The sequence below is a fragment of the Streptomyces sp. NPDC041205 genome, from assembly GCF_055591765.1.
The window spans coordinates 1,477,395-1,565,657 of sequence record NZ_JBVIZH010000002.1 but is presented as its reverse complement, the minus strand read 5'-3'; the positions used below and the strand labels follow the sequence as shown (position 1 = coordinate 1,565,657).

Genomic DNA, 88,263 nt, shown 5'->3' with positions numbered 1-88,263 from the left:
AGATATGGAAGCCCTGTAAGGGGTGGAGTTGACTGGTACTAATAGGCCGAGGGCTTGTCCTCAGTTGCTCGCGTCCACTGTGTTGGTTCTGAAACCACGAACAACCCCATGCCATGGTCACGGTGTGGTGCGGTTGAGAGTTTCATAGTGTTTCGGTGGTCATAGCGTGAGGGAAACGCCCGGTTACATTCCGAACCCGGAAGCTAAGCCTTACAGCGCCGATGGTACTGCAGGGGGGACCCTGTGGGAGAGTAGGACGCCGCCGAACTAAATTTAAGGGAAACCCCCGCACCTCATGGTGCGGGGGTTTTCTGCGTTTAGGGTCTAGGCATGCGATACGAATTGATCATCTTTGACAATGACGGTGTCCTGGTCGACAGCGAGCCGATCTCCAACACGATCCTCGCCGCGTACCTGACGGAACTCGGGCACCCCACCTCGTACGAGGAATCCCTGCGGGATTACATGGGTGGTGCCATGCACCGCATCCACGACCTGGTCCTGGAACGGTCGGGGCAGCGGTTGCCGGACGACTTCGACGAGGTCTTTCACGAGCGGGTCTTCGCTGCCTTCAAGCGGGAGCTCGAGCCCATGGCCGGGGCCGTGGAGGTGTTGGAGAAGCTGACCGCTGAGGGCGTCCCCTTCTGTCTCGCGTCCTCCGGCAGCCATGAGCGGATTCGGGTCGGGCACCGGAAGACCGGGCTCGACAAATGGTTCGACGACGGGCGGATCTTCAGCTCGCAGGACGTGGGACGTGGGAAGCCGGCCCCGGATCTCTTTCTGCACGCGGCGGAGCGGATGGGCGTCGCTCCCGACAAGTGCGTCGTGGTGGAGGACAGCCCGCTCGGGGTGCAGGCGGCGCTCGCGGCCGGGATGGATGTCTGCGGCTTCACCGCCATGACCCCGGCGGAGCGGCTTCGTGATGCCACTCGGCTCTTCAGCGAACTGCGTGCGCTGCCCGAACTGCTTGCGTGAGCGTGCGCTGAGGGAGCAGTCGGGACGGGAGGCTCTACGCGAGCGGCTGGGGAAAGTCGTGAGGTGATCTATCTACCCACGGGTAGAGCGGGGATCTACGCTTCGCGGTCATGACGGAAACGCTGCGGCGTGGCAGGGCCTCCCTTGCGTTCGGCTTCCTGGTGCAGGGTGTCACGTTCGCGCTGCTGGTGACACGGATACCCGCGCTGCAGGACCAGTACGGGATATCCGACGGACTGCTGCCCGTGTTCCTGGCGGCCGTGCCGATCCTGGCGGGGGTCGGGAGCGTGTGCACCGAGCGGCTGGTGCGGCGGGTGCCGCCCAGTCGGGTGCTGCGGTGGTCGCAGCCCGTGGTGCTGCTCTCCCTGCTCGGGGCGGGTGCGGGCGACTCGGTGTGGCAAGTCGCCGTCGCGCTCGGGGCGTTCGGGCTGGCCGTCGGGGCGCTGGACGCGTCCATGAACATGCTGGGGGTGAGCCTGCAGCGGGCGTACGGGCGCAGCATCATGCTCGGGTTCCACGCGGCGTACAGCCTGGGCGGGATCGTGGGGGCCTCGCTGGCGTGGGTGGGGGCGCACTGGGATCTGTCGTTGCTGGTGTCGTATCTGCCGGTGGTCATCGTGCTGTTGCCGGCCGTGTTGGCGGGGAGTCGGTGGTACGTCGACGCGGGTGGTGGTGGGGAGAGCGGCGGGGGTGTGGAGGCCGACGGGGGCTCAGGGGGTGCTGGCGGGGGCGTGGGGCTCAAGGTTCTGTGGCCGCTGTGTCTTGTGATGACGTGTGCGTACATCGGGGACTCGACCGTCTCCAACTGGAGCGCGAAGTATCTGCAGGACGTGCTCGGGAGTTCGGAGCAGCTGGCGACGGTGCCGTACAACGTCTACATGGTGATGAACCTGGTGGGGCGGGGAGTCGGGGACCTGGGGGTGAGGCGGTTCGGGGCCGTCGCCGTGGTGCGGTGGGGCGCGGTGGTCGGGGCGGCGGGGTTCGGTGTGGTGGCGGTGGCGCCGGGGGCCTGGACGGGGATCTTGGGCTTCACGCTGCTGGGGATCGGGCTGTGTGTGATCGTGCCGCAGACGTTCGCTGCGGCGGGGCGGCTGTTCCCGAGGGCGTCGGACACGGCGGTGGCGCGGCTGAACGTCTTCAACTACGTGGGGTTCCTGATCGGTTCGCCGTTGGTGGGCGGGCTCGGGGACGCGTGGAACTACCGCGGGGCGATGGTCGTTCCCATGGTGTTGGTGCTTGTGATCTTCTGGTCGGCCCGGTCGTTCGCTCCCGGACCGGACCGATACGGTGACGGTCATGAGCGGCCGCGCACAACTGATGTGGGACGAGGCAGTAACGGGCTATGACTTCGGTCCAGAGCACCCCATGGACCCGGTCCGGCTCGCGCTGACGAGAAGCCTGATCAACGCCTTCGGTCTCGACCGCGACCTGGACGTGGTCGCGGCGAAGCGTGCCGGGGAGTCGACGCTGGGGCTCGTGCACCGCGAGGACTACATCGACGCGGTGAAGGCGGCCTCCGCGGACCCCGCGTCGGCGCGCGGGGCGTATGGGCTGGGGACCGAGGACGACCCCGCCTTCGCCGGCATGCATGAGGTGTCGGCGCTGATCGCCGGGCAGTCGGTCGGTGCCGCCGAGGCGGTGTGGCAGGGGGACGCGCTGCACGCGGTGAACTTCGCAGGTGGGCTGCACCATGCCATGCCGGGGAGCGCAGCGGGGTTCTGTGTGTACAACGACGCGTCGTTGGCCATCGCGCGGCTGTTGGAGCTGGGGGCCGAGCGCGTCGCGTATGTGGATGTGGACGTGCACCACGGGGACGGGGTGCAGGCCACGTTCTGGGACGACCCGAGGGTTCTGACGATCTCGCTGCACGAGCATCCTCGGACGTTGTTTCCGGGGACCGGGTGGCCCGAGGAGACGGGGGCGGAGTCGGCGGCGGGGAGCGCGGTGAACGTGGGGCTGCCCGCGGGGACGGGTGATGAGGGGTGGGTGCGGGCGTTTCACGCCGTGGTGCCTGAGCTGTTGGCTGAGTTTCGGCCGCAGGTGCTGGTCACTCAGCACGGGGCGGATACGCACTTCGAGGATCCGTTGGCGCATTTGGCCGTCTCGTTGGACGCGCAGCGGGCTGTGCAGGTCGCCTGTCATGAGTTGGCGCATTCCTACGCGGACGGGCGGTGGGTTGCGCTGGGTGGAGGTGGTTACGCCGTGGTGGATGTGGTGCCGAGGTCCTGGACGCATCTGGTCGCTGTCGCGGCTGGGCGGGAGATCGAGCCTTCGGCTGAGGTGCCTGAGGGGTGGCGGCGGGAGGTGTTTGCTCGTACGCGGATGCTTGGGCCCGGGCGGATGACTGATGGGCGGTGGCCTGTGGGGTGGCGGGGGTGGGACGAAGGGTACGACCCCGCGGATCGGGTGGATCAGGCTGTGTTGGCTGCTCGGCGGGCTGTGTTTCCGTTGCGGGGGTTGTTGGCTTAGGGGTGTTCCCCAATCCCGCCCCTTCCCGAGACCGGGGCTTTGCCCCTGGACCCCAAGGGTGGGACTCGCCTTCGGGTGGGACGGGGATCCGCTGATCGGCGCTTCGCGCCTCGTCCTCAAACGCCGGACGGGCTGAAGACTTCGCCGGGGCGGGCTGGGACGTGCGGGCTGCGGCAGTTGAGGTCTGGCACGTGGCCCGTCGCCCCTGGGCCATGAGCTGTTGGCTGCGGGCCGTGAGCCTTGGACCGTGAGCTGTTGGCTGCCAGCCGTGAGCCGTGAGCCATGAGCCGTGAGCCATGAGGTTGGTGAGGTGGTGGGGGAAGTGGGTGGGGTTAGCCCGACTGTGGGGTGTTTTCTGGGTTTTCGGGGTTCCGTGGGGGTATGTGCGGCAACATCGGGGCGTGTTGAGCACCGGAGCGTTGCGCGCGCATCTGCTGGCGGCCCGGCTCGCCGGGCCCGTGGCCACGTCGCGGGAGGAGAGCCTGCGGAGCTACCGGCTCTTCGCGGCGCGGGATCCGCGGATACTTCTCGGGCTCGACCCCGAATGGAGTTGGGGCGCGGGAGACTTGCTGCGGCTGATGGCGGACAAGTGCGGGGTGTCGGACGACCCCCGGCACACCACGGGGGCCGATGTCATCGACCCGGAGCGGACGTTGGCGGCCCTGGACGCGTTCGCCGAGCGGCTGCGGGAGGCGGCCGGGCGCCGGGTTCCCGTGCTGCTCGGGACTGGACACCCGCATCGGCTCCTTGGCTTCTACGCCGCGTTGGCCGAGGCCTTGTCGGCGGCGGGATGCACGATTCTCACCCCCGCGCAGGGTTGTCGTGTCGACATAACGACCCGGTTCGGCCTACGCACGTACAACCTTGACTACGTACAAGGCGTCGCGCTGGTGCGCGAACCCGGCGTGCGTCCCACCGGGAGTGAGACCGGCGCACACAGCCATTCTCCACTCCCGGTTCGGCGGGCCCTGGCGGCCCAGGCCGAGTCCGGCGGGCCGCTGCCCGAGCTGGTCATCGGGGACCACGGCTGGGTCTGCGGGGCAGGTCAGCTGGGGTTTGAGGCGATCGGTCTGGCGGATACGGACGATCCGGCGCTGTTCGTCGGAGAGGCGGAGGGGCGGGTGTCCGTCGTCGTTCCGCTTGATGACGCTGTGCGGTCTGATTACTACCGACCGCTTACTCGCTATGTACTCAATCGAGCGTGTCTGTCACAGTAAACGGCCGATGGCAGCTCCTCTTCCCCACTCGCATCACCCGCCCCTACTCTGGGGAGTGAGCGCACAGCGACGAAGAGTCACCGGAAGGGGAAGCCGGTGCGCGTCATGTGCGGAAGGTTCAGGTGTGTCATGGCTGCTGACCAGAGGCCTCTCAGCGAGGTTGCGTTTTTGACCGTGGCGGAGGTCGCCGCGGTGATGCGAGTCTCGAAGATGACCGTGTACCGGCTGGTGCACAGTGGTCATCTGCCCGCAATTCGGGTCGGAAGGTCCTTCCGAGTCCCGGAGAACGCGGTTCACGAGTACCTTCGCGACTCTTACGTGGGGGTGGAGACAGCCTGATCGATGTCCCTCGATTACAGGCTCGGCGCCAGGGCGGGTAGGCTAGGCCGACGTAGGTCGTGTGGGCCCAGACGCCCCGCACCGATGTCCCCGCGATGTGGGGATGTTCCGAGAAGTGAGCGAGGGTAGTCGTGGGCTCTGTTATCAAGAAGCGGCGCAAGCGGATGGCGAAGAAGAAGCACCGCAAGCTGCTGAAGCGCACGCGCGTTCAGCGTCGCAACAAGAAGTAAGCGACCGCTGACGTCAGCGAACGCAAGTGAACGTACTGAGGCCCTCCCGTCGTCCGACGGGAGGGCCTCAGTACGTTCGGGCCCGGCTTCTCGAACCCGTGGGTTCGGGCCCGCGCGGTCGAGCCCGTATGTCGAGCCCGTACGTCGAGGCCCATGAGTTCAGGCCAGAACTTTCAGGGGCGGGTCGGGTCTTGTCGTTCATAGGGGATTCAACAGTTCAAAGCCGGGCGAACGGCTTGATCTTTGCGGCGGAGTGTGTCCGTCGTCACTTCGTACGTCCCGCGGTCATCACAGCGCAACATCCACCCGCTAGCGTGGGCCCACGGACGTAATGCTCAGACGTGCCGCGGGGCGGGAGCATGCTCGCGCCTCGCGGGCTGGGGAAAGGCGGCGCTGATCTTGGGCAAGGTCGTGCTCGTGACCGGGGTGGCCCGGCAACTGGGCGGCAGGTTCGTCCGGCGTGTCCAGCGCGATCCGGAGGTCGACCGGGTGGTCGCCGTCGACGCCGTCCCGCCCGAGCACCATCTCGGCGGCGCGGACTTCGTCCAGGCCGACATCCGGCAGCCCACCATCACCAAGGTCCTCGCCGAGCACCGCGTCGACACGGTCGTCCACATGGACGTGACCGGCACCGCGCTCGCGGGCGGCAGCCGGGGCTCGGTCAAGGAGACCAACGTCATCGGCACGATGCAGCTGCTCGGCGCCTGCCAGAAGTCGCCGGCGGTGAAGCGCCTCGTGGTGAAGTCCAGCACCAATGTGTACGGTTCGGCGCCCCGCGACCCGGCGGTGTTCACGGAGACCACACCGCCGAAGTCGCTGCCCAGCGGCGGTTTCGCCAAGGACACCGTCGAGGTCGAGGGGTATGTGCGCGGTTTCGCGCGGCGGCGGCCGGACGTCGCGGTGTGTGTGCTGAGGTTCGCCAACATCCTCGGGCCGGCCGCGGACTCGCCGCTCGCGGAGTACTTCTCGCTGCCGGTGCTGCCGACGGTCTTCGGCTATGACCCGCGGCTGCAGTTCGTGCACGAGGACGACGCCGTCGAGGTGCTGCGCCTCGCCTCGCACGACCCGCGGCGCGGCACGCTGAACAGCGGCACGTTCAACATCGCCGGGGAGGGGCTGCTGCTGCTCTCGCAGTGCGCCCGCCGCCTGGGGCGGCCGACGCTGCCGGTGCTGCTGCCGGCGGTGACATGGGTGGGCGCGGCCCTGCGTACGCTCGGTGCCACGGACTTCTCACCGGAGCAGATCCGGCTGCTCACCCACGGCCGGGTGGTGGCCACCCGGCAGATGCGCGAGACACTGGGGTTCAGGCCCAAGTACACGACCGCGGAGGCCTTCGCGGACTTCGTACGCAGCCGGGGTCCCGGCCTGCTGCCCCCGGCGGCGCTCGCCGGGGCCGTCGACAGGATCGCGGCGCTGCCGTTCGCGGGGGGCGGCACGAAGTCCGGTGCCGGGGGCGGCGGACGCGATGCCGACAACAGTGCCCACCACAGCGCCAACTGAGGAGATCGTCAACGATGGCGGACGCCAAGGTCATTCCGTTCGACGACGACCGGTCGCGCGGGGCCGGTCAGCGGCCGGGGCGTCGCAGGCCCGGGCCGCGCCGTCCGGGCGACGGGGCGAAGGTGCGCGAGGTCAAGGCGGTCCCCGGCCGGTTGAACGGGGATGTGCCGGAGGGTGCCGCTCCGGGCGCGGAGCCGCTGGACGCGGGGGCCGTCGGGTCGGTCGACGCGGGCGCGCGTCCCACCGGGCCCCGGAGCGCGGGGCAGGGCGCGGCGGCGGAGTCGGCTTCCGTGCCGGAGCCGCGCGGTGGGGGTGGCGGCGGCTGGGACCGGCGGATCGCGGGTGGCCTCGCGTTTCTGCGGCGGCGGCTGACGGGCGAGTATCACGTCGATGACTTCGGGTACGACGAGGAGCTCACCGATCAGGTCCTGATGTCGCTGCTGCGGCCGCTGTACGAGAAGTACTTCCGCGTCGAGGTGAAGGGCATCGAGAACATCCCCGCCGACGGTGGGGCGCTGATTGTCGCCAATCATTCCGGGACGTTGCCGTGGGACGGCCTCATGATGCAGGTCGGTGTGCACGACAACCATCCGCATGGGCGGCATGTGCGGCTGCTCGCCGCCGATCTGGTGTTCATGCTGCCGGTCGTCAATGAGCTGGCGCGCAAGGCCGGGCATACCTTGGCCTGCGCGGAGGACGCCGAGGCGTTGCTGGAGCGTGGGGAGCTCGTCGGGGTGATGCCCGAGGGGTTCAAGGGGATCGGGAAGCCCTTTGGTGAGCGGTACAAGCTGCAGCGGTTCGGGCGGGGTGGGTTTGTCTCCACGGCGCTGCGGACGGGGTCGCCGATTGTGCCCTGTTCCATCGTGGGGGCCGAGGAGATCTATCCGATGATCGGTAACGCGAAGACGTTGGCGCGGGTGTTGGGGATTCCGTACTTTCCGTTGACGCCTACGTTTCCCTGGCTGGGGCCGTTGGGGGCGGTGCCGTTGCCCACGAAGTGGACCATTCAGTTCGGGGAGGCGATTCCTACGGATGGGTATCCGCCTGAGGCCGCTGAGGATCCGATGTTGATGTTCAATCTGACGGATCAGGTGCGGGAGCAGATTCAGCACACGTTGTACAAGTTGTTGGTGCAGCGGAGGTCGGTGTTCTTCTAGGGGTGGGGCCCTGCCGGGGGCTCCCCAAGCCCGCCCCTTCCCGTAACCGGGGGCTGCGCCCCCGGGCCCCCGTTATCGGCGCTTCGCGCCTCGTCCTCAAACGCCGGAGGGGCTGAGACTTCGCCGCGGTGGGCTGAAGAGTTGCCGACAAACGCAGCCGTCCGTCGGGCTGGGGAGAGGTGCCCGACGGACGGTGGTTGCTGTGAGGGCTGTTAGTTCTGGTCTTCGCCCTCGATGCCCAGTTCTGGGAGCAGGCCGGGGAGCAGGGGTGGGAGTGTCACTTCCGGCTGTCCGGGCTTGGGGTGCCTGGTGGTGGGGTCCTTCTTTTCCTCGTGGGTGTCGGAGGGGGAGGAGGGGGCCTTCTCGGAGGGCGGGTCGAGGAGGCCGTCGGTGACGCCGGGGAGGAGGCCTTCTTGGCTTTCCTTGTGGCCGGGGGAGGACGGCTTCGGCTTGCGGGGGGACTGGTCGCGGCCGGATTCGCCGGAGTCCCGGGGCGCGGGGTTCTCGCGGTGGGTGCCGGTGGAGGAGCCCTGGCGGGGGCCCTGGTCCGGGGCGCCGCCCTTGTCGGGCTTGCTGCTGGGGAAGAGGGAGCGCAGCGGCTCGACTTCCTGCTCCATGGCGTCGAAGACGGAGCTGACCTGCTCGCCGACGTCGCCGAGCTGGACGGGGAGCCGCTCGCGCAGGGCGCTCCAACTGCCGCGGTGGGACTGGGAGAAGGCGGACAGGGCCTGGATGGGGCCGAGTGATCCGTCGCGTTCGTACGCTTCGAGGAGGAGGCGGTGGCCCTCGGAGGCGTCGTGGCGCATGCCGGAGAGGGCGCGGCGGACCTCGCCGACGGATTCGTGGTCGAGGTGGCCGGAGCGGGAGCGCTCCATCAGGCGGCGGGCCTCATTGAGCCGGGTCGAGGCCTGGTCGAGATAGATCTGGCCGCGGTCGGTGTCGCTGTCGGCCATGCCGAGCTTGAGGTCTTCCATGCCGCGCTTGAGGCCGTAGAGCGAGTCGCCCGGCAGGGCGTCTCCGCTCGCCGCGGCCACGCCGCCGAAGGCTCCGGCCGCGACGCCCACGGTGAGGCCGCCGGCGGCGATGCCTTTGGACAGGCGTGTGCGGGGCTTGAGTTTCCGCAGGGGGCTGGCCCGGTGGGCGCCCTTGGCGCCTTTTCGGGAGCGCTGCTCCGGTACGGAAGGGCCTGTGCCGTCGCCCGTCGCCGTGCCCTCCGCGAACATGGCTTCCATGGCGGCCACCAGCTGGGCCCGCTGGACCACTTTGACCTCGGGGTCCAGCTGGGGCGCGGGCAGCCGTGCGAGTCCGTCGGCGAGCGCGAGCATCTGGTCGCGCTCGGCCGCGCCGGGGGGCGCGGTGTCGGCTCGGGCGGCCACCGAGGTCGCGGCGGAATCTTCGGGCTGCTCGGCCGCCGGGTCCTGGTCGGACTGCTCCTCCAGGGCCTGGGCGAAGGCGTTCGCCCGCCGGTGTGCCGATACGTTCGCGATCACTGGCGGCACCTCCTCTCGTCATGACGGTCGACTCCCCAGGGGGTCCTGAGGGTTGCACGCCCTGAACACTTCCACACGTTCGAGTGAGCGCATGGCGCCTCCCTTCGCTCTCGGAGAGCTCGGGGAAGGTCAGGTCGCAACCACAGGGAGCCTGCATCCCGCACAACGAGCGTCGCGGCACTTGGGTTACGGACGAAAGATGATCGGACCGCGAAGGGCTCGGCAAAGTCCGTGACGGCCAGCAGGCCGTCACGGATGGTGAGTTGGGCGTCGCGCCCGGTGGCGGGACGCCGTGCGGGCGGCGCTAGCGGGCGTCGTCCGGGAGGAGTCGGGCGAGGGTGCGGACCGCTCGGTACTGGAGGGTCTTGATCGCGCCTTCGTTCTTGCCCATGACACGGGCGGTCTCGGCCACGGAGAGGCCTTGCAGGAAGCGCAGCGTCACGCACTCCTGCTGCTGGGGGTTGAGGCGGCGGACCGCGTCCAGGAGCGCGGCGTTCGAGAGGGACTCGAGGACGGAGTCCTCGGGGCTGCGCTCGACCTCGTTGGCGTCGAGCATCTCGCCGGTGGTGACCTCGAGGCGGAAGCGGCTCGACTTGAAGTGGTCGGCCACGAGGTTGCGGGCGATGGTGACGAGCCAGGCGCCGAAGTCGCGGCCCTGCCAGGTGAACGTACCGATCCTGCGCAGGGCGCGGAGGAACGTCTCGCTGGTGAGGTCCTCGGCGGTCGCCTTGCCGCCGACGCGGTAGTAGATGTAGCGGTAGACGGTGTCGCTGTACTGGTCGTAGAGGCGGCCGAAGGCGTCGGACTCGCCTGCTTGGGCGCGCTCGACGAGTTCCATCATGCGGGCGCTGTCACTGTCCGCCGCGGGGCGGCGGTGGGTGGTCGTGGCGGCGGCGGAGCGGGTCCGTCTGCTCACAGCCGCACCGCCGTCCGCCAGGGCGTAGCACGGCCCGGCGGGTGCCGGGACGGCGAAGGCGGGGACGGCGTACGCGGTGGGGACGAAGCCGCGCAGGCGGTCCACGACCGTCGCGCGCAGCGTAGCCAGGCCCGAGGCGTCAACCCCGACGTGTGGGTACACGGGACTCCCAGAGGCAGAGCTTCCATCACTTGCAGTACCGAACCGTTCACCCGTCGTAGCGACGTGCAAGGTCCGTTATGCGTCTGAGGAGAATAACGCTTCGTACAGGCAGCGCTACACCCAGTTGCTCAAATCATCGATTACGTCGCTTCTGTTACCGATCGGCGGTCGATCAAGCACCGGTTATTGAACGGTTGTTGATCGGATTAGCGCGCATTCGGGGTGGGCGCGGGGCGTGTTGTGGCCGAGTTGAACGAACGGGACTGGCGGGGGGCGTGGCGGGTAAGACAGAACGATTGCCGTCGTTTCCGCGCACGGCAGGCGGCGGAGGCCCGGATTCCGGGGCCTCCGCGCGAGATGGTCACCGTGAGTGGTCGCCCTGGGGGCGGCCTGCCGTCAGTGGCGGCGGCGGTGCAGGGCGATCGCGGCCGCAGTACCGCCCGCGAGGGCGCCGACGCCCGCGGCGGCCGGGATGCCGACCTTCGCGGCCTTGCGGCCCGTGCGGTAGTCCCGAAGCCGCCATTCGCGGGCGCGGGCGTGCTTGCGCAGCTTGGTGTCGGGGTTGATCGCGTACGGATGTCCGACGAGCGACAGCATCGGGATGTCGTTGTGGGAGTCGCTGTACGCGGCGCAGCGGGCCAGATCCAGGCCCTCGGCGGCGGCCAGGGCGCGGACGGCCTCGGCCTTCGCGGGGCCGTGCAGCGGCTCGCCGACGAGCTTGCCCGTGTACACGCCGTGCACGGACTCGGCGACGGTGCCGAGGGCGCCGGTCAGGCCGAGGCGGCGGGCGATGATCGTGGCCGTCTCCACCGGTGCGGCCGTGACCAGCCAGACCTTCTGTCCCGCGTCGAGGTGGGCCTGGGCCAGGGCGCGGGTGCCGGGCCAGATGCGCTCGGCCATGTACTCGTCGTAGATCTCCTCGCCGATGGACATCAGCTCGGCGACGCGGTGGCCCTTGACGATGGACAGGGCGCTGTCGCGGGCGTCCTGCATGTGCTCGGGGTCCTCGATGCCCGCCATCCTGAACCACGCCTGCTGCCAGGCGAACCGGGCGAGTTCGCGGCGCTGGAAGAACTTCCGCTTGTACAGTCCGCGGCCGAAGTGGAAGAGGGCGGCGCCCTGCATCACGGTGTTGTCGAGGTCGAAGAACGCGGCGGCCTTCTCGTCGCCGGCGACCGGGAACTCGGGGGCCTCGGGGGGGCCTGCCTCCTCGGGCGGGGCGTCTTCGGCCCGGTCGTCGAGCTCCTCCAGCTCTTGTGACGACTTGCGCGCTGCCTCCGCCGAGGCCTCGCCTGCCAGCACGCTGCGCGCGGTGGCGGAGCGCCTGCGGGGGTGGAGCCAACCCAGAGCGGCCATGCCGTCGAGCATAGCCACTCTGTTCGGTCCCCCTGTGAATGGAGGGATTCGAACCCGTCAACGATCCGTGTCGCGCTGGTCACACTGGGGTGCGGCGCGGGCCGGTGCCGGGCGGGCGGCGCCGCGTAGGAAGCTGGGGGTATGAGTCCTCTTTTCCGCCGTGGCGGCGGCGCAGCGAAGAAGGTGCCGGGTGACCGCCTGGTGACGTTGATCGGCAAGCCCGGGTGTCACTTGTGCGACGACGCGGAGGCCGTGGTGCAGAGGGTCTGCGGTGAGCTCGGGGTGGCCTGGGAGAAGAAGGACATCACCGTGGACGAGGCGCTGCACAAGGAGTACTGGGAGCAGATTCCGGTGGTGCTCGTGGACGGGGAGCAGCACACGTTCTGGCGGGTGGACGAGGGGCGGCTGCGGCGGGAGTTGCTGGGGTAGTGCGGGGTCGCCGGACCTGATGGCTGGTTATGACGTCCGGAGCTGTCCGGAAAGTCGTTTAGCATCGGGGGTCGGTTTTGAGGTCTCGGGGGCGAGGATCGTGAGGAGTGTGTGCGGTTTTGCCCCCGTCGGTTGAGTGTCGTTGCTGGCCGTGCGCCGGTTCCAGGAAAGCGCGCCGGGAGTGCGTGACCCCGGTCACGTTGGGCGGGCAAATCGGACACCATCTTTGTGCACGCGTTCACAAAGACATAGCCTGCTGTCGACGGGGCGGTCTTGGGACACAGCAACGGGTGCCAGCCCGCCTTCAGCCCCGCTCTACCCGCAGGAGCACCGTGGCAACTGGCCGAACTCACCGACCGGCGACCCGCAGCCGAGGGATTCCCGAGGCCACTGTCGCCAGGCTTCCGCTGTACCTGAGGGCTCTGACCGCGCTGTCGGAGCGCTCGGTGCCCACGGTCTCCTCCGAGGAGCTCGCGGCCGCCGCGGGGGTCAACTCCGCGAAGCTGCGCAAGGATTTCTCGTACCTCGGGTCCTATGGGACGCGGGGCGTCGGCTACGACGTCGAGTACCTCGTGTACCAGATCTCCCGTGAGCTGGGCCTGACCCAGGACTGGCCGGTTGTCATCGTCGGTATCGGTAACCTCGGCGCCGCGCTGGCCAATTACGGCGGGTTCGCCTCGCGCGGTTTCCGCGTGGCCGCTCTCATAGACGCCGATCCGGCGATGGCGGGCAAGCCCGTCGCCGGGATGCCGGTGCAGCACACGGACGACCTCGAGAAGATCATCAGCGACAACGGCGTCTCGATCGGCGTCATCGCGACCCCGGCGGGCGCCGCCCAGCAGGTCTGCGACCGGCTCGTGGCCGCGGGTGTCACGTCCATCCTGAACTTCGCGCCGACCGTCCTGACCGTCCCCGACGGCGTCGACGTGCGCAAGGTCGACCTCTCCATCGAGCTGCAGATCCTCGCCTTCCACGAGCAGCGCAAGGCCGGTGAGGAGTCCGCCGCGGACGCCGAGGCCGCGGCCGGGCCCGCCGTCACCAAGAACCAGCACCGCAAGGGACCCGACGGGGACGTTCCCGCCGTGATGCCGGCATGAGCCTCCTCGTCGTGGGCCTCAGTCACCGCAGCGCTCCGGTGAGCGTCCTCGAGCGGGCCGCGCTCACCGTCGACGCGCAGGCCAGGCTGCTGCACGACACGGTGGCCGCCGAGCCCGCGGCCGAGGCCGCCGTGCTCGCCACCTGCAACCGCATCGAGCTGTACGCGGACGTGGACAAGTTCCACGCGGGCGTCGCCGAGCTGTCGACGCTGCTCGCGCTGCACAGCGGCGTGAGCCTCGAGGAGCTCACTCCTTATCTGTACGTGCACTACGAGGACCGGGCCGTCCACCATCTGTTCTCGGTGGCGTGCGGGCTCGACTCCATGGTCGTCGGCGAGGGGCAGATCCTCGGCCAGATCAAGGACTCGCTCGCGCGGGCGCAGGAGCTGCACACCGCGGGCCGCCTCCTCAACGACCTCTTCCAGCAGGCCCTGCGCGTGGGCAAGCGGGCGCACTCGGAGACCGGCATCGACCGGGCCGGGCAGTCGCTCGTCACCTTCGGCCTGGAGCAGTTGGCCGGGCGCGAGCCCGTGCACGCCTGGGCCAAGGGCAGGCGCGCCCTGGTGATCGGCGCGGGCTCGATGTCCTCGCTGGCCGCGGCGACCCTCGCGCGCTCCGGCGTGGACGAGGTCGTCGTCGCCAACCGCACCCTGGACCGGGCCGAGCGCCTGGCCGAGATCCTCACCGAGGGCGGCACCGGAGTCGTCGCCCGTGCCGTGCCGATGGCCCAGGTGGCCGGGGAGCTGACACGTGCCGACGTGGCCGTGTCCTGCACCGGTGCGACGGGCCTCGTGCTGACCGCCGCGGACGTCGAGGCGGCGCTCGCGGGGCGCGTCGGTGACGTGCGTGACGGGTCGGCCGGTGACGTACGGGATGACGCGCGTGCCGGTCATGACGGGTCGGCCTGCGATGACGACGACTGTGTGATCGCGCCGCACTCCGCGGCCGAGCGGTCCGCCGAAGCCGCCGCCCCGGACACCGCCGCCTCCGCCCCGGACGCGGGCGGTCGCCCCGTCGGCGCGCAGGTCGGCGACGAGACCGCGTACGAGCAGCACGCCGCGCTGGTGGACAACAGCCCCGCCGTCGGCGGTGGTCCTGTGCGGGCGGGCCGGGTGGCCGCCGCCGTGGTGCCCGCGGCCCGCGCCGCCGCGCTGTACCTGCTCGACCTCGCCATGCCCCGCGACATCGACGCCGCCGCGCACCGCCTCACCGGCGTGCGCCTGGTCGACATCGAGTCCCTCGCGGACGCCTCCGCCGACGCGCCGATGGCCGCCGACGTGGACGCCGTGCGCACCATCGTGTCCGACGAGGTCGCCGCGTTCGGCGCCGCGCAGCGGGCCGCGCACATCACGCCGACCGTCGTCGCGCTGCGCACCATGGCCGCCGACGTCGTCAGCGGTGAGATCGCGCGGCTCGACGGCCGGCTGCCCGGCCTCGGCGACAAGGAGCGCGCGGAGATCACGCAGACCGTGCGCCGCGTCGTCGACAAGCTGCTGCACGCGCCGACGGTGCGGGTGAAGCAGCTCGCCAGCGAGCCCGGCGGCGCCGGATACGCCGACGCCCTGCGCACCCTCTTCGGCCTCGACCCCGAGACGGTGGCTGCCGTCTCCCGGGCCGATCTGCTGAGCAACGCGGGCGGCCAGCAGAACCAGCTCCACGAGAACGACGAACCCAAGCGAGGCCGCGCATGACCGAGAAGGCACTCAGACTCGGGACCAGGCGCAGCAAGCTGGCCATGGCCCAGTCCGGGCAGGTGGCGAGGAAGGTCACCGAGCTGACGGGGCGGCCCGTCGAGCTCGTCGAGATCACCACGTTCGGCGACACCTCCCGCGAGCACCTCGCCCAGATCGGCGGCACCGGTGTGTTCGTCACCGCGCTGCGCGACGCGCTGCTCGCCGGTGAGGTCGACTTCGCCGTGCACTCCCTGAAGGACCTGCCGACCGCGCAGCCCGACGAGCTGACGCTCGCCGCCGTGCCGGAGCGGGAGGACCCGCGGGACGTACTGATCGCGCGCGACGGCCTGACGTTCGCGGAGCTGCGGGACGGCGCGCGCGTCGGCACCGGCTCGCCGCGCCGCATGGCGCAGCTCAACGCCTACGCCCGCAACCACGGCATGTCCATAGAGGCCGTGCCGATCCGCGGGAACATCGACACCCGCATCGGATACGTACACGACGGGAAGCTGGACGCCGTCGTGCTCGCCGCCGCGGGGCTCAGCCGCGTCGGCCGGATCGACGAGGTGACCGACTTCCTGTCGGTCGACACCGTTCTGCCCGCCCCCGGCCAGGGGGCACTGGCGATCGAGTGCGCCGCGACCCACGCGTCACTCGCCGCCGCGCTCGCCGAGCTCGACGACCCGTACACCCGGGTCGCCGTGACCGCCGAGCGATCCCTGCTCGCCGCCCTGGAGGCCGGTTGCAGCGCACCTGTGGGTGCGTTGGCCGACCTTCCCCAAGCTCTCGACTTCGCTCGAGCAGGGGAGACCCCAATGGCCGACGGGCAGGTTGTCAAGGAAATGCGCCTGCGCGGCGTCGTCGGTGCCACCGACGGCTCGACGCTGGTGCAGCTGTCCACCACCGGTCCCGTGCCCGGGACACACGACCAGGCGCTGGCACTCGGGCGGGAACTCGCCGCCGAGATGCTCGCCAAGGGCGCGGCCGGTCTGATGGGGGAGCGAGCACTTTGAGCCCCACCTCGAACCTTCCCGGCCTTCCCGTACACGGGCACGTCACCTTTCTCGGTGCCGGACCCGGAGATCCGGGACTGCTGACTCTGCGCGCCGTCGAGGCGCTGGCCCGAGCGGATGTGCTGATCGCCGAGCCGGATGTTCTCGATGTCGTACGTGTGCATGCCCGAGGGGGTGTGGACACACCTCTCCCGCAGGCCGCTGACGGCACGTCAGCGGGCGGCGACGGGCCTTCGGCCTCAGCCGCGGCCAATCTTGTCATGGAGGGCGCGCGCGGCGGCAGGCGGGTCGTGCGCGCGGTGAGCGGTGATCCGGGCCTTGATGCGTACGCGGCCGGGGAGATGCTGGCCTGCGCCGCGGAGGGCATCCCCTTCGAGGTGGTGCCGGGCATCGCGGCCGCGGTCGGTGTGCCCGCGTACGCGGGGGTGCCGCTGCGGGACGCGCAGGGCACGGACGTCCGGTTCGTCGACGCGCGTACGGCCTCCGAGCGCTGCTGGGGCGAGGTCGGCGCGTCCGACGGGACCGTGGTCGTCTCCACGTCCCTGGACTCGGTCGCGGCCGCCGCCGGTGAGCTGGTGTCCGCCGGGCGCAAGCCCGACACCCCGATGACGGTGACCGTCGCCGGTACGACGACGCGCCAGCGCACCTGGACCGCGACGCTCGGCACCATCGCGCAGGTGCTCAAGCAGGCCAAGGTGCTGCCCTCGCCCGACGGCGGGCAGGCCGTCATAGCCGTGGTCGGTGAGCGCTCGGCCGCCGCGCAGCGCGACCAGCTGTCGTGGTTCGAGTCGAAGCCGCTCTTCGGGTGGCGGGTCCTCGTACCCCGCACGAAGGAGCAGGCGGCCTCGCTCTCCGACCAGCTCCGGTCCTACGGCGCGGTGCCGCACGAGGTGCCGACGATCGCCGTCGAGCCGCCGCGGACGCCGCAGCAGATGGAGCGCGCGGTCAAGGGGCTCGTCACCGGGCGCTATGAGTGGATCGCCTTCACCTCGGTGAACGCGGTCAAGGCCGTGCGGGAGAAGTTCGAGGAGTACGGGCTCGACGCCCGGGCCTTCGCGGGGATCAAGGTCGCCGCCGTGGGCGAGCAGACCGCCGCCGCGCTCGTCGCCTTCGGTGTGAAGCCGGATCTGGTGCCCAGCGGGGAGCAGTCCGCGGCCGGGCTCCTGGAGGACTGGCCTCCGTACGACCCCGTCTTCGACCCGATCGACCGGGTGTTCCTGCCGCGCGCCGACATCGCCACGGAGACGCTTGTCGCCGGGCTCATCGATCTCGGGTGGGAGGTCGACGACGTCACCGCCTACCGGACCGTGCGGGCGTCGCCGCCGCCGGCCGAGACGCGTGAGGCCATCAAGGGCGGTGGGTTCGACGCCGTTCTCTTCACCTCGTCGAGCACGGTGCGGAATCTGGTGGGCATCGCCGGTAAGCCGCACAACGTGACCGTGATCGCCTGTATCGGGCCCGCCACCGCCAAGACGGCGGAGGAGCACGGGCTTCGGGTGGACGTGATGGCTCCTGAGCCGTCCGTGCACAAGTTGGCTGCGGCGCTTGCCGAGTTCGGGGCGCGGCGGCGGGCTGCCGCGATTGAGGCCGGGGACGCCGTGACGCGGCCGAGTGAGCGGCGGCCGGGGGCGCGGCGGCGGAGGGCCGCTGCGCCGTAGGGTGCCCTCGCGGGGGCGCCCCGGCCCCGCCCCTTCCCGAAACCGGGGGCTGCCGCCCCCGGGGCCCCCGCCATCGGCCTGAACGGCCTCGTCCTCAAGCGCCGGACGGGCTGGTACCTCGCCGAGGCGGGCTGAAAAGCGCGCCCGAAGGGCGAAGCGCGCAGCGCGATTTACCGTGAGGTGGATTCTGCAATGAGTACGTACGGTTCGTTCCCCGGTTCGCGGCCCCGGCGGCTGCGTACCAATCCCGTCATGCGGCGCATGGTCGCCGAGGCGCGGTTGCATCCGGCCGATCTGGTGCTGCCCGCCTTCGTGCGGGAAGGGATCGGGGCGCCTGTCGCGATCGGGTCGATGCCGGGAGTCGTCCAGCACACCCGCGACACCCTGAAGAAGGCCGCCGTGGAGGCGGTCGAGGCGGGCGTCTCCGGGATCATGCTCTTCGGTGTGCCGGAGGAGTCGAAGAAGGACGCGCTCGGCACCGTCGGGACCGACCCGGACGGGATCCTGCAGGTCGCGCTGCGCGATGTGCGGGCCGAGGTCGGGGACGACCTGATGGTCATGTCCGACCTGTGCCTGGACGAGTTCACCGACCACGGCCACTGCGGTGTCCTGGACGAGCAGGGCCGGGTCGACAACGACGCGACCCTGGAGCGGTACGCCGAGATGGCGCAGGTCCAGGCCGACGCGGGCGCCCATGTGGTGGGCCCGAGCGGCATGATGGACGGCCAGATCGGCGTCGTCCGCGACGCGCTCGACCAGACCGGGCACGAGGACGTGGCGATCCTCGCCTACACGGCGAAGTACTCGTCGGCGTTCTTCGGGCCGTTCCGGGAGGCCGTGGGGTCGTCCCTCAAGGGCGACCGCAAGACCTACCAGCAGGACCCGGCCAACAGCCGTGAATCCCTGCGCGAACTGGCGCTCGACCTCGAAGAGGGCGCCGACATGGTGATGGTCAAGCCCGCGGGCCCCTACCTCGACATCCTGGCCAAGGTCGCCGAGGCGTCCGACGTGCCCGTGGCCGCGTACCAGATCAGCGGCGAGTACGCGATGATCGAGGCCGCCGCGGAGCGCGGGTGGATCGACCGCGACAAGGCGATCATGGAGTCCCTGATCGGCATCAAGCGGGCGGGGGCGCAGATGATCCTCACGTATTGGGCCACTGAGGTGGCGCGGCAGCTCTAGGCACGCCCGGCGGTTCGGACAGCGGTTGGAGTCTCTTGACTTCAACCGCTGTTGAGGTTCGAGAGTGGAGACATCGAATCGATCCCACATCCGGGAGGACCAGATGCACGCCGTTGTTCTTCATGAGTTCGGGCCCGCCGCGAACCTCTCGTACGAGAGCGTGCCCGACCCGGTGCCCGGGCCCGGGCAGGTGCGGGTGGTGGTGCGGGCCGCGGGCGTGCACTTCATCGAGACCGTGATGCGGGCGGGAGCCGCCAGTGATCTCGCGCCGCCGCTGCCGGAGTTGCCGGCGATCTTCGGCGGGGAGGTCGCCGGGGTGGTCGAGTCGGTGGGGCCCGGCGTCGGGCAGGAGTGGCTGGGGCGGAGCGTGGTGACGGCGCGGGGCGGCCCTGGCGGGTACGCGGAGCTGGCCGTCGCCGAGGTGGGGGAGCTGCACGCGGTGCCCGAGGGGCTCGGGTTCGAGGCCGCCGTGGCGATGGTGGTCACGGGGGCCACCACCATGGGGCTGCTCGATGTCGCCGGACTGCGCCCCGATGACGTGGTGTTGGTGACGTCCGCCGCCGGGGGCGTGGGTCGGCTCGTGGTGCAGTACGCACACGAGATGGGGGCCACGGTCGTGGGTGCGGCGGGTGGGCCCGGCAAGGTCGCCGCCGTGCGCAAGCTCGGGGGCGGGGGCGGTGCCGAGGTGATCGGTGTCGACTACGACGAGGACGGGTGGGGCGACGAGGTGCGCGCGCGGATCGGCGGGCGGCGCGTCACCGTCGTCCTCGACGGGGTGGGCGGGGAGAAGGCCGCCGCCGCGTTCGAACTGCTCGCCGACGGCGGGCGGTTCGTGTCCATCGGGTCCGCGTCGCAGGTGGAGTTCGTGCCGGGCGACGCGGTGCTCGCCGAGCGCGGCATCACGTACCGGAACGCCCTGTTGGAGCTCCTTGCGAGCCCCGAGGAGCGGCCCGACCAGGAGCGGCGCGCCCTCGCCGCGGCCGCCGCGGGGCGGCTCACCCCCGCCGTCCAGTCGTTCCCGCTGGCCCACGCCGCCGAGGTGCACGCGGCGCTGGAGCGGCGGGAGACGACCGGCAAGGTGGTCCTTGTCCCGTGATGCCGTGACGGCTCGGGCCTTCCTGCCCTACGGGGTCCTGACCGGCGCGGGAGCCTCGACCGGCTCGGGGGTCCTGAGCAGGTCGACGATCCTGGACAGGCCGTCGGCGCCGTGCCCCTGCGCGACCGCGCGCTCCAGGAGCGGCCGCAGCGGCGTGAACACCGGGTCGCTGACGCCGAGTTCGGCGAACGTGTCGGTGAAGTTGGGCAGCACCGCCAGGTTCATCTCCAGGTTGGACACGTCCGTGAGGTGCTGCCCGGACTCGATGGCCTCGGCCGTGCCGTGCGCGACCCCCTGGGTCATCGCGACGACCCAGTCCGCGAGGAGCGGCGCGAAGTCCTTCGCGGGCACGCCCGCGCTGCCGGTCAGCGCGTAGGCCTGGGCGACGCCGAGGGCCATGCCGTACATGCCGGTCAGCAGGGCCAGGTCCCACAGGGCGGCGAGGCCAGCGTCGGCGCCGACCCACTTGGTGTCGGCCAGCGCGGCGAGCGTGTCGCGGTGCCGCGCGTACGCCTCCTCGTCGCCGCTGTAGAGGACGTACGCGCCCGGGCCCGCGATCATCTGCGGTACGGCCATGATGCCGCCGTCGACGTAGGCGATCCCGTGTTCCCGCGCCCAGGCCGCCAACTCCCGTGCCTGGGACGGCGTTCCGTTGGTGAGGTTCACCAGGGTGCGGCCGCGCAGTTCCGCGGTGAGCGGCGCGAACAGCTCGCGCACGTTGTCGTTCGTCGTCAGGCAGGCGATCACGAGGGGGCTCGCGGTGACCCCGGCCGCGGGGGTGTCGGCCGGGGTCGCGCCCTGTGCGACGAGCGGTCCTGTCTTCGCCGCCGTGCGGTTCCAGACCGTCGTGGGGTGGCCCGCCTTCAGCAGGGCCGAGGCCAGGGCGGAGCCCATCAGGCCGAGGCCGAGGACGGAGACGGGGTGGTTGCTCGGGGTGTGGTCGGTGGCGGGCACGGGGCTCCTTCGAGGGTGGTGCGGAGAGGGCGCTGAGCGCGCCGGTCCCGCTGTTCTCGCTGAGGTGTTCCGGGGAACACCTCGATCCTCGCCGCGCCCGCACTCACCGACAAGTACCGACTATTTTGTGAGGTACTCACCAAAAGGTAAGTGAGTGGCGGCCGTTCGACGGCCGGGGGCTACCAGGCCAGCGCGGCGGCCGCCGTGGACTGCCAGTACGTGACGAACGCCGAGCTGTCCACGTACACGCCCCCGGCGGGCAGCTTCGGCTTGGCCATGCTGCCGGCGCCGCCGTTCATCGCGCGGTTGGAGAAGAGCACCCCGAGCTTCTTGGTCTTGAAGCCGTCGGTGCCCTCGGGGGACTCCGTGCGGATGCCCGCGTACGCCGACTTGCCCGGCTTCAGGGTGATCACGGACTGCGGCACGCTGTCGCGCAGGACGGCGGTCGCGGCGTGCGACTGGCCGAAGCGCAGGAACGGGGCGTGGTACGCGTAACAGGTCTTGGTGCCGGTGTTCTTGGCCCGCAGGAGCAGGTGGTTCACGGGGCGGTCGACCTTCTTCACCGTCACCTTGGTGTTCGCGGCCGTGCAGGTGACCGGGGCCGCCTCGACGCCGGTGCCGCTCGCGGCCGCGCTGCCCGCGAAGGCCGGGACGGAGAGGGCCGCGGTCAGGGCGAGGGCGGTGGTGACGGTGCGGGTGCGGAGAGTGGTGCGCATGGGGTGCCTTCTTCTCTTGGTTCGGGTGTGAGTGTGTGGGGTCGGTCGGAACTCGGGGCGGTGGTACGTCAGGACGGCGGTACGTCAGGACGTGAGCGCGTCCGCCGAGTCGCTCACCCAGTACGTGACGCGCAGCTTGTCGTCGATGTGCACGCCCCGGGCCTGGAGCGCCGCGTCGGTGAACTTGTCGCTGCCCTGGAAGCCGATCTGGAGGCTCTGCGCGGTGCGGCCCTCGCCGCCGCTGCCGTCGCCCGCCGAGAGGATCGCGGCCGCGTAGCCCTTGGCGCCCGGCTTGAGCGAGGTGACCGCCTGCGGCTTGCTGTCCTCGATGACCGGCGGCACCGACTGGGCGCCGTCGAACTTGAGGATCGGATAGCCGTTCAGGTCGCACATCTTGGAGCCGGTGTTGGTGATCGTGATCAGCATGTAGTTGAGGGGGCGCGACACCGGGGTGGCGGCGGCCGAGGTGTTGTCGGCGGTGCACGGGACGCGGTTCGCGGGGTCGTCCGGGTCGGAACCCGCGCCGCCGCCCGTGTTCTCGCCGGCGCCGGACGAGCCGGAGCCCTCGCTGCCGGAACTGCCGGAGCCGCCGCCGGAATCGGTGCCGCCGAGCGCCTCCCCCGACTCGCTCTTCCCCTTGCCCGCGGAGGAATCCTTGGCGGTGGACGAGGAGTTCGCGGCGCCTTCGTCCCGCGTTCCGGACGTGTCGTCGTTGCCGCAGGCGGTGAGCGAGAGCGCGGCGATGGCGAGCGTCGCGGCGGCGAACAGGCGGGTACGGGAGCGGCGGGCCGAGGCAGGCATGGGTGATCTCTTCCTTCGGAATGTGACGGGAGCGACGTGCGCCGCTCCGAGGACTTGGCGGGAGCGGCGTGCTTGGATGACCCAAGCTTGTGTGGCGTGTTGTCCCGGTGGCCAGAGCGGCTGGACAACGAGGGACGCTGGAACGCTCGCACCGGCTCTGACCTGCGGGAACAGGGGTTCCTTGGAACGGTCGGCTGGAATGGCGGACAGGGGTGGAGGAAGCGTGGGGTCGGGTGATCTCGCGGCGCTGCTGCGGGAATTGAAGGACCGGTCGGGGCTCAGCTACGGAGTCCTCGCCAAGCGGCTGCATGTGAGTACGTCGACACTGCACCGGTACGTGAACGGCACCGTCGTGCCGACGGAGTTCGCGCCGGTCGAGCGCCTCGGCAGACTCTGCAAGGCCAGCCCCGACGAGCTGGTGGAGCTGCATCGGCGGTGGATCGTGGCGGATGTGTCGCGGGGGCGGAAGGCTGAGGCCACTGAGGCCACTGAGGCCACTGAGGCCACTGAGGCCGACGAGGCCGACGAGGCACGTGAGCCCGTTGCGGCCGACGAGCCCGTCGAGCCCACCGCACCCACCGAAGCCGTCGCCGCGTTCCGGCCCGACCCGCCCGGCCCCGACCCCCACCCCGAACCCGAACCCGAACTCTCCCCCGTCTCCCGCACCCCCGCCCCTGCCCCCGGCACCCCCGCCACCCGGGCACGCCGAGGCGGCCGCCTGTCCCGCCTGCGCCGACGCCAGCTCGCCGTCGTCGGTGCCGTCGGCGTCGTCCTCGCCCTCGGCGGCACCGCGCTCGCGCTGCAGAACGCGTCCGGCGGCTCGGACGACGGGCACGACAAGGCGGTCGACCGGGCCCTGCCCACGGCGGACGAGGCTCCGTCCGGGACGGGGCGGAACCCGGACAAGAAGCCGTCCGCCACACCGTCCGCCAAGGAGGACCCGGACGACAAGGGCAAGAAGGGCGACAAGGACAAGGCGAAAGGGAAGGGCGAGGGGAGCCAAGGGAAGGACGACCGGGACAAGGGCGGCCCGTCCTCGGGCGGTGGCCGACCCGGCACCGGCTCGTCCGGCGCCGCGAAGGGCACCCCCGTCACCGCCCGCGTACGCCCCTTCCCCTACTACCCGAACCCGTGCGCCCAGAACTTCCTCATCGACCGGGAGCCGGGCGAGGTGCTCCAGCCGCCCTCCGAGCGGGAGGCGCCGACCTGGGTGCGGGCCATGGGCGGGGTCCAGGCCGCCGGCGGGTTCGTCGAGGTCACCCTCCAGGGCACCGGCGAGGACACCGTCGTACTGGAACGCCTCGACGTCGACGTGCGGCGCAAGAGCGCGCCGCTCAAGTGGAACAGCTACCAGTCGGGCAACGGCTGCGGCGGCCCCGTGGGCACGAAGTCCTTCGGCGTCGACCTCGACGCGGCCCAGCCCACGGCCGTCCCCAAGGCCGGGCAGCGGAACTTCCCGTACAAGGTGAGCGAGTCCGACCCCGAGGTCTTCTACGTCGAGGTCGACACCAAGAACTACGACGCGCTGTGGTCCCTGAACCTGCAGTGGTCGAGCGGCGGGCGCAGCGGGGTCCTACGGATCGACGACGCGGGCAAGCCGTTCCGCACCAGCTCGGACCGGGGGCGCCCGGAGTACAAGTGGCCGAACGGCGCCACGAAGTGGAGCAGGGAGGAGCCGCAGACGTCCGACCAGGGCTGAGCGGGCTCCGCCCGGGGCCCGTCGGAGGCCCCGGGCCCGGGGAGGCCGGGGCCGCGGTGGAGCACCGCCGTCCGCATTCCGAAAAGGGTGTCGCGGGCGGCGCTCCCATGTCTACCCTGCCGTGACCCACGTACCGGGAGGGACCCACGATGACCGTCACCAGCCGTGCCACCGCCGCCCCCACGCCGCCGCTCGCCGCGCGTGCCGCCGCGATCGGGGGCTCGCCGGTACGGGACATCCTCGCGGTCACCGCCCGGCCCGAGGTCATCAACTTCGCGGGCGGCCTGCCCGCGCCCGAACTCTTCGACGCGAAGGGCGTCGCCGCCGCGTACCAGGCCGTCCTCGCGGACGCGCCCGGCCGTGCCCTGCAGTACTCGACGACCGAGGGCGAGCCCGCGCTGCGCGGGGCCGTCGCCGAGCGGTACACCGCCCGGGGCCTCGCCACCGGCGCCGACGACATCCTCGTCACCACCGGATCGCAGCAGGCCCTCTCACTGCTCGCCACCGCCCTCGTCGAACCCGGCGACACCGTCCTCGTCGAGAACCCCTGCTACCTGGCCGCCCTCCAGGTCTTCGCCTTCGCCGGGGCGCACGTCGTGCCCGTGCCCGGGGACGCTGACGGCGTCGACCCGGACGCCCTCGACGCGCTCGTCGCCCAGCACCGGGCCAAGCTGCTCTACACCGTGCCGACCTTCCAGAACCCGACCGGGCGGACCATGCCTCTCGGGCGGCGGGCCGCCGTCGCCGAGGTCGCCGCCCGGCGCGGCCTGTGGATCGTCGAGGACGACCCTTACGGGGAGCTGCGGTTCGAGGGGGAGCGGGTGCCGTGGATCGCCTCCCGGGCGGGCGGTGAGGACCGGACCGTGGTCCTCGGGAGCTTCTCCAAGGTCATGGCGCCGGGGCTGCGGCTCGGGTGGCTGCGGGCGCCGGCCGCGCTGCGGCGGGCCTGCGCCATCGCCAAGCAGGCCGCCGATCTGCACACGCCCACCGTCAACCAGCTTGCCGCCGCTTGGTACTTGGAGCGGTACGACCTGGACGCGCGTGTGGGGCGGGTGGCGGGGGCGTATCGGGAGCGGCGGGACGCGATGCTCGCGGGGCTCGGGGACGCGTTGCCCTCCGGGGCGGAGTGGAATCGGCCCGAGGGCGGGATGTTTCTTTGGGTGCGGCTGCCCGAGGGGTACGACGCGACGGAGCGGTTGCCGGGGGTTGTCGGGCACAACGTGGCGTACGTGCCGGGGGCGCCGTTCTATGGCGGGGCGCCGGACGCCCGGACCCTGCGGCTGTGCTTCGTGACCCAGACGCCCGAGGAGATCGCCGAAGGCCTGCGGCGCCTTCGGCGGGGGCTGTCGTGACAACCCCCGCCGAGGTGGTTACAGGCGTTCCGGGGTGCGGATGCCCAGGAGCGTCATGCCCTGGTGGAGGGTGCGGGCCGTGAGGTCGCAGAGGAACAGGCGGTTCTCGACCTGGGCCGGGGTGTCCGCCTTGAGGACCGGGCACTGGTCGTAGAACGTCGTGTACAGCGACGCCAGTTGGTACAGGTACGCGGCGAGCTTGTGCGGGGCGTACTCCGCCGTGGCGTCCGCGAGGACCTCGCCGAACGCGTCCAGGTGCAGGCCGAGCGCCCGCTCCGCCGGGGCGAGTTCGACCTCGGCGTGGGCGACGGGGCCCGCGCCCTCGGCCCTGCGGAGGATCGACTTGATGCGGGCGTAGGCGTACTGGAGGTAGACCGACGTGTCGCCGTTGAGGGAGACCATCTGGTCCAGGTCGAACTTGTAGTCGCGGTTCGCCGAGGTGGAGAGGTCCGCGTACTTCACGGCGCCGATGCCGACGTACCGGCCGTTCTCGATGATCTCCTGCTCGGTCAGGCCGACCTTCTCGGCCTTCTCGCGCACGACCGCCGTGGCCCGCTCGACGGCCTCGTCGAGGAGGTCCTCCAGGCGCACCGTCTTGCCCTCACGCGTCTTGAACGGCTTGCCGTCCGCGCCGAGCACCGTGCCGTAGCCCATGTTGTGCGCGGTGACGTCGTCGTTCAGCCAGCCCATCCGGCGGGCCGCCTCGAAGACCATGCGGAAGTGCAGCGACTGGCGTACGTCCACGACGTACAGGAGCGACGTGGCGTGCAGCCCGACGACGCGGTCGCGGATCGCGGAGAGGTCGGAGGCCGCGTACCCGAAGCCGCCGTCGGCCTTCTGCACGATCAGCGGCACCGGCCGGTCGTCCTTGCCGCGGATCTCGTCGAAGAAGACGACGAGCGCGCCGTCGGAGCGGACGGCGACACCGGACTCCTCGAGGAGGCGGGCCGTCTCCGGCATCATGTCGTTGTACGCGGACTCGCCGACGATCTCCTCGTCGCGGACCTCCATGTCCAGCTTCTCGAAGACCGAGTAGAAGTAGACCTTCGACTCGTCCACGAACCGCTGCCACAGGTCGAGGGTCTCCTTGTCACCGGACTGCAGGGCGACGACCCGCTTGCGGGCCCGCTCCTTGAACGCCTCGTCGGCGTCGAAGACCGCGCGCGAGGCCTTGTAGACCCGGTTCAGGTTCGACATGGCCTGGTCGCCGTCGGTGTCGGCCGCGGGGGCCAGCTCGCCGGGGTGCTCGATCAGGTACTGGATGAGCATGCCGAACTGGGTGCCCCAGTCGCCGATGTGGTGGCGGCCGATCGTCTTCTCGCCGGTGAAGTCCAGCATCTGCCGCAGGGCGTCGCCGATCACCGCGGAGCGCAGGTGGCCGACGTGCATCTCCTTGGCCACGTTCGGCTGGGCGTAGTCGATGATCGTCGTGCCCGGCTCGTCCTTGAGCGGCACGCCGAGGCGGTCGCCGTCGGCGGCGCGGGCGGCGAGGGTCTCGGTGATCGCCCGGTCGGTGACCGTGACGTTCAGGAAGCCGGGGCCCGACACCTCGACGTCGGCCAGCAGGTCACCGTTGGTGATCTTCTCGACGACCTGCGTGGCAAGCTCCCGCGGGTTGGCCTTCGCCTTCTTCGCGAGCGCGAGGATGCCGTTGGCCTGGAAGTCCGCTCGGTCGCTGCGTCGCAGCAGCGGGTCCGCGGGGGCGGCCTCCGGCAGGGCTGCCGAGAGGGCGTCCGCGAGACGCTGGTGGACGGATGCGGCGAGGGACGTGACCGGGGCCATGAGCTTCCGTTCTGGTAATTGGCGTGCATCAGGGTGAGCGTCAAGTGTCCCATGGGGAGGGACGCCGGTTCGCCTCCATACTGCGTCTTCCCGGGGGATGACCCCCGGACCCCCAGCCGGAAAAGCAGGTCGGTCAGCCGCGCTGGGCGCAACCCCGGACCGAGTCCTTCCGTCTGGGACAATGGCTTACGCCAGATTCCCTGAATCCCGAGGAACAAGAGGACGTGCCGACCGTGGCTCAGAGCACCGATACCACCGACTGGGTCTCCCGCTACGCGGACGAGGTCATCGCCGAGTCGGAGCGTCGTGCCCCGGGCAAACCCGTTACGGTCGCCTCGGGTCTGTCCCCCTCCGGCCCCATCCACCTGGGCAATCTGCGCGAGGTCATGACCCCGCACCTGGTCGCCGACGAGATCCGCCGCCGCGGCCACCAGGTCCGCCACCTGATCTCCTGGGACGACTACGACCGGTACCGCAAGGTCCCGGCCGGCGTCCCCGGCGTCGACGAGTCCTGGGCCGAGCACATCGGCAGGCCCCTGACGTCGGTGCCCGCGCCCGCGGGGTCGGCGTACCCGAACTGGGCCGAGCACTTCAAGGCCGCGATGGCGGCGTCCCTGGCCGACCTCGGCGTCGAGTTCGACGGGATCAGCCAGACCGAGCAGTACACCTCGGGGGCGTACCGCGAGCAGATCCTGCACGCGATGCGGCACCGCGCCGACATCGACGCGATCCTCGACCAGTACCGCACCAAGAAGGACCCGGCCAAGGGCAAGAAGCAGCAGAAGCCCGCCGACGAGGCCGAGCTGGAGGCCGCGGAGGGCTCCGGCGCGGCCGGCGAGGACGACGGCAGCGGCGGCTCCAGCGGGTACTTCCCGTACAAGCCCTACTGCGGCCAGTGCGGCAAGGACCTGACCACCGTCACCTCCTACGACGACGACTCCACGGAGCTGACCTACGTCTGCACGGCGTGCGGCTTCGAGGAGACCGTGCGCCTGAGCGAGTTCAACCGCGGCAAGCTGGTCTGGAAGGTCGACTGGCCGATGCGCTGGGCCTACGAGGGCGTGATCTTCGAGCCGTCCGGCGTGGACCACTCCTCGCCCGGCTCGTCGTTCGTCGTCGGCGGGCAGATCGTGCGGCAGATCTTCGACGGGGTGCAGCCGATCGGCCCCATGTACGCCTTCGTGGGCATCAGCGGCATGGCCAAGATGTCGTCGTCCCGCGGCGGCGTGCCCACCCCGGCCGACGCCCTGAAGATCATGGAAGCGCCGCTGCTCCGCTGGCTGTACGCCCGCCGCAGGCCCAACCAGTCCTTCAAGATCGCCTTCGACCAGGAGATCCAGCGGCTCTACGACGAGTGGGACAAGCTCGCCGCGAAGGTCGCCGACGGCTCCGCGCTGCCCGCCGACGCCGCCGCGTACACGCGCGCCGTGGGCACCGCCGCCGGACCGCTGCCGACGACGGCGCACCCGCTGCCGTACCGCACGCTCGCCTCCGTCGCCGACATCACCGCCGGGGCCGAGGACCAGACGCTGCGCATCCTGTCCGAGCTGGACCCGGCCGACCCGCTGGCCTCCCTCGACGAGGCGCGGCCCCGGCTCGACAAGGCCGAGGCGTGGATCAACACGCAGGTCCCGGCCGACCAGCGCACGGTCGTGCGGGACGAGCCCGACAAGGAACTGCTCGGCTCCCTCGACGAGGAGGGCCGCGAGTCGCTGCGGCTGCTCCTGGACGGCCTGGACGAGCACTGGTCCCTGGACGGCCTGACCCACCTCGTCTACGGCGTCCCCAAGGTCCGCGCGGGCTTCGCCGCCGACGCCGGGCCCAAGGAGCTGCCGCCGGAGATCAAGGCGGCCCAGCGGACGTTCTTCGCGCTCCTGTACCACCTCCTGGTGAGCCGGGACACCGGGCCGCGCCTGCCCACGCTGCTGCTCGCGGTGGGGGCGGAGCGGGTGCGCAAGCTGCTCGGCGCCTAGGAGTACGCCTGGGGGCGCTCAGGCACAGAGCGAAGGGGGGCGGGTCCGTTTCGGGCCCGCCCCCTTCGCGCGCTGCCGCCCTGTGCATCCTTCGGACTACCCCGGATTCGGCCCCGGGCACGACGTCATGGCAGGTCGAGCCGGTGATCCTTGATTCATGAAGGAAATCATCAGCATCATCGGCTGGGTCGTCGGAGTGCAGGGCGGGCTCGGACTCGCGGGACGCCTCTTCGGGGAGAACCCCTGGGGCCTGATCCACAAGTGGTGGGACGTGCCCACCGCCGGGTACGCCGTGCTGCTCGCCGTCGGAGCCGCGCTGGCCTTCTACGCGGAACAGGGCAAGGCGCGGGCCCGGCGCTAGGGGCTGTCAGCGCGGCGCCGGTCGGCACGGCCGGTCAGCGGGACCGGTCGGCTAGGAGCGCCGCCCGCGCCGTACGACGAGGAAGGCGCCCGCGGCGGCCACGGCGACCGCGCCCGCCGTGACGGCGACGACGGTCGTCGTGTGCGACTCCTCGTCGGCCCGGGCCTCCTCGACGCACCGGGAGCCGTCGGCCGGCCCTCCCGCCTCGACGGTCACCTTTCCGGCCTTCGTGTCCTCGCCGGGGTGCACCGGTTCGGCGAAACGGACGGTGTAGGTGCCGGGTTCGGCGTCGCAGCGGACCTTGGCGTGGGCCTCCAGCGAGACCTTGCCCGTGGACTCCAGCTCCACCGTCCCCGTGAACGCCTCGGACCGCACGGTCGCGCCGTCGTCGAGTTCCGGGTTCACCGTCGACAACGTGACCCGGCCGCCGGGCGGTACCGAACCCGGCGCGATGGTCAGTTCGCCATTTCCGTCCGAATCCGCGACAGCGCCGGGAATGGCCGCCAGGGAAAGCGCGAGCGTGAAAGCTCCGACGGCGGCGGCGTATTTGCGTGTCATAGGATGCAGTCCTCGGGTTCGGACAACCGGAGTTGATTCCGGGTCGCAGGATCCGTTCGTCGCGATCCTACCCAGGGGGGTTTCCGCGCGGCCATTTGACCACGGCCGCGCGGTTATTCGGAACGTGCGCGAGTCCGTGCCGGGCGAGGTGTCCAAAATCCAGTAACAGAAGGTTTGTTGTGCGTATTTCTCGTCGGCTCCGTACGGTCGCCGTGGGGGTGGGTGGCGTATTGCTCGCCGCGCTGGCGACCACCGCATCCGCTGCGGAGAGCAAGGAACAATGGACAGTTGAGGCCGCGGAGGACTTCTGGACGTCCGCGCGCATGCAGTCGGCGACCCCGCCGCCGGCCGCCGAGGCCGGGACGCCGGGCGGCGCCGACACCGACGCCGTGAAGGAAGGCACCCGCGCCGACGGCCCCACCGAGGACGGCGCCCGTCCCGCGAAGCGCGGCGCCCGTGCCTTCGGCCCCGCGCGGTACGCGGCGAGTTCCGAGACGTACTACGAAGGCTCCAAGACCATAGGCGTGCTCTACTACGTCGACAACGGCATGGTCTCGCACCACTGCACGGCCAGTGTCGTGCACAGCCCCAAGGGCAATGTGATCCTCACCGCCGGGCACTGCGGAAACGGCAGCAAGTACGCCTTCGTGCCGCAGTACCGCACCGGCAAGCCCGCGTCCCAACAGCCCAACGGCATATGGGCGATCGACCGGGTCTTCAGGGACCCGCGGCACACCGACACCGGCCCCGGCTCGAACCTCGACTTCGCCTTCGCGACCGTCAAGCCCGACAAGCTCGGCCGTCAGGTCGAGCGGGTCACCGGCGCCAACACCCTCACGCGGACGCCCTCGTACAACGTGCGGGTCGACGTCATCGGCTATCCGCGGGTGAAGCACGACCCCAAGGACCAGGCGATCAAGTGCCGCACGAAGACCACGCGGCTGACCGGGTACAAGCAACTGCGCATGGAGTGCGGCGGTTTCCACGGCGGCACGTCCGGCAGCCCCTGGCTGCTGAACTACGACGAGAAGACCAAGACCGGCCAGGTCGTCGGCAACCTCGGCGGGGTGGGCGGCGGCGGAGCCACCTCCGACGTCTCGTACAGCCCGTACTACGACAACGAGGTGTTCAAGCTCTACAAGGACGCCGTCGACAACGTCGCCACGGTGAAGCGCCCGCCGCTGCCGTACACCCCAGGCACCGGCGAGACCTGGCAGCACGCCAAGCAGATGGCCTCCGGCGACTACACCGGCGACGGCAAGGCCGACCTGCTCGTCGTGTGGGCCGACGGCGAGGTCACCCTCTACTCCGGCAACGGCAAGGGCGGGTTCTCCGGCGAGCGGCGGCTCAAGGCCGCCAACAGCACCTGGAAGCACGCCACGACCATCACCGGCGGCGACTTCACCGGCACCAAACGCTCCGACCTCATGGTGCGCTGGTCCGACGGCGAGGTCACCCTCCATCCGGACGTGAGCCCCGCCGGATTCGGCCGGGAGGTCAAGCTCGCCGCCCCCAAGTCCGTCTGGAAGCACGCCGGCCAGATCACCGCGGGCCGCTTCACCGCCAACAAGCGGACCGACGACGTCGTCGTGCGCTGGAGCGACGGCGAGGTCACCCTCTACGGCGACGTCGGCGGCCGCGGCTTCAAGAAGGAGCACAAGCTCCAGAAGCCCAACGGCACCTGGAAGCACGCCACTCTGCTCACCAGCGGTGACTTCACCGGCAACAAGAACTGGGACGTCATCGTCCGCTGGACCGACGGCGAACGCACCCTCTACCAGGACGTGAGCGCCTCCGGCCTCGGCAAGGAGACGCGGATGCAGGCACCCAACGCCCTGTGGAAGCACGCCAAGGCGATGACCGCGGGCAACTACAACGCCAACGGACACCCCGACGACCTGATCGTGCGCTGGAGCGACGGAGAGGTCGCGCTCTACGCCGACACCGGCACCAAGCTCGGCGCCGAGCGCAACATCGTTCCGCCCAAGGCGACTTGAGGGGTTCTGGCTGTCCCGCGTCCTGCCCTAGGCCGCCCTGAGGCGGCCGACGGCGCCGTACCCCATGACCTCGGTGATCTCGGTGGCGTCGTCCGGGCGCCACTCGAAGAGCGGCACGAGGCCCGGCTCGACGATGTCCATGCCCTCGAAGAACCGCAGCAACTGCTCGATGGTGCGGGGCTGGTACGGCAGGGCGCCGGGCGCGGCGGAGTAGACCTCGCACGCCTTGATGATGGACGGCGTGGGGATGTCGTGGCTGAGCATGAGGCAGCTGCCGGGGGCGAGTCGTTCGAGGAGGCGTCCGATGACTCCGTGCGCCTCCTCGTCCGAGAAGTGGCCCAGGACGCTGCTGAAGGTCAGCATCACGGGCTTGCTGAGGTCGAAGCACTCGGCGACATGGCCCATGACGGTGTCGGTGTCGCGCATGTCGGCGTCGATGTAGCTGCTCAGGGGCGGGTCCTGGTAGGCGCCCTGGTGGGCGAGGACGACGGGGTCGTTGTCGACGTACAGCACGCGCGCGTCGGGCTGGTGGCGGCTGACGATCTGGTGGATGTCGGGCTCCAGCGGGAGACCGCAGCCGAGGTCCAGGTACTGGGTGACGCCCGCGTCGGCGGCGGCCCAGCGGACGGTCCGGCGCAGGAACTGGCGGGCGGAGCGGGCGTCGGCGGTGATGCCGGGCGCTATCTCCTCGACCGCCTCGACGGCCTGCCGGTCGCGCTCGTAGTTGTCCTTGCCGCCCTGGGCGGCGTTCCAGAACCGCGCGCTGCTCACCCCTCCGTCAGCGGCGGCCGACGGCTCGTGGCGGTCTGAGATGTGCTCGCTCATGGGGGGCTCCTCGGCGGTCGTCGAGTGCGGACGGCAGGGTGCTGGTGCCGTCAACTGCCGTACGACGACCGAGACTTGCCCGCACGTAGGCGACCGTACACCGCGGGATCACCTGCACGAGAGTCAGGTGCCGCCCGCCGACGTGCCCGCGCGGGAACGCCCAGGCGTGTGGATGACCCGCACTCCCGGCCTCGTAACTGCCCTTTCGGTAAACCCACTTGCGCGTCAAATGTATTGCGCCCGAGCCGAAGTCAGTACCCCCGGGGGGAATTCGCGATTACCTGACGGCATGGTGCGACGGGTGCGAGGTCGCGTACGTTCCACAATCCGTCCGTGAGGGGCGTCACTTTACGGAGAATTGAACTGTCACCTGAGGGGCGTTAACGTCTTTCACGCCCATCCCGGATGGTCCAGGCCAATTCGGGAATATGACGATGCGCGGGGGGAGGCCGGGCGATGCCATCAGGTTTCGCAGGCCACGAGAGCATCACCAGGCCTCACCTCGTGCGCATACAACGCACTAAGGACTGTACGTGAACCGCAGCGTTCTGCGCTTTCGCACGACTGTGATTTCCACCGTGGTGGCCGGAGCCGTCGCCTTCACCGGCATCGGCGCCGCGCACGCCTCCGAGGCACCCGAGGCCCGCACCACGGCCGGGGACGCCGACACCGGCGCCGTCGGCGAGCCCACCCCCGAGCAGGTCGACGAGCTGGCCCGCTACCTCCAGGCCCTGGAGAACGGCGACGTCCTCGACTCGGCGGGCGAGTTCGACTACGACAAGACCCGCGCCGAGTTCGGCGCGGAGTTCGCCGACGCGATCCAGGCCAAGATCAGCGGCGACATCCCCGTGGGCGCCTACGGCAGCTACACCTCGTGCCTGCTCAAGGGCGTCGGCCTCGGCGGCCTGGGCGGCGCCACCGCGGCCATCACGGCCAAGCTCAAGAAGAAGCACTTCACGGACGCGGCCAAGCTGATCATCAAGGAGGCCGCCAAGCGCGGCATCAAGGTGGGCGTCAAGGGCGGCGTCGCGGGCCTGGCCGCCTCCCTGGGCACCTACGCGGTCTGGTGCGCCACCCCGTGGGCCTGAGGGCCATGTGCTGAGCTAGCAGGCTGATCAGAAACTGGCGAAGGGGGCGCGCCCACCGGGCCGCGTCCCCTTTGTCGGCTTCCCGCCCCCCGCCTTCGGCTTTCCACCCTTCGGCCTTCCGGCTTCGGCCTTCCGCTCTCCGCCGAGCGGTCCGTCAGCCTTCGCCGACCACGGCCCGCAGGTGCGCGAGATACTCCTCGAAGCGGACGCGCCCGTCGTCGGACAGGCGCACGAAAGTGCGGACACGGCGTTCCTGACCGCCGCGCAGCTTGGCCAGCTCCACCACGCCCGCCTCCTCCAGCACCCGCAACTGCCGTGAGAGCTCCGGCGAATCCAGTTCGAGGGCCTCGCGCAGGTCGGCGAACGACGCGTTGTGCACGCGCCGCAGCGTGCCGAGGACGGCCAGGCGCACCGGCGAGTGCATCAGCGTGGTCAGCGCCTGCCGATGCTGCCCCCCTTCGCTCATCAGGCCCTCCACCGCGACACCAAGTAGCCCAGCAGGGCCAGCGCGGGAGCCGCGGCGGGAACCGCGATGCCGATGGTGGAGTCCGGGGTGTCCCACAGGACGTTGCCCGCAGGAAGGCCCAGCAGGAAACCGGCCGCGATCCCGACACCGCTCTCCAGCCGGGTATGGGGGCGGCGCAGCGCGCGCTCGCGGTGGAAGTAGTTCCAGCCCGCCACCACGGCCAGCCCCGCCAGACACACCGGGATGCCGAGCACGAGCGGCACCCTCTGCTCGGCAGCCCCCCACAGGGCGCCGAACAGCGCGAGTGCCGACACCACTCCTCCCACCCGTTCGCCCGCCGGGGCGGGCCGGTTGAGCGCGGGCGCCCGCTCGGCGACGGCGAGCTGGTCGGCGGCGGTCTGTGGGTCCATGCCGGGATCCCCCAAGGTCGTGCGGATCGTTCAGTTGCCACCTTCGCACTCAGTTGGCAAACATGCAACTAAGTGGGTGCCCTGCCGATCTTGCCCCCGACGAACCCACGGCCCGAGCATGGGCCGACCACGTCCGAGAGAAAGGCACGCCCACGTGACCGTCGAGCTGCGCCACTACCGCGACATCGAAGAGATCCGTCAGACCCTCGTGGACATCCACGTCGAGGTGAGACAGCGAGACTTCGGGCTCGTCGGGGACTTCTACAGCGCGGACCGGTTCAACGAGCGGCTGTCCCGCCACCGTTCGGCACCCGACTGGAAAGCCGTCGTCGGCTACGCGGACGGCGAGCCCGTCGGCTTCGCGTACTGCGCGCCGCTGGGCCCACACACCCGCTGGTGGACGGCGATGACCACGCCCCTGCCCGAGGGATACACCGAGGAGGACGGCACGCGCACACTCGTCCTCAACGAAATCGTCGTACGCCGCGCATGGCGAGGCAGAGGCATCGCCAGCCGACTCCACGAAGACCTGCTCGAGGACCGCTCCGAGCAGCGCGTGGCACTGCTGGTCAACCCGAAGGCGGGCGACGGGAAAGTCCAGGCCCGCTACGAGCAGTGGGGGTACGAGAAGGTCGGCGAACAGCAGCCCTTCCCCGACTCCCCGGTGTTCGCCGCCATGGTGCGCGCCCTGCCCTGACCCCGCTACGCGATGTGCTCGGCATCCTCGTCGAGGGAACGCTGGTAGCGGTCGCGGAAGCCGCGCAGGTACGGGCGCAGCGTGCTCTCCGTCAGCGGGCCGCCGGACTGGCCCGTCACGCCGTACAGATCCATCAGATACAGGCTGAACTGGCGGGCGTTGGGATAGTCGCCCATCTCGCTGACGTACTTGCGGAAGGCGTTGAAGTACGCCTCCTCGCGGGTCATGTCGTCAGGGAGGCCCGAGCCTTCCGCCGCGGCGGGCTCGGGCAGGGGCTCCGCCTCGGGCGCGGGCTCGGGAGCCTGCTCCTCGCGCGGGCCGGGGATCAGGTGCGCGCCCCCCGCCAGCGGCCGGGTGCGGCCGGGGCCCGCCGGGACACGGAAGCCCGAGCCGTCGTCGACCACCTCGGCCCGCTGGTCATGGGCCTGCCGGGCGTGCGCCTGCTGCTCGTGGAGCTGCTGCTCGTAGACCTGCTGGTCATAGGCCTGCTGGTCGGCGTACTGCTGCTGCTCGTACGCCAACTGCTCGACATAGCCCTGCTGCTGGGCCTGTTCCTCGTACCACTCGTCGTACGGGGCCTCCGGGTCGTACGACACCGGGCCTTCGGCGTACTGCTGCGGCGGCTGCGGGGCCGCGAACCACGGGCTCACATGGGCGCCGGGCTGCTGCTCGCCGGGGCCCGGGGGCTCCTCGGCGCGCGGGTGCTCCTCGGGGGCGGGCTCCGGCTCCGCGCCGGGCTGGGCCTCCGGGCGGGGCTGCGCCTCCGCGCCGGGCTGCGCCTCCGGGAGGGGGCGGGGCTCCGGGGACGGGTCCTTGGCCAGGGCCGCGGGCGCCGCGGGCTCGGCCTTCGTCAGCTCCGGCTTGTGGGGCGCGGCCTGGACGGGCGGCAGGACGGGCGGCTCGATCCCGGCCGCTGCGAGGCCCGCGGGGGCCGTCTCCGCGAGCGGGACGCCGTAGCGGGCCAGGCGCAGCGGCATCAGCGACTCCACCGGGGCCTTGCGGCGCCAGCCGCGGCCGAAGCGGGAGCGAAGGCGCGCCTGGTAGACCAGGCGCTCCTGCTCCAGCTTGATCACCTGGTCGTAGGAGCGCAGCTCCCACAGCTTCATGCGGCGCCACAGCAGGAACGTCGGCACGGGGGAGAGCAGCCAGCGCGTCATGCGCACGCCCTCCATGTGCTTGTCCGCCGTGATGTCGGCGATCCGCCCGATCGCGTGCCGGGCCGCCTCGACCGCGACCACGAACAGCACCGGGATGACCGCGTGCATACCGACGCCCAGCGGGTCCGGCCAGGCCGCCGCGCCGTTGAAGGCGATCGTGGCCGCCGTGAGCAGCCACGCCGTCTGGCGAAGGAGCGGGAAGGGAATCCTGATCCAGGTCAGCAGGAGGTCGAGCGCCAGCAGGACGCAGATGCCCGCGTCGATGCCGATGGGGAAGACCATCGAGAAGGTGCCGAAGCCCTTCTTCTCGGCCAACTCCCGCACGGCTGCGTACGACCCCGCGAAGCCGATCCCGGCGATGACGACCGCACCGAAGACGACGACCCCGATGAGTATCCGGTGCGTGCGTGTCAGCTGCATCGCGGCCACCCGCGAACCCCTCCCTGTCCATGCCCGTCCGGCTGTCCCAGTCCGGCGTGTTGCGAGCGACAGCCTGGCACATGTGTGCGTGCGCCTGTGTGCCGGTACGGCAGCCGAGGCGTGACCGGGCACGGCAGGAGCCCGGCCGCGCGGGCGGCCGGGCTCCGGTAACTCCTGGGCGTGAGCGCCGAGTTGGGCTCATCTCCTCGCGCGCGAGGGGGCTCGGGCCACTGGCTCTCGGGCTAGCTCTTGGGCTTCGCGTCGGTCTTCGGCTTCGCGCCGGAGCCCTCGGAGGCCTCGTCGTCCTTCGAGGCCTTGTCGCCCTTGTCGTCCTCGGGAGCCTTGCCGTCCTTGGGAGCGCCGGAGGACTTGTCCGCGCCACCCGCCTTGTTCGCCGCCACGACCGCCGCGACGGCCTCCTTCGCGGCCTTCTGCGTGTCCTTGGCGAGGGCCGCCTCGTCCGGGGACTTGTCACCCGCGAGACCCGCGCCGTTGTAGTCGACCGTGACGACGGCGTTCTCCACGCGGGCCACGAGCGTCTGCTGCTTGAAGGTGTCCTTCTCCTTCTTGACGTCGTAGCTCACCAGCGTCGCCTGGTCGCCCACACCCGGAACCGGCGTGGTCTTGACGCCCTTGGCGTCCTTGGCCGCCTGGGCGTCGGTGACCTGCTTCGCGAAGTTGCCCTGGGCGCGCTTGGCGCCGCTGCCGAGGGACTGGTCGGACTCGAAGCGGTTCAGCGAGACACGCAGCCAGCGGAACTGGGAGCCGTCGACGCCGTTGTTGTCGAGGCTGTCCCACGTGCAGTTGCCGCGCGTGGACACGTCGTCCGACGTACCCGTCTTGCCCGCCTTGTTCTTCGTGGCCGGGACGAGATCGCCGAGGGTCTTCTTCGAGAGCGTGGCGCAGGGCTCGGGCAGCTTGGCGAACGCGGCCTTCTCCACGGTCGCCGCCTTGTCGCCGGAGCCGCCGGAGCCCTCGGACCCGCCGGAGGCGGACGCGGAGGCCTTGTCGCCGCTGTCCTTCTTGTCCCCGTCCGACCCGGAGTCGCTGCTGCAGGCGGAGGCGAAGAGGATCACCGGTACGGCGGCCGCGCCCACCAGAACGCGGGTGAGTCGCTGACGCTGTCGCTGTGCGGGTCGGTGCATGGTTCCTTCACTCGTGTTCGCTCTTGGCGGCCGTGCCGTTCGATGGGGTCGTTGGGCCACCGTACGCGGTGTGCGACGCGGGTGACCCGGCTTCCGGGGAGCCCGTACGCGCTCGAAACAGCCCTCAGCCGTCGAACCTGTCGACCAGGTTTTCCGCCAGTTCGCGCGCGTTGTCCTGCATTTCCTTGGAGTCGGGGACCTCGGTCCTGCGGGCCGGCTGCTCGTCGTACTCCACCGTCACGATCACGTTCGACGTGCGGAACACCACAGTCACAGTGCGCTGCCGGGTCGCCGACGCGGCGGTCGTCAGCACGTCGTCGAGGAACGCCTCGTCGCCGAGGTCGTCCAGGGCGCGCGGCTCGTACCCGGCGGGAGTCCCCTCGTCCGCCACGGTCGAGTCGCCGTCCGGCTCGTCGTCGGCCGCGGCGCCGTCGCCCTTCTTCGCCGAGGCGTGGGCGGCGGCGGGGGCGCCCTGGGCGCGGGGAGAGCCATCCGGGCCATCCGATTTGTCCGAGCTGCCCGGCTTGCCCTTGGGGGAGTCGGAGCCCCCCGAACCCTCGGGCTCCTCCGTGTCCTCGCCCTCTTCACCCTCGTCGCCCTCGTCCGACCCCGAGGACGGCGGCTCCGCGATGCCCGCGTCCCGCAGCTTCGTCCGATAGAGCTCCTGCGCCCGGGTGTCGTCGCTGACCGTCCCGTCGTACGACACCACACGCTCGAAGTCGACCAGCAGATGGTGCGTGGCGTCCGCCGACTCGGTCTTCCAACGGCAGCCCACGCGCCGGTCGGTGTCGTACGTCACCGTCGGGGCGCCCGCGTACGCCTTCTCGCGCTGCTTGGCGTCCTCGATGTCCTTGATCCCCGGCAGCATCGAGTCGAGCGTCGAGCCGTCGACCGCGCCGCAGGGCTCGGGCAGCGTGCGGTACTTGCCGGGCTCGGCGGCCGACGTGGAGCTGCCGGAGTCGCCGGACTTGCCGTCGTCGCCCTCGCCGGTCCCCGAGCTGCCGGTGCAGCCGGCGAGCAGCGCCACCAGGAGCGCCGCTGTGCCCGGTACGTAGACCCTCCGCTGCACCGTGCTGGCTCCTCTCGACGTGGACGGGTCCGGCCGACCCGTGCGGGCCGGGCCACCGGGCCTGTCCGGCCTGGTTATTCGGTTGCCGCCGACGGACGGCCGGTGGACACAATGTGTATCGCACGCGCCGCTGTGGATGCCGGTCCGTTATCCCATACGTCGACCTTGGCACCGGTATTTGCGCTTCAAGTCTTTTGTTGTCGTACGGGGGAAAGAGGAAGTTATGTCGTACGTGGAGATGCCGGGGGCGAACGTCCCCATCCGGATGTGGGCGGACCCCAAGACGGTCGAGGGCGCCGCGATGCAGCAGCTGCGCAACGTCGCCACACTGCCGTGGATCAAGGGCCTGGCCGTCATGCCGGACGTCCACTACGGCAAGGGCGCCACGGTCGGCTCCGTGATCGCCATGCAGGGCGCGGTCTGCCCGGCGGCGGTCGGCGTCGACATCGGCTGCGGGATGTCGGCGGTCAAGACGTCGTTGACGGCCGCCGACCTGCCGGACGACCTGTCGCGGCTGCGGTCGAAGATCGAGCAGGCGATTCCGGTGGGGCGGGGGATGCACGAGGACCCCGTCGAGCCGGGGAAGTTCCACGGGGTGCCGACCGGAGGGTGGGACGACTTCTGGGGGCGGTTCGACGGGGTGGCGGATGCGGTCAAGTTCCGCCAGGAGCGGGCCGTCAAGCAGATGGGAACGCTCGGAAGCGGCAACCACTTTGTCGAATTCTGTCTCGACGAGTCCGGTTCGGTCTGGCTGATGCTGCACTCCGGATCCCGGAACATCGGCAAGGAGCTGGCCGACCACCACATCGGCGTCGCCCGCGAACTGCCGCACAACCAGGGCCTGGTGGACCGCGACCTCGCGGTGTTCATCGCGGACACCCCGCAGATGGCGGCGTACCGCAACGACCTGTTCTGGGCGCAGGAGTACGCGAAGTACAACCGCGCGCTGATGATGGCGCTCTTCAAGGACGTGGTCCGCAAGGAGTTCAAGAAGGCCGCGCCGACCTTCGAGCAGGAGATCTCCTGCCACCACAACTACGTGGCGGAGGAGCGGTACGACGGCATGGACCTGCTGGTCACCCGCAAGGGCGCGATCCGCGCGGGCTCCGGGGACTACGGCATCATCCCGGGCTCGATGGGCACCGGCTCGTACATCGTGAAGGGTCTCGGCAACGAGGCGTCCTTCAACTCCGCGTCGCACGGCGCGGGCCGGAAGATGAGCCGCAACGCCGCGAAGAAGCGGTTCTCCACGCAGGACCTGGAGGAGCAGACGCGGGGCGTGGAGTGCCGCAAGGACTCCGGTGTCGTGGACGAGATTCCGGGGGCGTACAAGCCGATCGAGAAGGTCATCGAGCGGCAGACGGACCTGGTCGCGGTGGTCGCGAAGCTCAAGCAGGTCGTGTGTGTGAAGGGCTGAGGCTCCGCTGCCGGGCTACTCCGCGTGCATGACCGCGTAGATCATGATGAACGCGACGATGTGGATGCCGAAGAGGAAGTACGCGAGGTACCACCACACCAGGCGTTCGTTCTTCTTCTCCTGGGCGAGGCGGCGGGACTCCTGTTCGTGGACCAGGCGGTCCAGGGGGTCGGGGGAGTCGGGGGAGCCGCCGGGGGTGCCGGGGTCGTCGGCGGCGTAGGTCATCGCTGCTCCCGGTGGACCTTCGTGTTGGACGCCTGGGCGCGGGGGCGGACCACGAGGAGGTCGATGTTGACGTGGGGCGGGCGGGTGACCGCCCAGGTGATCGTGTCCGCCACGTCGTCGGCGGTCAGCGGCTCGGCCACGCCCGCGTAGACCTTCGCGGCCTTCTCCTCGTCGCCGCCGAAGCGGGTCAGTGCGAAGCCCTCGGTCTTGACCATGCCGGGGGCGACCTCGATCACGCGGACCGGGGCGCCGACGATCTCCAGGCGCAGGGTCTCGGCGAGGACGTGCTCGGCGTGCTTGGCGGCGACGTAGCCCCCGCCGCCCTCGTACGTGCCGTGGCCCGCCGTGGAGGAGACGACGACCACGGTGCCGTCGCCGCTCGCGGTGAGGGCGGGGAGCAGTGCCTGGGTGACGTTCAGGGTGCCGATGACGTTCGTCTCGTACATCTGGCGCCAGTCGGCCGGGTCGCCGGTGGCGACGGGGTCGGCGCCGAGCGCGCCGCCCGCGTTGTTCACCAGGACCGCGATCTCGCGGAACGCCGTCGCGAAGGTGTCGACGGCCGCGCGGTCGGTGACGTCGAGTTCGTACGCCGTGGCGCTGTGCCCGGCGTCCGTCAGCTCGGCCGCGAGTGCCTCGACGCGGTCCTTGCGGCGGGCCGTCAGGACGACCCGGTACCCGGCCGCCGCGAGGCCGCGGGCCGTGGCCGCGCCGATGCCGCCGCTGGCACCCGTGACGATGGCGATGCCGGGCTTGCGGGGCGTTGCGGCGGCGGACATGCGGGCTCCCTGGGGGTCGGGCCGGGGCGGGCTGGTTCGGGGTGGTACGGCGTGGTGCGGGCCGGCCCGGGGCGGGCCGGTTCGTTTCGTACGTGCGTTCCTTGCTGCCTCGGTCAGCATAGGCGCGCCCCGCCCGGCCCGGATGGCCGACGCCTGCCTCGGCGAGGGCGGTGGAGCGGGCGGCGGGTGTGGTCAACAGGGTGGCATGTGGGGGGTTGGGGGGTCCGGAGCGGCGGCGGGTGGCATGTATGGCGCAGATGTGGACGCCGGTGGTGTGGATGTCGGCGCCATGGACGGGCAGTGTCGTGGTGGTAGTGGAGGTAGTCGTGCGGGTGCTCTGTGTGGGGGCCGTGGTCGCGGGGGCGGTGCTGTGGGGGAGCGGCGGCGCCGTGGCGGACGTGGACGCGGTGCCGGAGGCGGATGTCGCGTACCACGGGCAGGTGGCCATGACCCGTGGGCTCGCGGCGGTGTCCCTGACGCCGGAGAACCACGGCCCGGACGACGTCCCCGGCGCCACGGTCCGCCTCGCCTGGTCGGTGCCCCTGGAGGACGGCATGCGGCTTCCGGACACCTGTGTGCGGGCCGGTGAGCGCGGGGTGCTGTGCCGCACGGGCGCCCTGCCCGCGGGCGCGCGCGGCGAACGGCTGCACCTTGCCGTCCGGCTCCGCGGGGCGCCGCGCGAGGTGACGGTGACGGTGGGCACCGTCTGGAACGGCGGCGCGGTCGACCACAATCCGCGCAACAACGAGCATGCGGTGCTCGTCCTCGACACCGGGGACTCGTACTACTTCTGACCTGGCTGCTTCTGGCCTGGCCGGGCGCTGCTCCCGGGCCCCGGGGGGCGTTTCCCCGGGGCTGCTCCCGGCTACCCCTGCCCCGGCCCGGCCGTCTCCGTGTCCGTCAGGTCGAGGCGCCAGTCGTTGCATCGCATCCAGTGTCCCTTCGGGTACTCCATGTCCTCCTCCCCGAGCAGCGTGAAGCCCGCCTTGCGGCACACGCCGTTGGACGCGGGGTTGTCCACGGAGGGGAACGCGTGCAGGTGGCGGTGGAGGGCCGCGCGGCGGGCCTTGGCCACCGCCAGGCGGACCGCCGTGCCCGCGATGCCGTGGCCCTGGAACTCGGGGACCACGCCCCAGCCGGCCTCCCACACGTCCTCGCCCCCGTGGGTGGTCTCCCAGAAGCCGACGATGCCCGCCGACGCCCCCTCGGGGCCCGCCGCGATCCGGAACATCCGGCCCCGGCGGCCGTCGTCCAGGCCCAGATACCGGCGGTGCCGGTCGAGCAGCTTCTCGTGGGTCTCGGGGCCGCCCAAGTGCGCCGTCATCTCGGGCGAGTTGTGCCGTACGAGCAGCTCGAAGTCGCCCTCCGACCAGGGTACGAGCCGGACATCCTGAGCCTGTGTTCTCTCCATGACCTCACGCTAGGCGGAGGGTCTGACAATCCCCGGCGCCGACGGCCGCCGCACTCCCCGCCGCCGCCCCGCGCCCCCACCGCCCCCCTGGCCTCAGCCCGGCGCGTACGCCGTCGGGGGCACCCCCACGGTCGCCGTGAAGTCCCGTACGAGATGCGCCTGGTCGGCGTACCCGAGCCCCGCCGCGAGGTCCGCCCAGTCCACCGCCGCCGACTCCGCGCGCTCCAGGGCCTCGTGGATGCGGTAGCGCAGGACGACCCTTCCCCAAGCTCTCAACTTCGTTCGAGCAGGGGAGACCCCATCCGGGCCGACGCCGACGTACGCGGAGAAGAGCCGTTGCAGCGCCCGCACCGACAGGCCCGCCTCGCGCGCCAGGTCCCCGACGCGCCGGATCGTGCGGTCGGCGCGGATGCGGTCGACCAGCTCCATGGCGAGGTCGGCCTGCGGGTCGGGGGCGGGGCCGTGGCGCAGCAGGAAGGCGTCGAGGGCGGCCACGCGCGCGTGCTCGTCGTCGGGCCGGAGGACCGCGTCGACCAGCCCGGCCGCGTCGACCGCGTCGTCCAGCCCGGCCGCCCCGCCCGCGCTCACCGCCCCGCTCGTGCCCGCGCCCACCGGGCCGGAGGCCCCCGCTCGTCCCCCTCCGAACGCCTCGCCCAGCCCCACCTCCCGCCCCGTCAGCCCCGCCACCGCCCGCCCCGGCGCGAACGGCCGGAAGCCGCCCGGCCGGAACTGCACCCCGCACACCCGCCCGCGCCCGACCAGCTCCTTGCTGAACAGGCCGAGGCCGATGCCCGCCACCTCCCCGAAGAGTTCGCGCCCGGCCAGGTCCTGGAAGACGACGTTCACCGACGGGTGCGGCACCACGTGCGTCACGTACGGCTCGGTGAGGTCCCAGTCGACCAGCCAGTAGTGCTCCAGGTACGGCCGCAGGGGCTCGGCGGGGGCGTACCGCCGGAAACGTACGCGGGTCATGAGACCGGAGGCGTCGACGATGCCCCGGGTGTCGCGACGAGGCGTGCCAGAGGAATCAGCATGACCAGCAGGGCCAGCAGGGCCAGCAGGGCCAGCAGGGCCAGCAGGGCCAGCAGGACCGGGAGCGCGGGAGGAGCCGGGCATGTCGTGATCGTAGGACGGGGCACTGACAGTGGCCCGGGACCCGCCGCCCGCCGGGCTGTCGCGTTTGTTCAAGACGGGCCGTGCCCCCGCTGCCTACTGTCGCCCCATGAACACCACCCACAAGACCGGAGACCTCCTGGCCGTCGCCGCCGCCCACGCCCTGCCCGTGGTGCGGAGCCTCCCCGACGACCGCCTCGACGCCCGCACTCCCTGCGCCGAGTACGACGTACGGGCCCTGGTGAACCACCTCTTCCACGTGGTGGTGCAGTTCCAGGAGCTGGCCGCCAAGCGGAACGCCGACTTCGGCGGCGACACGCCCGACTATGTGGCCGAGGGCGACGACTGGCGCGAGCGGTTCGCGGCGCAGACGGAGAAGCTGGTCGCCGCCTGGTCCGCGCCCGGCGCCGACGAGGGCACGACGGGCGCGATGAACATGCCCGCGCGGACGGTCGGTTCGATGGTCCTGCTCGATCTGACGGTGCACGCCTGGGATCTGGCCCGCGCGACCGGCCGGGCGTACGGAACGGACGAGGCGGCCGCGACCGGCGTACCGGACGTCGTGGACACCTTGCGCGCGGCCGTCGCCGAGCTGGCCCCCACGGCCCGCGCGATGGGCGTCTTCGGGGAGCCGGTGCCGGTACGCGAGGACGCGTCGGACTTCGACCGGCTGCTCGCGGCGACGGGCCGGGACCCGTACTGGAGCTGAGCCCGGCCGCACGCCGAGCCCGACCGCACCCCGGCCGCCCCGGGGGACGCACCCCACCCCGACCGCCCCACCCTCACGACGACGTCCGCAGCGCCTCCACCGCGATCCGCGCCGCCGTCCCGATGACCGCGTCCGCCGACGGCAGCGTCGCCGCCGTGCGGGCGGCGCGGGTGAACACGGCGACGGCGTAGCGCCCGCCGTCGGGGTACTCGACGACGCCGACCTCGTTGCGCACGGTCGGCAGGCTGCCGGTCTTGCCCGCGACGTGGACGTCGTCGAAGGGGAAGCCGGCGGCGAGGCGGTGCGGCCATACCTGGAGGCCGAGGACGCGGCGCATGGCGGCGCCGTGCTCGGGGACGCAGGCCTCGTCCCGCCACACCGCGCCGAGCAGGCGGGTCATGTCGCGCGGGGTGCTGTGGTTGGTGCGGGCCGGGTCGAGGGCGCGCAGCCGGGCGATGACGTACGGGTCGGTCAGGGCCTGCGCGCCGCCGGGGCCCGCGTCCTCGCGCATGGACGCGAACATCTCGCGGAAGCTGTGCACGGCCCGGGTGCGGGTGAGGCCGAGGCGGGCTGTCGTGGCGTTGACGGCGTCCAGGCCGACGCGTTCCAGGAGGAGTTCGGCGGCGGTGTTGTCGCTGACGGCCATCATCAGGTACGCGGCGTCGCGCAGGGACAGCCGTACGGGGTCGAGCATCGCGGAAAGACCGGTCGGGCCGGACGTGCGGTCGGCGGGCGGGCACTCGATCTGTTCGGTGAGGTCGACGCGGCCCGCCGCGGCCTGCTCGTGCAGCGCGACGAGGACGCACAGCTTGTGGACGCTGGCGGTGACGACGGGCTGGTCGGCGCCGACGCCGACCTCCGCGCCGGAGTCGATGTCGACGGCGTGCAGCCGGCCCGTGACTCCGGCCTCGGCGAACGCGTCCTGGAGACGGATGGGGGTCGTGGTCACAGCCAGTACTCCGCGGTCGGACGCAGATGGAGCGGACGTGGGGGCGCGTCGGCGGTCAGGGCGGCGGTGTCGCGCAGGGCGCGCGTGACCGCCTCCGCGAACGCCACCACCGCGGTGTCGCCGCGCCCCTTGGGCCAGGCCACCGAGTGCCGCCAGGCCAGCGGGGCACCGGCGAGCGGCCGCCAGACGATGTCGGGGTCGGTGCCGGGAGGGGGCACGGGGTGGGCGTCCTTGGGGCTGAAGGCGACGGCGTGCGCGGACAGGATCAGGCCGCGCACGAAGCTGGCGCCCTGGCCGTGCCGGACGGCGGTGGGGGTGTAGCCGTCGCGGGCGCAGGTGGTGAGGAGGTCGTCGTGCAGGGCGGGGGCGGCGCCGCGGTGGAAGAGGACCAGGTCGTAGCCGGTGAGGGCGGGGAGGGGGACCTCGTCGAGGGCGGCGGCGGGGGCGCCGCGCGGCAGCAGCACGCCGACCTCGCGGCGCAGCACCGGGCCGAGTTCCAGGCCGGTGACGTCGCAGGGGTGGTGGATGAGGCCGACGTCCAGGTCGTGCGCGGCGAGCTGGGCGAGCTGCTGGGTGGTGGTCAGCTCGCGCAGCTCCAGTTCGACGCCCTCGTGGTGCCGCCGGAAGTCGGCGAGGAGCGCGGCGACGGTCTCGCCCGCGATGTCCGGCGGGAGCGCGGCCCGCAGCAGGCCGCTCTCGCCGTCGCGGATGCGGCGTGCGGCGGCGAGCAGCGCCTCGGACCGGGCGAGGAGCTCGCGGGCCTCGTCGAGGAGCAGCGTCCCGGCCTTGGTGATGGTGACCTGTCTGCTGGTGCGTTCGAAGAGGCGCACGCCGAGGTGGCGTTCCAGGCGCTGGACGCGTTGCGACAGGGGCGGCTGGGCCATGCCGAGGCGCTCGGCGGCCCGACCGAAATGTGACTCTTCCGCAACAGCCACAAAGCACTCCAGGTGCCGCATCAGGTCCACGAGCAGCGACGATATCGCAGATTAATGAATACGTAAGTGATATCGAACTTGGACATAGGGGGTGCGGCGCTGATCTGCTCCGTGCATGACCTCGCTCTCTTCGGCACGGCCCGCCTCCGCTCGCGTACGTCGCCGGAGCACCGTGCGCCGCTGGTCCGGCGCCCTCGTCGTGGGCCTCGCCCTCACCACGGGCTGCTCCACCGCCTCCGACTCCGGCTCGGCCGCGCCCTCGGACCCCCCGAAGCCGACGGCCGCCGCCGACACCCGTGAGCGGCTGCGCGTGGACGGCACGACCCGCGACTACCTCCTGCACAAGCCCACCGCGCCCGGCTCGGGCCCCCGCCCGCTCGTCGTCGCCTTCCACGGCCGCGGCGCCGACCCCGCCGAGATGCGCGAGCTGACCGGCCTGAACGAGGCGGCCAAGGCGCGCGGGATGCTGGTCGCCTACCCCAAGGCGCTGCGCAAGACGTGGGGCGCGGGCACGGCGCCGTCCCGGCTGCGCCCGGACCCCGACGCCGACGTGCGCTTCACGCAGGCCCTGGTCGACAAGCTGGTCCGCACGGAGCGGGCCGACCCGCGGCGGGTGTACGTCGTGGGGTTCTCCAACGGCGGCTCGATGGCGCTGCGGGTGGCGGCGGACCGGCCGAGGCTGGTGGCGGGGGCGGTGTCCGTCGCGGGGCAACTGCCCACCGGGCGGGACGAGGTGCGGCCGAAGGGGCCGGTGCCGGTGATGGTCGTCTACGGCGCCAAGGACCCGGTGCGCCCGGTCACGGGCCTGGCCCGGCCCGGACCCGCCCCCAAGGGTCAGGAGCCCATCATGGCAACCAAGTCGGCCCGCTCGAGCGTCAAGGCCTTTGCCACGGCCGGTCGTACGAAGCCTCCGGCCGAGCAGTCCCGCAAGGGCTACGACCGCACCGTGTGGCGTCCCGGCCCCGGCACGGTCCCCGTCGAACTCCTCGTCGTGCGCGACGCGGGCCACACCTGGCCCGGAACGCGCGTCACCCCGCCCAAGGGCTTCGGCCCCGCCAGCAAGGCGCTGGACACCACCGGCACCGTGCTCGGCTTCCTCACCGACCAGAGCCCGCGGCCCCCGCGCGGGACGGCCGACACCCAGGAGCGCAGCGACCGATGAACGAGAGCGACCGATGAACGTGAGCGACCTCAACGAGAGCGACCGATGAACGTGAGCGACCTCAACGAGAGCGACCGATGAACGAGAGCGACCGATGAACAAGACCGTCCGCCGCGCAGCCGTCTTCTGCGGGCTGCTCGTCCTCGCCCTGCTGGTGCGCGCCACCTGGGTGCAGTTCGTCAGCGCCGAGACCCTCGCCGAGCACGAGCAGAACCGGCGCGTGAAGATAGCCGACTTCGGCCAGCCGCGCGGCGACATCATCGTCGGCGGTGAGGCCGTCACCGGTTCCGTGACCACGCCCGGCTCGGACTTCAAGTACAAGCGGGTCTTCAAGGACGGCCCGATGTACGCGCCCGTCACCGGCTTCTTCTCGCAGTCCCAGGGGCAGACGTTCCTGGAGGGCGTGCACAACGACCTGCTCACCGGCAGGGACAGCAGGCTGCTCGGCTCGCCCCTGGACACCCTGACGGGCGAGCGGCCCAAGGGCGGCGACGTGGTCACGACCATCGACCCGAAGGCGCAGAAGGCCGCCTACAAGGGTCTGACGGACCTGGACGCCAAGGGCGCGGTGGTCGCCCTGGACCCGCGCACCGGCAAGATCCTGGCGCTGGCGAGCACGCCCTCGTACGACCCTTCGGTGTTCTCCGGGATCTCCGGCAAGGACGGCCAGGCGTTCGAGAAGCTCAGGAAGGACAAGGCCAAGCCGCTCAACAACCGGGCGTTCCGCGAGGCGTACCCGCCGGGGTCGACCTTCAAGATCCTCACCGCGGCGGCCGCCCTGGAGCACGGCACGGTCAGCGACATCAACAAGCCCTCGCGCGCCCGCGCCCCCTACCGGCTGCCGCAGAGCTCCACGGAGATCGGCAACGTGGTGCCGAACGACATGTGCGACAAGGCCTCGATGCGGACCGCGATGCAGTGGTCGTGCAACAACGTCTTCCTGGACGCGGCGCTGCGGACCGGCAAGGACAAGATGCGGGAGACGGCGGAGCGGTTCGGCTTCAACGAGGAGCAGTTCATGCCCGTACGGACGTCCGCGAGCGGCTATCCGGAGAAGCTGGACAAGCCCGGGACGGCGCTCACCGGCATGGGCCAGGGCAGCGTCACCACCACCCCGTTCCAGATGGCCATGGTCACCGCGGGCCTCGCCAACGACGGCAAGGTCATGAAGCCGTACCTGGTGGAGGAGTTGCGCGGCGCCGACCTCTCGACGGTGGAGAAGGCCGAGCCACAGGAGCTGGAGCAGGCCGTCTCGCCGGAGACCGCGCGCAAGGTGCAGGACATGATGGAGTACACGGTCACCGACGGCACCGGCGACAAGGTGGCCATCGACGGGATCACCGTCGGCGGCAAGCCCGGGACCGCGCAGCACGGCTCGAACGTGCGCGACGCGCGGCCGTACGCGTGGTTCGTGTCCTACGCCAAGCAGTCCGACGGCACGTCACCGGTGGCGGTCGCCGTGCTCGTCGACCCCGAGGACATGGACATCACCCGCTCCGAGATCGCGGGCGGCAAGCTGGGCGCGCCGATCGCCAAGGCGGTGATGAAGGCGGTCCTGAAGAAGTCCTGACCGGACGTGGACCGTGCCTGGTGCGGCCGCCGGTGCGCGGCCCGGACCGTTCCTGGTGTGGCCTACTGTGCCTGGTGTGGCCGCTCTCGGCGGCTCAGGGCCACACCAGGCAGTACGCCTGATGCCCCGCGTCGTGCAGGCGGTGGCTGAAGTCCTGCCACTCGTGCAGCAGTTGGTAGACGTTGAAGGCGTCGCGGGGGCCGCCGCGGTCGGGGACCGTGGACCAGATGAAGGCCGCCGCGCCGACGGACTCCTCGCCGATGCCGCGCAGCGGGTCGACGACCGTCATGGGGAGCTTGACGACGGCGTAGTCGGGGTGGAGGACGACCAGCTCCAGCGGGGGGACCTTGTGCAGGGGTATGCCCTCGATGCCGGTCAGGACCATCGCGGCCATCGTCTCCGGCTTGATCTTGGTGAACATGCCGCCCATGCCCAGCTCGTCGCCGCCCAGCTCCTCGGGGCGCATCGAGATGGGGACCCGGGCCGCCGTGGCGCCGTCGGGGGCGCCGAAGTATTTGTAGGTCACCCCCACCCCGCCGCTCCTGTTTCCCGCCCGCTCACGCTGCACCCTGTCCGGCGTCCGCTGCTCGGGGGCCGGGACCGCCTCTGCCTCTCGCCGGTGCTTGCCCCGCCGGGCACGCCGGGGACCCAGGCCGTCGGTCCCCTCGCCCAGTCCGCCACCGCGCTGCATATCTCCACCCGACTGCTTTTCTAGAGCGCGCGGACCCCGCCGCGCAACCCGATCATCGTGTCAGTGACCTCCCCCACGGTCACCCGCCGAAACGTGGGGTGAAACACCAGTCCACAGGATTTCCGCACAACGGCCCCACGGCGAGGCCGACAGCGCGGAAAGCCGCCGCACAGGAGGCCCGGCCACGATGTCCGGACCCTCTGACACCATGGTTCATGTGAGCTTCCCGTATAGCGCCCCAGTTTCGCAGACTCTTTTCGACCGCGCGGCGGCCGTGACGCCCGGCGGTGTGAACTCGCCCGTCCGCGCCTTCCGAGCCGTGGGCGGTACGCCCCGTTTCATGGTGTCCGGTACGGGTCCGTACCTGACGGACGCCGATGGCCGCGAGTACGTGGACCTCGTGTGTTCATGGGGACCCATGATCCTCGGGCACTCCCACCCCGAGGTCACCGCCGCCGTCCAGGAGGCCGTCGCCCGTGGCACGTCCTTCGGCACGCCGGGCGAGGGCGAGGTCGCCCTCGCCGAGGAGATCGTCGACCGGATCGCCCCGGTCGAGCAGGTCCGCCTCGTCTCCAGCGGCACGGAGGCGACGATGTCCGCCATCCGGCTCGCCCGCGGCTTCACCGGGCGCGCCAAGGTGATCAAGTTCGCCGGGTGCTATCACGGGCACGTGGACGCGCTCCTCGCCGCGGCCGGGTCGGGCGTCGCGACCCTCGGCCTGCCGGACACGCCGGGCGTCACGGGCGCCCAGGCCGGCGACACCATCGTCCTTCCGTACAACGACCTGGAGGCCGTGCACGAGGCCTTCCACACCCACCCCGGCGAGATCGCCTGTGTGATCACGGAGGCCTCGCCCGGGAACATGGGCGTCGTGCCGCCGCGCCCCGGCTTCAACGAGGGCCTGAAGTCCGCGTGCGCGAAGAACGGCGCGCTGTTCATCTCCGACGAAGTCATGACCGGATTCCGGACAAGTAAAGCCGGATGGTTCGGAGTTGACGGGGTGACGCCGGATCTCATGACCTTCGGAAAGGTCATGGGCGGCGGATTCCCGGCGGCCGCTTTCGGTGGCCGCGCCGATGTCATGGGGCATCTCGCGCCGGTAGGGCCCGTTTATCAGGCGGGCACGCTGTCGGGGAATCCCGTCGCCACGGCCGCGGGTCTCGCACAGTTGCGCCTCCTTGACGACGCGGCGTACGAGAAGGTGGACGCCGTCTCCGTCGAACTGCGCGGCCTGGTGACCGAGGCGCTGAACAAGGAAGGCGTCGCGCACCGCGTGCAGAACGCCAGCAATATGTTCTCCGTGTTCTTCACCGACCGTGAGGTGCGGAATTACGAGGACGCCAAGTCCCAGGAGTCGTTCCGCTTCACCGCGTTCTTCCACTCGATGCTGTCGCAGGGCGTCTATCTGCCGCCGTCGGCCTTCGAGTCCTGGTTCGTTTCCACCGCCCATGACGAGCGTGCCGTCGAGCGCGTCGCCGCCGCCCTGCCGGCGGCCGCGCGCGCGGCCGCCGAAGCCACGAACACCCCGGAGGCCACCGCATGACCGCGGGCAGCACGAGTGCCGGCAGTGAGATCACCGTCGTCCATCTGATGCGCCACGGCGAGGTGCACAACCCCGACGGGATCCTCTACGGCCGCCTTCCCGGCTACCACCTCTCCGACCTCGGCCGGCAGATGGCCGACCGCGTCGCCGAGCACCTGTCCACCAGGGACATCACGCACGTCGTGGCCTCCCCCCTGGACCGCGCGCAGGAGACCGCGACCCCCATCGCCAAGGCGCACGGCCTCGACCTGGCGTCCGACGGGCGGCTCATCGAGGCGGACAACGTCTTCGAGGGCAAGACCTTCGGCGTCGGCGACGGCGCCCTGAAGAACCCGGACAACTGGAAGCACCTGGTCAACCCGTTCAAGCCGTCCTGGGGCGAGCCGTACGTCGAGCAGGTCGTGCGGATGATGGGCGCCCTCGACGCGGCCAAGGACGCGGCGCGCGGGCACGAGGCCGTGTGCGTGAGCCATCAGCTGCCGATCTGGATCGTGCGCAGCTTCGTGGAGAAGCGGCGCCTCTGGCACGACCCGCGCAAGCGGCAGTGCACGCTCGCCTCTTTGACGACGTTCACCTATCGCGGCGACAAGATCGTATCCGTGGGTTACTCGGAACCTGCCCGAAATCTTGTCCCCAAGCACCTTCTCGCGGGCGCCAAGCCGGTGAAGGGGAAGAGCAAGGCATTCGGCGCGTGACGCTTGCGCTGTGCCTGTAGGACGGGGTTCGGCTAAGGGGCTTGTGTTTGCGGGGAAACTGCGGACCGGCTGTGGCTGGTCGCGCAGTTCCCCGCGCCCCTTTCGGGCGCCTGTGTGTCCGCTGTGTGCGCCGGGTAATTGCGTGAGCACCCTATGGCGTTGAATGTCTCTTCTCTGTAATAGACCCCATATTGATGCTCCTGTTCGGAACCCGGGTCTTCGTCGCACCCTCTAAGGGGTTGTCCTTCAGCCAGGAGGACCAAAAGCGCGACGAATGGGGTTGGAATGCGCGACGACAGCCGCACGGACCGGGGACGCGGAGTACCGGCGATGCGCCGGACCTCCCTGAGTCGCCGGGGCGCGCTCGGCCTGGGGGCCGGCGCGGCGGCGGCCATCGGCCTTTCGGCCTGCGGCTCCGGTTCCGGCGACTCGGGATCGGCCGCGGACAACGCCAAGGGCGCCGGGAAGCCGGGTACGCCGAGCCGCCCGGCCAAGCCGATCGGCGACGGTTCCACGGCCTTCACGGGCAAGCAGCCGAACCAGCCCGAGAAGCCGCGCCCGCTGGAGCCCGGCGAGACCCCGCCCCAGTTCGTCGTCTTCTCCTGGGACGGCGCCGGTGAGGTCGGCAACGGCCTGTTCCCGCGCTTCCTGAAACTGGCGAAGGAGCACGACGCGGGGATGACGTTCTTCCTCTCCGGGCTCTATCTGCTCCCCGAATCCAAGAAGCGGCTCTACCGGCCGCCGAACAACGGCGTCGGCGCCTCCGACATCGGCTACCTCACCGACGGCCACATCAAGGACACCCTGAAGTACGTGCGCCAGGCCTGGCTGGAGGGCCATGAGATAGGCACGCACTTCAACGGCCACTTCTGCGCGGGCACCGGCTCCGTGGCCAACTGGACGCCCGCCCAGTGGCAGTCCGAGATCGACCAGGCGAAGTCGTTCGTGACGAAGTGGCGCACCAACACCGGCTGGGACGACCTGCCGCCGCTGCCCTTCGACTACGAGAAGGAACTCGTCGGCGGCCGCACCCCCTGCCTGCTCGGCCAGGACAACCTGCTGCCGACCGCCAAGAAGCTCGGCTGGCGCTACGACGCCTCCTCGCCGGGCGGCCGCCAGAAGTGGCCGGACAAGAAGATGGGCATCTGGGACCTGCCCCTGCAGGCCGTGCCGTTCCCCGGCCACACCTTCGAGGTCCTGTCGATGGACTACAACATCCTCGCCAACCAGTCGAAGAACTCCACGAAGGCCCCGCCGGCCAACTACCCGGGCTGGCGCAAGCAGGCCACCCAGGCCTACCTCAAGGGCTTCCAGCGCGCCTACGAGTCCAACCGGGCGCCCTTCTTCATCGGCAACCACTTCGAGGAGTGGAACGGCGGCATCTACATGGACGCCGTCGAGGAGGCCCTCAAGGGCATGGCCGGGAAGAAGGACGTACGCCTGGTGTCCTTCAAGCAGTTCGTGGACTGGCTGGACGTGCAGAAGCCGGACGTCCTCGCCAAGCTGCGCGGCCTGGAGGTCGGGCAGAAGCCGGCGGGCGGCTGGAAGAGCTACCTGTCGGGCGGCTCATCGGCCAACCAGGGCGACGCCGAGAAGGACACCGGCAACGCGGCCTGAAATGGGACTTTCCGCTACCGCGGGGGGCGTCGAAGATCCCCGAAGGGGGCATGCGAAACTTTTCACATGAGTGCCGCCTTCTGCGCCCCCCGCAGCCCGAACCGCAGCCTCCGCAGCCGTCGCCGCGCACCACTCTTGGCGGCGGGCGCCGCCGTGGCCGCGTTGGCACTCTCCGCATGCGGCTCGGGCGGCACTTCCGGCGGTTCCGGTCAGACGAACTTCGTCACCGGCAAGGAGGGCATCTCCACGGTCAAACGGGGTGAGCGGCATGACGCGCCGAAGCTCGATGGCACCACCCTCGAAGGCAAGAAGCTCGACGTCGACGACTACAAGGGCAAGGTCGTCGTCTTGAACGTCTGGGGCTCCTGGTGTGCTCCATGCCGGGTGGAGACGCCGAACTTCGTGAAGGTGGCGAATGCCTCCAAGGGGAAGGACATCCAGTTCATCGGCATCAACGCCCGGGATCCCCAGAAGGGGCCAGCGATTGCCTTTGAAAAGGACTACAACGTCCCCTATCCGAGTCTGCACGACCCGATGGGCAAGCTGATGCTGCGCTTCCCCAAGGGCACGCTGAACCCAGTGCTCATCCCGGCCACGGTTGTTCTGGACAAGGACGGCAAGATCGCGGCACGGTCGCAGCAGGCACTCAGCGAAGAAAAGCTGCGCAAGATGATCGACCCACTGCTTGCGGAGAAGTGAGCGCCTTGTCCGCCTCCGTCTCCCTCGCCACCACGACGCTCGCCGTGACCGGCCAGAACGACACCGTCCTGAACGGGGCACTCCTGTTCGCCGTGCCGGTTGCCATCCTCGGTGGGCTCGTGTCGTTCTTCTCGCCCTGCGTCCTGCCGCTCGTGCCCGGATACTTGTCGTACGTCACCGGCGTCAGCGGCACCGACCTCGCCGACGCCCGGCGCGGCCGGATGGCGGCGGGCGCCACCCTCTTCGTGCTCGGCTTCACCGTCGTGTTCGTCTCCAGCGGCGCGCTCTTCGGGTTCTTCGGCCAGAACCTCCAGGACCACCAGAGCGTCATAACGCGGGTCCTCGGCGTCCTGATGCTCGTGCTCGGGTTCTTCTTCATGGGCCTCATGCCCTGGCTCAGCCAGCGGGAGTTCCGCTTCCACAAGAAGCCCGCCGTCGGTCTCGCGGGTGCGCCGCTGCTCGGCGCGCTGTTCGCCGTCGGCTGGGCGCCGTGCGTCGGGCCGACGCTCGCGTCCGTGAACCTGCTCGCCATGGACCAGGCGAGCGCCGGACGCGGGGCGCTCCTGAACGTGGCGTACTGTCTGGGACTCGGGCTGCCGTTCATCATCGCGGCGGTCGCCTTCCGCAAGGCGCTCGGCGCCTTCGGCTGGGTCAAGCGGCATTACGTATGGGTGATGCGCGTCGGCGGCGGCATGATGATCGTGACCGGGCTGCTGATGCTGACCGGCGTCTGGGACAGCGTGCTTCAGCAGATGCAGGTCTGGAGCAACAGCTACTCGGTGGGGATCTGATCCATGAGCAAGACCACTACCAGCGCCGACCACGACACCACCGGCGCCAGGGACGACCTCGGTGCCGCGGGCGCGCAGCTCTCCACCGCCCCCCTCGACGACACCGCGGGCCCCACGCCCGGGCCCGGCATGCCCGCGCTCGGCGTCATCGGCTGGGTCCGCTGGTTCTGGCGGCAGCTGACCTCCATGCGGGTCGCGCTGCTGCTGCTCCTGCTGCTCTCGCTCGGCGCGATCCCCGGCTCGCTGATCCCGCAGCAGGGCACGGACGAGCTGAAGGTCCAGGACTTCAAGGACACCCACACCACGCTCGGGCCGCTCTACGAGAAGCTCGGTCTGTTCCACGTCTACAGCTCGGTGTGGTTCTCCGCGATCTACATCCTGCTCTTCGTCTCGCTCATCGGCTGCATCGTGCCGCGCACCTGGCAGTTCGTCGGCCAGCTCCGCGGCCGCCCGCCGGCCGCGCCCAAGCGGCTCACCCGGCTGCCCGCGTACACCACGTGGCGCACCGAGGCCACGCCCGAAGAGGTGCACGAGGCGGCGCAGCGGCTCCTGAAGCAGCGGCGCTTCCGCGCGCACCAGGTCGGCGGCTCCGTCGCCGCCGAGAAGGGCTACCTCCGCGAGGCCGGGAACCTGGCCTTCCACATCGCGCTCATCGTGCTCCTGCTCGCCTTCGCCGCCGGACAGCTGTTCAAGTCCGAGGGCGGCAAGCTGATCATGGAGGGCGACGGCTTCTCCAACACCCTCACGCAGTACGACGACTTCAAGTCGGGCAGCCTCTTCGACACCGACGACCTCGCGCCCTTCAGCTTCAAGCTGGACCGCTTCGAGGGCTCGTACGAGATGTCGGGCCCCGAGCGCGGCACGGCCCGCACGTACAAGGCGCACGTCACCTACAGCGAGGGCGCCCACGGGCCGGAGAAGAAGAAGGCCATCGAGGTCAACGAGCCGCTGGAGGTCGACGGCTCGAAGGTCTACCTCATCGGCCACGGCTACGCGCCCACCGTCACCGTCCGCGACGGCAAGGGCAAGGTCGTCCAGCGGGTCTCCGTGCCGCTGCTCCCCATCGACTCCATGGGCACGGCCACCGGCGCCATCAAGATCCTCGACGGCTACCGGAACAAGGACGGCAAGAAGGAGCAGCTCGGCTTCAACGCCTTCTTCGTGCCGACCTTCGCCGGTGAGGGCAACGGCCAGATGTTCTCCCAGTTCCCCGCGCCCTTCAATCCGCGGCTCGCGCTCTCGGCGTACCACGGCAGCCTCGGTGTGGACTCCGGTGTTCCGCAGAACGTGTACCAGCTGGACACGCGGAAGATGACGAAGTTCAAGGACGCCAAGGGCGAGCTCCTGAAGAAGCGGCTCAAGATCGGCCAGACCATGAAGCTGCCGAACGGCGCCGGGTCGATCACCTTCGAGAAGGAGCTCAAGCAGTGGGCGACCTTCCAGATCTCGCAGGAGCCCGGCAGCCGCTGGGCCCTGGGCGGCGCCATCGCCGCCATCGCGGGCCTCGCCGGGTCCCTGTTCATCCAGCGCCGCCGCGTGTGGGTGCGGGCCACGGCGGGCGCCGACGGCGTCACCGTCGTGGAGATGGCGGGCCTCGGCCGCAGCGAGTCCGCCAAGGTGCCCGAGGAACTGGGCGCGCTCGCCGCGCAGCTGCACGAACAGGCACCGGGCGCACTCGACGCGGACTCGGACACCGAGCCCACCGCTGACGCGGACGTGCCCGCCGCTGACGCCGACGCGGCCCCCGAGCCCGCCGAAGCCAAGACCGACCCCGAGGCCGACACTCCGTCCGACCCCGACCCCACCCCCGATGTTGTTCCTGCCGAAGGGGCTGAGAAGTGACTCTCGCCACCACCCTCGCCGCCGAGCCGAACGAGAACCTCGCGCACATCAGCAATGTGCTGATCTACTCCGCGATGGCCGTCTATCTGCTGGCCTTCTTCGCGCTCATGGCGGAGTGGCTGTTCGGCAGCCGCAGCAAGGTCGCCCGCACGGCCGCCGCGCTCACCGAGCAGCCCGAGCGGGCCGACGAGTCCGCCGCCAAGGCGTCGGCGCCCGCCGTCACCGTGCGGGCCAAGGGCGGCACGGCCACCCTGGAGCGCCCGAAGGCGGCGGCCAAGGAGGCCCCTAAGGTCGTCACGCGCGCCGCCGCGGGCAGCCGCGACGTGCCGGACGGCCCCGGTGCCGCCGCCGGTGACGCGCAGGGCGACCTCTACGGCCGGATCGCCGTCTCGTTCATCGCCCTGGGTTTCCTCATCGAGGTGGGCGGTGTCGTCACCCGCGCCCTGTCGGTGCAGCGCGCGCCGTGGGGCAACATGTACGAGTTCAACATCACCTTCTCCTCGGTGGCCGTCGGCGTCTTCCTGGCGCTGCTCGCGCTGAAGAAGAACGTCCGCTGGATCGGCCTGCCGCTGATCACCTCGATCCTGCTCGACCTCGGCCTCGCGGTCACCGTCCTGTACACCGAGTCCGACCAGCTGGTCCCGGCCCTGCACTCGTACTGGCTGTGGATCCACGTGTCCACGGCGATCTTCTGCGGCGCCGCGTTCTACGTCGGCGCGGTCTCCACCGGCGCGTACCTCTTCAAGGACAGCTACGAGGCCAAGCTGCAGGCCGGCGGGAAGCCCGGCCGCTTCGCCACCTCCGTGATGGAGCGGCTGCCCGCGGCGGCCTCGCTCGACAAGTTCACGTACCGCATGAACGCGGCGATCTTCCCGCTGTGGACGTTCACGATCATCGCGGGCGCCATCTGGGCGGGCGACGCCTGGGGCCGCTACTGGGGCTGGGACCCCAAGGAGGTCTGGTCGTTCATCACGTGGGTGGCGTACGCCTGCTACCTGCATGCCCGCGCCACGGCAGGCTGGAAGGGCCGCAAGGCCGCCTATCTGGCCCTGATCGCCTTCGGCTGCTGGCTGTTCAACTACTACGGCGTCAACATCTTCGTGAGCGGCAAGCACTCGTACGCCGGGGTCTGATCCGGCGGCCGGAAGGGGCCGGTTTCTGTGGCGCGGGTCACAGGAACCGGCCCCTTTCGTACGGACAGACAAGAGAGCGTGGAGACGAATCAGGGGGAACTCGCGGCACAGCGGCGTCGGGCGCGCGTACGGATCCGGGGCTCGGACCCCGACGCGTTCGGAGAGCTCTTCGACACCTACGCCCGCTCCGTCTACAACCACGCCTACCGCCTGACGGGCGACTGGTCGGCGGCCGAGGACATCGTGTCGCTGACCTTCCTGGAGGCGTGGCGGCTGCGCGGGAAGGTCGACGCCGACGGCGGCTCCCTGCGCCCGTGGCTGCTCGGCATCGCCACGAACGTGACCCGCAACCAGCGCCGCGCCGCCCGCCGCCACACGGCCGCGATGGCCCGCCTCCCGCGCGGCGAGGCCGTCGCCGACTTCGCCGACGAGGTCGCCGGGCGCGTCGACGACAAGGAACAACTCGCCCTCGTCCGCACGGCCCTCGCGAAGCTGCGCCGGGCCGAGCGGGAGGTGCTCGCGCTGTGCGTGTGGTCGGGGCTCGGGTACGAGGCGGCGGCCGCGGCGCTGGACATCCCGGTGGGGACGGTGCGTTCGCGGCTCTCCAGGGCCCGTACGAAACTCGCGAAAGCGATGGAACCGCCCACGGGGCGCGGACAGGTGAGAGGTGACCGCGCAGCAGCGGTCAGGCCCATCCAGGAGGGAAACCGATGAAGTCCGAAGCCGAACCCGACTTCCCGACCTTCCCGTCGCCGAGCGAGCGGGACCTTCCGCCGGGCCGTCACCTTCTGCTCAAGGAGCACCTGATGACCGAGATCCGGCAGTCCGAGGCCGAGGCACCCGATGCCGTCGTCCCGAGGCGGCGCACGCCGTGGCTGCGGCCCGTGCTCGTCGTGGGCGCGGTGGCCGCGTCCGTCGCGGCGGGGCTGCTGGTCGCCTCGCCGTTCGGCGGCGACTCCGCAGAGGCCGCGCCGTCCGAGGAGACGGTGGCCGTGCTGAAGGAGATCGCGGAGGCCGCGAAGCGCTCGCCCGCGCCGACGGACGTCCGGGACGACCAGTTCACCTACATCAGGAGCAAGGTGGCCTACAGCTCCGACGAGGGCCTTGATCCCCTGCACCAGCGGGAGATGTGGATCTCCGTGGACGGCAGGCACACAGGGCTGCTGCACGAGCCCGGCAACGGCCACAAGAACGAACGCATGAAGCCGGAGCTGCCCCTCGTCGCGACCGACACCAACTACCGCAACCTCCAGAAGCTGCCGACCGACCCGGTCAACATGCTCGACTGGCTGCACAAGGAGAGCGACGGCGAGAAGAGCGCGGACCAGCAGGCCTTCACGCTCGTGGGCGACCTCTCGTACGAGTCGCTCATGCCGCCGAAGCAGGCTGCCGCCCTCTATCTCGCCGCGGCGAAGATCCCCGGCGTCGAACTGGTCGAGGACGCGTTGGACGCCGAGGGGCGGCACGGGGTCGCCGTCGCCCGCGAGGACGACGGGGTGCGCGAGGAGCTGATCTTCGACAGGAAGACCAAGCGGTTCCTCGGCGAGCGGGAGGTCACGACCGAGGACAAGCCGTACGCCGAGAAGGGCGAGGTCCTCGCCAACACCGCCGTCCTGGAGCGCGAGGTCGTCGACAAGGCGGGCGAACGCCCGTAGCGGGACGCCGCGGGTGCGTGACCCCAGGGGGCGTGTGCGTGAGGCTTGGCCCATGACCGAAAGCAACGAAGCTGTCGAACAGGGGACGAGCCGGACACGCGGGGACACGCACACGCTCCACTGGGTGCTGAACCTGCGGCACCCCGTGGAGGAGGTGTGGGCGGCGGTGGCCACCCCGGAGGGACTGTCGGAGTGGCTCGCCGCCGCCGACGTGTTCGAGCCCCGGCTCGGCGGGGCCGTGACGCTGCGCTGGCTCAACGCGAGCGACGCGGCGGCCACGCACTCCGGGCACATCACCGCGTGGGACCCGGACGTCGTCGCCGAGTACACGGTCGACCTGCACGGGCGGTGCCGGTTCCACCTGGAGCCCGCGGGCACCGGGCGGACGGCGCTGCGGTTCACCAACGAGATGGTCGGCGACGACTCGCTGCGGCGGGACTGCCTCGCCGGGTGGCACCAGCACTTCGAGTACCTGGCGGACGCGCTGGCCGGGCGGCCGGTGGACTGGTCGACGTGGAGCGCGGAGCGGTTCCGGGAACTGCGGCGCAGCTACGACTAGTCGACGCGGGCCCGGCCTCCTAGTTGCTGTCGTCCTGGTCGCCGCCGATCGACGCGTCGACGCGCAGCAGCAGCTTGCCCGTCGTCGTGCGGCCGCCCATCAGCTCGTGCGCCCGCGCGGCCTCCGCCAGCGGGAACTCGGCGGTGACCGGCAGCGTCACGGTGCCGTCGGCGACCGCCCGGAAGGCGCGCCCGGCCAGCTCCCGCAGCACCTCGGGTGCCGTCTGGGCCAGCGTCAGGATCGAGAACCCGGCCACCGACCGCGCCCCCGGGTACAGCTCGGCCTGTCCCACCCGCCACGGCTCGGCGGAGCTCGCGTTGCCGAAGGAGACCAGGCGGCCGAAGACCGCGAGTGCCGCAAGGCCCGCGTGGAACGTGTCGCCGCCGACCGGGTCGAGGACGAGGTCCACGCCCCGGCCGCCGGTGGCCGCGCGGGCCGCCTCGGCGAAGCCGTCGCCGACGAACACCTCGTCGTAGCCGTGCTCGCGCGCGTAGGCGGCCTTCGCCGTGCTCGACACCACCCCGAACACCCTGGCCCCCGCCGCCTTCGCCAACTGCCCGGCCACGGTGCCGACACCGCCCGCCGCGCCCTGCACCAGGACCGTCTCGCCCGCGCGCACCCTGCCCACCTCGTGCAGCAGGGCGTGGGCCGTGGGCAGCACGGTGGGCAGGGTGGCGGCGGTGCGGAGGTCCACGCCGGGCGGCAGCGGGAAGGTGGTCGCGGCGTCGGCGAGCGCCACCTCGGCGTAGGCGCCGCCCGCCGTCAGGGCGGCCACCTCCTGGCCCACGGCGAGGCCCGCGACACCCGCGCCCACCGCCCGGATCCGGCCGGACACCTCGAGGCCCGGCACGAACGGCAGCCCCGGCACGCGATAGCCCTCGGCGCGGGCCTTGAGGTCGGCGAAGTTCACGCCGGTGTACGCGACGTCGACGGTGACCTGGCCGGGGCCGGGCTCGGGGACGTCCGTCGCGACGGCCCGCAGGACGTCGGGGCCGCCGAATTCGTGGAGCTGGACTGCGCGCATGGGGGTGCCTCCGGGTGTTCGATCTGCATTGAACACTCGGGACTGTATGGTTTGGATCGAACACTCGGCAAGTGGGGAAGTGGGGAGGTGCGGGTACGTGGTGAGTGCGAAGGGCGCGAGTCACCGTGCGGCGCCGGTGCACGCGCGGCTCGCGGACGTCACCGTGCAGGAGGCCCTCGCCGCCCTCGCCGATCCCGTACGGATGCATCTGGTACGGGAGTTGGCGTCCTCGCAGGACTGGACGCGGGCCTGCGGCAGCTTCGACGTGCCCGTCGGGAAGGCCGCGCTCAGCCATCACTTCGCCGCGCTGCGGGCGGCGGGGCTCGTCGAGCAGCGGGACGAGGGGGCGCGGCGGGTCAACCGGCTGCGGCGCGAGGAGTTCGCCGCGCGGTTTCCGGGGTTGCTGGAGCTGGTGCTGCGCGGGGACTGAGGCCGGTCCGGGCCGAAGGGCGCTCGGCCCGTCCTCGCCGGTCCACCGTCCTCGCCGGTCCACGTCCTCGCTAGTCCACCGTGATCGCGTCCAGTTGGGCCCGCAGATACGCGTGCGAGTCCGTGCCGCGGACGTCCGTGCCCGGGTCGCACTCGTAGAAGTACACCAGTGACATCAGCTCCTCGGCCGGGGCGTCCGCCGGGGGCGGGAGCACGCGATGGCGGCCCGAGCGCCAGCGGCCCGACGTCCAACGCGCCATCAGGTCACCGACGTTGATCGTGAACGCCTCCGGGTCGTGCGGGGCGTCCTGCCAGCCGTCGGCGTCCGTGAACACCTGCAGGCCGCCGCGGCCCGCCTGCCGGTCCAGGACCGTGACCGTGCCGAAGTCCGTGTGCGGGCCGATGCGGAACTGGCCCGGTTCCGGTTCGCCGATGACGTCCCTGCCGGGGTACCAGTTGATGTTGAAGCCCCAGGTGGGGTTGGTCGTGTGCCGGGTGAAGAAGTCCTCCGGTTCGTCGAGGACGACGGCGAGGAGTTCGAGGAGCGCGTCGGAGAGGGCGCGCATGCGGGCGAGGTACGTCTCCACGTCGGCGCGCAGGCCCGGGGTTTCCCGGGGCCAGGTGTTGGGGGCGAACCACTCCGCGTCGATCTTCGGGTCGCCGGTGGGGGTGTCGGCGGCGAAGGAGAGGGATTCCTTCAGGTCGGGTGGGGAGGCGGCGCCCTCCGCGTAGCTGTTGGCCTCCGCGCCCGGGCCCAGCCAGCCGCGGCTGCCGACCTTTACCGCGTACGGCTCCTTGGTGGTGGGCGGGAGGTGGAAGAAGGCGCGGGCCTGCTGCCGGATGGCGGCCCGTAGTCCCGGGTCCACGCCGTGTCCCGCCACCAGCAGGAAGCCCGCCGTGCGGAGTGCTTCGTCGATCGTTTCCCTGGCCTCGGCGGCCATGCGTGTACGGGTGTCCGGGGCGCCGGAGAGCCAGGGCCGCAGGTCGATCGTGGGGATCGTCATGCCTCGATGTTGCCCTCGCGGGACGCCCCAGTCCCGCCCCTTCACCGAAACCGGGGCGCTGCGCCCCCTGGACCCCAGCCGGCCGCCGACGTCCCCTTCGGGTGGGACGGGCCTCCGCCGGATCGGCGCTGCGCGCCTCGTCCTCAAGCGCCGGACGGGCTGAGATCTGCCCGGGCGGGCCGAGAGGCGCTGCGCGGGGGCGGGTCGGAGAGGTGCTCTGGGCGGGGCTGTTTCGGGGTGGAGGTGCCGGGCTGTTGGGTTGGTGGTGACAGTTCGGGCGGGTGGGTGGGAGAGAGCCCGTCCGGCGATTGAGGACCCGGCGCGGAGCGCCGGAGAGGGTGCGGTCAGAGCGTGCGGTCAGGCGTCGTCGCGCGGGTCGCGGTCCTTCTCCAGGCCCTTCAGGAACTCGGGGTTGTCGTCGGGGGCGACCCAGCCGCCCCGACGCCCACGCCCCCCAAGTCCCCCACGTCCACCATGTCCCCCGACGTCCCCCCGCCCGGCCGCAGGCCGTTTCTTGCCGGTGACGAACCACGCGATCGGCCCCAGCAGCACCTCGCCGAAGAGAAGCACGATGATGACCCACACCACCTTCGGCAGATGCCGGACTTCCTTCTCGGGCGTGTTCAGGACGTCGATGAAGGCGTAGATCCACACGGCCAGGACCAGCAGGAACGGCAGATACCTGAGCATGTGTAGGAGATCCCCCAGGGAGCGGAGTGGGGGCGCCGGACGCCCCCGGTGACCTGGCCAGGGTAGCCGGTGACCGATACTTGACCGCATGGCTTATGACGATCTCCGCTCTCTGCTCCGGGCCCTGGAGCGCGAGGGCGATCTCAAGCGCATCAAGGCCGAGGTCGACCCGTATCTGGAGGTCGGCGAGATCGTCGACCGCGTACAGAAGGCCGGTGGCCCGGCGCTGCTGTTCGAGAACGTCAAGGGCAGCGCGATGCCCCTTGCGATGAACGTGTTCGGCACGGACCGCCGGCTCCTGAAGGCCCTCGGCCTGAAGTCGTACGGCGAGATCAGCGAGAAGATCGGCGGCCTGCTGAAGCCGGAGCTGCCGCACGGGTTCGTCGGGGTGCGCGAGGCTTTCGGGAAGCTCGGCGCGATGGCGCACGTACCGCCGAAGAAGGTGAAGGACGCGCCGGTGCACGAGGTCGTGCTCACCGGTGACGATGTGGACCTGGACCGGCTCCCGGCCCTCTTCACCTGGCCGAAGGACGGCGGCTCCTTCTTCAACCTGGGCCTCACCCACACCAAGGACCCCGAGAGCGGCGTCCGCAACCTCGGGCTCTACCGCCTGCAGCGCCACGACAAGCGCACCATCGGCATGCACTGGCAGATCCACAAGGACAGCCGCAACCACTACCAGGTGGCGGCGAGGAGGGGCGAGCGGCTGCCGGTCGCCATCGCCTTCGGCTGCCCGCCCGCCGTGACGTACGCGTCCACCGCCCCGCTGCCCGGCGACATCGACGAGTACCTGTTCGCGGGCTTCCTCCAGGGCAAGCGCATCGAGATGGTCGACTGCAAGACGGTGCCGTTGCAGGTGCCCGCGCAGGCGGAGGTCGTCATCGAGGGCTGGCTGGAGCCCGGCGAGATGCTGCCCGAGGGGCCGTTCGGCGACCACACCGGCTTCTACACGCCGCAGGAGCCGTTCCCCGCGCTGACCATCGACTGCGTGACGATGCGCAAGCGCCCGCTGCTCCAGTCGATCGTGGTCGGCCGCCCGCCGACGGAGGACGGCCCGCTCGGCCGCGCCACGGAGCGGTTCTTCCTGCCGCTGCTGAAGATCATCGTGCCGGACATCGTGGACTACCACCTGCCCGAGGCGGGCGGCTTCCACAACTGCGCGATCGTCGCGATCGACAAGAAGTACCCGAAGCATGCCCAGAAGGTCATGCACGCGATCTGGGGCGCGCACATGATGTCCCTGACCAAGCTGATCGTGGTCGTGGACTCGGATTGCGACGTGCACGATCTGCACGAGGTGGCGTGGCGTGCGCTGGGCAACACGGACTACGCCCGTGATCTGAGCGTCGTCGAGGGGCCCGTCGACCACCTCGACCACGCCTCGTACCAGCAGTTCTGGGGCGGCAAGGCGGGCATCGACGCGACGAAGAAGTGGCCCGAGGAGGGCTACACCCGGGACGGAGGCTGGCCCGACATGGTCGAGTCCGATCCCGAGACGGCGGCGAAAGTCGACCGCCGCTGGAGGGAGTACGGCCTGTGAGTTCCGCTTCCGCCGCGCTGCCGCAGCCGGGACGCACGAAAGCCTTCCTGCGGCTCGTCATGATCGAGCACTCGGTGTTCGCGCTGCCCTTCGCCTACATCGCCGCCCTGACCGCGATGTTCCAGTGGGACAAGAACATCCACTGGGGGCGCCTGCTGCTCGTCACCGTCTGCATGGTCGGTCTGCGTACGTTCGCCATGGCCGCGAACCGGATCATCGACCGTGAGATCGACGCCCGCAATCCGCGCACCGCGCACCGCGAGCTGGTCACCGGCGCCGTCACCGTGAAGTCCGCCTGGACCGGCGCGCTGATCGCGGTCGTGGTGTTCCTGGGCTCCGCCGCGCTGCTCAACCCGCTGTGCCTGGCGCTCGCGCCGGTCGCCGTGATCCCGATGGTCGTCTATCCGTACGGCAAGCGGTTCACGAACTTCCCGCAGGCCATCCTCGGCATCGCGCAGGCCATGGGCCCGATCGGCGCCTGGCTCGCGATCACCGGCGAGTGGTCGTGGACGGCCGTGATCCTGGGGCTCGCGGTGGGCGTGTGGATCGGCGGCTTCGACCTGATCTACGCCTGCCAGGACGTGGACACCGACCGGGAGGTCGGCGTCCTGTCGGTGCCCGCGCGCTTCGGCATCCCCGCCGCGATCTGGGGCGCCCGCGGCTGCCACCTGATCACCACGGCGCTGTTCGTCTGGTACGCCCTGGAGACCGGCGCGGGCGCGTTCTTCTGGCTCGGCCTCGTCGTCGTCGCGGGTGCCTTCCTCTACGAACACAGCATCGTGCGGCCGCACGACCTCTCCCGCCTCAACCGTGCCTTCTTCCAGGTCAACGGCTTCATCGGGATCGCCCTGTTCGCCTGCGCCCTGCTCGACCTGCTCGTCCGCGGCCTGACTGTCTGACGGGCCGTGGGCGGGCGCGGGCGCCCATGGATAGGCTTCACAGTGTGAATGCAGGAGATACGCAGCGTAGGCCTTGGATCGTGGGGGTGTCCGGCGCGTCCGGTACGCCGTACGCCGCTTCGGTGCTTCGGGGGCTGCTCGCGGCCGGGGAGAGCGTGGACCTCGTCGTGTCGCGCGCCTCGCGGCTCACGCTGCTCGACGAGACGGGCATCTCGTTCCGGGACGCGCACTGGCGGGACGACCTCGGCGAGTGGCTGGCGCGGGGCGCCGACGGCAAGCCCGGGACGTTCCGGGTGCGCACGGACGACGTGCGGTACTGGGCCGCGGGTGATCTCGCGGCGGGGCCGTCGTCGGGGTCGTACGCGACGAAGGGCATGCTGATCGTCCCGGCGTCCACGGCGTGCGTGGCCGGGGTGGCGCTCGGGCTCTCGAAGGATCTGCTGCAGCGCTCGGCGAGCGTGACGCTCAAGGAGCGGCGGCGGCTTGTCGTCTGCGTACGGGAGACCCCGCTGAACGGGCAGACGCTGAAGCACTTGGTGGGCCTGGACGAGGCGGGCGCGGTCGTGCTGCCCGCCTCTCCGGCGTTCTACGCGGGGGCGACGCACATCCAGGATCTGGTGGACTTCGTCGCCGGGCGGGTGCTCGACGCGGCGGGGGTGCCGCACGAGCTGTACCGCCGGTGGGAGGGCGAACTCGGCGGTGCGTCGGGAGCGGGTGGCTCCCGGTCGGCCGAGGACGGCTCCGGTGGCGCTTAGCGCTTCTTCGCGGCGCGCGGCTTCTTGCCCGCCTTGCGCGCGGCGGTCGGGGACTGGTGGGCACGCGAGCGGTTGGCCAGGTCCTGCAGCTCGCGCATACGGGCGTAGGCCATCTCGATCGTGTACACGGGGAAACACTCTCCTGAAGTTCGAAGGATCGTCGTTGATCTGCTGAGTTTCCGAAAGATTCACAGGGGTTGAACCCTGTTACGCCTTAGATTCTACACGTAGACTCGGAAAAACGCTAAATAATGAAAGGCTTCGACCTATGGACGCCGTGGACAGGCAGCTCATCCAGGCTCTGCGCGAGAACGGCCGCGCCTCCTACGCCGAGCTCGGGCGCCTCGTCGGCCTCTCCGGCCCCAGCGTCACCGACCGCATCAACCGCCTGGAGGCGGCCGGCGTCATCACCGGCTACCGCGCGACGGTCGACTCCGCGTCCCTCGGCCTCGGGGTCATCGCGCTGATCGGCATCTCGCTGTCCGACGCCGCCGACCACGAGGACGTGGCGCGGCGGCTGCGGGACCTGCACGAGATCGAGGACTGCTGGTTCATCGCGGGCGACGACTCGTACATGCTCAAGGTGCGGGCCTCCGACGTGGACGGCCTGGAGAAGACCATCCGCCGCCTCAGCGGCACCAAGGGGGTCTCGCGGACGCGGACCACGATCGTGCTCTCCACGAAGTGGGAGAACAGGGTCGGGGAGCTGCCCGAAGAGGTCTAGGGGAGGCCCGGGGGCGCGGGCGGGCGGCGCCGCGTGGGGGCAGCTCCGGCCCGTCGGGCGGGGCGAGTACGGTTGGTCGGGTCTGTCGCAGGTCGTCGGAGAAACAAGAGGTACGGCAATGGACGCAGGGCTCAAGCGCGACCTTGAGGAGAAGGTCCGCTCCGGCGAGCGGCTGTCCCGTGAGGACGGCATCGCCCTGTACGAGTCCGACGACCTGGCCTGGCTCGGCGGGCTCGCCCACGAGGTGCGCACCCGCAAGAACGGCGACGTCGTGCACTTCAACGTCAACCGTCACCTCAACATGACGAACGTGTGCACCGCCTCCTGCGCCTACTGCTCCTTCCAGCGCAAGCCGGGCGAGAAGGACGCGTACACGATGCGCATCGAGGAGGCCGTCCGGCTCGCCAAGGCGATGGAGGGCGAGAACCTCACCGAGCTGCACATCGTCAACGGGCTGCACCCGAACCTGCCGTGGCGCTACTACCCGCGCTCCCTGCGCGAGCTGAAGGCCGCGCTGCCGGACGTCTCCCTCAAGGCCTTCACGGCCACGGAGATCCACCACTTCGAGACCATCTCGGGGCTGAGCGCCTCGGAGATCCTGGACGAGCTGATCGACGCGGGCCTGGAGTCCCTCACCGGCGGTGGCGCGGAGATCTTCGACTGGGAGGTCCGGCAGCACATCGTGGACCACCGGACCCACTGGGAGGACTGGTCCCGGATCCACCGGCTCGCCCACGAGAAGGGGCTCAAGACCCCTTCCACCATGCTGTACGGGCACATCGAGGAGCCCCGGCACCGGGTCGACCACGTCCTGCGGCTGCGCGAGCTCCAGGACGAGACCGGGGGCTTCCAGGTCTTCATCCCGCTGCGCTACCAGCACGACTTCGTCGACGTGAAGGACGGCAAGGTCCGCAACAAGCTGCAGGCCCGCACGAAGATGGCCTCCGGGGCCGAGGCCCTCAAGACCTTCGCCGTCTCCCGCCTCCTCTTCGACAACGTGCCGCACGTCAAGGTCTTCTGGGTCATGCACGGCGTCGCGACCGCCCAGCTCGCCCTCCAGCACGGCGCGGACGACATGGACGGCTCCGTCGTCGAGTACAAGATCACTCACGACGCGGACAACTTCGGTACGCCCAACAAGCTGACCCGGGACGACCTCCTCGACCTCATCCGCGAGGCCGGGTTCCGCCCCGTCGAGCGCAACACCCGCTACGAGACGATCCGCGAGTACCCGGGCCCGGACCGCGCCCTGCGCGAGTCGCCCCAGCCCATGCGGTTCTGAGGGGCGCACCCCCCTCCTGCCCGGTCGAGGGATCGTGCTTCACTGGATGGGCTCGTCCAGTCCGGGTACGGCCGGGCTATTTCGGAACGGAAGAGTGGATTGACATGCTCCGCTACACGCTGATGCGCCTCGGGGTCTTCGCGGGCTGCTTCTTGGTCGTCTGGGGCCTCGTCTACTCCGGCGTCGTACCGCGCGGCCTCGGTGGCTCCAACCTCCTGTGGGTGGCCCTGCTCGCCCTGGTGGTCTCCGCGCCGATCAGCTTCGTCCTGCTGCGCAAGGAGCGCGACCGCGCGTCGGCGAAGGTCGTGGCCAAGGTCGAGGACGTCAAGGCCGGCCTGGAGCGGAACCGCACGCAGGAGGACGGCGCCGACGACGCGGCGCGCACCGCGCAGTCGTAAGGTTCGTCACACACGTCACGTACGCAGAAAACCCCGGTACCGGAGCATGCGGCTCCGCTACCGGGGTTTCGTCGTTCCTGAGACCCTTGGGGCTCCCCTTACCTCAAACAAGTCCTTTGATGAACTCAAAGTTCAAGTGTTAACGTGTTCGACATGAAGACAGCAGCCGCACCCCGCATCGCCATGAGCGTCCCGCTCGTGGCGCGGCTGCATGTCGATCTCTGCCGCTGCGTGTCCGCGGCCTGTTGCCGCGTCTGAACCACCGAACAGACCCACAGCAGACCCCCGAACAGACCCACAGCAGCGGTGCCCGCCGGCCCTTCGCGGTCGCCGCTCCTCACGTCCCCCGTCTTTACCCGGAGTGTGTCCGTGTCCGCGAATTCCGCGTCCCCCACCGGCGAGCCCCGATCCGGCTACCGGATACCGAAGTTCCTGAAGCTGCCCTTCTGGGCCCAGATCCTCGGCGGTCTGGTCCTCGGCGTGCTGCTCGGCTGGCTGGCCCGCAGCCAGGACATCGGCTGGCTGGTCACCACCCTCTCGAAGGTCGGCGACACCTTCATCGGCCTGCTGAAGCTGGCCGTCGCCCCGCTGGTGTTCTTCGCCATCCTGATCTCGATCACCAACCTGCGTAAGGTCAACAACGCCGCCAGGCTCGCGACCCGCACGCTCCTCTGGTTCATGATCACGTCGCTGATCGCGGTCGCCATCGGCCTCGTCATCGGCCTGGTCACCAACCCGGGCGCCGGTACGGGCCTGACCCCGAAGGACGGCGCCAAGCCCGAGCGCGAGGGCTCCTGGATCGACTTCCTCACCGGGATCATCCCGACCGACGTCATCACGCCGTTCACCCAGCTGAACGTCCTGCAGATCGTCTTCATGGCCGCCGTCGCCGGCGTCGCCGTCCTGAAGATCGGCGACGCGAAGGCCAAGCCGATCCTCGACCTCAGCGAGGCCGTGCTCGCGCTGCTGCAGACGGCTCTGTGGTGGGTCATCAAGCTGTCCCCGATCGGCACCATCGGCCTCATCGGCTTCGCCATCGCCGACTACGGCTGGAACCTGATCAGCAAGTACGCGACGTTCACCGCCGACATCTACATCGGCTGCGCCCTGGTCCTCTTCGGCGTCTACCCGCTGCTGCTCGCCTTCGTGGCCAAGGTCAACCCGCTGCAGTTCTTCAAGGGCGCCTGGCCCGCCATCCAGCTGGCCTTCGTCTCGCGCTCCTCGGTCGGCACCATGCCGGTCACCCAGAAGGTCACCGAGCGTCTCGGCGTACCGAAGGAGTACACGTCCTTCGCGGTGCCCTTCGGCGCCACCACCAAGATGGACGGCTGCGCCGCGATCTACCCGGCGATCGCCGCGATCTTCGTCGCGCAGATCTTCGACGTGCACATGGGCATCAAGGAGTACCTGCTCATCGCGTTCGTGTCCGTGGTCGGCTCCGCCGCCACGGCCGGTCTGACGGGCGCCACGGTCATGCTGACCCTGACCCTGTCCACGCTGGGCCTGCCCATGGAGGGCGTCGGACTGCTGCTCGCCATCGACCCCGTCCTGGACATGATGCGCACGGCCACGAACGTCGCCGGCCAGGCGCTCGTCCCGGTCGTCGTCGCGGCCCGCGAGAACATCCTCGACAAGGAGGCGTACGACAGCGCGTCGGCCTCCCCGCTGGACTCGCTCGACGAGCCGCTGCCCGCCACCGCGTGACCCCGGCCCCATAGCGCCATCGGGCCGAAACCGTGCCCCGCACCGGAAATCCGGTGCGGGGCACGGTCGTTGCGGGTAGGGCTGGGGGCGGTGCGCCGCGGTGGCCTCAGGGTGACCTCCGGGCGTCGGGGAGGGCCGCCGTAGGCTGATCCGTGGACGGATGGTGCGGGAGGCGGGGGCCGGGGTGTCGGATGTGAAGGTCGTGAGAGCCGTGAAGGCCGTGCAGGCTGCGAAGAACGGGGGCAAGCCGGTGCGGCAGAAACGGATGCCGCGGGCCGTGCGGGAGCGGCAGATGCTCGACGCGGCCGTGCACACGTTCGGGCAGCGGGGCTACCGCGCCGCTTCCATGGACGAGATCGCCGAGCTTGCCGGGGTCTCCAAGCCGCTGGTGTACCTGTATCTGAACTCCAAGGAAGACCTGTTCACCGCCTGCATCCGGCGGGAGGCCGCCGCCCTCATCGAGGCCGTCCGGCACGCCGTCACCCCGGGCGACCCCGCCGACCGCCAACTCTGGGACGGGCTGCGGGCGTTCTTCACCCACACCGCCGAACACCCCGACGCCTGGGCCGTCCTGCACAGCCAGGCCCGCACGGTCGGCGAGCCCTTCGCCGCCGAGGTCAACGTCATGCGCGAGGAGATCGTCGCCTTCGTGACGCAGCTCATCGCGGAGGCCGCCCGCGCCGCCCACCACAACCCCTCCCTGCCCGACCGCGAGGTCGCGGGCCTCGCCCAGGCCCTCGTCGGCGCCGCCGAGTCCCTCGCGGGCTGGGCCATCACCCAGCCGTCCGTGTCCGCGAACCAGGCCGCGGCGACGCTGATGAACTTCGCCTGGGCGGGTCTCGGCGATCTGATGGAGGGGCGGTTCTGGTCACCGACCCCGTGACATGGACCCGGCCCGTCGGCCCGCGCAGCTCGTACGCGGCGCCCTCGGCCGCGTACGTCACCGTGCCGGGCAGCAGCACCGGCGCCCTGAACTCGGCGGAGAGGCAAAGGGGTTCGTCGCCGCCGACGATGCCGCTGTGCTCCGCCACGCAGCGCGCGAACGTCCACATGCCGTGCGCGATGGCGCGCGGGAAGCCGAAGAGCCGTGCCGCGGCCGGGTGCAGGTGGATGGGGTTGCGGTCGCCGGAGACGGTGGCGTAGCGGCGGCCCAAATCGGCGGGGAGGTGCCACTCGGCGCGGGCGGGGAGCGGTGTGCCCGGCGTGTCCGTGGGGGTGCGGTGCGGGTGGTCGGCTGTCGTGCGGTGGCGGGAGAGGTAGGTGCTGTGGGACTCCCACACCGTCTCGCCGTCCACCGTCGCGCTGGTGGTGACCGTCACCTCGGTGCCGCGCCGGTGGGGTGCCAGGTTCCGGGCGTACGTGGTGAGTTCCAGGTCCTCGGCGGGCAGCGGGGCGCGGTGCTGGACGATCTCCACGGACGTGTGGACGAGGCCGAGCAGGGGGAGCGGGAAGTCGCGGGCCGCCATCAGGCGCATGGTCTGGGGGAAAGCGAGGAGGTGCGGATAGGTGGGCGGTAAGGGGTCGCCGCCGGTCGGGCCGTCACCGTCCGTGCTTCTGCCCGTGCCCGTGCTCGCGCCCTGTCCGGCGGCGAAGCCGCAGAGCCGTTCGTACGCCACCAGGTGGTCGATGTCGGTCCGGACGCGGGCTGTCGTGGGGCCCGGCAGCGGTGCGTCCGGGCGGGGCCGCTTGAACGGGGACAGGGCCGCTCCCCGGAGCAGGGTGAGCGCGAGCGTGGCCATGACGGGACCCTTCTTGTCGCTGGGAGTCGGGCGCGGCCCGGGGGTGCGCGGGGCGGCCGGGTGCCCCGAGGGCTACGCGCCGAGCAGGCTCTGGCCGCAGACCCGGATGACCTGGCCGTTCACCGCGCCGGTCGCCAGCCACGCCGTGGTCTCCGCGACGTCGACGGGGAGCCCGCCCTGGGCCAGGGAGTTCATGCGGCGGCCCGCCTGGCGGATGAGCAGCGGGACGGCCGCGGTCATGCGGGTCTCGATGAAGCCGGGCGCGACCGCGTTCACCGTCACGCCGTACTCCGCCAGGGCGCGGGGTGCCAGGGAGCGGACGAAGCCGACGATGCCCGCCTTGCTCGCCGCGTAGTTGGTCTGTCCCGCGTTGCCCGCGAGGCCCGCTATGGACGCCGTGGCCACGATCCGGCCGCCGCGCCGCACCGTGCCGGACTTCAGCAGGAAGTCCGTCGTGCGCAGCACGCTCGCGAGGTTCACGTCGAGGACCGAACTCCAGCGGTCCGCCGCCATGTTGGCGAGCCTGCGGTCCCGGGTGACGCCCGCGTTGTGCACGAGGACGCCGAGGCCGTCCGGAAGAGCGGCGGCGATCCGCTCACCGGCGTCGTCCGCGGTGATGTCGAGGGGCAGCGCGGTGCCGCCGACGCGCTCGGCGACGCGGCACAGGTCCGGTTCGGCGGCCGGTACGTCGAGGACGACGACGTGGGCGCCGTCGCGGGCCAGGACCTCCGCCACGGCCGTGCCGATGCCGCGTGCGGAGCCGGTGACGAGGGCGGTGCGGCCCGCCAACGGGCGTGCGGGGTGCGGGAGTTGGATGACGGTGCCCGGCGGTGCGTCGGCGTCCGGGGCGGGCGCCGTGTCCTGCGCGCCCCCGCCGCACTCCGCCTCGCCGGTGTCGTCCGCGTACTCCGACAGCCCCCCGACCTCGACCACCTGCCCGCTCACGTACGCCGACTTCGGTGACAGCAGGAAGCGCAGCGTCGCCTCGGCGGCGGGCGCCGACGGGGTGCGGACGAGCTGGGCCGTCCTGCCCCCGCCCAGCTCCTTGCCGAGGGAGCGGACGAAGCCTTCCAGGGCCTGCTGCGCCGCCGCCTGGTGGTGGTCGGCGGGGGAGAGGGGCGCGCCCAGGATCACCACGCGCCCGCAGGGGGCTATGGAGCGGACGACGGGGTGCAGCGTGGCGTGCACGTCCATGAGCGCGGCAACCGTGCGGACGCCGGTCGCGTCCAGTACGACGGCGGCCGGGCGGCGGCTGCCGAGCGGGCCGCTGTGCGGGGGCAGGCCGGTGCGGGTGAGGCTCTCGTGCAGGCCGGGGAGCGGGATGTCGCCCGCGGTGAGGAGCAGCACCGGGCCTTCGAGCGCCGGGTGCCGGGGCGACCAGCGGCGCAGCGGGACCGGCTGGGGCAGGCCGAGTCTGCGGGTCAGGAAGCGGCCGGGGGCGGTGTGGGTGAAGGTCGCGTAGCGGTCGGCCATGGGGCAAGCTCCCGGCTCGGTGCTGGATCTGGTGCGCGGTCCTGCGCGCGTGGTCCCGCATGCGCGGTCCTGCGTGCGCGATGCTGAATTTACTTCCGAGTAAGGTTACTTGGGGGTCAGGGGGCTGGTCGAGGGGGCGGCCGGTGCCTGATCGAGGTGGTGAGAGGGCTCGTACCGGCGTGTTTCCGGGGCGGGCGCCGGGTCCGGACGAGCCGTCGACGGTCACGGAGCGTGACTGGGCTGAACGGGCGGAGTGGGCCGGGGGCACCTAAGGTGACCGGAGGGGAACCGCACCTCTTGGAGGTCGCCGTGCGCAGCACACCCGCGCTCACCGCCGTCGCAGCCCTGGCTCTGGCCGTCGCCGGCCTGCCCGCGGCGGCCGACCCGTCCGGGCCCGCGCGGCCGGACCTGAAGCGCTTCTACACCCAGAAGATCAAGTGGGCGGCCTGCAAGCCCGACGCGCAGAACCTGTCGGAGGACGTGACCAAGGACAAGGACGTGACCTGCGGCGAGGTCAAGGTCCCGCTCGACTACGCCCACCCCGGCCGCGGCACCATCCGCCTCGCCCTTCTGAAGATCAAGTCCAGCGGCGACAAGCGCGGCTCGCTCCTGGTGAACTTCGGCGGCCCCGGCGGGGCGGGCGTGGCGGGGCTCGCGGACGCCAAGAAGGACTTCGGCTACGTCGGCAAGGGCTATGACGTCGTGGGCTTCGACCCGCGCGGCGTGGGCCTGAGCGAGCCGGTGAGCTGCGGCGGGGACCCGGAGCCCGGCGACGACGTGGAGGGCCCCGGCGACGCGGCGGCGATCCTGAAGCAACTGCGCGAGACGGCCGCGGAGTGCGCGAAGGAGTCCGGCCCCGTGCTGCCGCACATCGGCACCGTGAACGTCTCCCGCGACCTGGACGTCATGCGCCAGGCCCTCGGCGACAAGAAGCTCAACTACCTGGGTTTCTCGTACGGGACGCGGCTCGGCGCGGTGTACACGGCGCAGTTCCCGAAGAAGGTCGGCCGGATGGTCCTCGACGGCGTGGACACGCTGACCGAGGACGTGGCCGAGCAGGCCCTGGTCGGCGCGGAGGGACGGCAGACCGCCCTGGACAACTTCCTGCTGTGGTGCACGAAGAACGCGGGCTGTGTGTTCGGCGAGGACTCGCGCAACGCCCGGCACGCCATGACCAAGCTCATCGACGACCTCGACGCGTATCCGCTGCGGGCCATGGACGGCCAGGAGTTCACCGGCCAGGACGTGGTGAGCGTGCTCGGCAGCGCGCTCTACAGCAGGCAGGCCTGGCCCGCCCTGTCCCAGGCGCTCGGCGCGCTGCTCGCGGACGGCGACCCGCGCGCGCTCCTTCGGATGGGCGGCTCGATGGGCGACGAGCGGGCTCCCGGCGGGCGTACGGAGATCCCCGCGGACAACTCCTCCGCCGCGCTCATGGCCGTCAACTGCGCGGACGACCCCGACCGGCCGGACGCCAAGCGCGTCGAGCGGGAAGTCGGCCGTCTGGAGGAGGAGTTCGAACAGGCGTCGCCCGTCTTCGGCAAGTCGATGCTGCTGCCCGTGCTGCTGTGCTTCGGGCGGCCCGCGGGCACGGACTACATCCGCAAGGACGTGCGCGACGTCGACACCCCGAAGTTCCTGCTCGTCGGCACCCGCGGCGACCCGGCCACGCCGTACCGCTGGACCGTGGAGACCGCCGAGCGGCTCGGCTCCTCCGCCGTCGTCCTCGACAACAGGGGCGACGGGCACACCGGTTACTTCGGCTCGAAGTGCGTGAAGGACAAGGTGGACGCGTTCCTGCTGTACAAGCAGATGCCGAAGAACGGGAGTTCGTGCGCGGCGGAGTGACCGGGGGCGACCGGGCGCGGGGGCGGGTGCCGGTGCGGCTAGGGGCGCGGCGGTGTCGTGCGGGCCGCCGGGTCCAGGCGCAGCATCGCCGCCTCGTCCGCGCTGTCCGGCTCCGCCTGGTAGGTCACCAGGCGCTGCCCGCCCGTCCTCGCCAGGCGCATCACCTCGTACGTGAGGGACATCGCCCCCGCCTTGGGGTGTGCGAACGACTTCATGCCGCCGCCGCGCTCCCGCACCTCGTACCGGTCCCACATGCGGGCGAACTCCGGTGACTTCAGGCAGAGTTCGCCGACCAGGGCGGCCAACTGCGGCGAGTCCGGGTCGCGCCCGCCGACCGCGCGCAGGTGCGCCACCGACTTGGCGACGGTCTCCTCCCAGGGCACGTACAGCTCGCGGCCCACGGGGTGCAGGAACATATAGCGGGTGATGTTGCGCTGCTCGGCGGGCCAGTCGAAGAGGCCCGGCATCAGACGGCGGCCCGGGGTGTTCGCGGCGAGCAGGTAGTTGTGCGGGCTCACCACGTACGCGGGCAGCGGGCGCAGGGCGTCCAGCATCCGTACGACGGAGTCGCGCACCGTGAACTCGGTGGTCGGCGGCGGTTCGCTGAGACGGCCCGAGGCCAGCTCGGCCAGCTCGTGCAGGCGCTCGTGGGCGTCGCCGCACAGCCGCAGGGCGCGGGCCAGGGAATCGATCACGGCCGGTGAGGGGTTGGTCTCGCGGCCCCGCTCCAGGCGTGTGTAGTAGTCGACGCTCACCCCGGCGAGCGTCGCCAGCTCCTCGCGGCGCAGCCCCGGCGTGCGGCGCAGGCCCGTCCCGGCGGGGAGGCCCGCCTCCGCGGGGCTGACCTGGGCACGCCGGGCGCGCAGGTAGCGGCCGAGCTCGGTGCCGTTTCTCTCCGGGGCAGTGCCGTACGTCATGGGTCCAGTGTCCGTGAGACGGCGGAGAAGTGGGGGGCCGTGTCAGGGCCAGGAACGCCGCGGTCTGCCGGGGCGCGCGCCGTCGGCGGAGGGTGGAGGCGGCCCACCCGGCCGTTCCCCGTACCTCCGGCACGCCCCCTCGTAGCGCTGCGTGCCCCTCCCGTACCCAGGAGATTCCGCATGTCGTCCACTGTCCCCTGCGCGGAGCGGAGTGCCGCGCCCGCGGAGCAGGCGCTGACCCCGGCGCCGAACGCGCCCGCGTCCCCGGCGCTGAAACGGTCCGCGCCCCCTGCGCCGAACCCGTCCGCGTCCCCGGCGCAGCACCCGGCACCCACCCGCCCCGCCCTCGCCCTCGTCGCCGCCCTGCTCGGCTTCACCGTCATCACGATCGACGTGTCGGCGGTGAACATCGCGCTGCCCGGCATCCGGGCCGACCTGCACGGCGGGATGACCGGGTTGCAGTGGGTCGTGGACGCGTACACGCTGATGTTCGCGGCGCTGATGATCTCCGCGGGGGCGCTCTCGGACCGGGCGGGGGCGCGGCGCGCCTACGCCTGGGGGACGGCCCTGTTCGCGCTCGCCTCGCTGGCCTGCGCGCTCGCGCCCGGCATCGGGTGGCTGATCGCGGCCAGGGTGGCGCAGGGCGCGGCCGCGGCGGTCGTCATGCCCGCCTCGCTCGCGCTGATCCGGCAGGCGTACGACGATCCGGGGCGCCGGGCCCGCGCGATCGCGCTGTGGACGGTCGGCGGCTCGGTCGCGATGGCCGCGGGGCCCGTGCTCGGCGGGGTGCTGTCCGAGACGGTGGGCTGGCGCGCGGTGTTCCTCCTGAACCTGCCGGTGGGCGCGCTGATCCTGGCGCTGCTCGCCCGGGTCGCGCCGTCCCCGCGCCGCCCGGCGCCGCTCGACGTACCCGGCCAGCTCACCGCCGTCCTGGCCCTCGCCGGACTCGCGTACGCGGTCATCGAGGGCGGCCACGCGGGCTGGACCGACCCCGGGGTGCTGGCCGCGGCGGCCGTCGCGGTGGCGGCGGGCGTGGGCTTCCGCGCCGCCGAACGCCGGCATCCCGCGCCGATGGTGCCGCTCTCGCTGCTGCGGCGGCGCGAGGTCGGGGTGTCGCTCGCGGTCGGCTTCGCGGTGAACGCGGGCTTCTACGGGGTGGTGTTCCTGCTCGGCCTGTACTGCCAGCAGCTCCTCGGCATGTCGGGCATCGCGACGGGCCTGATGTTCGTGCCGCTCGCCGCGCTCATCACGTCCACGAACCTGGTCTCGGCGCCGCTCGCCGACCGCGTCGGGCGCCGCGCGGTCATCGTCACAGGGCAACTGATCCTGTCCGGCGCCATGTTCGCGCTCCTCCCGCTCGGCGCGGGGACGCCGGTCTGGCTGGTCCTCGTCCTCCTCGTCCCGACCGGAATCGGCGGCGCCCTCGCCGTCCCCGCCCTCACCGCCCTCCTCATCGACGCCGTCCCCGCCCACCGCGCGGGCACGGCCTCCGGCCTCCTCAACTCCCTCCGCCAGACGGGCGGCGCGCTGTCGGTGGCCCTGTTCGGCGCGCTGATCGCCTCCGGCGAGGGGTTCGCGGTGACGGGGATGCGGGAGGGGCTCGTGGTGGTGGGCGCGCTGCTGGCGGGGACGGCGGGGGTGTCGTGGCGGCTGTTGGCGGGGGGTGCGGGGCGCTGAGGGCGGCGCCGCTCCTGGGGTGGGGCGGCGCCGGTACGGGCGGGGGCCGCACGAGGCGGATCTCCTCGGGGACGCCCCGCCCGTGGCGGAACGTCACGCGCCCCCGGTCGGGCTCCTCACCTCCCCGACCCCTGCCACAACGTCACGGCCAGTGCCGTGCACGACGTCACGGCCGCGAGGGACGGCAGCGGCCAGCGGGTGCGTTCCAGGGCGTCGAGGCGTTCCTCGTGCTCGCCGAGGGCCTTGTCGGTCTGGTCGGCGCGCTGGAGCAGGAGCGCCAAGTCGCCCCGGGTGGTGGCGAACCCCACGTCGACGGAGCGGTGCAGACGCTCCAGTTCCAGGGCGATGCCGTCGGTGTCAGAGTTGGTCATCCGTGGCCTCCGCACTCGCCCCGGACCGGCCCCGGCCCCCGTCCGCGTCCCGTAGCCAGGCCGGGAGCAGCCGTTCGACGGCGGGGGCGGACATCAGACGGCTGAGCGCCCCGGCGACGGCCACCGCCAGGGCGACGCCCGGGAGTTCGCGTACCGCCGGATCGTCCGCGAGCAGCGGCAACGCGGCGGCCAGGGCGAACAGGGTCTGCACCAGGGTGCGCAGGGAGCGACGGCCGGCGTCGGACATGGCGGCCCCCCTCACGTGCGCGGTACGCGCAGCCGGTCCCAGCTGGCGCGCCCGGGTATGCCGTCGGCGTCGCCGCCCGCGTAACCGAGCTTGCGCTGCCAGGCGGCGTACGACCGCACGTCGGCCTCGCTCCACTCGGGCCCCGGCCCCACGGCGTACCGCCCGCAGCCCTCGGCGACCAGGCGCCGTCCCACGGCCGTGACCAGCGCGCTGCGACGGCCGGGGACGAAGAAGGCGGCGCCGGGGAACGGGGCGTGAGCGGAACCGGGCTCGTCGGGACGCCCCGGAGGGCGCGACCCGAGGCGGCGCCCGATCCGAGCCCGCATCGCCGCCATCGAGAACGACGGGTCGATCTTGCGCCGGGTCCACTCCTTGTGGCCGATCACCGAGGCCTCGGACCACCCGTGCGCCCGGCACAGCGCCGCCGCGAGCCGTTCCACGGCGTCGAGCTGCGCGGCCGGGTAGGGGTCACGGCCGTTGCCCAGGTTCTCGATCTCGAAGCCGTAGAACCGGGCGTTGCCGTCGACGGCGTCCGGGCCCGGCCGCGCGGGCGGCGCCTGCTCGGCCCGCACGGCGGCGAGCGCGGCGGCGGAACCGTTCCCGGCGTGGTTCGTCCGGCCGTGGCCGAGCAGGTGGACGGTGCCGTCCTTGGTGACGAGGCCGAGGCAGAGCGGGCCCGGCAGGTCGGGCAGGCCGTGGCGGCAGGCGGAGAGGCTGTTGGTCCCGGCGGTGTGGTGCAGCATCACGCCGTGGACGGGGCCCCAGGGGCCTTTGTGGTTGCGGTTGTGGGTACGCCAGTTGGGGTGCTGCTGGGTGGTGGTTCCTTCCTGATGGAGGGCGGTGAGGAGGGTGGTGGAGGTGAGAGGGGTGGCCATGGGGTGCCTCCTTGGCTCACGTCGGTGTGGGCGGCCGCGCGGCGCGGTCCGTGCTCACTGCTCCCAGGGCGGCGGCAGCATGTGGTCGAGGTCCATGCCGTCGTCCCCGGCGCGCGCGTCCGGGTCGTCGATCGGGACAGGGGTGACGGGGCGCGGCTCGGGCGCGGCTGCTGTGAGCGCCCGGACGGCGCGCGGCGCGGCGGCGCCCCGGGGCGTGCCGGTGTCGACAGGGCCGTCCGGGGTGAGACCGGCGTCGACGGGGACGCCGTTGTAGGACGTGCCGCGCAAGGTGAGGGTCTGCTGCGGGACACCGCCGGCCGTGTGTGTGGTGCGCAGGCCGACGACCCAGGCCAGCGTGTTCAGTTCGGCGCCCGCACCGTCGACGACGCGGACGACGTCACCGAGCTGGATCCTCGGGTCGTGCAGGACCTCCACCGCGTCGAGCACGGGCACCGGGTAGCGACCGGCGTCCAGCACGGTGGAGGCAAGAGCCCGCGCGATGGTGGCGCTCTGCACCCACGGGGATTCCGGGGCGTGGTACTGCTGCTTGCCGTAGTGCCCGTGGCTCGGTGTGCTCCAGCGGGCCCACTTGCGCTTCTTGGGGTCGACCAGCCGCTGGATCGGAACGATGGACACCGAAGGCTTGCCGTCCTTGGTGACGGTCCACAGCGGTGTCGTACCGCGGTTGGTGAACCGGACGACGTACGACGGTCCCTCGCGCCAACTGCTGACCGTGACCTTGCCCTTGACCGAGCGCCCGCCGTCCTCCGCGTCGCCGAACCGGACCACGTGCCCCGCCTTCGGGTCGGCGTCGTCCACGACCTGCAGCGGGCCGATGTCGTTCTCCTCCTCCACCATCGCGTAGCTGACCTCGACGGGGACTCCGGGCATCAGTTTGCGCACGGAGGTGTCAAGGACGGGCTCGGCGTCCTTGTAGCCGGACTTCTTCCAGTCCTCGTAGGGCTGCACGCAGTAGTTGCGGCAGGCGTCGATCTCCTCGGTGACCGTGAGCGCGGCGATGTCCCTGCGGGTGGTCACCGTCAGATGGGGCTTCGTCGGCGCCTTCGCGAACCGGCCGGGGCCGCGCCACCGGAAGATCCCGCGCTCGTCGAACTCCGCTGTCGACATGCTCACGCGGGCGATCTCCGAGATGACGTCCCACTGCGACCCCGAGACCTTCGGCACGTCGAACAGCGGCAGTTCGGGCGTGTCCAGCTCCGCGCCCTTGACCCATTCGCCGCGCTGCTCCCACGCCGCCTGGGTGAAGGCGCTGGCCTTCGCCGCCACGCGGTCGGTGACCTGGACGCACTCGACAGCCATGTCGGTCGTCACGTCGACCTGCCGCAACTCGGACGGCTGCTGGGACGCGGCCGCCTCCGTGAACTCGATGTCGTCGCTGTCGATGTACTCACCGTCCGGCGCCGTCATCCGGATCTGCATCGTGGGGCGCGGGCTGGACGGCTTGGTCGTGACGAGCAGTCCCAGGTGCCAACGGCCCTTCAGCGCACCGAACTTCGTGGGGATGAAGGCCTGGCTCTCCGAGGTGCCGCCCAGCGTTCCCGACCGCATGGTCACGTACGACGTCTTGGCGTCGAACGCGACGGAGATCACCCCGAACTTCCCCGCGCTGCGGTCGAACAGCGCCGACAGGGTGATCGTGTCGCCGCGGGCGAGAGCCGTGTTGACCCAGCACTCCATCAGGAACACGCTGCCCGGCAGCACCATCCGCGAGCGCGGCATCCACGACGTCCTGAACCCCGGCTCGTTCGGCACCAGCGCCATCTCGAACGGCGCGCCCTCGCGCTCCCAGGTGTACGTGGTGGGGGCGGGCAGCGCCTCGGGCTGGCCGTACGTGGAGTTGAAGCCGCCGTGCAAGGAGGCGTAGATGATCGACAGGGGGGCCTTGTCCTCGTCGTCCGCGACGGGAGCGCGCGGCGGCGGGCAGCTGTGGATGCCGCCCTGGCGCAGGAGTTCGTCGACGCACCAGGTCGCGGTGGCGACGGGCTTGCCCCAGAGATAGCCGTGGTACGGGCGGGGCAGTGCGGCGGGACCGCGCAGCCGCTCCGCGCCGTCCAGCGCCTGCACGGTCACGGTGTCGCCGCCGGACGCGGCCGAGCGGGAGCGGACGGTGCCGCGGAAGGCGGGCAGGGTGTGGCCCGCCGCCCCCACGGTGTGGACGACGGACTGGCCGGGCCGGGTGACGTCGCCGGTGGCACGGTCCGCCCAGGCCGAGTACAGCCGCGGCGCGGGCACCCCGTCGTGTCCGCCGAGCTGGAGTTCCAGCTGCGCGGACGCGCTCCCGGAGAACGCCCGTACGGCCTCCGGCAGGTCGGTGGCGTACGCCCGCTCGACCGTCCAGGCCTGCACGTCCGGCCCCACCTCGCGCCCGCCGAGGCGGGTGGAGTGGGCCGGTTGGCGCTCGGGGGCCGCGAGCGCCGCGTCAAGGGCCGGGTCAGAGGGTTGCACGGGTCACCTCCACGAGGTCGATGCCGATGTTGCGGTACGGAAGGCGGGCGGCCGGCACGTCGGAATAGCCGGTGACGGACATCGCGGGGCAGCCGTCGCCGACCGCGAAGGCCTCGGGGGCCTCGCCGATGGACAGGCAGGCGCCGCCGAGCGGGATGACGCCGGTGCTGTTCAGCAGGCCCTGGGGCGTCACGAAGGCCGCGTCCACGGGAGCGGCGCCGGTGACCGAGATGTTGGTGCCGCTTGTCTCCCGCAGGGCCTGCCCATCGGCGTCCTTCCAGGCCAGGCGCGCGACGGCGTCCTGGCCCCAGCCCGGCGGAAGCAGCCAGGACACGCGCATGCCGGGGGCCACCGGCCAGCCGGGCCAGGTGCCGTGCACCCAGCCGACGACCGAGGGCACCGTTCCGCCCACCGCCCACCCCTCGCGGACGAACCGCTTGAAGGTCGGCTTGCCGCTCACCGCGAACCAGTGGTCCAGGCCGTCCGCCCGGCCGCTCTGCCCGGCGGCCTGCGCGGGGCCGAGCAGGTTGACGGAGACCGGGTCGAGCACGGCCACGGGGCCCGCCGCCCGGCCGGTCCGGCCGTCGGGGGCGCGGCGCGCGAGCCGCGCCAAGTGCTGCGCGTCCGCGGGCTCCAGGCCCTCGAAGGAGAACTTCAGCCTGCGCGTGGTGTGGAAGGGCGCGAAGGTCGTGACCTGGCCCTCAAGTGCCCTGAACTCACTGACGTTCAGCTCGGCGCCGCGGTCCCAGCTCTTGGCGGCCTGGGGGATCTCCCGGAGCAGTCCGGGGCTGCCGATCCAAAGATTCCTGGCCATACGGCTCACCTCCGTGCGAGCTTGCGCTGCCCGCTGAAGACGGCGCGGGCGATGGTCTGGGCGTCGACGTCCACGTGCACGGGGCGCTCGGCGAGCCGCTCCAGGGCCTCCGCGAGGCGGCGCAGCGCTGCGCCGCTGTTCTGGTTGCCGAGCATCCGCTCCAACCTGCTGAGCGGGATCACCGCCTCGCTCTCCCCGCGCTCCGCGACGAGCGCGAGCGTGCCGCCGGGCCGGGCCCGCACCACACCGCCCTCGGCGAGATGCGGCACCGGAATCCGCGGCAGATCGAACCCGAACCCCTTCCCGCCGAGCCCCGGCACCCACCCCGGCACCTTGAACTTGATCCGGTTCATGGCGCCGATGAGGACGTTGAGCCCGCGCACGAGCTGTACGACGGGGGAGCGGAAGGCGTTGACGACTCCTGCGAGCAGCGGCTTCAGGAACCGCGAGGCTCCCGACGAGGCACTCCTGATGCCGCTCCAGGCGGCGGAGACGCCCCGGCGGACGAGCCTCGCGACCTTGTCCATGTCGACGAACTTCGTGATCAGCGGGGCGAGCAGCGCCATCACGAGGCCGAACGGGTTCGCCGCCATCGCGAGGTTGAGCCCGCGCTGCGCGGCGGAGGCCCCTCTGGCCCCCTTCCCGAGCTGCCCCATGGACTTCCCGCCCCGGTCGGCGTTCCGCCCGGCCTTGCCGACGGACCGCTCGACGGCGTCGGCCTGCCGCTTCACGCCCTGCAACGCGCTCTTGGCCCGGTCGGCGGACCGGCGCATCCGGTCGAGCGACGACCTGAGCTTGTCGGACCCGCCCTTGGCCTTGTCGAACGCGCCGTCGGCGCCGCGCACGCCGGAGCGGAGCTTACGGACGGCGTCGTCGCCGCGGCCCGCCGTGGAGCGGAGCTTGCCGAGGGACTCGTCTCCTCGCCGCGCGCTGGTGCGGAGCTTGTCGAGGGCCTCGCTCCCGTTCTTCGCGGCGGTACGGAGCTTGCCGACGGAGGTACCGGCAGGACCGGCCGACTTCTTGATCCCGTCAACTGCCTTGGAGGCATCGCCCGTCGACGTACGAAGCCGGGTGAGGCCCGTCGCCGTCTGCCCCACGGATGTCCGCATGCGGTTGAGCTGGGTGACGGTCGTTCTGAGGGATGTGTTCAGTGCCATGAATGCTCCTCTCGGGACACGGTCCGGCGTCGGACCGGGACGCGGTCCGGCGTCAGAACTGGCCGTCCAGGCGGGCCACCGCGCCGTAGAGCCGCTGCAACTCGTCGTGCGCCCGGCTCGCGCTCCGCTGGAGGTCCCGGATCTGGTTGTTCTGCCGGGTGTTCGCGTCACCGACGGCGGACCGGTCGGCCTTGCGGCGGATCTTCTGGTTGAGGTCGCGGTTCATGTCCCGGAGTCGGCGGTCGGCCCGTCGGTCGACCTCGGTGACTCGGTCACTGACCTTGGTCACCCCCTCACGGAGCTCTGTGATGCCGCGGAACAACTTGTGAGGGCTCATGCCGGCTAGATCCAGCTTTGTCTTTTCTCGCTCCGCACGGACGTCGTACTCGTAGTTCCACAGCTTCAAGCCGCCGCTCAGCCCCGTGAACTCTCCCGAGACCGCGGTGGCGGAACCCGAGACGCCAGTCACGGACTGAGATGTTCCGGTTGCCTCGGCTTTCCATATCCCGGCTTCCAGCCTCTTCTTGAAGGTCTGGAACTCCGAGGTGAGGTCTGCAATGCTTGCTTTGATGCTGTGTGTTTCGGCATCGGACATTTGTGTCTCTTCTCGCGGAAGGTTGCTCATGAGTGAGGGAACCGGTCACGTCTTCTCCGGTCGCGGTGAGTCCGAGTTCGACATACCCAAGGAACTCGTCGGCCGCGTGCTGCTTGCCGAGTTATGGGGAGGAATGCTCCATCGGAAATTTGTTCTCAACGGAGAACGGCGACGAGAGGGCTTCGTCCGCAGTGTGTACATAGGCTGCTCGGCCGGCGGCAAGAGAAGATCCCACTTGCTTATACCCGCGGAGTACAGTCGACTCGAAATAGCCCGAGAAATGCGCAGCGTGGGGGCATGGAATGTGTCCCTGAGTGAATTGTCTGCGGTTCCGGAGATTAAGGGGGTCGAGACCGGTGAGGCGTCGAGAGTCTTTTCTTACGCGGGTGGCTCCAGGCAGGCAGATGTCGAATTCGCGAGCATGGGATGCGTCAAGATGCTCGACCTCGAGGGTCGCGAGAAAGGGGTTCTCGTCTCTCACGACAGCAAGTTCAGTGGGACGATTTCCCTTCCGGAAAAGCCGGGACTGATCGTGGTGAGTGGCTCCCAGTGGGAGAGCGGCTGGGGGCTCATGGGTCGCTGGCGCATCAAGCAGCACCCTGGGTGAAGAAGCTGGTGATCACTTCCAGTCAGAAGGTGAGCATCGAAGGGCGTTCGGTAAAGTAGTGGTGCCGATTTGTCGCCCATTCGTGCCCCTTTCCTGAATTGTGGGGCAGTGGAATGTCTGAGGAGTCTGTGGTCGAGTTTTCTGGACGCGGCGAGTCCGAATTTGAGATTCCTGATCATTTGGTCGGCAGGGTGCTCCTTGCTGAAACGTGGGGAGGGTTACTCGGTAAAGGTTTCTCCGTCAACGGTGTAGGGGGTTCTCGTAACTCGTGGAAGCGGGAGAAGATAGGGGATTCCGCGTGGGGCAGAGAGAGAACCAGCATGCTCATTCCGGCGAATTATTCACGTCTCACCATCAGTGGTGGCGTGCGCAGCGTCGGAGCGTGGAATGTCGTGTTGCGGGATGTGTCCGAGGCCGACGAGTTGGGAGACGCCCGGTCGGCGACGGCGTCGCGCATCTTCTCGTACCCGGGAGGGAAATGGCAGGCTGACGTCAAGTTCGGCTGCAGAGGGTGTATCGCCCTGTACTCAGTTGACGGCAGTAGAGGGCAGAATTTGATTTCCCATGGAGACAAGTTCAGCGGGACGATCGATCTGCCGAAGAAACCGGGGCTTCTCGTCGTCAGTGCGACGAGCAACAGCCTGGGCTGGGGCAGCATGTGCCGCTGGCGCATCAAGCTTCGCCCGCGCTAGGCCTTTCCGGAGGCCGCCGCGATGTCCTGCGCGCTGTCACAGGGCGAAGAACGCTGCCACATCGCTCTCTGTGGTGACGTGCGGGGTCCCGGTTTCCTGCCGATGTTCGTCGCCCGGTCGCCGTAGGGGCGTCGGATACTCCAGCGGCTCGGTGTCCTCATCCCGGTTGACCATCGCGAACATCCAGTTGGACTCGGCCAGTTGGTCCACCGCGTGCGCCAGCAGGTAGTCCGTCACCGACCACTCCGCCGCCTCCCCGTGCAGCTCCCGGTGCAGGGCGCTGTCGCGGGGCAGGTGGCGGACAAGCACCGCGAGACGCCGTGAAGAGAGGCGGCCGCGATGCCAGTCCAGGAGGTCGATGCCGTAGTGGCGGAGGAGGTCCGACTCAAGGGCCTCGGCGTGTTCGTCCACGAGCTCGCCGAGGCTCAGTCTTCCCCCAGGCCGAGCCCCGTCTCCTTGCCGTAGGCGTCGAGGATCGCGGCGATGTCCTGCATCGTCGTCTCGTGCCGGGCGAAGCGGGCGAACTGGGCCTCTCCGAGGAGGAGTTCGAGCAGGCCGTCGACGTCGTTGTCGTCGAGGGCGCGGAGTTGGCGCGCGGTCGCGCGGGTCAGCTCCGTGGGGAGTTCGAAGGCGTCGCCGTCGAGCTCGAAGGACCAGGTCCGGCCGAGCGCTTCGAGGCGCTGGGCGCGGGCCGCGTTGACGTTGAAACCAGGCATGGAGGCTCCAAGGGGTGGGAGGGGGGAGTGGGGCGGCCGGACGGCCGCCCCACGGGCCTGAGGACTTACGCGTACGCCTTGTCCTTCATGATCCACTTGGCCAGCTCGCCGTTCGGCCCCTCGAGGGCCGTGAAGGTCACGCCGAGCTTCAGCGCTCCGGTCCGGGTGAGCCCCAGCTCCTCGGTCTCGGTGACCTGGCCGCGCGGGACGATGAAGCGGTACGTGATGTCCGCGCCGTCCTTGAACTCGATGCCGAGGGCCCGCTCGTCCTTCTGCGGGTTGCTGGGCAGCTGGAACTCGTAGGTGCCGTCGACCGGCTTGGGCGGGGAGTCGGCGGTCGTGGTCTGCTTGATCTCCGACGCCGGGATGCCCATGAAGAACGCGAGCGTCTGCTTGTTCATCTGGAGCAGCTGGAACTTCACGGTGAGGTCGCGGTCGGAGTAGATGAACCGGGCCGGCGTCGCCGACTGCCAGGTGTCGACGGGGTCGATCTTCTCCTTCTTGTTGAACTTGATGCCGTCGGTCGTGGTGAATCCCAGGTCCTGCCAGTGCGCCACCGGCCAGTCGTCGGTGGTCGTCCGGGGGGCCGGGACCGGGACGGGCTCACCGGCACCGGCGGGCGGGAGGGTGACCGGGGCGACCAGGATGCGGCCGGTTCCCGCGACGCGGATCTGGCCGCCGTTTCCGGAAGTGCTGGGCATG

General features: G+C 71.1%; 88 protein-coding genes and 1 rRNA gene. 51 read left to right on the top strand and 38 right to left on the bottom strand.

All coding sequences use genetic code 11. The features are described from left to right. Positions 1 to 151 precede the first annotated feature (151 nt). The 9 genes from rrf to ACZ6BG_RS14105 all read left to right on the top strand — a co-directional run bounded on the left by rrf (position 152) and on the right by ACZ6BG_RS14105 (position 7,887). Positions 152 to 268, top strand: a 5S ribosomal RNA gene (gene rrf / locus ACZ6BG_RS14145). 62 nt (positions 269 to 330) lie between these two features. Next, positions 331 to 975 carry an HAD family hydrolase gene (locus ACZ6BG_RS14140; protein ID WP_469000106.1) on the top strand — a complete coding sequence of 215 codons (645 nt, stop codon included), beginning with the start codon at positions 331 to 333 and terminating at the stop codon, positions 973 to 975. A gap of 110 nt (positions 976 to 1,085) precedes the next feature. Beyond that, entirely contained in the window at positions 1,086 to 2,321 is a 1,236-nt protein-coding gene (locus tag ACZ6BG_RS14135; RefSeq protein ID WP_469000102.1) for an MFS transporter, read from the top strand. Next, positions 2,272 to 3,444: an acetoin utilization protein AcuC gene (locus ACZ6BG_RS14130; protein ID WP_469000100.1), complete on the top strand. Its 1,173-nt coding sequence runs from the start codon at positions 2,272 to 2,274 to the stop codon at positions 3,442 to 3,444. The genes ACZ6BG_RS14135 and ACZ6BG_RS14130 overlap by 50 nt, the downstream gene beginning before the upstream one ends. 401 nt (positions 3,445 to 3,845) lie before the next feature. Further along, entirely contained in the window at positions 3,846 to 4,661 is an 816-nt protein-coding gene (locus tag ACZ6BG_RS14125) for a phosphatase (RefSeq protein ID WP_469000098.1), read from the top strand. A gap of 129 nt (positions 4,662 to 4,790) precedes the next feature. Further along, a complete protein-coding gene (locus tag ACZ6BG_RS14120) occupies positions 4,791 to 5,000 on the top strand; it encodes a helix-turn-helix domain-containing protein (protein WP_157164103.1) in 210 nt (69 codons plus the stop codon). 131 nt (positions 5,001 to 5,131) lie between these two features. Then, entirely contained in the window at positions 5,132 to 5,230 is a 99-nt protein-coding gene (locus tag ACZ6BG_RS14115; protein WP_003948845.1) for a 30S ribosomal protein bS22, read from the top strand. 399 nt (positions 5,231 to 5,629) lie between these two features. Next, entirely contained in the window at positions 5,630 to 6,730 is a 1,101-nt protein-coding gene (locus ACZ6BG_RS14110) for an NAD-dependent epimerase/dehydratase family protein (RefSeq protein WP_469000093.1), read from the top strand. Between the two features lie 14 nt (positions 6,731 to 6,744). Then, complete coding sequence (locus ACZ6BG_RS14105; protein WP_469000091.1) at positions 6,745 to 7,887, top strand: lysophospholipid acyltransferase family protein; 1,143 nt, start codon at positions 6,745 to 6,747, stop codon at positions 7,885 to 7,887. Positions 7,888 to 8,099: 212 nt separating this feature from the next. On the opposite strand, the gene ACZ6BG_RS14100 is transcribed toward ACZ6BG_RS14105, so the two are convergent. The 3 genes from ACZ6BG_RS14100 to ACZ6BG_RS14090 form a co-directional block, all read right to left on the bottom strand. Beyond that, positions 8,100 to 9,377: a DUF5667 domain-containing protein gene (locus ACZ6BG_RS14100; protein ID WP_469000089.1), complete on the bottom strand. Its 1,278-nt coding sequence runs from the start codon at positions 9,375 to 9,377 to the stop codon at positions 8,100 to 8,102. A gap of 304 nt (positions 9,378 to 9,681) precedes the next feature. Next, positions 9,682 to 10,455, bottom strand: coding sequence for an ECF subfamily RNA polymerase sigma factor, BldN family (locus tag ACZ6BG_RS14095; protein ID WP_030361087.1), 774 nt, complete (start codon positions 10,453 to 10,455; stop codon positions 9,682 to 9,684). 396 nt (positions 10,456 to 10,851) lie between these two features. Beyond that, the gene (locus ACZ6BG_RS14090) at positions 10,852 to 11,811 is read right to left on the bottom strand and encodes an HAD family hydrolase (protein WP_469000086.1); all 960 of its coding nucleotides are present in this window, start codon (positions 11,809 to 11,811) and stop codon (positions 10,852 to 10,854) included. A 141-nt stretch (positions 11,812 to 11,952) separates the two neighbouring features. On the opposite strand from ACZ6BG_RS14090, the gene ACZ6BG_RS14085 reads away from it, so the two are divergent. The 7 genes from ACZ6BG_RS14085 to ACZ6BG_RS14055 all read left to right on the top strand — a co-directional run bounded on the left by ACZ6BG_RS14085 (position 11,953) and on the right by ACZ6BG_RS14055 (position 19,959). Then, positions 11,953 to 12,240, top strand: a complete 288-nt coding sequence (locus ACZ6BG_RS14085; protein ID WP_469000084.1) for a glutaredoxin family protein — start codon at positions 11,953 to 11,955, stop codon at positions 12,238 to 12,240. Positions 12,241 to 12,572: 332 nt separating this feature from the next. Beyond that, positions 12,573 to 13,337 carry a redox-sensing transcriptional repressor Rex gene (locus ACZ6BG_RS14080; RefSeq protein ID WP_468450296.1) on the top strand — a complete coding sequence of 255 codons (765 nt, stop codon included), beginning with the start codon at positions 12,573 to 12,575 and terminating at the stop codon, positions 13,335 to 13,337. After that, entirely contained in the window at positions 13,334 to 15,028 is a 1,695-nt protein-coding gene (locus tag ACZ6BG_RS14075) for a glutamyl-tRNA reductase (protein WP_469000081.1), read from the top strand. The genes ACZ6BG_RS14080 and ACZ6BG_RS14075 overlap by 4 nt, the downstream gene beginning before the upstream one ends. Further along, entirely contained in the window at positions 15,025 to 16,023 is a 999-nt protein-coding gene (gene hemC, locus ACZ6BG_RS14070; RefSeq protein ID WP_469000079.1) for a hydroxymethylbilane synthase, read from the top strand. Before ACZ6BG_RS14075 ends, hemC begins: the two co-directional genes overlap by 4 nt. Further along, positions 16,020 to 17,681, top strand: coding sequence for a bifunctional uroporphyrinogen-III C-methyltransferase/uroporphyrinogen-III synthase (locus tag ACZ6BG_RS14065; protein ID WP_469000076.1), 1,662 nt, complete (start codon positions 16,020 to 16,022; stop codon positions 17,679 to 17,681). The genes hemC and ACZ6BG_RS14065 overlap by 4 nt, the downstream gene beginning before the upstream one ends. A gap of 192 nt (positions 17,682 to 17,873) precedes the next feature. Next, positions 17,874 to 18,863: a porphobilinogen synthase gene (gene hemB / locus ACZ6BG_RS14060; RefSeq protein WP_469000073.1), complete on the top strand. Its 990-nt coding sequence runs from the start codon at positions 17,874 to 17,876 to the stop codon at positions 18,861 to 18,863. A gap of 103 nt (positions 18,864 to 18,966) precedes the next feature. Continuing rightward, positions 18,967 to 19,959: a zinc-binding dehydrogenase gene (locus ACZ6BG_RS14055; RefSeq protein ID WP_469000071.1), complete on the top strand. Its 993-nt coding sequence runs from the start codon at positions 18,967 to 18,969 to the stop codon at positions 19,957 to 19,959. 27 nt (positions 19,960 to 19,986) lie between these two features. On the opposite strand, the gene ACZ6BG_RS14050 is transcribed toward ACZ6BG_RS14055, so the two are convergent. From ACZ6BG_RS14050 to ACZ6BG_RS14040, 3 genes are all read right to left on the bottom strand, one after another. After that, complete coding sequence (locus ACZ6BG_RS14050; protein WP_469000069.1) at positions 19,987 to 20,913, bottom strand: NAD(P)-dependent oxidoreductase; 927 nt, start codon at positions 20,911 to 20,913, stop codon at positions 19,987 to 19,989. A 179-nt stretch (positions 20,914 to 21,092) separates the two neighbouring features. Then, on the bottom strand, positions 21,093 to 21,629 hold the full coding sequence (locus tag ACZ6BG_RS14045; protein WP_469000066.1) for a DUF4232 domain-containing protein: 537 nt from the start codon (positions 21,627 to 21,629) through the stop codon (positions 21,093 to 21,095). 84 nt (positions 21,630 to 21,713) lie between these two features. After that, positions 21,714 to 22,430, bottom strand: a complete 717-nt coding sequence (locus tag ACZ6BG_RS14040; protein WP_469000064.1) for a DUF4232 domain-containing protein — start codon at positions 22,428 to 22,430, stop codon at positions 21,714 to 21,716. Positions 22,431 to 22,653: 223 nt separating this feature from the next. Between ACZ6BG_RS14040 and ACZ6BG_RS14035 the strand changes: the two genes are divergently transcribed. Beyond that, on the top strand, positions 22,654 to 24,129 hold the full coding sequence (locus tag ACZ6BG_RS14035) for a helix-turn-helix domain-containing protein (RefSeq protein ID WP_469000063.1): 1,476 nt from the start codon (positions 22,654 to 22,656) through the stop codon (positions 24,127 to 24,129). 149 nt (positions 24,130 to 24,278) lie between these two features. Next, positions 24,279 to 25,481 (top strand): aminotransferase-like domain-containing protein, encoded by a 1,203-nt coding sequence (locus tag ACZ6BG_RS14030; RefSeq protein ID WP_469000062.1) that lies wholly within the window; start codon positions 24,279 to 24,281, stop codon positions 25,479 to 25,481. 18 nt (positions 25,482 to 25,499) lie between these two features. On the opposite strand, the gene argS is transcribed toward ACZ6BG_RS14030, so the two are convergent. Beyond that, positions 25,500 to 27,263, bottom strand: a complete 1,764-nt coding sequence (argS, locus tag ACZ6BG_RS14025; RefSeq protein ID WP_469000061.1) for an arginine--tRNA ligase — start codon at positions 27,261 to 27,263, stop codon at positions 25,500 to 25,502. A 224-nt stretch (positions 27,264 to 27,487) separates the two neighbouring features. Between argS and lysS the strand changes: the two genes are divergently transcribed. Beyond that, the gene (gene lysS, locus ACZ6BG_RS14020) at positions 27,488 to 29,236 is read left to right on the top strand and encodes a lysine--tRNA ligase (RefSeq protein WP_469000060.1); all 1,749 of its coding nucleotides are present in this window, start codon (positions 27,488 to 27,490) and stop codon (positions 29,234 to 29,236) included. A 157-nt stretch (positions 29,237 to 29,393) separates the two neighbouring features. Next, on the top strand, positions 29,394 to 29,597 hold the full coding sequence (locus ACZ6BG_RS14015) for a hypothetical protein (RefSeq protein WP_469000059.1): 204 nt from the start codon (positions 29,394 to 29,396) through the stop codon (positions 29,595 to 29,597). Positions 29,598 to 29,648: 51 nt separating this feature from the next. On the opposite strand, the gene ACZ6BG_RS14010 is transcribed toward ACZ6BG_RS14015, so the two are convergent. Next, on the bottom strand, positions 29,649 to 30,155 hold the full coding sequence (locus ACZ6BG_RS14010; RefSeq protein ID WP_469000058.1) for a hypothetical protein: 507 nt from the start codon (positions 30,153 to 30,155) through the stop codon (positions 29,649 to 29,651). A 218-nt stretch (positions 30,156 to 30,373) separates the two neighbouring features. On the opposite strand from ACZ6BG_RS14010, the gene ACZ6BG_RS14005 reads away from it, so the two are divergent. Further along, the gene (locus tag ACZ6BG_RS14005; protein ID WP_469000057.1) at positions 30,374 to 32,152 is read left to right on the top strand and encodes a trypsin-like serine peptidase; all 1,779 of its coding nucleotides are present in this window, start codon (positions 30,374 to 30,376) and stop codon (positions 32,150 to 32,152) included. Positions 32,153 to 32,179: 27 nt separating this feature from the next. Here the strand turns inward: ACZ6BG_RS14005 and ACZ6BG_RS14000 are convergent, their stop codons facing one another. Next, positions 32,180 to 32,977, bottom strand: coding sequence for an SAM-dependent methyltransferase (locus ACZ6BG_RS14000; protein WP_469000056.1), 798 nt, complete (start codon positions 32,975 to 32,977; stop codon positions 32,180 to 32,182). A 533-nt stretch (positions 32,978 to 33,510) separates the two neighbouring features. Here ACZ6BG_RS14000 and ACZ6BG_RS13995 point away from each other — a divergent pair. Beyond that, on the top strand, positions 33,511 to 34,065 hold the full coding sequence (locus tag ACZ6BG_RS13995; RefSeq protein ID WP_469000055.1) for a hypothetical protein: 555 nt from the start codon (positions 33,511 to 33,513) through the stop codon (positions 34,063 to 34,065). A gap of 154 nt (positions 34,066 to 34,219) precedes the next feature. On the opposite strand, the gene ACZ6BG_RS13990 is transcribed toward ACZ6BG_RS13995, so the two are convergent. Both ACZ6BG_RS13990 and ACZ6BG_RS13985 read right to left on the bottom strand, forming a co-directional pair. Further along, complete coding sequence (locus ACZ6BG_RS13990; protein ID WP_469000054.1) at positions 34,220 to 34,531, bottom strand: transcriptional regulator; 312 nt, start codon at positions 34,529 to 34,531, stop codon at positions 34,220 to 34,222. Beyond that, positions 34,531 to 34,941 (bottom strand): hypothetical protein, encoded by a 411-nt coding sequence (locus tag ACZ6BG_RS13985; protein WP_469000053.1) that lies wholly within the window; start codon positions 34,939 to 34,941, stop codon positions 34,531 to 34,533. Before ACZ6BG_RS13985 ends, ACZ6BG_RS13990 begins: the two co-directional genes overlap by 1 nt. Before the next feature lie 154 nt (positions 34,942 to 35,095). Between ACZ6BG_RS13985 and ACZ6BG_RS13980 the strand changes: the two genes are divergently transcribed. Then, positions 35,096 to 35,638: a GNAT family N-acetyltransferase gene (locus tag ACZ6BG_RS13980; RefSeq protein ID WP_469000052.1), complete on the top strand. Its 543-nt coding sequence runs from the start codon at positions 35,096 to 35,098 to the stop codon at positions 35,636 to 35,638. 5 nt (positions 35,639 to 35,643) lie between these two features. Here the strand turns inward: ACZ6BG_RS13980 and ACZ6BG_RS13975 are convergent, their stop codons facing one another. The 3 genes from ACZ6BG_RS13975 to ACZ6BG_RS13965 all read right to left on the bottom strand — a co-directional run bounded on the left by ACZ6BG_RS13975 (position 35,644) and on the right by ACZ6BG_RS13965 (position 39,429). After that, entirely contained in the window at positions 35,644 to 37,215 is a 1,572-nt protein-coding gene (locus ACZ6BG_RS13975) for a DUF2637 domain-containing protein (RefSeq protein ID WP_469000051.1), read from the bottom strand. Positions 37,216 to 37,457: 242 nt separating this feature from the next. Next, positions 37,458 to 38,360, bottom strand: coding sequence for a DUF3558 domain-containing protein (locus ACZ6BG_RS13970; protein WP_469000050.1), 903 nt, complete (start codon positions 38,358 to 38,360; stop codon positions 37,458 to 37,460). 124 nt (positions 38,361 to 38,484) lie between these two features. Continuing rightward, positions 38,485 to 39,429 (bottom strand): DUF3558 domain-containing protein, encoded by a 945-nt coding sequence (locus tag ACZ6BG_RS13965; protein ID WP_469000049.1) that lies wholly within the window; start codon positions 39,427 to 39,429, stop codon positions 38,485 to 38,487. A 223-nt stretch (positions 39,430 to 39,652) separates the two neighbouring features. On the opposite strand from ACZ6BG_RS13965, the gene ACZ6BG_RS13960 reads away from it, so the two are divergent. Next, positions 39,653 to 40,846 carry an RtcB family protein gene (locus tag ACZ6BG_RS13960; protein ID WP_469000048.1) on the top strand — a complete coding sequence of 398 codons (1,194 nt, stop codon included), beginning with the start codon at positions 39,653 to 39,655 and terminating at the stop codon, positions 40,844 to 40,846. A gap of 15 nt (positions 40,847 to 40,861) precedes the next feature. Here ACZ6BG_RS13960 and ACZ6BG_RS13955 read toward each other — a convergent pair whose 3' ends face one another. Together ACZ6BG_RS13955 and ACZ6BG_RS13950 are read right to left on the bottom strand one after the other, a co-directional pair. Further along, complete coding sequence (locus tag ACZ6BG_RS13955; protein WP_469000047.1) at positions 40,862 to 41,071, bottom strand: hypothetical protein; 210 nt, start codon at positions 41,069 to 41,071, stop codon at positions 40,862 to 40,864. Then, a complete protein-coding gene (locus ACZ6BG_RS13950) occupies positions 41,068 to 41,847 on the bottom strand; it encodes an SDR family NAD(P)-dependent oxidoreductase (protein ID WP_469000046.1) in 780 nt (259 codons plus the stop codon). The genes ACZ6BG_RS13955 and ACZ6BG_RS13950 overlap by 4 nt, the downstream gene beginning before the upstream one ends. A gap of 248 nt (positions 41,848 to 42,095) precedes the next feature. On the opposite strand from ACZ6BG_RS13950, the gene ACZ6BG_RS13945 reads away from it, so the two are divergent. After that, complete coding sequence (locus ACZ6BG_RS13945; RefSeq protein ID WP_469000045.1) at positions 42,096 to 42,641, top strand: hypothetical protein; 546 nt, start codon at positions 42,096 to 42,098, stop codon at positions 42,639 to 42,641. 71 nt (positions 42,642 to 42,712) lie between these two features. Here ACZ6BG_RS13945 and ACZ6BG_RS13940 read toward each other — a convergent pair whose 3' ends face one another. Continuing rightward, positions 42,713 to 43,258 carry a GNAT family N-acetyltransferase gene (locus ACZ6BG_RS13940; RefSeq protein ID WP_469000044.1) on the bottom strand — a complete coding sequence of 182 codons (546 nt, stop codon included), beginning with the start codon at positions 43,256 to 43,258 and terminating at the stop codon, positions 42,713 to 42,715. 93 nt (positions 43,259 to 43,351) lie between these two features. Continuing rightward, entirely contained in the window at positions 43,352 to 44,230 is an 879-nt protein-coding gene (locus ACZ6BG_RS13935; RefSeq protein ID WP_469000043.1) for a DUF6597 domain-containing transcriptional factor, read from the bottom strand. A 250-nt stretch (positions 44,231 to 44,480) separates the two neighbouring features. Here ACZ6BG_RS13935 and ACZ6BG_RS13930 point away from each other — a divergent pair, with 250 nt between their 5' ends. Beyond that, positions 44,481 to 45,080: a TIGR03086 family metal-binding protein gene (locus ACZ6BG_RS13930; RefSeq protein WP_469000042.1), complete on the top strand. Its 600-nt coding sequence runs from the start codon at positions 44,481 to 44,483 to the stop codon at positions 45,078 to 45,080. Between the two features lie 73 nt (positions 45,081 to 45,153). Here ACZ6BG_RS13930 and ACZ6BG_RS13925 read toward each other — a convergent pair whose 3' ends face one another. Beyond that, positions 45,154 to 46,029, bottom strand: coding sequence for a serine hydrolase (locus tag ACZ6BG_RS13925; protein ID WP_469000041.1), 876 nt, complete (start codon positions 46,027 to 46,029; stop codon positions 45,154 to 45,156). After that, complete coding sequence (locus ACZ6BG_RS13920) at positions 46,026 to 46,994, bottom strand: LysR family transcriptional regulator (protein WP_469000040.1); 969 nt, start codon at positions 46,992 to 46,994, stop codon at positions 46,026 to 46,028. Before ACZ6BG_RS13920 ends, ACZ6BG_RS13925 begins: the two co-directional genes overlap by 4 nt. 85 nt (positions 46,995 to 47,079) lie before the next feature. Here ACZ6BG_RS13920 and ACZ6BG_RS13915 point away from each other — a divergent pair, with 85 nt between their 5' ends. Together ACZ6BG_RS13915 and ACZ6BG_RS13910 are read left to right on the top strand one after the other, a co-directional pair. Then, positions 47,080 to 48,126, top strand: a complete 1,047-nt coding sequence (locus ACZ6BG_RS13915; protein WP_469000039.1) for a CE1 family esterase — start codon at positions 47,080 to 47,082, stop codon at positions 48,124 to 48,126. Between the two features lie 94 nt (positions 48,127 to 48,220). Beyond that, complete coding sequence (locus ACZ6BG_RS13910; RefSeq protein ID WP_469000038.1) at positions 48,221 to 49,696, top strand: peptidoglycan D,D-transpeptidase FtsI family protein; 1,476 nt, start codon at positions 48,221 to 48,223, stop codon at positions 49,694 to 49,696. Between the two features lie 94 nt (positions 49,697 to 49,790). Here the strand turns inward: ACZ6BG_RS13910 and ACZ6BG_RS13905 are convergent, their stop codons facing one another. Next, the gene (locus ACZ6BG_RS13905; protein ID WP_016640275.1) at positions 49,791 to 50,228 is read right to left on the bottom strand and encodes a hypothetical protein; all 438 of its coding nucleotides are present in this window, start codon (positions 50,226 to 50,228) and stop codon (positions 49,791 to 49,793) included. Positions 50,229 to 50,595: 367 nt separating this feature from the next. On the opposite strand from ACZ6BG_RS13905, the gene hemL reads away from it, so the two are divergent. The 10 genes from hemL to ACZ6BG_RS13855 all read left to right on the top strand — a co-directional run bounded on the left by hemL (position 50,596) and on the right by ACZ6BG_RS13855 (position 60,921). Continuing rightward, complete coding sequence (gene hemL / locus ACZ6BG_RS13900) at positions 50,596 to 51,930, top strand: glutamate-1-semialdehyde 2,1-aminomutase (protein ID WP_469000037.1); 1,335 nt, start codon at positions 50,596 to 50,598, stop codon at positions 51,928 to 51,930. Continuing rightward, entirely contained in the window at positions 51,927 to 52,625 is a 699-nt protein-coding gene (locus tag ACZ6BG_RS13895) for a histidine phosphatase family protein (protein ID WP_030361122.1), read from the top strand. The genes hemL and ACZ6BG_RS13895 overlap by 4 nt, the downstream gene beginning before the upstream one ends. Positions 52,626 to 52,955: 330 nt before the next feature. Then, complete coding sequence (locus ACZ6BG_RS13890) at positions 52,956 to 54,242, top strand: polysaccharide deacetylase family protein (RefSeq protein ID WP_469000036.1); 1,287 nt, start codon at positions 52,956 to 52,958, stop codon at positions 54,240 to 54,242. 66 nt (positions 54,243 to 54,308) lie between these two features. Continuing rightward, a complete protein-coding gene (locus tag ACZ6BG_RS13885; RefSeq protein WP_469000035.1) occupies positions 54,309 to 54,941 on the top strand; it encodes a TlpA family protein disulfide reductase in 633 nt (210 codons plus the stop codon). Between the two features lie 5 nt (positions 54,942 to 54,946). Beyond that, the gene (locus ACZ6BG_RS13880; protein ID WP_469000034.1) at positions 54,947 to 55,732 is read left to right on the top strand and encodes a cytochrome c biogenesis CcdA family protein; all 786 of its coding nucleotides are present in this window, start codon (positions 54,947 to 54,949) and stop codon (positions 55,730 to 55,732) included. Positions 55,733 to 55,735: 3 nt separating this feature from the next. Continuing rightward, the gene (gene resB, locus ACZ6BG_RS13875; RefSeq protein ID WP_469000033.1) at positions 55,736 to 57,574 is read left to right on the top strand and encodes a cytochrome c biogenesis protein ResB; all 1,839 of its coding nucleotides are present in this window, start codon (positions 55,736 to 55,738) and stop codon (positions 57,572 to 57,574) included. Continuing rightward, a complete protein-coding gene (ccsB, locus tag ACZ6BG_RS13870; protein ID WP_469000032.1) occupies positions 57,571 to 58,707 on the top strand; it encodes a c-type cytochrome biogenesis protein CcsB in 1,137 nt (378 codons plus the stop codon). Before resB ends, ccsB begins: the two co-directional genes overlap by 4 nt. A gap of 78 nt (positions 58,708 to 58,785) precedes the next feature. Beyond that, on the top strand, positions 58,786 to 59,421 hold the full coding sequence (locus ACZ6BG_RS13865) for an RNA polymerase sigma factor (RefSeq protein WP_469000031.1): 636 nt from the start codon (positions 58,786 to 58,788) through the stop codon (positions 59,419 to 59,421). After that, positions 59,418 to 60,362 carry a CU044_5270 family protein gene (locus ACZ6BG_RS13860; RefSeq protein ID WP_469000030.1) on the top strand — a complete coding sequence of 315 codons (945 nt, stop codon included), beginning with the start codon at positions 59,418 to 59,420 and terminating at the stop codon, positions 60,360 to 60,362. Before ACZ6BG_RS13865 ends, ACZ6BG_RS13860 begins: the two co-directional genes overlap by 4 nt. A 52-nt stretch (positions 60,363 to 60,414) precedes the next feature. Then, positions 60,415 to 60,921 carry an SRPBCC domain-containing protein gene (locus ACZ6BG_RS13855; protein WP_469000029.1) on the top strand — a complete coding sequence of 169 codons (507 nt, stop codon included), beginning with the start codon at positions 60,415 to 60,417 and terminating at the stop codon, positions 60,919 to 60,921. 19 nt (positions 60,922 to 60,940) lie between these two features. Here the strand turns inward: ACZ6BG_RS13855 and ACZ6BG_RS13850 are convergent, their stop codons facing one another. Further along, entirely contained in the window at positions 60,941 to 61,945 is a 1,005-nt protein-coding gene (locus ACZ6BG_RS13850; protein ID WP_469000028.1) for a quinone oxidoreductase family protein, read from the bottom strand. A gap of 97 nt (positions 61,946 to 62,042) precedes the next feature. Between ACZ6BG_RS13850 and ACZ6BG_RS13845 the strand changes: the two genes are divergently transcribed. After that, complete coding sequence (locus ACZ6BG_RS13845) at positions 62,043 to 62,375, top strand: ArsR/SmtB family transcription factor (RefSeq protein WP_469000027.1); 333 nt, start codon at positions 62,043 to 62,045, stop codon at positions 62,373 to 62,375. Between the two features lie 70 nt (positions 62,376 to 62,445). Here the strand turns inward: ACZ6BG_RS13845 and ACZ6BG_RS13840 are convergent, their stop codons facing one another. Next, entirely contained in the window at positions 62,446 to 63,378 is a 933-nt protein-coding gene (locus tag ACZ6BG_RS13840) for an isopenicillin N synthase family dioxygenase (protein ID WP_469000026.1), read from the bottom strand. Positions 63,379 to 63,735: 357 nt separating this feature from the next. Beyond that, positions 63,736 to 64,068 carry a PLDc N-terminal domain-containing protein gene (locus ACZ6BG_RS13835; protein WP_469000025.1) on the bottom strand — a complete coding sequence of 111 codons (333 nt, stop codon included), beginning with the start codon at positions 64,066 to 64,068 and terminating at the stop codon, positions 63,736 to 63,738. A gap of 88 nt (positions 64,069 to 64,156) precedes the next feature. Here ACZ6BG_RS13835 and ACZ6BG_RS13830 point away from each other — a divergent pair, with 88 nt between their 5' ends. Genes ACZ6BG_RS13830 through ACZ6BG_RS13820 form a run of 3 tightly spaced genes read left to right on the top strand, consistent with a single transcriptional unit; the run spans position 64,157 to position 67,262 of the window. After that, positions 64,157 to 65,608 (top strand): menaquinone biosynthesis decarboxylase, encoded by a 1,452-nt coding sequence (locus tag ACZ6BG_RS13830; protein WP_030361133.1) that lies wholly within the window; start codon positions 64,157 to 64,159, stop codon positions 65,606 to 65,608. Next, positions 65,605 to 66,507 carry a menaquinone biosynthesis prenyltransferase MqnP gene (gene mqnP / locus ACZ6BG_RS13825; protein WP_468450385.1) on the top strand — a complete coding sequence of 301 codons (903 nt, stop codon included), beginning with the start codon at positions 65,605 to 65,607 and terminating at the stop codon, positions 66,505 to 66,507. The genes ACZ6BG_RS13830 and mqnP overlap by 4 nt, the downstream gene beginning before the upstream one ends. A gap of 26 nt (positions 66,508 to 66,533) precedes the next feature. Beyond that, complete coding sequence (locus tag ACZ6BG_RS13820; RefSeq protein ID WP_469000024.1) at positions 66,534 to 67,262, top strand: UbiX family flavin prenyltransferase; 729 nt, start codon at positions 66,534 to 66,536, stop codon at positions 67,260 to 67,262. Here ACZ6BG_RS13820 and ACZ6BG_RS13815 read toward each other — a convergent pair. Beyond that, the gene (locus ACZ6BG_RS13815) at positions 67,259 to 67,390 is read right to left on the bottom strand and encodes a hypothetical protein (RefSeq protein WP_267885485.1); all 132 of its coding nucleotides are present in this window, start codon (positions 67,388 to 67,390) and stop codon (positions 67,259 to 67,261) included. The two genes, ACZ6BG_RS13820 and ACZ6BG_RS13815, sit on opposite strands and share 4 nt — an antisense overlap. 140 nt (positions 67,391 to 67,530) lie before the next feature. Here ACZ6BG_RS13815 and ACZ6BG_RS13810 point away from each other — a divergent pair, with 140 nt between their 5' ends. The 5 genes from ACZ6BG_RS13810 to ACZ6BG_RS13790 all read left to right on the top strand — a co-directional run bounded on the left by ACZ6BG_RS13810 (position 67,531) and on the right by ACZ6BG_RS13790 (position 72,253). Beyond that, complete coding sequence (locus tag ACZ6BG_RS13810) at positions 67,531 to 67,986, top strand: Lrp/AsnC family transcriptional regulator (protein WP_031192748.1); 456 nt, start codon at positions 67,531 to 67,533, stop codon at positions 67,984 to 67,986. 118 nt (positions 67,987 to 68,104) lie between these two features. Next, positions 68,105 to 69,268: an aminofutalosine synthase MqnE gene (mqnE, locus tag ACZ6BG_RS13805; RefSeq protein WP_468450389.1), complete on the top strand. Its 1,164-nt coding sequence runs from the start codon at positions 68,105 to 68,107 to the stop codon at positions 69,266 to 69,268. 104 nt (positions 69,269 to 69,372) lie between these two features. Further along, entirely contained in the window at positions 69,373 to 69,666 is a 294-nt protein-coding gene (locus ACZ6BG_RS13800) for a DUF4229 domain-containing protein (protein ID WP_468450391.1), read from the top strand. Positions 69,667 to 70,035: 369 nt separating this feature from the next. After that, positions 70,036 to 71,370: a dicarboxylate/amino acid:cation symporter gene (locus tag ACZ6BG_RS13795; protein WP_469000023.1), complete on the top strand. Its 1,335-nt coding sequence runs from the start codon at positions 70,036 to 70,038 to the stop codon at positions 71,368 to 71,370. Positions 71,371 to 71,635: 265 nt separating this feature from the next. Beyond that, positions 71,636 to 72,253, top strand: coding sequence for a TetR/AcrR family transcriptional regulator (locus tag ACZ6BG_RS13790; RefSeq protein ID WP_469000300.1), 618 nt, complete (start codon positions 71,636 to 71,638; stop codon positions 72,251 to 72,253). Here ACZ6BG_RS13790 and ACZ6BG_RS13785 read toward each other — a convergent pair. Together ACZ6BG_RS13785 and ACZ6BG_RS13780 are read right to left on the bottom strand one after the other, a co-directional pair. Continuing rightward, positions 72,144 to 73,109 carry a MaoC family dehydratase gene (locus ACZ6BG_RS13785; protein ID WP_469000022.1) on the bottom strand — a complete coding sequence of 322 codons (966 nt, stop codon included), beginning with the start codon at positions 73,107 to 73,109 and terminating at the stop codon, positions 72,144 to 72,146. The two genes, ACZ6BG_RS13790 and ACZ6BG_RS13785, sit on opposite strands and share 110 nt — an antisense overlap. 72 nt (positions 73,110 to 73,181) lie before the next feature. Next, a complete protein-coding gene (locus ACZ6BG_RS13780; protein ID WP_469000021.1) occupies positions 73,182 to 74,582 on the bottom strand; it encodes a 3-oxoacyl-ACP reductase in 1,401 nt (466 codons plus the stop codon). 309 nt (positions 74,583 to 74,891) lie between these two features. On the opposite strand from ACZ6BG_RS13780, the gene ACZ6BG_RS13775 reads away from it, so the two are divergent. Further along, positions 74,892 to 76,427, top strand: a complete 1,536-nt coding sequence (locus tag ACZ6BG_RS13775; protein ID WP_469000020.1) for an alpha/beta hydrolase — start codon at positions 74,892 to 74,894, stop codon at positions 76,425 to 76,427. A gap of 38 nt (positions 76,428 to 76,465) precedes the next feature. Here ACZ6BG_RS13775 and ACZ6BG_RS13770 read toward each other — a convergent pair whose 3' ends face one another. Beyond that, positions 76,466 to 77,344, bottom strand: a complete 879-nt coding sequence (locus ACZ6BG_RS13770) for a helix-turn-helix transcriptional regulator (protein WP_469000019.1) — start codon at positions 77,342 to 77,344, stop codon at positions 76,466 to 76,468. 180 nt (positions 77,345 to 77,524) lie between these two features. On the opposite strand from ACZ6BG_RS13770, the gene ACZ6BG_RS13765 reads away from it, so the two are divergent. Then, on the top strand, positions 77,525 to 79,021 hold the full coding sequence (locus ACZ6BG_RS13765) for an MFS transporter (protein ID WP_469000018.1): 1,497 nt from the start codon (positions 77,525 to 77,527) through the stop codon (positions 79,019 to 79,021). Between the two features lie 116 nt (positions 79,022 to 79,137). Here ACZ6BG_RS13765 and ACZ6BG_RS13760 read toward each other — a convergent pair whose 3' ends face one another. From ACZ6BG_RS13760 to ACZ6BG_RS13730, 7 genes are read right to left on the bottom strand one after another with little or no spacing between them, the layout of a single operon-like run. Beyond that, positions 79,138 to 79,392 carry a hypothetical protein gene (locus tag ACZ6BG_RS13760; RefSeq protein WP_469000017.1) on the bottom strand — a complete coding sequence of 85 codons (255 nt, stop codon included), beginning with the start codon at positions 79,390 to 79,392 and terminating at the stop codon, positions 79,138 to 79,140. Further along, positions 79,379 to 79,639, bottom strand: a complete 261-nt coding sequence (locus ACZ6BG_RS13755) for a hypothetical protein (RefSeq protein WP_469000016.1) — start codon at positions 79,637 to 79,639, stop codon at positions 79,379 to 79,381. Before ACZ6BG_RS13755 ends, ACZ6BG_RS13760 begins: the two co-directional genes overlap by 14 nt. An 11-nt stretch (positions 79,640 to 79,650) precedes the next feature. Beyond that, positions 79,651 to 80,514 (bottom strand): peptidoglycan-binding protein, encoded by an 864-nt coding sequence (locus ACZ6BG_RS13750; protein WP_469000015.1) that lies wholly within the window; start codon positions 80,512 to 80,514, stop codon positions 79,651 to 79,653. A gap of 54 nt (positions 80,515 to 80,568) precedes the next feature. Next, entirely contained in the window at positions 80,569 to 82,980 is a 2,412-nt protein-coding gene (locus ACZ6BG_RS13745) for a hypothetical protein (protein WP_469000014.1), read from the bottom strand. Then, positions 82,967 to 83,794: a hypothetical protein gene (locus ACZ6BG_RS13740; protein ID WP_469000013.1), complete on the bottom strand. Its 828-nt coding sequence runs from the start codon at positions 83,792 to 83,794 to the stop codon at positions 82,967 to 82,969. The genes ACZ6BG_RS13745 and ACZ6BG_RS13740 overlap by 14 nt, the downstream gene beginning before the upstream one ends. Before the next feature lie 5 nt (positions 83,795 to 83,799). Further along, complete coding sequence (locus ACZ6BG_RS13735) at positions 83,800 to 84,951, bottom strand: phage tail family protein (protein ID WP_469000012.1); 1,152 nt, start codon at positions 84,949 to 84,951, stop codon at positions 83,800 to 83,802. 52 nt (positions 84,952 to 85,003) lie between these two features. Further along, positions 85,004 to 85,546, bottom strand: a complete 543-nt coding sequence (locus ACZ6BG_RS13730; RefSeq protein ID WP_469000011.1) for a hypothetical protein — start codon at positions 85,544 to 85,546, stop codon at positions 85,004 to 85,006. Positions 85,547 to 85,574: 28 nt separating this feature from the next. Here ACZ6BG_RS13730 and ACZ6BG_RS13725 point away from each other — a divergent pair, with 28 nt between their 5' ends. Further along, positions 85,575 to 86,153 (top strand): hypothetical protein, encoded by a 579-nt coding sequence (locus tag ACZ6BG_RS13725; RefSeq protein ID WP_469000010.1) that lies wholly within the window; start codon positions 85,575 to 85,577, stop codon positions 86,151 to 86,153. 113 nt (positions 86,154 to 86,266) lie between these two features. After that, positions 86,267 to 86,845 (top strand): hypothetical protein, encoded by a 579-nt coding sequence (locus tag ACZ6BG_RS13720; RefSeq protein WP_469000009.1) that lies wholly within the window; start codon positions 86,267 to 86,269, stop codon positions 86,843 to 86,845. Positions 86,846 to 86,881: 36 nt separating this feature from the next. Here ACZ6BG_RS13720 and ACZ6BG_RS13715 read toward each other — a convergent pair whose 3' ends face one another. From ACZ6BG_RS13715 to ACZ6BG_RS13705, 3 genes are all read right to left on the bottom strand, one after another. Further along, positions 86,882 to 87,205: a hypothetical protein gene (locus ACZ6BG_RS13715; RefSeq protein WP_469000298.1), complete on the bottom strand. Its 324-nt coding sequence runs from the start codon at positions 87,203 to 87,205 to the stop codon at positions 86,882 to 86,884. 65 nt (positions 87,206 to 87,270) lie between these two features. Then, complete coding sequence (locus ACZ6BG_RS13710; RefSeq protein WP_468480326.1) at positions 87,271 to 87,561, bottom strand: hypothetical protein; 291 nt, start codon at positions 87,559 to 87,561, stop codon at positions 87,271 to 87,273. 65 nt (positions 87,562 to 87,626) lie between these two features. Continuing rightward, entirely contained in the window at positions 87,627 to 88,262 is a 636-nt protein-coding gene (locus tag ACZ6BG_RS13705) for a phage tail tube protein (protein ID WP_469000008.1), read from the bottom strand. Position 88,263 lies beyond the last annotated feature (1 nt).

Coding starts and splice junctions, on each gene's coding strand:
- ACZ6BG_RS14140 (WP_469000106.1), top strand. CDS start 331: ATGCGATACGAATTGATCATCTTTGACAATGACGGTGTCCTGGTCGAC.
- ACZ6BG_RS14135 (WP_469000102.1), top strand. CDS start 1,086: ATGACGGAAACGCTGCGGCGTGGCAGGGCCTCCCTTGCGTTCGGCTTC.
- ACZ6BG_RS14130 (WP_469000100.1), top strand. CDS start 2,272: ATGAGCGGCCGCGCACAACTGATGTGGGACGAGGCAGTAACGGGCTAT.
- ACZ6BG_RS14120 (WP_157164103.1), top strand. CDS start 4,791: ATGGCTGCTGACCAGAGGCCTCTCAGCGAGGTTGCGTTTTTGACCGTG.
- ACZ6BG_RS14105 (WP_469000091.1), top strand. CDS start 6,745: ATGGCGGACGCCAAGGTCATTCCGTTCGACGACGACCGGTCGCGCGGG.
- ACZ6BG_RS14090 (WP_469000086.1), bottom strand. CDS start 11,811: ATGGCCGCTCTGGGTTGGCTCCACCCCCGCAGGCGCTCCGCCACCGCG.
- ACZ6BG_RS14085 (WP_469000084.1), top strand. CDS start 11,953: ATGAGTCCTCTTTTCCGCCGTGGCGGCGGCGCAGCGAAGAAGGTGCCG.
- ACZ6BG_RS14075 (WP_469000081.1), top strand. CDS start 13,334: ATGAGCCTCCTCGTCGTGGGCCTCAGTCACCGCAGCGCTCCGGTGAGC.
- hemC (WP_469000079.1), top strand. CDS start 15,025: ATGACCGAGAAGGCACTCAGACTCGGGACCAGGCGCAGCAAGCTGGCC.
- hemB (WP_469000073.1), top strand. CDS start 17,874: ATGAGTACGTACGGTTCGTTCCCCGGTTCGCGGCCCCGGCGGCTGCGT.
- ACZ6BG_RS14055 (WP_469000071.1), top strand. CDS start 18,967: ATGCACGCCGTTGTTCTTCATGAGTTCGGGCCCGCCGCGAACCTCTCG.
- ACZ6BG_RS14045 (WP_469000066.1), bottom strand. CDS start 21,629: ATGCGCACCACTCTCCGCACCCGCACCGTCACCACCGCCCTCGCCCTG.
- ACZ6BG_RS14040 (WP_469000064.1), bottom strand. CDS start 22,430: ATGCCTGCCTCGGCCCGCCGCTCCCGTACCCGCCTGTTCGCCGCCGCG.
- ACZ6BG_RS14030 (WP_469000062.1), top strand. CDS start 24,279: ATGACCGTCACCAGCCGTGCCACCGCCGCCCCCACGCCGCCGCTCGCC.
- argS (WP_469000061.1), bottom strand. CDS start 27,263: ATGGCCCCGGTCACGTCCCTCGCCGCATCCGTCCACCAGCGTCTCGCG.
- ACZ6BG_RS14015 (WP_469000059.1), top strand. CDS start 29,394: ATGAAGGAAATCATCAGCATCATCGGCTGGGTCGTCGGAGTGCAGGGC.
- ACZ6BG_RS14010 (WP_469000058.1), bottom strand. CDS start 30,155: ATGACACGCAAATACGCCGCCGCCGTCGGAGCTTTCACGCTCGCGCTT.
- ACZ6BG_RS14000 (WP_469000056.1), bottom strand. CDS start 32,977: ATGAGCGAGCACATCTCAGACCGCCACGAGCCGTCGGCCGCCGCTGAC.
- ACZ6BG_RS13990 (WP_469000054.1), bottom strand. CDS start 34,531: ATGAGCGAAGGGGGGCAGCATCGGCAGGCGCTGACCACGCTGATGCAC.
- ACZ6BG_RS13985 (WP_469000053.1), bottom strand. CDS start 34,941: ATGGACCCACAGACCGCCGCCGACCAGCTCGCCGTCGCCGAGCGGGCG.
- ACZ6BG_RS13975 (WP_469000051.1), bottom strand. CDS start 37,215: ATGCAGCTGACACGCACGCACCGGATACTCATCGGGGTCGTCGTCTTC.
- ACZ6BG_RS13970 (WP_469000050.1), bottom strand. CDS start 38,360: ATGCACCGACCCGCACAGCGACAGCGTCAGCGACTCACCCGCGTTCTG.
- ACZ6BG_RS13960 (WP_469000048.1), top strand. CDS start 39,653: ATGTCGTACGTGGAGATGCCGGGGGCGAACGTCCCCATCCGGATGTGG.
- ACZ6BG_RS13955 (WP_469000047.1), bottom strand. CDS start 41,071: ATGACCTACGCCGCCGACGACCCCGGCACCCCCGGCGGCTCCCCCGAC.
- ACZ6BG_RS13950 (WP_469000046.1), bottom strand. CDS start 41,847: ATGTCCGCCGCCGCAACGCCCCGCAAGCCCGGCATCGCCATCGTCACG.
- ACZ6BG_RS13945 (WP_469000045.1), top strand. CDS start 42,096: ATGGCGCAGATGTGGACGCCGGTGGTGTGGATGTCGGCGCCATGGACG.
- ACZ6BG_RS13940 (WP_469000044.1), bottom strand. CDS start 43,258: ATGGAGAGAACACAGGCTCAGGATGTCCGGCTCGTACCCTGGTCGGAG.
- ACZ6BG_RS13935 (WP_469000043.1), bottom strand. CDS start 44,230: ATGACCCGCGTACGTTTCCGGCGGTACGCCCCCGCCGAGCCCCTGCGG.
- ACZ6BG_RS13930 (WP_469000042.1), top strand. CDS start 44,481: ATGAACACCACCCACAAGACCGGAGACCTCCTGGCCGTCGCCGCCGCC.
- ACZ6BG_RS13915 (WP_469000039.1), top strand. CDS start 47,080: ATGACCTCGCTCTCTTCGGCACGGCCCGCCTCCGCTCGCGTACGTCGC.
- ACZ6BG_RS13910 (WP_469000038.1), top strand. CDS start 48,221: ATGAACAAGACCGTCCGCCGCGCAGCCGTCTTCTGCGGGCTGCTCGTC.
- hemL (WP_469000037.1), top strand. CDS start 50,596: ATGGTTCATGTGAGCTTCCCGTATAGCGCCCCAGTTTCGCAGACTCTT.
- ACZ6BG_RS13895 (WP_030361122.1), top strand. CDS start 51,927: ATGACCGCGGGCAGCACGAGTGCCGGCAGTGAGATCACCGTCGTCCAT.
- ACZ6BG_RS13890 (WP_469000036.1), top strand. CDS start 52,956: ATGCGCCGGACCTCCCTGAGTCGCCGGGGCGCGCTCGGCCTGGGGGCC.
- ACZ6BG_RS13885 (WP_469000035.1), top strand. CDS start 54,309: ATGAGTGCCGCCTTCTGCGCCCCCCGCAGCCCGAACCGCAGCCTCCGC.
- resB (WP_469000033.1), top strand. CDS start 55,736: ATGAGCAAGACCACTACCAGCGCCGACCACGACACCACCGGCGCCAGG.
- ACZ6BG_RS13860 (WP_469000030.1), top strand. CDS start 59,418: ATGAAGTCCGAAGCCGAACCCGACTTCCCGACCTTCCCGTCGCCGAGC.
- ACZ6BG_RS13855 (WP_469000029.1), top strand. CDS start 60,415: ATGACCGAAAGCAACGAAGCTGTCGAACAGGGGACGAGCCGGACACGC.
- ACZ6BG_RS13850 (WP_469000028.1), bottom strand. CDS start 61,945: ATGCGCGCAGTCCAGCTCCACGAATTCGGCGGCCCCGACGTCCTGCGG.
- ACZ6BG_RS13840 (WP_469000026.1), bottom strand. CDS start 63,378: ATGACGATCCCCACGATCGACCTGCGGCCCTGGCTCTCCGGCGCCCCG.
- ACZ6BG_RS13835 (WP_469000025.1), bottom strand. CDS start 64,068: ATGCTCAGGTATCTGCCGTTCCTGCTGGTCCTGGCCGTGTGGATCTAC.
- ACZ6BG_RS13830 (WP_030361133.1), top strand. CDS start 64,157: ATGGCTTATGACGATCTCCGCTCTCTGCTCCGGGCCCTGGAGCGCGAG.
- ACZ6BG_RS13820 (WP_469000024.1), top strand. CDS start 66,534: ATGGATAGGCTTCACAGTGTGAATGCAGGAGATACGCAGCGTAGGCCT.
- ACZ6BG_RS13810 (WP_031192748.1), top strand. CDS start 67,531: ATGGACGCCGTGGACAGGCAGCTCATCCAGGCTCTGCGCGAGAACGGC.
- mqnE (WP_468450389.1), top strand. CDS start 68,105: ATGGACGCAGGGCTCAAGCGCGACCTTGAGGAGAAGGTCCGCTCCGGC.
- ACZ6BG_RS13800 (WP_468450391.1), top strand. CDS start 69,373: ATGCTCCGCTACACGCTGATGCGCCTCGGGGTCTTCGCGGGCTGCTTC.
- ACZ6BG_RS13790 (WP_469000300.1), top strand. CDS start 71,636: ATGCCGCGGGCCGTGCGGGAGCGGCAGATGCTCGACGCGGCCGTGCAC.
- ACZ6BG_RS13785 (WP_469000022.1), bottom strand. CDS start 73,109: ATGGCCACGCTCGCGCTCACCCTGCTCCGGGGAGCGGCCCTGTCCCCG.
- ACZ6BG_RS13780 (WP_469000021.1), bottom strand. CDS start 74,582: ATGGCCGACCGCTACGCGACCTTCACCCACACCGCCCCCGGCCGCTTC.
- ACZ6BG_RS13770 (WP_469000019.1), bottom strand. CDS start 77,344: ATGACGTACGGCACTGCCCCGGAGAGAAACGGCACCGAGCTCGGCCGC.
- ACZ6BG_RS13765 (WP_469000018.1), top strand. CDS start 77,525: ATGTCGTCCACTGTCCCCTGCGCGGAGCGGAGTGCCGCGCCCGCGGAG.
- ACZ6BG_RS13760 (WP_469000017.1), bottom strand. CDS start 79,392: ATGACCAACTCTGACACCGACGGCATCGCCCTGGAACTGGAGCGTCTG.
- ACZ6BG_RS13755 (WP_469000016.1), bottom strand. CDS start 79,639: ATGTCCGACGCCGGCCGTCGCTCCCTGCGCACCCTGGTGCAGACCCTG.
- ACZ6BG_RS13750 (WP_469000015.1), bottom strand. CDS start 80,514: ATGGCCACCCCTCTCACCTCCACCACCCTCCTCACCGCCCTCCATCAG.
- ACZ6BG_RS13740 (WP_469000013.1), bottom strand. CDS start 83,794: ATGGCCAGGAATCTTTGGATCGGCAGCCCCGGACTGCTCCGGGAGATC.
- ACZ6BG_RS13735 (WP_469000012.1), bottom strand. CDS start 84,951: ATGGCACTGAACACATCCCTCAGAACGACCGTCACCCAGCTCAACCGC.
- ACZ6BG_RS13730 (WP_469000011.1), bottom strand. CDS start 85,546: ATGTCCGATGCCGAAACACACAGCATCAAAGCAAGCATTGCAGACCTC.
- ACZ6BG_RS13725 (WP_469000010.1), top strand. CDS start 85,575: ATGAGTGAGGGAACCGGTCACGTCTTCTCCGGTCGCGGTGAGTCCGAG.
- ACZ6BG_RS13720 (WP_469000009.1), top strand. CDS start 86,267: ATGTCTGAGGAGTCTGTGGTCGAGTTTTCTGGACGCGGCGAGTCCGAA.
- ACZ6BG_RS13710 (WP_468480326.1), bottom strand. CDS start 87,561: ATGCCTGGTTTCAACGTCAACGCGGCCCGCGCCCAGCGCCTCGAAGCG.
- ACZ6BG_RS13705 (WP_469000008.1), bottom strand. CDS start 88,262: ATGCCCAGCACTTCCGGAAACGGCGGCCAGATCCGCGTCGCGGGAACC.